Origin of the sequence: uncultured Sphingomonas sp. (assembly GCF_964244265.1) — a bacterium.
Classification (GTDB): domain Bacteria; phylum Pseudomonadota; class Alphaproteobacteria; order Sphingomonadales; family Sphingomonadaceae; genus Sphingomonas.
On sequence record NZ_CAXTHV010000005.1, the window covers coordinates 1 to 111885 of the forward strand.

General features: G+C 66.8%; 114 protein-coding genes and 2 pseudogenes. 57 read left to right on the forward strand and 59 right to left on the reverse strand.

Features of this window, described 5'->3' with window-relative positions; genetic code table 11:
- Positions 1 to 319 precede the first annotated feature (319 nt).
- Entirely contained in the window at positions 320 to 565 is a 246-nt protein-coding gene (locus ACFE7K_RS02870) for a type II toxin-antitoxin system ParD family antitoxin (RefSeq protein ID WP_375396654.1), read from the forward strand.
- The gene (locus ACFE7K_RS02875) at positions 558 to 848 is read left to right on the forward strand and encodes a type II toxin-antitoxin system RelE/ParE family toxin (protein WP_375396655.1); all 291 of its coding nucleotides are present in this window, start codon (positions 558 to 560) and stop codon (positions 846 to 848) included. The genes ACFE7K_RS02870 and ACFE7K_RS02875 overlap by 8 nt, the downstream gene beginning before the upstream one ends.
- Before the next feature lie 12 nt (positions 849 to 860).
- Here the strand turns inward: ACFE7K_RS02875 and ACFE7K_RS02880 are convergent, their stop codons facing one another.
- The 7 genes and pseudogenes from ACFE7K_RS02880 to ACFE7K_RS02910 all read right to left on the reverse strand — a co-directional run bounded on the left by ACFE7K_RS02880 (position 861) and on the right by ACFE7K_RS02910 (position 5560).
- The gene (locus ACFE7K_RS02880) at positions 861 to 2324 is read right to left on the reverse strand and encodes an Nramp family divalent metal transporter (RefSeq protein ID WP_375396656.1); all 1464 of its coding nucleotides are present in this window, start codon (positions 2322 to 2324) and stop codon (positions 861 to 863) included.
- Positions 2325 to 2336: 12 nt separating this feature from the next.
- A complete protein-coding gene (locus ACFE7K_RS02885) occupies positions 2337 to 2912 on the reverse strand; it encodes a transporter (RefSeq protein ID WP_375396657.1) in 576 nt (191 codons plus the stop codon).
- A 65-nt stretch (positions 2913 to 2977) separates the two neighbouring features.
- Positions 2978 to 3214 carry a hypothetical protein gene (locus tag ACFE7K_RS02890; RefSeq protein ID WP_375396658.1) on the reverse strand — a complete coding sequence of 79 codons (237 nt, stop codon included), beginning with the start codon at positions 3212 to 3214 and terminating at the stop codon, positions 2978 to 2980.
- Positions 3215 to 3315: 101 nt separating this feature from the next.
- The gene (mntR, locus tag ACFE7K_RS02895) at positions 3316 to 3747 is read right to left on the reverse strand and encodes a manganese-binding transcriptional regulator MntR (RefSeq protein WP_375396659.1); all 432 of its coding nucleotides are present in this window, start codon (positions 3745 to 3747) and stop codon (positions 3316 to 3318) included.
- A 71-nt stretch (positions 3748 to 3818) separates the two neighbouring features.
- A pseudogene (locus tag ACFE7K_RS02900) lies at positions 3819 to 4361 on the reverse strand (integrase core domain-containing protein); the annotation flags it as partial.
- 72 nt (positions 4362 to 4433) lie between these two features.
- Positions 4434 to 4607 (reverse strand): annotated as a pseudogene (locus ACFE7K_RS02905) (IS701 family transposase); the annotation flags it as partial.
- The gene (locus tag ACFE7K_RS02910; protein WP_375396660.1) at positions 4604 to 5560 is read right to left on the reverse strand and encodes a LysR substrate-binding domain-containing protein; all 957 of its coding nucleotides are present in this window, start codon (positions 5558 to 5560) and stop codon (positions 4604 to 4606) included. The gene ACFE7K_RS02910 and the pseudogene ACFE7K_RS02905, both read right to left, overlap by 4 nt.
- An 88-nt stretch (positions 5561 to 5648) precedes the next feature.
- Here ACFE7K_RS02910 and ACFE7K_RS02915 point away from each other — a divergent pair, with 88 nt between their 5' ends.
- Both ACFE7K_RS02915 and astD read left to right on the forward strand, forming a co-directional pair.
- Positions 5649 to 6830 carry an aspartate aminotransferase family protein gene (locus ACFE7K_RS02915; protein ID WP_375396661.1) on the forward strand — a complete coding sequence of 394 codons (1182 nt, stop codon included), beginning with the start codon at positions 5649 to 5651 and terminating at the stop codon, positions 6828 to 6830.
- Positions 6827 to 8242, forward strand: a complete 1416-nt coding sequence (astD, locus tag ACFE7K_RS02920) for a succinylglutamate-semialdehyde dehydrogenase (RefSeq protein ID WP_375396662.1) — start codon at positions 6827 to 6829, stop codon at positions 8240 to 8242. Before ACFE7K_RS02915 ends, astD begins: the two co-directional genes overlap by 4 nt.
- On the opposite strand, the gene ACFE7K_RS02925 is transcribed toward astD, so the two are convergent.
- Positions 8239 to 9006 (reverse strand): SDR family NAD(P)-dependent oxidoreductase, encoded by a 768-nt coding sequence (locus ACFE7K_RS02925; RefSeq protein WP_375396663.1) that lies wholly within the window; start codon positions 9004 to 9006, stop codon positions 8239 to 8241. The genes astD and ACFE7K_RS02925 overlap by 4 nt on opposite strands.
- Positions 9007 to 9067: 61 nt before the next feature.
- Positions 9068 to 10393 carry a histidinol dehydrogenase gene (gene hisD, locus ACFE7K_RS02930; protein WP_375396664.1) on the reverse strand — a complete coding sequence of 442 codons (1326 nt, stop codon included), beginning with the start codon at positions 10391 to 10393 and terminating at the stop codon, positions 9068 to 9070.
- A gap of 90 nt (positions 10394 to 10483) precedes the next feature.
- Here hisD and ACFE7K_RS02935 point away from each other — a divergent pair, with 90 nt between their 5' ends.
- Positions 10484 to 11440, forward strand: coding sequence for a cupin domain-containing protein (locus ACFE7K_RS02935; RefSeq protein WP_375396665.1), 957 nt, complete (start codon positions 10484 to 10486; stop codon positions 11438 to 11440).
- A gap of 3 nt (positions 11441 to 11443) precedes the next feature.
- Here the strand turns inward: ACFE7K_RS02935 and ACFE7K_RS02940 are convergent, their stop codons facing one another.
- The 11 genes from ACFE7K_RS02940 to ACFE7K_RS02990 all read right to left on the reverse strand — a co-directional run bounded on the left by ACFE7K_RS02940 (position 11444) and on the right by ACFE7K_RS02990 (position 24739).
- The gene (locus tag ACFE7K_RS02940) at positions 11444 to 12193 is read right to left on the reverse strand and encodes an HpcH/HpaI aldolase/citrate lyase family protein (RefSeq protein ID WP_375396666.1); all 750 of its coding nucleotides are present in this window, start codon (positions 12191 to 12193) and stop codon (positions 11444 to 11446) included.
- The gene (locus tag ACFE7K_RS02945) at positions 12190 to 13311 is read right to left on the reverse strand and encodes a cobalamin-independent methionine synthase II family protein (RefSeq protein WP_375396667.1); all 1122 of its coding nucleotides are present in this window, start codon (positions 13309 to 13311) and stop codon (positions 12190 to 12192) included. Before ACFE7K_RS02945 ends, ACFE7K_RS02940 begins: the two co-directional genes overlap by 4 nt.
- Positions 13308 to 13967 carry an alpha/beta fold hydrolase gene (locus ACFE7K_RS02950; protein WP_375396668.1) on the reverse strand — a complete coding sequence of 220 codons (660 nt, stop codon included), beginning with the start codon at positions 13965 to 13967 and terminating at the stop codon, positions 13308 to 13310. Before ACFE7K_RS02950 ends, ACFE7K_RS02945 begins: the two co-directional genes overlap by 4 nt.
- 23 nt (positions 13968 to 13990) lie before the next feature.
- A complete protein-coding gene (locus ACFE7K_RS02955; protein ID WP_375396669.1) occupies positions 13991 to 14623 on the reverse strand; it encodes a hypothetical protein in 633 nt (210 codons plus the stop codon).
- Complete coding sequence (locus tag ACFE7K_RS02960) at positions 14620 to 15690, reverse strand: ester cyclase (protein ID WP_375396670.1); 1071 nt, start codon at positions 15688 to 15690, stop codon at positions 14620 to 14622. The genes ACFE7K_RS02955 and ACFE7K_RS02960 overlap by 4 nt, the downstream gene beginning before the upstream one ends.
- Positions 15687 to 16760, reverse strand: a complete 1074-nt coding sequence (locus tag ACFE7K_RS02965) for an ester cyclase (RefSeq protein ID WP_375396671.1) — start codon at positions 16758 to 16760, stop codon at positions 15687 to 15689. The genes ACFE7K_RS02960 and ACFE7K_RS02965 overlap by 4 nt, the downstream gene beginning before the upstream one ends.
- 9 nt (positions 16761 to 16769) lie before the next feature.
- On the reverse strand, positions 16770 to 17786 hold the full coding sequence (locus ACFE7K_RS02970; protein ID WP_375396672.1) for an arginine N-succinyltransferase: 1017 nt from the start codon (positions 17784 to 17786) through the stop codon (positions 16770 to 16772).
- A gap of 43 nt (positions 17787 to 17829) precedes the next feature.
- Positions 17830 to 18795, reverse strand: a complete 966-nt coding sequence (locus tag ACFE7K_RS02975; protein ID WP_375396673.1) for a LacI family DNA-binding transcriptional regulator — start codon at positions 18793 to 18795, stop codon at positions 17830 to 17832.
- Positions 18796 to 18932: 137 nt separating this feature from the next.
- The gene (locus tag ACFE7K_RS02980) at positions 18933 to 21698 is read right to left on the reverse strand and encodes a TonB-dependent receptor (RefSeq protein ID WP_375396674.1); all 2766 of its coding nucleotides are present in this window, start codon (positions 21696 to 21698) and stop codon (positions 18933 to 18935) included.
- Between the two features lie 333 nt (positions 21699 to 22031).
- Positions 22032 to 23660: a sulfotransferase gene (locus tag ACFE7K_RS02985; RefSeq protein WP_375396675.1), complete on the reverse strand. Its 1629-nt coding sequence runs from the start codon at positions 23658 to 23660 to the stop codon at positions 22032 to 22034.
- Positions 23660 to 24739, reverse strand: coding sequence for a LacI family DNA-binding transcriptional regulator (locus ACFE7K_RS02990; protein WP_375396676.1), 1080 nt, complete (start codon positions 24737 to 24739; stop codon positions 23660 to 23662). Before ACFE7K_RS02990 ends, ACFE7K_RS02985 begins: the two co-directional genes overlap by 1 nt.
- A gap of 53 nt (positions 24740 to 24792) precedes the next feature.
- On the opposite strand from ACFE7K_RS02990, the gene ACFE7K_RS02995 reads away from it, so the two are divergent.
- Together ACFE7K_RS02995 and ACFE7K_RS03000 are read left to right on the forward strand one after the other, a co-directional pair.
- On the forward strand, positions 24793 to 26253 hold the full coding sequence (locus tag ACFE7K_RS02995) for an MFS transporter (RefSeq protein WP_375396677.1): 1461 nt from the start codon (positions 24793 to 24795) through the stop codon (positions 26251 to 26253).
- Between the two features lie 127 nt (positions 26254 to 26380).
- On the forward strand, positions 26381 to 28810 hold the full coding sequence (locus tag ACFE7K_RS03000; protein ID WP_375396678.1) for a TonB-dependent receptor: 2430 nt from the start codon (positions 26381 to 26383) through the stop codon (positions 28808 to 28810).
- A gap of 143 nt (positions 28811 to 28953) precedes the next feature.
- Here the strand turns inward: ACFE7K_RS03000 and ACFE7K_RS03005 are convergent, their stop codons facing one another.
- Both ACFE7K_RS03005 and ACFE7K_RS03010 read right to left on the reverse strand, forming a co-directional pair.
- Positions 28954 to 30165 carry an MFS transporter gene (locus ACFE7K_RS03005; RefSeq protein ID WP_375396679.1) on the reverse strand — a complete coding sequence of 404 codons (1212 nt, stop codon included), beginning with the start codon at positions 30163 to 30165 and terminating at the stop codon, positions 28954 to 28956.
- On the reverse strand, positions 30158 to 31261 hold the full coding sequence (locus ACFE7K_RS03010) for an ester cyclase (RefSeq protein ID WP_375396680.1): 1104 nt from the start codon (positions 31259 to 31261) through the stop codon (positions 30158 to 30160). The genes ACFE7K_RS03005 and ACFE7K_RS03010 overlap by 8 nt, the downstream gene beginning before the upstream one ends.
- Before the next feature lie 88 nt (positions 31262 to 31349).
- On the opposite strand from ACFE7K_RS03010, the gene ACFE7K_RS03015 reads away from it, so the two are divergent.
- Positions 31350 to 32360, forward strand: a complete 1011-nt coding sequence (locus tag ACFE7K_RS03015; RefSeq protein ID WP_375396681.1) for an ester cyclase — start codon at positions 31350 to 31352, stop codon at positions 32358 to 32360.
- Between the two features lie 123 nt (positions 32361 to 32483).
- Here ACFE7K_RS03015 and ACFE7K_RS03020 read toward each other — a convergent pair whose 3' ends face one another.
- Complete coding sequence (locus tag ACFE7K_RS03020; RefSeq protein WP_375396682.1) at positions 32484 to 33956, reverse strand: MFS transporter; 1473 nt, start codon at positions 33954 to 33956, stop codon at positions 32484 to 32486.
- 618 nt (positions 33957 to 34574) lie between these two features.
- Between ACFE7K_RS03020 and ACFE7K_RS03025 the strand changes: the two genes are divergently transcribed.
- Positions 34575 to 35771 (forward strand): hydrolase, encoded by a 1197-nt coding sequence (locus ACFE7K_RS03025; RefSeq protein ID WP_375396683.1) that lies wholly within the window; start codon positions 34575 to 34577, stop codon positions 35769 to 35771.
- 208 nt (positions 35772 to 35979) lie between these two features.
- On the opposite strand, the gene ACFE7K_RS03030 is transcribed toward ACFE7K_RS03025, so the two are convergent.
- The 7 genes from ACFE7K_RS03030 to ACFE7K_RS03060 are packed head-to-tail and all read right to left on the reverse strand — an operon-like array spanning position 35980 to position 44620.
- Positions 35980 to 37563, reverse strand: coding sequence for a carboxylesterase/lipase family protein (locus ACFE7K_RS03030; protein ID WP_375396684.1), 1584 nt, complete (start codon positions 37561 to 37563; stop codon positions 35980 to 35982).
- Positions 37564 to 37613: 50 nt separating this feature from the next.
- Positions 37614 to 38075, reverse strand: coding sequence for a hypothetical protein (locus ACFE7K_RS03035; RefSeq protein WP_375396685.1), 462 nt, complete (start codon positions 38073 to 38075; stop codon positions 37614 to 37616).
- Entirely contained in the window at positions 38068 to 38865 is a 798-nt protein-coding gene (locus ACFE7K_RS03040) for an alpha/beta fold hydrolase (protein WP_375396686.1), read from the reverse strand. The genes ACFE7K_RS03035 and ACFE7K_RS03040 overlap by 8 nt, the downstream gene beginning before the upstream one ends.
- Positions 38866 to 38872: 7 nt before the next feature.
- A complete protein-coding gene (locus ACFE7K_RS03045) occupies positions 38873 to 40216 on the reverse strand; it encodes an MFS transporter (protein WP_375396687.1) in 1344 nt (447 codons plus the stop codon).
- Positions 40217 to 40262: 46 nt separating this feature from the next.
- The gene (locus ACFE7K_RS03050) at positions 40263 to 41237 is read right to left on the reverse strand and encodes a VOC family protein (RefSeq protein ID WP_375396688.1); all 975 of its coding nucleotides are present in this window, start codon (positions 41235 to 41237) and stop codon (positions 40263 to 40265) included.
- A gap of 25 nt (positions 41238 to 41262) precedes the next feature.
- A complete protein-coding gene (locus tag ACFE7K_RS03055; RefSeq protein WP_375396689.1) occupies positions 41263 to 42117 on the reverse strand; it encodes a fumarylacetoacetate hydrolase family protein in 855 nt (284 codons plus the stop codon).
- A gap of 28 nt (positions 42118 to 42145) precedes the next feature.
- Positions 42146 to 44620: a TonB-dependent receptor gene (locus ACFE7K_RS03060; protein WP_375396690.1), complete on the reverse strand. Its 2475-nt coding sequence runs from the start codon at positions 44618 to 44620 to the stop codon at positions 42146 to 42148.
- A 122-nt stretch (positions 44621 to 44742) separates the two neighbouring features.
- Between ACFE7K_RS03060 and ACFE7K_RS03065 the strand changes: the two genes are divergently transcribed.
- The 3 genes from ACFE7K_RS03065 (at position 44743) to ACFE7K_RS03075 (ending at position 48351) form a co-directional block, all read left to right on the forward strand.
- On the forward strand, positions 44743 to 45654 hold the full coding sequence (locus ACFE7K_RS03065; RefSeq protein WP_375396691.1) for a LysR substrate-binding domain-containing protein: 912 nt from the start codon (positions 44743 to 44745) through the stop codon (positions 45652 to 45654).
- A gap of 133 nt (positions 45655 to 45787) precedes the next feature.
- The gene (locus tag ACFE7K_RS03070; protein ID WP_375396692.1) at positions 45788 to 47443 is read left to right on the forward strand and encodes an FAD-dependent monooxygenase; all 1656 of its coding nucleotides are present in this window, start codon (positions 45788 to 45790) and stop codon (positions 47441 to 47443) included.
- Entirely contained in the window at positions 47443 to 48351 is a 909-nt protein-coding gene (locus ACFE7K_RS03075; protein ID WP_375396693.1) for an alpha/beta hydrolase, read from the forward strand. The genes ACFE7K_RS03070 and ACFE7K_RS03075 overlap by 1 nt, the downstream gene beginning before the upstream one ends.
- Positions 48352 to 48437: 86 nt before the next feature.
- Here the strand turns inward: ACFE7K_RS03075 and ACFE7K_RS03080 are convergent, their stop codons facing one another.
- A complete protein-coding gene (locus tag ACFE7K_RS03080) occupies positions 48438 to 48734 on the reverse strand; it encodes a hypothetical protein (RefSeq protein WP_375396694.1) in 297 nt (98 codons plus the stop codon).
- A gap of 85 nt (positions 48735 to 48819) precedes the next feature.
- Positions 48820 to 49650 (reverse strand): pantoate--beta-alanine ligase, encoded by an 831-nt coding sequence (gene panC / locus ACFE7K_RS03085; RefSeq protein ID WP_375396695.1) that lies wholly within the window; start codon positions 49648 to 49650, stop codon positions 48820 to 48822.
- A gap of 81 nt (positions 49651 to 49731) precedes the next feature.
- Here panC and ACFE7K_RS03090 point away from each other — a divergent pair, with 81 nt between their 5' ends.
- The 7 genes from ACFE7K_RS03090 (at position 49732) to ACFE7K_RS03120 (ending at position 56129) form a co-directional block, all read left to right on the forward strand.
- Positions 49732 to 50526, forward strand: a complete 795-nt coding sequence (locus ACFE7K_RS03090) for a division plane positioning ATPase MipZ (protein WP_375396696.1) — start codon at positions 49732 to 49734, stop codon at positions 50524 to 50526.
- A 4-nt stretch (positions 50527 to 50530) separates the two neighbouring features.
- Entirely contained in the window at positions 50531 to 50818 is a 288-nt protein-coding gene (locus ACFE7K_RS03095) for a J domain-containing protein (RefSeq protein ID WP_375396697.1), read from the forward strand.
- 26 nt (positions 50819 to 50844) lie between these two features.
- A complete protein-coding gene (gene pgmG, locus ACFE7K_RS03100) occupies positions 50845 to 52233 on the forward strand; it encodes a phosphoglucomutase/phosphomannomutase PgmG (protein ID WP_375396698.1) in 1389 nt (462 codons plus the stop codon).
- 64 nt (positions 52234 to 52297) lie between these two features.
- Positions 52298 to 53053 (forward strand): 3'-5' exonuclease, encoded by a 756-nt coding sequence (locus tag ACFE7K_RS03105; RefSeq protein ID WP_375396699.1) that lies wholly within the window; start codon positions 52298 to 52300, stop codon positions 53051 to 53053.
- A gap of 78 nt (positions 53054 to 53131) precedes the next feature.
- Complete coding sequence (locus ACFE7K_RS03110; RefSeq protein WP_375396700.1) at positions 53132 to 54646, forward strand: ATP-binding protein; 1515 nt, start codon at positions 53132 to 53134, stop codon at positions 54644 to 54646.
- Complete coding sequence (locus ACFE7K_RS03115) at positions 54643 to 55089, forward strand: response regulator (protein ID WP_375396701.1); 447 nt, start codon at positions 54643 to 54645, stop codon at positions 55087 to 55089. The genes ACFE7K_RS03110 and ACFE7K_RS03115 overlap by 4 nt, the downstream gene beginning before the upstream one ends.
- Positions 55089 to 56129, forward strand: coding sequence for a sensor histidine kinase (locus ACFE7K_RS03120; protein WP_375396702.1), 1041 nt, complete (start codon positions 55089 to 55091; stop codon positions 56127 to 56129). The genes ACFE7K_RS03115 and ACFE7K_RS03120 overlap by 1 nt, the downstream gene beginning before the upstream one ends.
- Positions 56130 to 56379: 250 nt before the next feature.
- Here the strand turns inward: ACFE7K_RS03120 and ACFE7K_RS03125 are convergent, their stop codons facing one another.
- Positions 56380 to 56538, reverse strand: coding sequence for a DUF1674 domain-containing protein (locus ACFE7K_RS03125; protein WP_375396703.1), 159 nt, complete (start codon positions 56536 to 56538; stop codon positions 56380 to 56382).
- Positions 56539 to 56601: 63 nt separating this feature from the next.
- Here ACFE7K_RS03125 and ACFE7K_RS03130 point away from each other — a divergent pair, with 63 nt between their 5' ends.
- The 4 genes from ACFE7K_RS03130 to purH all read left to right on the forward strand — a co-directional run bounded on the left by ACFE7K_RS03130 (position 56602) and on the right by purH (position 61934).
- Positions 56602 to 57870 carry an RsmB/NOP family class I SAM-dependent RNA methyltransferase gene (locus ACFE7K_RS03130; RefSeq protein WP_375396704.1) on the forward strand — a complete coding sequence of 423 codons (1269 nt, stop codon included), beginning with the start codon at positions 56602 to 56604 and terminating at the stop codon, positions 57868 to 57870.
- 11 nt (positions 57871 to 57881) lie between these two features.
- Entirely contained in the window at positions 57882 to 58544 is a 663-nt protein-coding gene (rpe, locus tag ACFE7K_RS03135; RefSeq protein WP_375396705.1) for a ribulose-phosphate 3-epimerase, read from the forward strand.
- The gene (locus ACFE7K_RS03140; protein WP_375396706.1) at positions 58541 to 60265 is read left to right on the forward strand and encodes a heparinase II/III family protein; all 1725 of its coding nucleotides are present in this window, start codon (positions 58541 to 58543) and stop codon (positions 60263 to 60265) included. Before rpe ends, ACFE7K_RS03140 begins: the two co-directional genes overlap by 4 nt.
- Positions 60266 to 60341: 76 nt before the next feature.
- Positions 60342 to 61934 (forward strand): bifunctional phosphoribosylaminoimidazolecarboxamide formyltransferase/IMP cyclohydrolase, encoded by a 1593-nt coding sequence (gene purH, locus ACFE7K_RS03145; RefSeq protein ID WP_375396707.1) that lies wholly within the window; start codon positions 60342 to 60344, stop codon positions 61932 to 61934.
- Positions 61935 to 61975: 41 nt separating this feature from the next.
- Here purH and ACFE7K_RS03150 read toward each other — a convergent pair whose 3' ends face one another.
- From ACFE7K_RS03150 to ACFE7K_RS03200, 11 genes are all read right to left on the reverse strand, one after another.
- Positions 61976 to 62479 (reverse strand): MmcB family DNA repair protein, encoded by a 504-nt coding sequence (locus ACFE7K_RS03150; protein ID WP_375396708.1) that lies wholly within the window; start codon positions 62477 to 62479, stop codon positions 61976 to 61978.
- Positions 62480 to 62527: 48 nt separating this feature from the next.
- Positions 62528 to 62995, reverse strand: a complete 468-nt coding sequence (locus ACFE7K_RS03155; RefSeq protein WP_375396709.1) for a cell wall hydrolase — start codon at positions 62993 to 62995, stop codon at positions 62528 to 62530.
- A gap of 336 nt (positions 62996 to 63331) precedes the next feature.
- Entirely contained in the window at positions 63332 to 63670 is a 339-nt protein-coding gene (locus tag ACFE7K_RS03160; protein ID WP_375396710.1) for a DUF1491 family protein, read from the reverse strand.
- On the reverse strand, positions 63667 to 64128 hold the full coding sequence (locus tag ACFE7K_RS03165) for a PaaI family thioesterase (RefSeq protein ID WP_375396711.1): 462 nt from the start codon (positions 64126 to 64128) through the stop codon (positions 63667 to 63669). The genes ACFE7K_RS03160 and ACFE7K_RS03165 overlap by 4 nt, the downstream gene beginning before the upstream one ends.
- Positions 64118 to 64585: a PTS sugar transporter subunit IIA gene (locus ACFE7K_RS03170; RefSeq protein ID WP_375396712.1), complete on the reverse strand. Its 468-nt coding sequence runs from the start codon at positions 64583 to 64585 to the stop codon at positions 64118 to 64120. The genes ACFE7K_RS03165 and ACFE7K_RS03170 overlap by 11 nt, the downstream gene beginning before the upstream one ends.
- The gene (gene hpf, locus ACFE7K_RS03175; protein ID WP_375396713.1) at positions 64582 to 65178 is read right to left on the reverse strand and encodes a ribosome hibernation-promoting factor, HPF/YfiA family; all 597 of its coding nucleotides are present in this window, start codon (positions 65176 to 65178) and stop codon (positions 64582 to 64584) included. The genes ACFE7K_RS03170 and hpf overlap by 4 nt, the downstream gene beginning before the upstream one ends.
- 56 nt (positions 65179 to 65234) lie before the next feature.
- On the reverse strand, positions 65235 to 65927 hold the full coding sequence (gene dnaQ, locus ACFE7K_RS03180; RefSeq protein WP_375396714.1) for a DNA polymerase III subunit epsilon: 693 nt from the start codon (positions 65925 to 65927) through the stop codon (positions 65235 to 65237).
- An 8-nt stretch (positions 65928 to 65935) separates the two neighbouring features.
- Positions 65936 to 66529: a dephospho-CoA kinase gene (coaE, locus tag ACFE7K_RS03185; RefSeq protein ID WP_375396715.1), complete on the reverse strand. Its 594-nt coding sequence runs from the start codon at positions 66527 to 66529 to the stop codon at positions 65936 to 65938.
- Positions 66526 to 67332: a shikimate dehydrogenase family protein gene (locus tag ACFE7K_RS03190; RefSeq protein WP_375396716.1), complete on the reverse strand. Its 807-nt coding sequence runs from the start codon at positions 67330 to 67332 to the stop codon at positions 66526 to 66528. The genes coaE and ACFE7K_RS03190 overlap by 4 nt, the downstream gene beginning before the upstream one ends.
- The gene (locus ACFE7K_RS03195) at positions 67329 to 67919 is read right to left on the reverse strand and encodes a Maf family protein (protein WP_375396717.1); all 591 of its coding nucleotides are present in this window, start codon (positions 67917 to 67919) and stop codon (positions 67329 to 67331) included. Before ACFE7K_RS03195 ends, ACFE7K_RS03190 begins: the two co-directional genes overlap by 4 nt.
- Before the next feature lie 3 nt (positions 67920 to 67922).
- Positions 67923 to 68735, reverse strand: a complete 813-nt coding sequence (locus tag ACFE7K_RS03200) for a pyruvate, water dikinase regulatory protein (protein WP_375396718.1) — start codon at positions 68733 to 68735, stop codon at positions 67923 to 67925.
- A 284-nt stretch (positions 68736 to 69019) separates the two neighbouring features.
- On the opposite strand from ACFE7K_RS03200, the gene hemE reads away from it, so the two are divergent.
- The 10 genes from hemE (at position 69020) to ACFE7K_RS03250 (ending at position 78352) form a co-directional block, all read left to right on the forward strand.
- Complete coding sequence (gene hemE / locus ACFE7K_RS03205; protein ID WP_375396719.1) at positions 69020 to 70066, forward strand: uroporphyrinogen decarboxylase; 1047 nt, start codon at positions 69020 to 69022, stop codon at positions 70064 to 70066.
- On the forward strand, positions 70063 to 70515 hold the full coding sequence (locus tag ACFE7K_RS03210; protein ID WP_375396720.1) for a CopD family protein: 453 nt from the start codon (positions 70063 to 70065) through the stop codon (positions 70513 to 70515). The genes hemE and ACFE7K_RS03210 overlap by 4 nt, the downstream gene beginning before the upstream one ends.
- Positions 70516 to 70669: 154 nt before the next feature.
- Complete coding sequence (rho, locus tag ACFE7K_RS03215; RefSeq protein ID WP_375396721.1) at positions 70670 to 71926, forward strand: transcription termination factor Rho; 1257 nt, start codon at positions 70670 to 70672, stop codon at positions 71924 to 71926.
- A gap of 21 nt (positions 71927 to 71947) precedes the next feature.
- A complete protein-coding gene (locus ACFE7K_RS03220) occupies positions 71948 to 72583 on the forward strand; it encodes a YjbE family putative metal transport protein (protein WP_375396722.1) in 636 nt (211 codons plus the stop codon).
- 83 nt (positions 72584 to 72666) lie between these two features.
- Complete coding sequence (locus tag ACFE7K_RS03225) at positions 72667 to 72903, forward strand: DUF6489 family protein (RefSeq protein ID WP_375396723.1); 237 nt, start codon at positions 72667 to 72669, stop codon at positions 72901 to 72903.
- Between the two features lie 12 nt (positions 72904 to 72915).
- A complete protein-coding gene (gene mnmE / locus ACFE7K_RS03230; protein WP_375396724.1) occupies positions 72916 to 74202 on the forward strand; it encodes a tRNA uridine-5-carboxymethylaminomethyl(34) synthesis GTPase MnmE in 1287 nt (428 codons plus the stop codon).
- 32 nt (positions 74203 to 74234) lie between these two features.
- Complete coding sequence (mnmG, locus tag ACFE7K_RS03235) at positions 74235 to 76073, forward strand: tRNA uridine-5-carboxymethylaminomethyl(34) synthesis enzyme MnmG (protein WP_375396725.1); 1839 nt, start codon at positions 74235 to 74237, stop codon at positions 76071 to 76073.
- A complete protein-coding gene (gene rsmG, locus ACFE7K_RS03240; RefSeq protein ID WP_375396726.1) occupies positions 76070 to 76696 on the forward strand; it encodes a 16S rRNA (guanine(527)-N(7))-methyltransferase RsmG in 627 nt (208 codons plus the stop codon). Before mnmG ends, rsmG begins: the two co-directional genes overlap by 4 nt.
- On the forward strand, positions 76674 to 77453 hold the full coding sequence (locus ACFE7K_RS03245; protein ID WP_375396727.1) for a ParA family protein: 780 nt from the start codon (positions 76674 to 76676) through the stop codon (positions 77451 to 77453). The genes rsmG and ACFE7K_RS03245 overlap by 23 nt, the downstream gene beginning before the upstream one ends.
- On the forward strand, positions 77450 to 78352 hold the full coding sequence (locus ACFE7K_RS03250; protein ID WP_375396728.1) for a ParB/RepB/Spo0J family partition protein: 903 nt from the start codon (positions 77450 to 77452) through the stop codon (positions 78350 to 78352). Before ACFE7K_RS03245 ends, ACFE7K_RS03250 begins: the two co-directional genes overlap by 4 nt.
- Before the next feature lie 46 nt (positions 78353 to 78398).
- Here ACFE7K_RS03250 and ACFE7K_RS03255 read toward each other — a convergent pair whose 3' ends face one another.
- The 13 genes from ACFE7K_RS03255 to ACFE7K_RS03315 all read right to left on the reverse strand — a co-directional run bounded on the left by ACFE7K_RS03255 (position 78399) and on the right by ACFE7K_RS03315 (position 88994).
- Positions 78399 to 79301 carry a flagellar motor protein MotB gene (locus tag ACFE7K_RS03255; RefSeq protein WP_375396729.1) on the reverse strand — a complete coding sequence of 301 codons (903 nt, stop codon included), beginning with the start codon at positions 79299 to 79301 and terminating at the stop codon, positions 78399 to 78401.
- Between the two features lie 2 nt (positions 79302 to 79303).
- The gene (gene motA / locus ACFE7K_RS03260; RefSeq protein WP_375396768.1) at positions 79304 to 80167 is read right to left on the reverse strand and encodes a flagellar motor stator protein MotA; all 864 of its coding nucleotides are present in this window, start codon (positions 80165 to 80167) and stop codon (positions 79304 to 79306) included.
- A gap of 117 nt (positions 80168 to 80284) precedes the next feature.
- Positions 80285 to 81178 (reverse strand): flagellin, encoded by an 894-nt coding sequence (locus ACFE7K_RS03265; RefSeq protein WP_375396730.1) that lies wholly within the window; start codon positions 81176 to 81178, stop codon positions 80285 to 80287.
- Complete coding sequence (gene flgK / locus ACFE7K_RS03270) at positions 81178 to 82500, reverse strand: flagellar hook-associated protein FlgK (protein ID WP_375396769.1); 1323 nt, start codon at positions 82498 to 82500, stop codon at positions 81178 to 81180. The genes ACFE7K_RS03265 and flgK overlap by 1 nt, the downstream gene beginning before the upstream one ends.
- A gap of 5 nt (positions 82501 to 82505) precedes the next feature.
- A complete protein-coding gene (locus ACFE7K_RS03275) occupies positions 82506 to 82856 on the reverse strand; it encodes a rod-binding protein (protein ID WP_375396731.1) in 351 nt (116 codons plus the stop codon).
- Positions 82853 to 83962, reverse strand: a complete 1110-nt coding sequence (locus tag ACFE7K_RS03280; protein ID WP_375396732.1) for a flagellar basal body P-ring protein FlgI — start codon at positions 83960 to 83962, stop codon at positions 82853 to 82855. The genes ACFE7K_RS03275 and ACFE7K_RS03280 overlap by 4 nt, the downstream gene beginning before the upstream one ends.
- A 14-nt stretch (positions 83963 to 83976) precedes the next feature.
- The gene (locus ACFE7K_RS03285; RefSeq protein WP_375396733.1) at positions 83977 to 84666 is read right to left on the reverse strand and encodes a flagellar basal body L-ring protein FlgH; all 690 of its coding nucleotides are present in this window, start codon (positions 84664 to 84666) and stop codon (positions 83977 to 83979) included.
- On the reverse strand, positions 84666 to 85454 hold the full coding sequence (gene flgG, locus ACFE7K_RS03290) for a flagellar basal-body rod protein FlgG (protein ID WP_375396734.1): 789 nt from the start codon (positions 85452 to 85454) through the stop codon (positions 84666 to 84668). Before flgG ends, ACFE7K_RS03285 begins: the two co-directional genes overlap by 1 nt.
- 13 nt (positions 85455 to 85467) lie before the next feature.
- On the reverse strand, positions 85468 to 86220 hold the full coding sequence (locus ACFE7K_RS03295; RefSeq protein ID WP_375396735.1) for a flagellar basal body rod protein FlgF: 753 nt from the start codon (positions 86218 to 86220) through the stop codon (positions 85468 to 85470).
- Between the two features lie 34 nt (positions 86221 to 86254).
- A complete protein-coding gene (locus ACFE7K_RS03300; protein WP_375396736.1) occupies positions 86255 to 87520 on the reverse strand; it encodes a flagellar hook protein FlgE in 1266 nt (421 codons plus the stop codon).
- A gap of 23 nt (positions 87521 to 87543) precedes the next feature.
- On the reverse strand, positions 87544 to 88227 hold the full coding sequence (locus ACFE7K_RS03305; protein ID WP_375396737.1) for a flagellar hook assembly protein FlgD: 684 nt from the start codon (positions 88225 to 88227) through the stop codon (positions 87544 to 87546).
- Between the two features lie 3 nt (positions 88228 to 88230).
- The gene (flgC, locus tag ACFE7K_RS03310) at positions 88231 to 88638 is read right to left on the reverse strand and encodes a flagellar basal body rod protein FlgC (protein ID WP_375396738.1); all 408 of its coding nucleotides are present in this window, start codon (positions 88636 to 88638) and stop codon (positions 88231 to 88233) included.
- Between the two features lie 2 nt (positions 88639 to 88640).
- On the reverse strand, positions 88641 to 88994 hold the full coding sequence (locus tag ACFE7K_RS03315; protein WP_375396739.1) for a flagellar basal body rod protein FlgB: 354 nt from the start codon (positions 88992 to 88994) through the stop codon (positions 88641 to 88643).
- A 267-nt stretch (positions 88995 to 89261) separates the two neighbouring features.
- On the opposite strand from ACFE7K_RS03315, the gene ACFE7K_RS03320 reads away from it, so the two are divergent.
- The 8 genes from ACFE7K_RS03320 (at position 89262) to ACFE7K_RS03355 (ending at position 95532) form a co-directional block, all read left to right on the forward strand.
- Positions 89262 to 89936, forward strand: coding sequence for a MotA/TolQ/ExbB proton channel family protein (locus ACFE7K_RS03320; protein WP_375396740.1), 675 nt, complete (start codon positions 89262 to 89264; stop codon positions 89934 to 89936).
- On the forward strand, positions 89933 to 90457 hold the full coding sequence (locus ACFE7K_RS03325) for a flagellar motor protein MotB (RefSeq protein WP_375396741.1): 525 nt from the start codon (positions 89933 to 89935) through the stop codon (positions 90455 to 90457). Before ACFE7K_RS03320 ends, ACFE7K_RS03325 begins: the two co-directional genes overlap by 4 nt.
- Positions 90454 to 90990 (forward strand): flagella basal body P-ring formation protein FlgA, encoded by a 537-nt coding sequence (locus tag ACFE7K_RS03330; protein WP_375396742.1) that lies wholly within the window; start codon positions 90454 to 90456, stop codon positions 90988 to 90990. The genes ACFE7K_RS03325 and ACFE7K_RS03330 overlap by 4 nt, the downstream gene beginning before the upstream one ends.
- 85 nt (positions 90991 to 91075) lie before the next feature.
- Positions 91076 to 91372, forward strand: coding sequence for a flagellar biosynthesis anti-sigma factor FlgM (gene flgM, locus ACFE7K_RS03335; protein ID WP_375396743.1), 297 nt, complete (start codon positions 91076 to 91078; stop codon positions 91370 to 91372).
- Positions 91359 to 91673: a flagellar protein FlgN gene (locus ACFE7K_RS03340; protein ID WP_375396744.1), complete on the forward strand. Its 315-nt coding sequence runs from the start codon at positions 91359 to 91361 to the stop codon at positions 91671 to 91673. Before flgM ends, ACFE7K_RS03340 begins: the two co-directional genes overlap by 14 nt.
- Before the next feature lie 74 nt (positions 91674 to 91747).
- The gene (locus ACFE7K_RS03345) at positions 91748 to 92713 is read left to right on the forward strand and encodes a lytic transglycosylase domain-containing protein (RefSeq protein WP_375396745.1); all 966 of its coding nucleotides are present in this window, start codon (positions 91748 to 91750) and stop codon (positions 92711 to 92713) included.
- A 3-nt stretch (positions 92714 to 92716) separates the two neighbouring features.
- Positions 92717 to 94792, forward strand: coding sequence for a flagellar biosynthesis protein FlhA (flhA, locus tag ACFE7K_RS03350; RefSeq protein WP_375396746.1), 2076 nt, complete (start codon positions 92717 to 92719; stop codon positions 94790 to 94792).
- Positions 94789 to 95532 (forward strand): sigma-70 family RNA polymerase sigma factor, encoded by a 744-nt coding sequence (locus tag ACFE7K_RS03355; RefSeq protein WP_375396747.1) that lies wholly within the window; start codon positions 94789 to 94791, stop codon positions 95530 to 95532. The genes flhA and ACFE7K_RS03355 overlap by 4 nt, the downstream gene beginning before the upstream one ends.
- 242 nt (positions 95533 to 95774) lie before the next feature.
- Here the strand turns inward: ACFE7K_RS03355 and ACFE7K_RS03360 are convergent, their stop codons facing one another.
- Positions 95775 to 96596 (reverse strand): flagellin, encoded by an 822-nt coding sequence (locus ACFE7K_RS03360; RefSeq protein ID WP_375396748.1) that lies wholly within the window; start codon positions 96594 to 96596, stop codon positions 95775 to 95777.
- 219 nt (positions 96597 to 96815) lie between these two features.
- The gene (locus ACFE7K_RS03365; RefSeq protein WP_375396749.1) at positions 96816 to 97634 is read right to left on the reverse strand and encodes a flagellin; all 819 of its coding nucleotides are present in this window, start codon (positions 97632 to 97634) and stop codon (positions 96816 to 96818) included.
- Positions 97635 to 97852: 218 nt separating this feature from the next.
- On the opposite strand from ACFE7K_RS03365, the gene ACFE7K_RS03370 reads away from it, so the two are divergent.
- From ACFE7K_RS03370 to ACFE7K_RS03445, 16 genes are all read left to right on the forward strand, one after another.
- Positions 97853 to 99187 (forward strand): sigma-54 interaction domain-containing protein, encoded by a 1335-nt coding sequence (locus ACFE7K_RS03370; RefSeq protein WP_375396750.1) that lies wholly within the window; start codon positions 97853 to 97855, stop codon positions 99185 to 99187.
- The gene (gene fliE / locus ACFE7K_RS03375; protein ID WP_375396751.1) at positions 99184 to 99546 is read left to right on the forward strand and encodes a flagellar hook-basal body complex protein FliE; all 363 of its coding nucleotides are present in this window, start codon (positions 99184 to 99186) and stop codon (positions 99544 to 99546) included. The genes ACFE7K_RS03370 and fliE overlap by 4 nt, the downstream gene beginning before the upstream one ends.
- Positions 99547 to 99553: 7 nt before the next feature.
- On the forward strand, positions 99554 to 101290 hold the full coding sequence (gene fliF / locus ACFE7K_RS03380) for a flagellar basal-body MS-ring/collar protein FliF (protein WP_375396752.1): 1737 nt from the start codon (positions 99554 to 99556) through the stop codon (positions 101288 to 101290).
- A 1-nt stretch (position 101291) separates the two neighbouring features.
- Positions 101292 to 102296: a flagellar motor switch protein FliG gene (fliG, locus tag ACFE7K_RS03385; RefSeq protein WP_375396753.1), complete on the forward strand. Its 1005-nt coding sequence runs from the start codon at positions 101292 to 101294 to the stop codon at positions 102294 to 102296.
- The gene (locus ACFE7K_RS03390) at positions 102280 to 103074 is read left to right on the forward strand and encodes a FliH/SctL family protein (protein WP_375396754.1); all 795 of its coding nucleotides are present in this window, start codon (positions 102280 to 102282) and stop codon (positions 103072 to 103074) included. The genes fliG and ACFE7K_RS03390 overlap by 17 nt, the downstream gene beginning before the upstream one ends.
- Positions 103068 to 104405: a FliI/YscN family ATPase gene (locus tag ACFE7K_RS03395; RefSeq protein ID WP_375396755.1), complete on the forward strand. Its 1338-nt coding sequence runs from the start codon at positions 103068 to 103070 to the stop codon at positions 104403 to 104405. The genes ACFE7K_RS03390 and ACFE7K_RS03395 overlap by 7 nt, the downstream gene beginning before the upstream one ends.
- Positions 104395 to 104820: a hypothetical protein gene (locus ACFE7K_RS03400; protein WP_375396770.1), complete on the forward strand. Its 426-nt coding sequence runs from the start codon at positions 104395 to 104397 to the stop codon at positions 104818 to 104820. Before ACFE7K_RS03395 ends, ACFE7K_RS03400 begins: the two co-directional genes overlap by 11 nt.
- A 41-nt stretch (positions 104821 to 104861) precedes the next feature.
- Complete coding sequence (locus ACFE7K_RS03405) at positions 104862 to 106469, forward strand: flagellar hook-length control protein FliK (RefSeq protein ID WP_375396756.1); 1608 nt, start codon at positions 104862 to 104864, stop codon at positions 106467 to 106469.
- A gap of 16 nt (positions 106470 to 106485) precedes the next feature.
- Complete coding sequence (fliL, locus tag ACFE7K_RS03410) at positions 106486 to 107067, forward strand: flagellar basal body-associated protein FliL (RefSeq protein WP_375396757.1); 582 nt, start codon at positions 106486 to 106488, stop codon at positions 107065 to 107067.
- A 4-nt stretch (positions 107068 to 107071) separates the two neighbouring features.
- Positions 107072 to 108022, forward strand: a complete 951-nt coding sequence (locus tag ACFE7K_RS03415) for a flagellar motor switch protein FliM (protein WP_375396758.1) — start codon at positions 107072 to 107074, stop codon at positions 108020 to 108022.
- On the forward strand, positions 108019 to 108309 hold the full coding sequence (fliN, locus tag ACFE7K_RS03420; RefSeq protein ID WP_375396759.1) for a flagellar motor switch protein FliN: 291 nt from the start codon (positions 108019 to 108021) through the stop codon (positions 108307 to 108309). Before ACFE7K_RS03415 ends, fliN begins: the two co-directional genes overlap by 4 nt.
- Complete coding sequence (locus tag ACFE7K_RS03425) at positions 108309 to 108602, forward strand: flagellar biosynthetic protein FliO (protein WP_375396760.1); 294 nt, start codon at positions 108309 to 108311, stop codon at positions 108600 to 108602. The genes fliN and ACFE7K_RS03425 overlap by 1 nt, the downstream gene beginning before the upstream one ends.
- Positions 108599 to 109516: a flagellar type III secretion system pore protein FliP gene (gene fliP, locus ACFE7K_RS03430; RefSeq protein WP_375396761.1), complete on the forward strand. Its 918-nt coding sequence runs from the start codon at positions 108599 to 108601 to the stop codon at positions 109514 to 109516. The genes ACFE7K_RS03425 and fliP overlap by 4 nt, the downstream gene beginning before the upstream one ends.
- A gap of 127 nt (positions 109517 to 109643) precedes the next feature.
- A complete protein-coding gene (gene fliQ, locus ACFE7K_RS03435) occupies positions 109644 to 109913 on the forward strand; it encodes a flagellar biosynthesis protein FliQ (RefSeq protein WP_375396762.1) in 270 nt (89 codons plus the stop codon).
- Positions 109914 to 109919: 6 nt separating this feature from the next.
- Positions 109920 to 110693 (forward strand): flagellar biosynthetic protein FliR, encoded by a 774-nt coding sequence (fliR, locus tag ACFE7K_RS03440; protein WP_375396763.1) that lies wholly within the window; start codon positions 109920 to 109922, stop codon positions 110691 to 110693.
- Entirely contained in the window at positions 110693 to 111820 is a 1128-nt protein-coding gene (locus ACFE7K_RS03445; protein ID WP_375396764.1) for a flagellar biosynthesis protein FlhB, read from the forward strand. Before fliR ends, ACFE7K_RS03445 begins: the two co-directional genes overlap by 1 nt.
- Positions 111821 to 111885: the final 65 nt, after the last annotated feature.

Consider the following 111885-nt stretch of genomic DNA (forward strand, 5'->3'; position numbering starts at 1 on the left):
TCATAGCCCCTTCCTCTCAGGAGTTAGGGCCTCCGACAAACCCGGGGCGGTTCAAAGAGCACTTTAGCATTACTGTGTAATGCATGCGGCAGGGATACCTTGCAATGTCGCCGAGCGACAGCGGGGCCTTCGATGCACTGCCGGTGCTCGACCAGTCACCCCGGCAGCAGCAGGCGCCGGCCCTCGATCATGGTCAGGACGAGCGCGATCGGCAGCGACAACGCCAGCATGACCGCGACGGGCCGAATATTGGACAAGGACGATGACAGCAGTTAAGCAGTGCGCTAAAAAGCACCAATAGTATGATGTGGAGGCCGATATGGCAACCGTGCGCAAGACCATCACCCTCACCGAGCAGCAGAGTTCGTGGATTGCCGCGCAGATCGACGCCGGCAGCTACACCAACGACAGTGAAGCGATCCGCGATCTCATCCGACGCGAGCAGGAGCGCGGTCTTGAGATCGAAAGTATCCGCCAGGCGCTGATTGAGGGCGAACAGAGCGGCGAGCCGGAGCCGTTCGACTTCGGTGCGTTCAAGCAGCGCAAAGCCGCACAGCATGGCTGAATACCGGCTTAGCCCGAGGGCGCAGCGCGATCTTGATGGGGTGTTCGACTATACCGTGACGCACTGGGGCTTGCTCCAGGCGATGCGCTATACCGACCTCATTGAAACCGCCTGCGCCGATCTGGCCGAAGCCCCGCAGCAGGCGCAGGGCTGTGCCAACATCCGACCAGGATATCGACGGCGCGGGGTCGAGCAGCATGTCATCTATTTTCGGCCGACCAGTTACGGCATCGCCGTCGTCCGAATCCTGCATCAGCGCATGGATGCTGCCCGTCATTTGTAATGGCGCTGTATCTCACATGACGGACGGCTCCAAAGGGGGCGTCACCACTGAAGCCTTGTAGAAGAACTTCACATAAACCGTAAACGCCACCAGCACCGCGACCGCAACGCCAACCCAGATAGATCCGATTGTTTCCCAAAAAAGATAGACGTTGAGCGCCGCGATTACTGTACTGATGGTATAGCCAAGGATCGTGATAGGCAGAGGGTTGACGAATGCTCCCATCCTCTTCTTGCTGCTTGTAACCATCATCAACGGGTAGATCGCGAACGGAAGCTGCATTGACAGCACAACCTGTGAGACGACGAGCAGCTCGACCGTATTTTTCCCACCGTTTGCCGTGATGACCATGAGCGCCGGGATGATCGCAAGCAGCCGCGTAATCAGTCGACGCAACCAAGGCGCGATGCGGATTTTGAGGAATCCCTCCATCACGATCTGCCCGGCGAGCGTGCCGGTGATCGTGCTCGACTGTCCCGAACAGAGCAGCGCGACCGCGAATGCCGTCGCCGCCGCTCCGCCCAGCGCCGGCCGCAGCAACTCATGCGCTTGTTGCAGCTCGGTCACTTCGACGCCGTTGCGTAGAAATACGGCTGCCGCCAGCACCAGAATTGCCGCGTTGACGAAGAATGCCGCGCCGAGAGCCACGACCGTATCGATCGTATTGTAAAATATCGCTGCGTTCATATCCGTCGGGTTACGACCGAAAGCGCGGGTCTGGACGATCGAGTAGTGAAGATACAGATTATGCGGCATCACCGTTGCGCCGAGGATGCCCAGTGAGACCAGCAACGCCGCTGTATTCGGCATCGAGAGGATGATCGCCCCCAGCGCGACCGCCGTCCAATCCGGTTGGGCTAGGAAAATATTATAGGCAAAGCAGACCGCGATCGTGGTCACTAGCGTGATGACGACCGCTTCCAGCCTGCGAAAGCCGAAATTGATCAACATCAGCAATAACAGCACGTCTAGTCCGGTGATGACGACACCCCACACCAGCGGGATACCGAGCAGCAGATTAAGCGCGACCGCCGATCCGACAACTTCGGCCAGATCGCACGCAATGATCGCGACCTCACACAGCAGCCACAGCGCTATCGCAGTCGGCTTCGAGTAATAATCCCGACAGGATTGGGCCAGGTCGCGGCCGGTGACGATTCCCATCCGCGCGCACAGGATTTGCAGGAAGATCGCCATCAGGTTTGAGGCTAGGATTACCCACAACAGCGCGTAGCCGAACTGACTGCCACCAGCGAGATCGGTGCCCCAATTGCCGGGGTCCATATACCCCACCGAGACCATGAACCCAGGGCCGGCAAAGCCCAGCCACTTGCGCCAGGATGACCGTTTGTCGTCACCCGTTTGCCAGACTTTGAGCGTGCGGTGTGCCTCGGGCAGCGACCGGGTAAAATCGGCTTGATCGTCGCGTTTCAGGAGACATGCAAACGGCGAGGTTCGTTCGGGGCGTGAAGCCATAGAAAATCCTGACTAGAAACGGAGCGAGGTGCCGACAAACACGGTCATATCGTCGACGGCACCGGCCAAGCCGAGCGTTCCGCCGCTATCGACGACCCAGTTTTTGGCGAGCTGATACGAGAGACCGCCACTCGCGATGGCGCGGTAGCTGCCAATGCGCGGCACATTACCGACGTATTCGATGTAACCGGAGAGATGGCCGATGATCGGGTGGCCCAGGGTTGCGGTGTGCACTACATCGAAGCCGTAATTGCGACGATCGTCATCATAGACCAGATCGAACTCGACCATCGTACCAAGGGAGAAATCGCTCGGCAGGTCGAACGCGAGCGGCAGGATCAAACCGCCCTCGACATGATTGTTAGTCAGTCCGCGCGCTCCGGTCGGCACCTTGACGAAGGGCATGATCGCAAACGCGGTCGAGCCGCCATCATTGCCCCACAGATTGATTTTCAGCCGAACTTGCGTGTCGTCGCTAAACCCACTAGCGATGGTGCGGGTGCCGCTATCGCGCGTTTCGACATGCCCGTAGGGGGTAAAAACGAACTGGATATCGACGTTGTTGAGCAACCCGACCTTGAGGTTCACGGGCAGGACGCTCAGCGCTCGTGTTCGGGTGCCGGCATCGCGGTTGTAGGCATAATCCGCGAGGCTCAGTTCGACCTGAAAATGCCTGCATCGACAGTGTACGGACTCTCGGTCGTGTCGGGACGATCTGTGCTGAAAGGGCGCATCGCTGCACGAGGTGTAGGGTCGAACAGCGTGTATTGGCTCTTATCGATCGCGTCATTCTCAACGGAGATGGCAGGCGTTGCCCGGGTGGTGGAGGGGATATCGGACTGCGGCGGTGCTTGAGCTGCGGCCAAACCTGCCGTGGCGGCGAGAATCATCGCTCCTGTCATGACCATCATTCCACCCAAACCACTGCTACATGGATTAGCTATGGCTAAAACATTAGGCTGTGGCAAGTGCTTGCTATGACTTCAGTCAATCAGCCGGTCGCGAGCGTCTTGGTAAGTCTGGCGAAGACGTCCAGAGTTTCCTGGCTAACATGATGTTCCATGCCTTCGGCATCGGCATCTGCGTTAGTTTCGCTTACGCCGATTGCGCGCAGAAAATCGTGGACGATCCGATGGCGATCGCGCGAGGCGATCGCGACAGCCGTGCCGCTCTCAGTCAAAAATATCGAACGATAGGGCCGACTTTCAACTAGGCCTTCACGTTGTAGTCGTTGGATCACCTTTGAGGCCGTGGCCTGCGTCACCCCCAAGTGTTCGGCAAGTTCAGTCAGTCTGGCTTCACCCATATCTGCGATAAGATCGCCGATCAACTCGACGTAATCCTCTGCCATCTCTGTCCGTTGCGCATCACGCATCCTACGGAATGCCACTGCCCGGCGTTCGGCCTTGCTAAACTCGGTCAACGCTGACTTCCCTATTCGTTATTGCGATCATACATACATTATCGTTGAAGTGCTTTCCAAAGCTCCACCACTCATAAGTAGAGTCCGGGGTTGCCAGGATGCCCTGGCGGGCGGGTTTGCGCAACGCGCCTGGCAGCATCGGCGGGCGTCAGCCCGCCTATACCGCTATGCGGCCGCACGTTGTTGTAATCGTCGCGCCAAGCCCGCAGCACCGACCGCGCGTGGCTCAGGGACGCGAACAGCGTCTCGTTGAGGCATTCGTCGCGCAAGCGACCATTGAAGCTCTCGACGTAGCCGTTCTGCTGCGGCTTGCCCAGTGCGATGTAATGCCACTCGATCTGCCGGTCCTGCGCCCAGCGCAGGATCGCCAGGCTGGTCAGCTCGGTCCCGTTGTCGCTGACGATCATCAGCGGCCTGCCACGCACCGCGATGATCGCGTCCAGTTCGCGAGCAACACGCGCGCCCGACAGCGACGTGTCGACCACCAGCGCGAGGTTCTCGCGTGTAAAGTCGTCGACGACGGCGAGGATGCGGATCCGCCGGCTGCACACCAGCGTGTCGCTCACAAAGTCCAGGCTCCACCGCTGGTTCGGTCCTTGCGGTACCTGCAGTGGTCAGACTTCTGCCACTAACCACTTACGGCAACGGCGTGTTCCCTTCGCCCGCTCCACTTTATAGTAATGTTCGCTGGAAGTTCGCGTCCAGCCGGTCTTGCGCCGCTCGTCGCCCGGCAACCCGTCCAGGAACAGCCCTGCCGATGCCGCCACACGCTCTTGTATGAACCCGTGCATCCGCGCCTTCACCTCACGCAGCGACGATGCCCAAAAATCCAGTGTCTTCTTGATCAATGCACCCGTCATCCACGGCCTCTTGCCATGAAGACTCGTTGCTTCAGAGTTGGATCAGATCCGCAATTGTAATGCGGGGAACCACCGACCTCGGCAAGTAGCCATGACGCGAAGTCGTTAACGACGGGTAACGAGACGTGGACGGGTCTCGCGAGATAATAGGCGTCCTCCCGCACCAGCGGAATGTCGAAGGGCGCGACCAGTGCGCCCGTGGCAAGTTCGGGCTCGACGAGAAAGCGGGGCACGAGACCCACGCCGGCGCCCGCGCTGATGGCCTGCGCCATCATCAAGAACTGGCTGAACGAGCCCGCCGGCGCCAATGCGCCATGCTGGACATGCGCAAGCTCGAACCAGTCGGTCCATGCGTCGGGCCGGGCCTGCAGGACGAAGAGTGGCATTCGCAGCAAGTCTGCGGGCTCGCGCAGTGCGGCAGCGTGAACAGCACCGACGACGGGAACGGTGATCTCCCGGAAAAGCAGGTCGAGCGTCGCGCCCGGCCACTCGGCACGTCCGAAGTGTATCGCCGCGTCGAATGGCTCGTGCGCGAAGTCGAACTCATCAGACCGGGCGGTGAGGTTCACGACCAGGTCGGGATGAATCGCGCTTAGCGCCGGTAGCCTTGGTGCCAGCCAGCGCATACCGAAGCTCGGAAGCGTCGCGAGATCGATCGCGCGACGCGCGCCGCTGGCCTGCGCATCGCGGGTCGCGCGGCGTATGGACGACAGGGCTGGGCCGATCGCGGCCGCGTAGGACGCACCATCGGCGTTGAGCGTCACGCGGCGACCGCGTCGGTCGAAGAGCATGCGCCCCAGCCAGTCCTCGAGCAGCGCCACCTGCCGACTGACCGCTCCCTGCGTCAAGCCGATTTCGGCGGCCCCGCGCGAGAAGCTGCCGGTCCGCGCCGCCGCGGCGAAGGCATGGAGCGTCGCCATCGGGGGCAGCAGGCGACGATCCGTATCCTTCATCCGAATCACTCATATGCATGTCGGGATTTCTAGTTTGGCCAAAGCACCACTAGTGGTCAATGAGGGCATGTTCATGAGGAAGATGAACATGTCCAACGCGATCATGCCGATCTACGCGCCCGCCCCTGTCTCCCCCGTGCGGGGGGAAGGCGCCTGGCTGATCGAGTCAGACGGCACGCGGTGGCTCGACTGCATCGGCGGGGTCGCGACCACTGCCCTTGGGCACTGCCATCCCGCCCTGGTGGGCGCCCTGACCGATCAGGCGGCCCAGCTATGGCACGTCTCCAATGCCCTGCGGATACCTGGTCAGCAGGCCTTGGCGGCCAAGCTCACGGCGGCCTGCTTTGCCGACGTGGCGTTCTTCTGCAACAGCGGAACCGAGGCGGTGGAGGCAGCGATCAAGACCGCACGCCGATACCACTCAACGCGCGGTGCCCCGGAGCGTATCGACGTGATCGGCTTCCACGGATCCTTCCATGGCCGCACCTATGCGGCGATCAATGCGGCCGGGAACGCCGCCTATCTGGAGGGCTTGGGACCGGCGCTGCCTGGGTATTTGCATCTCGCGATCGACGACCATGACGGACTGGCCGCCGCCGCTGCCCGCGGGACGACCGCCGCCGTCATCGTCGAGCCGGTGCAGGGAGAGGGTGGTGCGCGGGCGCTCGTCGACGCCGACCTGGTGCGGATCAGGCGGGTATGCGACGCGAACGGCATCCTGCTGATCCACGACGAAGTCCAGTCCGGCATGGGCCGGACCGGCCGGCTGTTCGCGCACCAGTGGGTCGAGGGCGCCTCGCCCGACATCATGGCGATCGCGAAGGCGCTCGGTGGCGGCTTCCCCGTCGGCGCTTGCCTCGCCACCCACGCGGCCGCCTCTGGCATGACCGTCGCCGCCCACGGATCAACCTTCGGCGGAAACCCGCTGGCGATGGCCGTGGCCGGTGCGGCATTCGACGTGATCTCGGACCCCGAGACCCTTGCGCACGCCCGCGCGGTCGCCATCAGGCTGCGCGACGGGCTGGGCGACCTCGTCGGCGACGTCGTGACCGAAGTCCGCGGCAAGGGCCTCCTGATCGGCCTGAAGCTCGCACCCAACAACCGTGCGTTCATCGCGGCGGCACGCGACCACCATCTGCTGCTGTCCGGATGTGGTGACAATTGCGCGCGCATCCTGCCCCCGCTCACGCTCGGCTTTGACGAGGCGGATATCATCGTCGACCGCGTCGCCGCGACCATCGCCTGCCACGCATTCGCCGAGGCGGCGTGAGCGGTCGCCTCGTCTCGACCGACCCGGCCACCGGCGCCGTGGTCTGGGAAGGCGCCAAGTCGGACCCCGCCGCGATCGCCGACGCACTGTCCGCGGCACGCGGCGCCTCGATCGGTTGGGCCGACACGCCACTCGCCGCCCGCGTCGCCATCGTCCGCGCCTACGCCGAACGGCTTGCCACCGCGAGGCTCGCGCTGGCCGAGACGATCTCGCGCGAGACCGGCAAGCCCCGTTGGGAGGCGGACCAGGAAGTCGGATCGATGATCGGCAAGGTCGCCGCATCGGTGGCCGCGCAGACCGAGCGGGCTGGCAGTCGGGAGACCGTCTCTTCTTTCGGCCGTGCCGTTCTGCGTCACCGGCCGCACGGCGTGATGGCGGTGCTGGGACCATATAATTTTCCGGGCCACCTGCCGAACGGGCACATCGTTCCCGCCGTGCTGGCCGGCGACGTGGTCGTGTTCAAGCCTTCGGAGGAGACGCCGGCGACCGGTGACGCCATGGCGGCGCTATGGCGCCAAGCCGGACTCCCAGATGGGGTGCTGCAGATTGTACAGGGTGGGCGCGACGTCGGCGCGGCGCTGGTCGCAGGGGACATTGACGGGCTGCTCTTCACCGGGTCGGGCACGGCCGGCGCGCACCTGCGCCGCGCGCTGGTCGATCGCCCGCACGTCATCGTGGCGCTCGAACTCGGCGGCAACAATCCGATCATCGCGTGGGACGGCGATCCGCAGGCCGCCGCGTCGATCGTGGCCCAGTCGGCATTCGCGACGACCGGCCAGCGGTGCACCTGCGCGCGCCGCCTGATCGTGCCGGACGGAGCCGTGGGGGACGCCATCGTCGATGCGGTGGCCGCATACGGCGATCGCATCCGCATAGGGCGCTGGGACGAACTGCCGGAGCCAGCGATGGGCCCGCTGATCAGCGTCGCGGCGGCGGACCGCGCCCGTGAAGCCGTCGCGGGCCTGATCGCCGCGGGTGGCGGAGTGATCCGCGCCTTTGAATCGATACCCGACCGTAGCGGCGCCTTCGTGACACCCGCGATCCTGGACGTGACTGGCCTCAGGGTCCCCGACGAGGAGATCTTCGCGCCGGTCCTGCAGGTCACGCGCGTCGCCGACTTCGACGCGGCGGTCGCGGCTGCCAACGCGACGCGCTACGGTCTGGCCGGCGGACTGGTGAGCGATGATCGCGATCTGTGGGACCGCTATGCCAGGCGCGCCCGTGCCGGCGTGCTGAACTGGAACCGACCAACGACGGGGGCTGCGGGGACGATGCCGTTCGGGGGGGTGGGCGCATCGGGCAATCACCGGCCGAGCGCCTTCTACGCGGCGGACTATTGCGCCTATCCGGTGGCGAGCTTCGAGGCGGATCGGGTGGTCGACCAGTCGGCCGACTGGCGCGGGGTTGGCTAGTCCGCCGTCCAGCCGCCGTCGATGACGAGGCTGGTCCCCGTCATGAGGGCGGACGCGTCCGAGGCAAGGAAGACCACCGCCCCCATGAGGTCCTCGACGGTGCCGAGCCGTCCCAGCTTGATCCTGGCGAGCACCGATGACCTGAAATCCTCGTCGGCGAAGAACGGCTTCGTCATCGGTGTCTCGATGAAGGTCGGGGCAATCGTGTTCGATCGGATGCCGTGAGCGGCGAGGTCCAGCGCGAATGCCTTGCTCATACCCTCCAGCGCCCACTTCGACGCGCAATAGAGCGAGCGGTTCGGGCCGCCCACATGACCCATCTGCGAGCCGACGTGGATGAGGCTGCCCGTCGATCCATCGGCCAGCATCCGCCGCACGCACGCCTGCGCGACGAAGAAAGCGCTCTTTACGTTGAGGTCGAGGACCGAGTCGTAGTCGGCCTCGGTCACATCCTGCATCGGCTTGGGGCGGTTCGTCCCGGCGTTGTTGACGAGTATCTGGAAGGCCGGGCGGTCGGCGAAGAAGGAGGAAACCGCGCCGATGTCGGCCACGTCCAGCGACGTCGCCTCCGCCCTGCCGCCCGCCGCCAGGATCGCGTCGGCCGCCGCCGCAACCTCGTCGCCCGTGCGTGCGACCAGCGTCACCTCGGCGCCCGCCTCCGCCAGCGCCGCCGCGAGCGCGAGCCCGATGCCGCGGCCCGCGCCGGTCACCACCGCTCGGCGACCCTCGAGACGTAGGGACGGGGTGGTTGGCAGCGGGCTCATGACTGGCCAGGCATCGCGCCAGCGTCCGCCGGCCGGTCGAACCGCTGTCCCAGCAGAGCCGTCACGCCACGGTCTCCAGCGGTTCCGCCCTGCCGGCATATGGCACGTTGCGACCACCGTAGCGCCGCACGCGGATGTTGGCCTGCTCGCCGTGGCCCGCAAACCCCTCGAGCGCGCACAGCCGGCTGCAATATTCCCCGATCATCGTCGACGCCGCGTCGGTGGTTACGCGCTGGTAGGTGCAGGTCTTCAGGAACTTGCCGACCCAGAGACCACCAGTGTAGCGTGCCGCCTTGCGGGTCGGCAGCGTGTGGTTGGTGCCGATGACCTTGTCGCCGAAGGCGACGTTCGTCCGCGCCCCTAGGAACAGCGCGCCATAATTCCTCATGTTTTTGAGGAAATAGTCCGGATCGCGCGTCATTACCTGGACATGCTCGTTGGCATAGTCGTCGGCCACCGCCACCATCTCGTCGTAGCCGTCGCACAGGATGACCTCGCCATGGCTTTCCCATGCGCGGCGGGCGATCGCGGCGGTCGGAAGGATCTGCAGCAGCCGGTCGATCTCGCGCAGCGTGTCCTCCGCGAGCGCACGGGAGTTCGTGATCAGGATCGCCGGTGAATCCGGCCCATGCTCCGCCTGCCCGAGCAGGTCGGTCGCGCAGATCTCGCCATCCACGCTGTCGTCGGCGATCACCATTGTCTCGGTCGGTCCGGCGAACAGGTCGATGCCGACCTTGCCGAACAGCTGCCGCTTCGCCTCGGCGACGAAGGCGTTGCCCGGACCGACCAGCATGTCGACGCTCCCGATGCTCTCGGTTCCCAGCGCCATCGCGCCGATCGCCTGGATCCCTCCGAGCGCGTAGATCGCGTCGGCACCAGCCATGTGCTGCGCGGCGACGATTGCCGGGGCCGGCCGGCCCTCGAACGGCGGGGCGCAGGTGATCACGCGCGGGACGCCGGCCACCTTGGCGGTGATCACCGACATGTGGGCCGACGCTAGCAGCGGGTATTTCCCGCCGGGCACGTAGCAGCCGGCGGCACCCACCGGGATGTGCGTATGCCCAAGGACGACCCCCGGCAGGGTCTCGGCCTCTACGTCGGTCATCGAGTCGCGCTGGATCTGCGCGAAATTACGGACCTGGGTCTGGGCGAATTCTATGTCCTTCAGATCCTGGCCCGTGAGCTGGTCCATGCAGTCCTGGATCTCGCGGTCGCTCAGCCGGTAGTCTCCGCGATCCCAACCATCGAACCTGATCGACAGGTCGCGCACCGCCGCGTCACCGCGGTCCGCGATGTCAGCGAGCGTCGCCTCGACCACGTCGCGCACCTTGCGATCCGCTTCGGCGCGCACCTCGGCGCTCGTCCCCCGCTTGAGCCATTCGGCCACGTCCATCTCCTCTACAGCAATACCGGAGCCTGGTATTGACTGCGAATGCAAAAAAACACAAGCTGGAGGAACGCTCTTTGGGATTTAGGCATGGTGGCGACGATCTTGAACGAAGGCATTTCCGCGCGGTCTACCGCAGCTTCACTCGAGGCGCGCGTCGTCAGATACGCGGATCTCGTGCCATGTCTCAATGCCTTCGTGGACACGCGCACGCCAGGCTCCGACGCGAAGGAGAACTTCACGATCATCGGGCCGGGGGTGTCCGAGAACCCCGAGCAGCACATCCACATCGCGGAGCCGCACGGGTTCAACATCGGCGGGGCGCGCCAACCGCCGGGTTGCACCAACTCGCAGCATAGCCACGACACCGCTGAGGTATTCGTCGTCCACAGCGGAAAGTGGCGGTTCGACTTCGGGGAGAATGGCGACGACGCGCAGGTGGCAGCGGGACCGGGCGACGTGGTTTCGTTCCCAACGCACGCGTTCCGGGGGTTCCGCAATGTGGGTGACGGTCCAGGGTTTCTCTGGTCAGTGCTCGGCGGCGACGATCCGGGGCGCGTGACCTGGGCACCCGCGGTCTTCGAACTTGCGCGCGAGTACGGGCTCGTCCTCCTCGAAAACGGTTCGCTGGTCGACACGGCGAAAGGCCAGCGCCCACCCGAAGGGATTGCTCCGATGCCGGTCACGTCGCGCGACGCGATCGCGCGCCTGCGGGTGATGAAGGACGCCGACGTGGACGAGGTGCTCGCGAGAGCACCCGCCGATCCCATCCCCGGGGAGACACTCGTCATCGGACCGGGCGGCGTCCTCCCCGCGACCGAAGGGTTCACGCTCTCGCGAGTGGTGATGACCGCAGGCTTCGAGAGCGACACGACCAGCCCCTCGCTCCCCGAGGTGGCCTTCGCCCAGCACGGCGCAGTTGTCGTCCGGACGGACGATGGCGACGTCACGCTGAATTCCGGTGATACCATCACCGTGCCCCGGGGCCTGCCCCGCAGTTACGCCAGCGACGGGGACGCCACGCTCATCGTCGTACGCGGAACCTGAAGCTCACCCGCGACACGCGGCGAGCAGCGCCGCCGCGCCGCTGCGGAGGAAGGCATGGTCTGAGCCCTGGAGAAAAAGGCTCGCGCCCTTTGCGTGCCATCCGGCGACGTCGGCGTTGCGGGGCACGAACATGCCGACCGGGACCCCCGCCGCCGCCCCGGCCGCGATGATCCTATCGACGGCGGCGACAACCTCCGGCGCGTCCGGAGATGCAGCGTCGAGCGCGACCGTCAGGTCAATGCGACCGACGAACAGCGCGTCGAGTCCCGGGATCGCGGCGATCACCTCGACGGCCGCGACCGCGTCGACGTCCTCGATCTGCGCGATCACGACCGTGCGGGCCGCCGCATCGTCTCGATGTTCGGACATCGCCGCCAGGCCGTACCGTGCAGCCCGCGATGATCCCGCATAGCCGCGTCCGCCCGGTCTGTAGGTGGCTGCGGCCACCGCGGCCTCTGCCTCGGCGGCTGAGCGGATGTGAGGGAGCAGAACACCGTCGGCACCGCAGTCGAGCGCGTTCAGGATGTGCTCGGCCGCACTCGTCGGCGTCCTGACTATGACGGGAAGCCCGCAGGCGCGGGCGGCGAGGATGCAGGCGTCGATGGAACTGCGATCGAAAGGAGCATGTTCGGCGTCCAGGCAGAGCAGATCGAGGCCGCACGTGCCGAGCACCTCGACGAGGATCGGCGACGGCGTCTTCAGGAACGTACCGATCAGCTTCTCGCCGGCCGCAAGGCGCGCCTTGAGGGTCACGACCGCACCATCGCCGTACCCTCGGCCAGCGCCGCGAGCTTTGCCCAGACGATCGCCGGATCGATCGCCCCGAACCCCGCGAAGGTCGAGAAGCCGCAATCGGTCCCCGCGATCACCCGGTCCGCGCCCATCAGGTCGACGAACGCGGCCACGCGGTTACGCACGACCTTGGGGTGCTCGATGAAGTTGCTCGTGGTATCGATGACGCCTGGTATCAGCACCTTGTCCTCCGGCATCTCGGCGAGCGCGTTCGCGAACGCCTCCACGTCATGCTGATGACGGGGATTGGCGGTCTCGAACAGCAGACCCTGCGGCTTGGCGCGCATCAGCGTCGGGAGGATCGTCGCCATCTCCACGTCGCAATGGTGCGGCCCCTCGTAATTGCCCCAGCAGACGTGCATCCTCACCGCATCGGCCGGAACGTTCCGGAGCGCGTGGTTCAGCGCCTCGACGTGCCGTTCTATCCGGACGAGATAGTCCGCCTCGCTGCGGTCCTTGAACATCATGTGGCGGCCGAGTCCAAGATCCGGGCTGTCGAGCTGAAGCGTCAGGCCGGCGGCGACGATGGCCTCGTATTCCGGCCGCATCGCCTCGGCCAGCGCCTCGAGATAGGCATCGTCGTCCGCATAATGGTCGTTTGGCTGGAAGAGCGCGATGACGCCAGGCGACGCGGCGTTCATGAAGCCCGTCGGGTAACCATGCGCCGCTCGCGCGGCGGCGAAGCGCCGCAGGTCGTCTGCGAGCGGTTCCATCGTCTTCGTGCTTACGGGCCCGACGCAGCGCGGCCGGCGATAGGTGGGCGTGCCGCCTCCCTTGGCCTGGCGCTCGAGGAAGCTCGGGAAGGCTTCCAGATCGGCCGGCGGTGTCCGCGCGCTATCGCCATCGAAGCCGGTCACCCGGTCCTTGATGTAGGTCGCGTAGCTGATCTTCGACATCTCGCCATCCGACACGATGTCGATACCAGCGGCGATCTGCCGCACGACGGCATCCTCGACCCCCTCGGCGACGACACGGTCGAAGCGTACCGGATCGACCTCCTCACCGCGTTCGGCGGCAAAGATCAGCTCGGTCACCTCGGCCGATCGCGGCAGCGAGCCGACGTGAGTGGTACGGATCATTTCCCCTTCCAATCCGCGATCATCGCGGCAAGCCGCGCGGGTTGCTCCAGCGGCAGCATGTGTCCGGCACCCTCAACGACGTGAAGCGTCGGCTGTCGCGTGGCGGCGGCCATGTCGCGGTGCCATTGCGGAGGACAAAGGCGATCCTCCGCCCCGCAAGCCACTAGTACCGGTACATCGAGCGTCGGCAGCACGTCGCGCTGGTCGGCCCGCTTGCGAAGCGCCTCGCTCTGCGCGACGAACACGTCGTCGCCGAGCGACAACGCCATGTCGCGCAGCAGCGCAAGCAGCGCCGCGTTCCCGCGGTTTCGGGCGGCGAGATAATTCGGCTTCAGCTCCTCGACCACGATACGTTCGAGAGCACCCGCCCGAACGGCAGCTTGCTGCGCCGGGCGCGCGGCGGCGCGTATCGGCAGGTCGTCGGCAGGGTTGGTATCCAGCAGCACGAGTCCCGCGACCCGCTCGGGTGCCTGCCGCGCCATCGCCAGCGCGACGATACCCCCCATTGAGAAGCCGATAGGAAGCACGGGACCGTCGGCGATCGCGAGCGCTCGCGTCGCCATCCCGTCGATGGTGTCGTCACGCGCGGTCTCCGCATCGACCGCATCGGGAAGAGCTGCGCGCACCGCACCGGTCCACATCCGTTCATCGCACATGTTGCCCGCAATCAGTATGGGCGTCACAGTCGAGGCGCCCACGGTCCCTCCGGCGCCGGGTCGGCGACACTCGGCCCATCGATCACAATGGCGGCGTAGGCGAAGCCGCCGCCCCGCATAGGCCCGCCGGTCAGGCGGTGGACAGCGAGCAACGCCGCAGTGCCTGCCGTGCCTGTGAACGCCCTCATGGCAAAGGCCCGCGCGCGGTGGAGCGGTTGCGGCCCGCCGGCGGCGACCAGCGCCTCCGCCGCAGCAACGACGCCCGCGACCTTGCCGGCATCGAGTTCCGGATGATCTCCGGGCCCGATCAGCACTCCGCCGCGCACCTGCCGAAGGTCGGGATCGAATGCCACCGACACCGCAGGTTCTGTTTCGGGCGCGCCACCGGGCCCGATCCGCCACAAGCGCCCGATCCGGCCGTCGTACACGTCGGCGACCAGCGCACCGTCGGCGCCGACCAACGCAGCCGATGCCGCGGTCTCGACCAGCACGGCGTCCGGACCGGCATCGAACGGCGCCGAGCGGAACAGCTCGAGGATCGCCTCCTCCCCATACGCCTCGCCGCCGCGCCATTCGAGGCGGCAGTTACCGAGCAGCCCGTCATCGGCGGGGCGGCGCCCGGCTGTCAGTGCGGCGAGATGATCGGCGACGCTCATGCCCCAAGACCCCCGGCGATCTGACGCATCGCCGCGACCTCGTCGAACACCGTCGTGTCCTCGACGATCGACCCGGCCCGAAGCCGGTAGTGCGACACCGCCATGAGCAGCAGTTCCCGACCCGACGGCGGTCCCCAGGGCCCGGCGCCGCGATGCGTCCCGACTAAGGACCAGCGCAGAGCCACCGCGACGTCACCGTGCGGCAGCGGGCGGGCGGCGACATGCTCCAGCCTGAAGGTCCGTTCGTGGAGCATCGCCGTCAACTGCATGACGCAGCCGATCCAGTAGCCGCGTCCGAAGCCGCGACGGTTCGATGGCCACCTTATCTCGGCGGTCGGGGAGAGGGTCGCCGCCGCCTCGCCATACATATCCGCGGAGAAGGCTTGCCCCAGCATCGCGGCGGGCGCAGCCGCAGGGTGGTCCGCGGCGACGGAGATGCCCGGCACGTCCCGCACGACGGCGATGGCGGCGCTCCGCCAGGCATGCCTTTCCTGATCGCCCTCGCGGTCGGCACCCGCGGCGGCCTCGGCAAACGCTCGGGGGTCGGCGCCGACTTGCCACAGGGCGCGGCAATTGTCCCGGACCAGCCATTCCTCGACGATGCGGTTGGCGACCACCTTGCAGTCGGCAATCGTCGTCGTGCCCGACCCCCGCATCGACGCAGCGCCGATCAGCGGCTCGTCGCCGAAATGCGTCGATCGGCTCATGATGCGGTGCGAGCTGTAATATTCGCCGGGCGCATCCTCGCTCCAGATGACGTCCTCGGCCATGACGACGCGGTCGGCATAGGCGGCGAGCGCACCGATCGTGTTCTGCGTCACGACCTCCATGCCGACCGCCGGGCCCGCAAGGGTGTGCAACTCGCAATCGGCCCCATAGTGCGTGCGGCACAGTCCGACGTTCTTCTCCTCCCAGATGCGGTGGGTGCAGCGGACGATGTAGTCGACGATGTCGCGATATTCGGGATCGAACCCGTCGAGCAGCTGTCGGCGCGGACCCTCCCGCATCTGTTCGGACATCGGGCGGCCGACTGGCGAGAGTACCTGCGGATCCTGATCCCAGTTCATGCGCAATATGCCTGCGCGAGCACGCCGATCTCGTCGAACAGCATCCATTCCTCAACGATCCTGCCGCCCGCCAGCCGCATATGGCTCATCCCCATCATGAAGACCGGCCTGCCCGGCGGGCATTCGCCGAGCACACCGCCCGGCGCAGTTGTCCCCTCCAATACCCAGCGCACTGCGACGACGATTCCGTCGCTCTCGTCCGACCAGCACACGTGTTCGACGCGCATGACGCCATCGGGAATGGCCGCCAGCATGTGCAGGATCAGCGCCTGGTAGTTGCGCAGCCCCTGCGCGGTGCGGCCACCGCCGGCGTGCGCGACGATGCCGTCGGCATAGTGCTGTGCCAGCCAGTCGAGCCGGCGCAGGTTCCAGACGTCGTGAAACAGCGACCGGGCCCAGCCGTCGAGTGTCATGCGGTCGACGTCGAGCCGTTGGCGGGGCGCCTGCCCTTGGAGGCGCGTGTCCGGCGATACGACGAAATGCTCGAAGCTCGAGGTCTGCGCGGCCTTTCTGGCGACCTCTTGGGGATCGTAGCCAAGCTGGCGGACCGCGGCGCCGTTGTCCCGCACCAGCCACTCGGTGTGGATGCGATTGTCCTTGCTGATGCAGTCGGCGACGAATCGGATCGACGTACGCCTGCCGGTTGCCGGGCCCCAGGCCGTGCGACCGGCATTTGTCGAGCGGCTATGGCCAAGGTGCGAGGTGTAAAGGCCGGCGGCATCGTCACCGCTCCACGCGACGTTCAGATGATGGATCTCGCCGTCGGGGAAGGCGTTGAGCGTGGCGGTCGTCGAGGCGACGACCTCCTCTACCGAGCGCACGACGCCATAGGATGAGTAGATCGTGCAACTGGGATCGTAGGTGTCGTAGATATAGCCGACCGCCCGCTCCATCCAGATCTCGTCAGTGATGCGCACGATGTAGTCGACGATGTCGGTGAAGCGGTCCTCGAATCCAGCCAGCGGCTGGGTTCGCTCGCCGCGGATCGCCAGCAGATCGCGCGCGTCGCGTTGACGAACCCTGGTAACCGGGGGGCGTTCGGGAAGCTTGAAGGGTAGCTCGTCGGTCATCTCCGCTCCTCAAGCCGGCACGATGGTAATCTCGGCGCCGGCGGCGATGCCGAGCCGCCGCGCGAGCGGTGGGGTGATATCGACCGTGTCCTCGTCCACGCGCGTGACTCCACCGTTCGTGGCGCGAAACATAGCCCCCTCACCGCAGCCCGTAAGCAATTCGACCCCCGGCTCACGCTCGAAGCGTACCATCCGCCGCTCCGCCTCGCGCACCGCGCGCAGCGCGTCGATGTCCGCCACCAGCGTTGGCCCGCCATCGAAGATGTCGACATAGCCCTCATCGCGGAAGCCCTCGGCCAGGAGCATGTCGCGCGCCGGGCGGCCCTCGTCGTGCGGGCTGCCGCACGCGGCCTGCGCCTCGGTGGGCAGCATCGACAGGTAGATCGGGTATCGCGGGCCGAGGTCCGCGATGAACTGGTTGCCGTGGAGCGCACCGGTGCGGTCAGCCTCCTGAAAATCCATGTCGTAGAAGTTCCGCCCGATCGCCTCCCACACCGGCGCGCGACCATCCGCATCCTGATAGCCGCGCAGTTCGGCGATGATGCGATTAGCGAACCACGATCGGTGCATCGCGATGAAGAGATAGCGCGCCCGCGCCATCAGGCGACCGAGCGCCAGACCACGGCGCGACGGGTCGACGAACAGACCGCCGACCTCGGTCTCGCCATCGAAATCGTTGGTGAGATTGAGCAGCATCTGCGCCTTGGTCCGCCCGAGCGACCGTGACACCGAAGCCTGGCGCGTCAGCCGATAGCTGTAGAACGGCCACTCCGCGCCGACGCGCGCGAACACCATGCCGGTCGCCGCGATCTCCCCGGCAATGTCAGCCACCAGCATGATCGCAGCGCCTGCATCGCGGGCGGCCGCATCCTCCATGGCTCGCTCTGCGAAGCTGATCCGAGCGGCGAGCGCGTCGCGGTCCGGCGGCAGGTTGGTGAGTCCACTGCCGCCCGACTCGGCGAGGCGCAGCACTGCGTCGAGATCACTCATTCGAACCGGCCGGATCAAAGGACGCATTTCAGTCATCGACCACGAATGCCGACGCTTGCATCCGCAGTCAACTACGCTTTTAGATTCTCGCCGATGTGCCTTCGATCAGTGTGCCGGCAAACGATCGCACCTCGTGAGGCAGGGTTGGATCCTCCAGACGCTCCATCAGCATCGTCACTGCGGCCATCGTCATCCTTCGGACGGGCTGACGTATCGTCGTCAGCCTGTAGCTGGGCCAGGCCGCCGGATCGACCCCATCGAACCCGACCACTGAGATGTCGTCCGGGAGCGACAGGCCCAGTTCATGGCGCGCCGCGTCGATCGCGCCGATCGCCATCAGATCATTGGCGCAGATGATGGCGTCTGGCCGCTCGCCCGTGTCGACCAGCGCCCTGAGGCCCGCCGCCCCGCTATCGTGGTCGAAGGCGCCCTGGACGATACGGGCGTCGAGCCCATGCTCGCGCAGGCGCGTGACGGCGCCTTCCACCCGCTGATTGCCGACAAAGCTGTCATGCGGCCCGGCGATGATGCCGAACGAGAGATGACCCGCTGCAACGAGCCGATCGACGAGCAGCCGTTCGCCGCCGATGGAGTCACAGCAGACGCTGGGAACCGGCTCGCCCTCCGCGAAGCGGTTGTAAAGCACGACCGGGACCTTGTGCCGCTCGAATGCCCGCAGTTGCGCCGCCGACAGGCGCGCGGCCGATATCACGCCGTCGACGCGGTAGCGCCACACCTGGTCGAGCGCCGCATCCACGTCGCTCTCGCTCTGTAGCGCGAACAACAGCACGCGCACGCCGCGCTCGTCCAGCCGGTGCGTGAGCTCGGCGAGCACCTCGGGATAGTAGAGATTGGTCAGGTTGGAGATCAGCACGGCGACGAGATTCGAACGCTTGGTGATGAGCCCCGAGGCGATCGCGTTGGGCTGGTAGCCGAGTTGTGCGGCCGCCTTCTGAATTACCCTCCGCTTGTCCGCCGACAGGCTGCCGCCCGGCCGGAAGCAACGCGAAACGGCGGACTGCGACACGCCGGCGAGCTGGGCCACGTCATACGACGTGGCAGGGCGGTCGCCCCTCGTGTCAGATTGTGGCTTCATAGGCTTCATGCGCCACGCTTAGCGCGTCGTGGGTTCCGCCGAAATGGTTCGCGTGGCGGTCGCCGCGCGACCGCCACGCCCGTCCGTCAGAAGCGGACGCCTCCGCTGATGCCGTAGGTGCGCCCGATCGCGTAGTTCGCCTGCAGCGTCCGGTTGTTGGCGTAGACGGCGCGAGTGATGACCGCGCTGTCCTCCAGATTGTTCACGAACGCCTGCAACCGGAACCTCGCATCCGCGCTGCGCCAGCCGAGACGCAGATCGGTCCGCGTGAAGGCCTTCTGGTCGCCGAACCCGGGTGTGATGTCGGTGAGGATGTAGTCGCCGCTGAAATAGGTCTGGACCTCGGGCGTCAGTGTGCCCGCCGCGCCCAGCGGGATGTCGTACGACACGCCGGCCTGGATGGTGATGTCGGGGGAAAAGGCCTTGCGCGAAACGTACTTCGTGCCGTCCGCGCCGGTGCCGGCAATCACGTACAGGAACTGGGGAACGCCGCCGATGACGATCTGGTTACCGTCGGGACCCCGTAGCGGGACGAAGCGGTTGGGATCGGTCCGGGCATTGGGAAAGGGCGTGCCCTGCACGGTATTGATCTCGCCGGATGCCGCCGTACAGCTCGGCGTGACGTTGCAGAACGTCGCGGCGCCGCCGAAGTTGAACAGGTTGATGGCGTAGTCGCGCTCCCGCGCATGAAGGTAGTTGACCGCGATGTTCACCGACAGGCCGCGAACGGGTCGGATCACCGCCTCGGCGTCCACGCCGTACGCGTCGTCACGGCCGATATTCTGGACGAGCGCGATCACCGATTGCAGCGGATTGTTGGGATTGGGAATCGAAGTCTGGGCCTGCAGGTTGCTGTACCTGTTATAATAGGCCGCCAGATTGAAAGTGAATTGACCGTCGAGAAAGGTGTTCTTCGAGCCGACCTCGTAGGCGGTCACCTTCTCCGGATTGAAGGCCAGAAGGGTCGGCACGCCAGCGACGGTCACGGCGCCGGTGTTGAACCCACCGGAGTGGACGCCGGTCGAGTAGCTGGCGTAGATCATGTGGTCGCGGTCGAACTTATAGTCGATGGCGCCGCGATACGTCACGAAGTCCTGCGACAGCGAGTTGCAGACGAACCTGTAGGCCGTCGATATCGTCGCCGCGCTCGCGTTCGACGCGCCGTTCGCCGCGATGAAGCCGCCGCAGACGTAATTGATGGGATCGTTGATGCTGTGGGCGTAGTAGGATGACCCGGTGCCGCCGGCCGCCGTCGTGTTGAACACGCTGGCGAGCAGCGTCTTGTCGTCCCGGGTATAGCGCGCGCCCGCGGTCAGCGTGAGCTTGTCCGCGATGGTGTAGGATAGCTGGCCGTAGGCCGCATACGACTTGATCCGCTGCCGATAGGCGCTGAAGCTGTCATAGGCGGAGGTCTGGTTGAGGCCCTGGGCGGCGGTGGGCAGCGCGGTGAAGCCGAACGTGTAATATTGCTGCCCGGCCGGCGCGGTCGCCGTCACGTAGCTGCGATTGACGTTGGTGACGTTCCGCTCGGTGACGTCATCGTTGTAATAATACCCGCCTAAAATGTATTTGAACGGGCTCGCACTGTCGCTCGACAACACCTGCAGTTCCTGCGTGAACGTCTTGGCGCGGGTGGCGAGATAGGAATAGTTGAGCAGCACTGGAGTGAGGCTGTTGCCGGTGCGGACGTTCTCGAAGTCCGAATAGCTGGTGATCGACCGCAGCGTCACCGGGCCCAGATCGTAGGTGATGTGGCCCGAGCCGGCATATTGCCGGGCGTCCAGCAGCGTCGATCCGGCGAAGTTGATCCGGTAGGGATCCGCGTCCACGGGAATGCCCACGTCGACGCCGTTAACGTCGGGAATGCCGTCGCGGTAGCGCGAATCGACGAGGAGCGGGGTGCCGGTATAGCTCTGGCCGTTGAAGCCGTTCGGCAGCGCGTAGGTGACGCCGTTGCGCGTGAGCGACTGACCCGGCTGGCGGATCAGGTCGCGATCGACCAGCACACCGACCTCCTTGTAGCCGAAGCCGTACTGGCCGGCCCCGCCCTGGTCCAGATAGGATCCCCGCAGGACGATCTCGAGCCCCTCCACGGCGCGCGGTGCCACCCGGAGCGTGCCGCGGACGAACCACTGGTCGACGTCGCCCGCGTCGTTGCCCGCGGGGTTCGAGTTCTTGATGTAGCCGTCCTGCTTCTCGCGCATGCCGGCCACGCGCAACGCCACGCCGTCGGTCAAAGGCACGTTGACGAAGCCGTCGAGCCGATACCGGCCGTAATTGCCGTAGATGCCGTCGAGCCCGCCTTCGAAGCGGTCGGTGGGCAGCGCGGAGTTGAACGCGATGTTGCCGCCGAAGCTGTTGCGCCCGTATAGCGTCCCCTGCGGCCCCTTCTGGACCTCCACGCGCGCAAGGTCGACGATCGGCGGGATCTGGCTGGTGCGGGACTGATAGATGTCGTCGATGTAGATGCCGATGCGAGGATCGCCGTTCACCGCAACGTTCTCGGTATAGGTGCCGCGAATGGCGGGGCGCAGGTCGGACCCGGAACGGCCCATGCGCACGCCCGGAACCAGCTGCTCCAGCCGTTCGACGGTCGTCACCTGGGCGTTCAGCAGGGTCTTGCCTGATAGCGCAGTCACCGACAGCGGGATGTCCTGGACGCGCTCCTCACGGCGCTGCGCAGTGACGACGATGTCGGAATCGACGTCTGCCTGGGCATCGTCAGCGACCGGCACGGGAGGGACAGGCACCGTCTGCGCCGAGGCGATCCCGATCGAGAACGCGGCAAGCGCAGTACCACAGAGGAGGGAGCGCATCGCCGGCCTGGCCACGTCATGGATGGTTGCACGCATTGCCTGTCTCCCCCTGTCAAGACCTGTTCGGTCATGAATGCGTAACAGGATATGACTGCGGATGCAGAAAGAGTCAACGACAACAGATTTCACGCGAACGGTCGTGGAAACATTATGTCTTCAAGGCTGGCAATCCCGAAACAATTAAGCGGGGCGGCGCGTCCACGGCCGCCAACCAGACATGATCATGTTCCCGCACGATGCATTGCAGGCAGTGAATGCCCGAATAACGCTGTCCTCGAGATGCCGTCTCTTAATGGCGGAAATGAGTAATCCTTCGAGCGCAAGGGGCATCTCCGCCGCGTGTCGAAGCGTAAGGCGGCCGACGCTACCTCAAGGCCCGGCCTCGACGCACGCCACGGCATCTCCCAACGCCTCGCGCAACGGCCCGAGCCATGGCTCGAAGTTGCGCCACTGATCGATACCGTCGCTCGACAACGGGCGCCGCACCTGTTCGGAACTGGCGGTCCGCACGGCGCGCTCGGTCTTGTGGAAAGCCAGACACGCTGGTTCGAAGTCCAGCCGGCAATGGGCGAGCAGCTTGCGGATCTCGCCCGGGGCGTCGCCGACCAGCGCCTCGTGGTCGATGCGGTGCACGCGCCCGGGCAGTACGATGTCGTAATGCGCCATCATCTCCACATATTCGCGGTAATAGCGACCAAGTTCGCCGAGGTCGTAGGTGAAGCCCTGGCCACGCGAGAAGTGCTGCTTGAAGGCGGAAAAGCCCGTCGCCATCGGGTGACGCCGCGCGTCGATGATCGTCGCGTTCGGCAGGATCAGGTGGATCAGCCCGACATGCGCGAAATTGTTCGGCATCTTGTCGACGAACAGGGGCCGCGCGCTCTTGCGCTGGATGCGCGTGCCATCGAGGTAGCGCCGTCCCAGCGTCGCGAGTTCGTCACGCGACAGCGCGAGCAGCCCGTGCAGATAGCTGGCGTGCGCCGGGTCGCGGCCTGGGTCGTGACGCCCGGTCAGGTCGGCGGCGATGGAGCCGATGTCGGGCAGCTCCATTGTGCCTTCGACCTTGCTGTGGCTGGCGAGGATCTGTTCGATCAGCGTGGAGCCCGCCCTGGGCAGGCCCACGACAAAGATCGGGTCGGCCGCCGGATCGCCCGATCCGGCGCGGTCCTTGAACGCCTCGCTGGTCATCAGCATGCGCGTGGCCGCGAGATGGCCGGTCGCCTGCCCGGCATCGTAGCGCAGCTCGGCACGTCGCAAGGAGTTTCCGAGCGCATAATGCTCGAACGATGCGGCGTAGTCGCGCATGTCCTCGAGCGCCTTTCCCAGCGCGAAGTGCAGGTGGTAGCGGTCCTCGGGGCGGACGGCCTGCGGCAGCGCTTCCAGCATCGCGGCGATGTCCTCCCGACCGAGACCGACGATCTTGAGATTGGCGATACTCCACCACGCATCCCCGAGCGTGGGCGCGAGATCAATCGCGCGACGATAGGCGGCGATCGCGTCGTCCTGCCGGGCCACCGTCTTCAATACGTGGCCATAGCTCACCCATAGCCTCGGCTGGTCCGGATGACGCCCGAGAATCTCCTCGTAGATACCGATCGCCGCACGATAGCCGCCCGTGCGCACCAGCACCGCCGCCTTGACCGCGAGGTGGCCGACATGGGCAGGATCGTTCGCGATCAGCCGGTCTGCCTCGGCATGCGCCGCCGCGAACTTGCTCTGGCGGTGCAGCACTGTCACATAGTTGGCGCGTGCAGCATCAAAGTCGGGCGCAAGTTCCAGCGCTCTGGCAAGCAGCGTCTCGGCATCGCCATAGCGCCCGATGCGGCCCGCGACCTCGGCCAGCATGCGGATGGCGGCGATGTCGGTCGGAGCGGCGCGCAACCGCTCGCGCAAGGCCCGCTCCGCAACCGCGATCTCGCCTCGCTGCATCGCCGCCGCGGCTGCGACCAGCAGCGGCTGGCGCTGCGCGTCGTCAAGCGCCGCGGCAAGATCCAATCGCATCAGCCGGCCGTCGCCGCGCGCTGCAATCGACCCGGGAACAGCCGATATTCGACGACGGCACCCTTACCCTCGATCTGCCGAGCCATCATCTCCACAGCTGCTCGCGCCATATGCTCGATCGGCTGATCGACCGATGCGATCCCGTTGCTCAGCCAGCGCGATGCCTCGATCCCGTCGAAGCCGGCGACCATGACGTCGCCCGGCACGCTCCTGCCCAGCTTGTGGACCAGCGCGTCCTTCGCGCCGATCGCCATCATGTCGTTGGCGGCGATGACCGCGTCGTAATCGTCAATCCCCCGCGCCGCCCAGTCGGCGACCGCCGCGACGCCCCTTTCATAGTCGAAATCGCCACGAAAACTGGCGACCACGCCAGCGTCTTGCGTTGCAAGCTCCTCCTCGACGCCGCGCATCCGCTCGTTCCCGACAAACGAGTCGCGATACGACCGGATCAACGCGACGCGGCGCGCTCCGCCATCCAGAACATGCCGGGCGATCAGGACGCCCGACGCATGGTGGTCGCACCCGACCGCCGCGCAGCGATCGTCGCCCGGCCTGTTGTAGAACAGCAACGGCACCCGCGCGCGCTCCAGCTGGTCGATCAGCGGCGACGGGATCGGCGCCGCGGCGACGACGCCGTCGAGCTGGTATGACAGCACATGGTCGATCACGTCGCCGATCTCCTCGTCGTCCTCCAGCAGGAACAGCATCACGCGAACCCCGATCGTCGAGAATGCCTGGCTGAGCGCGAGCAGCACGCCCGGGTGATGCCGGTTGGTCTCGTTGAAGAGGATCAGTCCGACCACGTTCGAGCGGCGCGTTGCGACCGCGCGCGCCATCACGTTCGGGCGGTAGCCGAGCTCGGCGGCGGCGCGCAGGATGCGCGCGCGCTTCTCGGGCGCGACGCTCGCCCCAGGCGTGAAGGCGCGCGATACCGCCGATGCGGACACCCCCGCCGCGCGTGCCACATCCTCGGACGTCAGGCGACGGTGCGGTGACGCGGCGGATCCGTCGGCGGCCTTCCGGCCTGCTGAGCGCCGGCGCGCCTTCACCCCGGTATCCACCGCGTGGGGAGATTGCATGGGCTTGCAATGCCCGTTAGGTTCGACAGCTTCATGAGCTCCAGGTCTTATCCATGATCGGCCGGACGATCAACGATGGCGCCCTCGACTCGACGCAGGCACCGCCACTCACACGCCGCTTCAAGCTTGCCTACGGCATCGGCAGCATGGCGGAGGCCGTCGTGATCTCGTCGACGACACAGTTCCTCATGCTGTTCTACAACCAGGTGCAGGGCCTGCCGTCCGAACGTGTCGGCATGGCGATCGCCGCGGGACTCGCCGTCAACGCCATCGTCGATCCCCTGGTGGGGAGCTGGTCGGACCGGACGCGCTCGCGCTTCGGCCGGCGGCACCCGTTCATGGCGCTGGCGATCGTTCCGGTCGCCCTGACCTTCTTCGCGCTGTTCAATCCGCCCACGAATTCCGGTCAATTCGTGCAACTTGCCTGGCTGGCTGGGCTCAACATCCTGCTCCAACAGGCTCTGACCGCTTTCCACACACCCCATCTCGCGCTCGGCGGCGAGCTGACCACGGACTATATCGGGCGCACGCGCGTGATGAGCTACAACACCTTCTTCCTGTGGGCCGGCGATACCTTGTGCTGGGTCGCGACCTTCGGATTGTTCTTCGGGGCGACCACGGCTTTCCCGAACGGCGCGCTCGATCCGTCACGCTATCCCCTGTTCTCCGGAACGATCGCGGTGCTGGTCGCGGCAATCCTTTTCACATCGACCTTCTTCACGCGCAAGCGCATCCCCTGGCTGCCGAAGGCGCCGGTGGCGATGGGGCGCTTCTCGCCACGAGCGTTCATCAACGACGTCAAGCATGCGCTCTCGAACCGAAACTATGTGCTGCTGCTCGCCAGCCTGTTCTTCCTGTCACTGATGCAGGGCGTGCGCGGGGGATTGTGGATCTACACCGCGACCTTCTTCTGGCAACTGACCAACGCGCAGATAACGTGGTTCGCGCTCGGCAGCTTCGTGAGCTACTCGTGCGGTTCGCTGATCGTCGCCTGGACCCACCGGCGCTTCGACAAGCGCTACACCGGGGCGGTCGCCGTCGTCGTCTACTGCGTCGGGCCCGCGCTGCCGCTCGCCCTCGGCTGGGCCGGCGTGCTCAGCGCGCGGACGCCGGGCATCCTCGTGATCCTGATCGGCTTCTCGCTGCTGCAACACCTGCCGTTCAGCCTGATGACGACGACGATGTTCTCCGCCCTGGCCGACATCGCCGACGAGAACGAGTTGCGCTTCGGCGAACGCCAGGAAGGCGTCCTGTTCTCGACGCAGACCTTCTTCTCGCGGATCGACCAGGCGGTCGGAGCCGCCCTCGCGGGGTGGGTGCTCCATCTGATCGCATTCCCCGTTGCGGCGGTGCCGGGCCATGTCGCGGCATCGACGTTGCATGGGCTTGCGGCGGCGTTCGTGCTTTCTACCCTTCCCGGGATCGTCGCCGCCCTCTTCTACGCGAGGCTCGGCCTGACGCGTGCCAGCTATGACGCCACGCGGCTGGGGCTGGAAGGCATTACCGATCGATAAGGCTCGTTCAGCAGGCCTATTGCAAGGGCTTGCACTACATGCCATCCTAACGGCTGTCCGGAGGTGAATAGACCGCGACAGCGGCGTGACGCGTCTGGAACGATGGAGTCCGACAAGGGGAAGCATCATGCCGTCTCGTACCCGTCTGCTGATCGTCCTGGCCGGGAGCTCCGCACTCGTCCTACCCGCGATCGCGATCGCGCAGACCGCCGTCGTTCCGGCGCCAGCACCGGCGCCAGCACCGGCGGACGCGGGCGACACCACCGACATCGTCGTCACCGCGCAGAAGCGGGACGAGAGCATCCAGTCGGTGCCGATCAGCATCCAGGCGCTGGGCGAGCGGCGTCTAAGCGAATTGCAGGTCCGCAACCTTCAGGACTACGTCCAGTTCCTGCCGAGCGTCAGCTTCGCACGCGGATCGACCGGCGTCCCCGGAAATGTGTCGACGAGCTTCCGCGGCATTGCGACCGACGCTGGATTGGTCGCCAGCGCGACGCTGCCGACGGTGGGCATTTATCTGGACGAGCAACCAGTCACATCGATCGTCGGTTCGCTCGACATCCACGCCTACGATATCGCGCGCGTCGAGGCGCTCGCCGGGCCGCAGGGCACGCTCTACGGCGCGTCCGCGGAAGCCGGCGTCATCCGCATCATCACCAACAAGCCCGACCCGACCAGGTTCAGCGCCGGTGTCGATCTCGAGGCGAACCAGATCTTCCGCGGCGGCGCGGGCGGCATGGCCGAAGGCTTCTTCAACGTACCCATCGTGAAGGACCGCATCGCGTTGCGCGCGGTCGGCTGGTACAACCGCACCGGGGGCTACATCGACAGCATCCAGCGTTCACGCACGTTTCGCTCGTCCGGCATCACGCAGACCTCGCTGGTGGGCGACAACCTGAACTCCTCCGATGTCTACGGACTGCGCGCGCAGCTCGGGATCGAACTGGACGATAACTGGACGATCACGCCCTCGATCAACTACCAAAAATCGACATGGGATGGTCCCTATCGCTCTGACGACGACAAGGCTGGCGTGCTCAAGGTCGCGCACTTCTATCCCGAGTTCGGTCGCGACGAATTTTATCAGGCCGGAGCCACGATCACCGGCAAGGTCGCCGACTTCGACATCACCTACGCCGGCTATTACATGGATCGCCGCTTCGCGAGTCAGAACGACTATTCCGACTACGGCTTCTACTATGATGCGATCGCCGGATCCGGCGCAGGCGTGGTGGATGACGCCGGCAAGCTCATCAACCCGTCGCAGCTGTTCAACAACAAACGGCATTCGACAAAGCTGAGCCAGGAGTTCCGCGTCTCGTCGCCACGGGATGCCCGCTTCCGGATACTCGCGGGGCTTTTCTACCAGCGACAGACCGAGTTGGGTGAGGACGACTATTTGACACCCAACTTCGCCACACGCCTGTCGGTGCCCGGCCGGCCCGGTCAGGTCTGGCTCACACGGCAGAACCGCGTCGATCGCGACTATGCAGCCTTCGGCCAGTTCGACTTCGACCTGACTGACAAGCTGACGATCACCGGGGGCCTGCGCGGCTACAAGTTCAACAACGACCTGGTCGGCTTCTACGGCGTGAACACTACCTACTTCGGGACCGGCGTGCGTCAGTGCCTGGGGCCCAAGACGGGTCCGTTCGGCCTCGGCGTGGCGATCGTGCCGGGGACGCCGTGCACCAACCTCGGCGTCCTGAACGCCGACGGGACGATCTCGCCGAAGCGCTCGAAGGGGGACGGCTTCACCTACCGGGCCAATGCGACCTACAAGTTCGACGGCGACCATCTGGTCTATGGCACGGTGTCGAGCGGTTTCCGGCCCGGCGGCATAAACCGCGGCGGCGCGGCGGCGGCATTCGACGCCGACAAGCTGACCAACTACGAGATCGGCACGAAGAACAGCTTCCTCGACCGGCGCGTGACGCTAAACGTCACGGCGTTCTGGGAGGATTGGAAGAACGTGCAGGTCACGTATGCGCCGCCGGGCAGTTTCGGTGTCGCGGTCATCACCAATGCGGGCGGGGCGCGTTCGCGCGGGATCGAAGGCGACGTGTCGTGGCGCGACCCGAGCGGCTTCTCGCTCACCGCGAACGCCACCTACGTCGATGCCAAGCTGACCGCGCCGCTGTTCACCGGCGGCACGACGCCGACCGCGGCGGCGGGCACCAAGCTGCCGCTGACGGCCAAGTTCAAGGGTTCGGTGATCGGCCGCTACGAGTTTGATACGGGCGCCTGGCGCAGCCATGTCCAGGCATCGGCCGCGTATATCGGCGACCGGACCGCGACGCTGCCAACCGCCGATTCCGCCAAGCTCGGGATCAGTCCGGCCTACACCCAGATCGACGCCAGCATAGGCGCCAGTCGGAACGGCACGACGATCGAGATCTACATGCGCAACCTTAACGACGTGCGCGGCGAGCAGAGCCGTTCGGCGCAGTGCAACATCAACTATTGCGGGCCGTCGACCTTCGATCCGGTCGGCGAGATCTATCGCGTCTACAACCAGCCGCGCACGATCGGTCTTCGCTTCGGGCAGAAGTTCTGAGAATCCGTTTGGAATGCGCTGAAGGCCCGCTCCCCCACCCGACCACCCACACGGTATTCTGATGGGTGGCCGGGTGGGGGAGCGGGCTGGCACCGCATAAAACTCGCTCTTTCGCGAGTTTTCAAACAGTCTCTGAGGTGACCTCAGGCCGTGCTGTCTTCGGTTTCGGCCCTGCCCAGCGTCTCGGGCAGGGCCAGCCAGATCGCGACCCCGGCTAGATAGACGACCGCGCCGCAAGCCATCGTCCACTGCAATCCGATGCGGGGGCTGGCAAAGGCGAAGAATAGGGGCGCGCCGATCGCGACGATGTGGCCGGCGTGGAACAGCGCAGCGCCGTGTGGGCGCAAGCGTTCGGGAAACAGTTCGGCGAACCACACGCCCCAGGCGGATGTGCATGACAGCCCCAGGCCAAAGGCGAACGCGACAAGGTCAAGCACCCGCCCGGTGAACCCACCGAACAGGAAGGTAACGATCGCAATCGCGCAGAGGACATAGCCCGACGCGGCGCTCCGCCGTCCGAAGCGATCGGAAAGCCAGGCCCAGAAGAATCCACCGATCAGCGAGCCCGCCCCGAGTATCGCGACCACCGCGCCGATCCGTCCAGCGTCGAAGGCGAGCGCCTGCTTCATGTAGAGCGTCACGAAGGCGGCGAACAACTGATAGGCGTTGAAGTCGATGCCCGATAGCAGGACGCAACCGAGAGTCAGCCAGCGCCAACGTGGCGAGAGCATCGCGCGCCAGCCTCCAGGCAACCTGCCCACTTCATCCGGGACCGCCCGACCGGCACCATGATCGTCCGGCACGAGAATGAAGGCAAGCGGCGCCACGATCAGCGGCACCGCGCCGATCCACATCAGCAGATGCCAATACCCATCGCCCAAGGCTCCACCAAGCGCGCCAAGCAGGATGTTCGACAGCGGATACATCGCCGAATTGAGCGCGATCAGACGACCGCGCACCGATGCCGGAAACAGCGCGACGACGAGCCCGGTCGCCACGACGTAGTAGCCACCGAGCGCCGCCGACATCATCGCACGCACGCCGAACCATAGCGGAAATCCGGTCGCGAGGGCCTGCAGGATGGCGAACCCGCCGATCGCCGCCGCGATCGCCGTCACCGCCCGCCGTTTGCCCGCCCATGCGATGAACCCCGCCCAGCCGAACGCGCCAGCCGTGATACCGATATTCTGCGCGACCGAAAGGTTCGCGGTGTCCGTCAGCGTGAAACCATAGCCGCTGACCAGGTATGGCCGCACGTAGTCGACCACGTTGAAATTGTAGCAGTAGAACAGATACCCGATCAGGACGACGCCATAGGCAGCTACCCTCCTGCCTAATGTCGCATGTTCAGCCATTAGTCGATGCGCGATAGACCTGAGCAAGCACCCCGACCTCGTCGAATACCGTCCACTCCTCGACGATGCGACCGTGCGCCCCGAAGCGGCAATGCGTCATGCCGGGAATCGCAATCGGGAAACCCGAGGGCATGTCGCCGAACCACGCGCCGCCGCGACTGGTACCGGCAAGCTCCCAGCGCACCGCAGCTATGACGCCATCGGTTTCCTCCGACCAGCAGACATGGCCGATGGTCATGCGCGCATCGGGCATCGCGGCGAGCAGCGACAGATGCAGTGCGCGAATGCCGGCGCCGCCCTCGCCTACGCGTCCGCCCGCAGTGTGCAGGCGCGCCGCCGGATCGTAATGCACCACGATCTGGTCGAACATGCGGCGGTTCCAGACGTCGTGGAACAGGTGGCGCACGTGTTGTTCAAGCGTTTCGCGTGGCTCTTCGAGGGGCAGCGGCGGCGTCTGGCCGTCAAGCCGCATGGGCCAGCCGCGAACGTAGAGTTCGGCCGGCGCCACGTCCGCCACCCGGCGTGCGGCATCATGCAGGTCAATCCCGAGTTGCCGGACGAGCGCGCCGTTGTCGCGCGCGAGCCATTCGGTGTGGATGCGGCCGTTGAGCGAGATGCAGTCGGCGCAGAACCGGATCGTCGCGCTCCTGCCCGTCGCCGGCCCATAGCCGGTCGCACCGACGTTCAGCCCCGTGCCGAAGCCGAGATGGCTGGTGTAAAAGCCGTCGCGAGCGTTGCCGCTCCAGGCGACGTTCAGGAAATGGTTGTCGAGGTCCGGCGACGCCGCCATCGACACGGTCGTGCCCTCGACCACCCGGTCCACGCCGCGTCCGACATCGGTCGCGGTGTAGACGACGCAATTGGGATCGTAAGTCTCGTAGATCAGGCCGACCGCACCGTCGATCCAGATGCGCCGCGTGATCTTGACGATGTAGTCGACGATGTCGGCATATTCGTCGGGAAAGCCGGCGAGATCTCGATCGGGCCGGGCGACAACGGCGAGCATTGCGCTCTCGGTGACGTGGCGCACCTGCGTGACCGCTGCCCGCTGGTCGATACTAAATGGGAAATCATGCCCTGCCTGTTGCCCGTCCACCGGAATTTTTCCTTCGCTTCCCCCTTCAAATTCTTGCGAGCATGACGCACGGAATGCAAGCGCCTGCAACGACGAAAATGAGGTATCAATGACCAGCGACTTCCAACCCGAAAAGGCGATTGTCCGTGCGTTTCACGCTGAGCTCGCGACGGCGACGCCCGACACGGTCGGCGGCATTCTCGCTAGCCATGTCGCTTCGGACTGGCATTGGCGAGGCATGCACCCTTTTCATGAGCAGCATGGCGCCAGGGCGGTCGCCACGGCGTTCTGGGAACCGTTGCTGGGCGCAATGACACGGCTCCAGCGGCGGCCCGACATCTTCATGGCGGGGCTGAACGAGATCGACGGATTCAAGGGCAGCTGGGTCGTGCAGATGGGTCACCTGATGGGCCTCTTCGATCGCCCATTCCTGGGCATCCGGCCAACCGGGCGCATCGTCATGCTGCGGTTCGTCGAATTCAACCGGATCGAGGACGGTCGCATCGCCGAGACCGCCATGTTCGTGGATCTGCCACATCTGATGATCCAGGCTGGGCAGGACCCGTTCCCGCCACAGACCGGCGCACACCTCGTCCAGCCGGGGCCGATGACGCATGCCGGCCTGATGTACGACATGCAGGACCCGGCAGAGGGTCACGCGACGCTGGCCGCGATCAACGCGATGCTCAACAATCCGTTCAGTTCGGTCGATGGCGTGGACGAGGAGACGCGGCTGAAGCGGGTCTGGCACGACGACATGATCTGGTGGGGGCCCGCCGGGATAGGGGCGAGCTACACCATATCGCGCTACATCAAGCAGCACTGCGAACCGTTCGACGATGCGCTGCACGACGGCTATCGCTTCAACGGCCACCTGTGCCGTATGGCGGAGGGGCAATTCGGGGGCTTCTTCGGCTGGGCGAACCTGACGATCCAGAATGCGGGGGGCTATCTCGGCATGACTGCGGGTCCCGGTCCGAGCGAGATGCGCGTCGTCGATCTCTACCGCGCGCAGGACGGCAAGCTCGCGGAAAACTGGATTTTTATCGACATCCTCCACTACCTCGCGCTTCAGGGGCTCGACGTGTTGGGAAGAATGGCGTCGATCACCGAATACTGAGAGACTGTTTGAGGACTCGCGAAAGAGCGCGTTTTCAAACAGCCGCTTGGGTCGACAACCCGGCGTTAGAGCTCGCCGGTTAGACGAACGAGCGATCCACTTGGTGGTCGATCATTGAACCGGTCAGGCGGGCTGGCGAGGTGGCGCATCCGCGACAGGGGTCGCCACAAGCGCGGCCGCTCGCCGATCGGCGAGCGCGGCCTGAGTGGCACCATAGCTCTCGCGCGAGACGCGGAGCATGCCGTAGAAGACCACCGCGACCAACCCGGGCAGCGTCGACAGCACGAAAGCCGCGGCAAGACCGGACAACACCCCGGGTGCGATCTGTCCCGGCACGGCTTTTGCCGGGAAGGCGACCATCGTCAGCACCCAGCCGGCAAGTGCGGTGCCGATCGCCTGATCGACCTTGGCGAACAGCGTCCGTGTCGAGAACAGCACGCCCTCCTGGCGGATGCCGTACTTCAGCTCGTTCTCGTCGGCGATGTCCGTCAGCGCTGAGTAGATGGTCGTCGTCATGATGCTGTATGGCGCATGCTGTAACGTGGAGAACGCGATCAGGATGACCACGAGGCCGGGGGTGCCGGGGCCCATCACGCCCAGCCATCCCAGCGCCAGCGGAGTGGCAGGTCCTACGCAATAGACGAAGATCGCCGCCATGCCGGTCCAGCGCTTGTCGAACCTCGCGTGGAGCCTGGTCACGGCGAATGCGCCGAACACGTAGCCCGCGAAGCTTCCGATGACAAAGAAGCTGATCTGGTCGTTGGTCAGCAGCCAGAAGAAGGTGGCCGTGTAGATCCATAGACCGTTCCGGATGCCGCTCATGAGCGACGGGAAGAAGAAGCCGATCAGCAGCACGACGTAGCTACGGTTGGAGAGCGCACGGCCGAGATCGCGCAGGAACTCCCTTCCCCCGAATTTCGGCGTCTCGGGAGCCCGCACGGGAAGATAGGGTATGCACCGCCGCGTGAACCAGCTCGAGATGAAAAGGCAGCCGAGGATGATCGCCGCAACGGTGAGAGAGAACACCGGCCAGCGCGAGGGATCGAGTGCCCCGTTGGGGAATGCCGCGGTGGCGCGGAAGAAGACCGCGAACGAGAGCAGCCAGCCCGCGGTGTCACCCATCCACAGGAAGAACATGTTCCAGCTCATCACGTTCGTGCGCTCGAGATAGTCCCCGGACAGCTCCCCGCCGAACGCGAGGTGAGGGGTATGGAATATCGTCATGGCCTGGACGAGCAGGACGTTGACGACGCACAGCCACACGGCCTCCCCGAGATGATCGAGCGCGGCCGGCGGATTGAACACTGCCCAGAACAGCAGTGCTGCCGGGACCACGGATGCGAACATAAACGGGTGCCGGCGTCCCCATCGCGAGTTGGTGCGGTCGGACCAGGAGCCGACCATGGGGTCGAACAGCGCATTGACGACCAGGCCAGCGGCAAGGGCCATCCCGACCCAGTCGGCGGGCACACCGCGCACCTGGTTGTAGTATAGCAGCAGGAAGCCGTTGGTCACGGTGAGCACGATGGACTCGGCGGAGCTACCCAGCGCGAACGCCGCCTTCAGTCCGCGACGGAGCGGAGGCGCTTCCCTCATCGCGCAGAACCCGCTGTCGAGCGCGTCACGCCAAAAAGCCACCTATTACGGAGCATTGATCGACCAGATCGCTCTCGGTAGTCGCAAACCTCGGCTAATCCACATCTCGACGTGCGTGGCGCACTCACGACGGTCCACATGGAGGACGTGCGAAATGCAGGTCAGCTTCATGGAAATGCCGTTCTCGCCGTAGAGGAGCGAGATCCACACCGTAGTCGACCGTTTTTGAACCACCCTCGACCCTGACCGCATATGCGTAAAAGATTGCATTCGCAGTCAAGACTATTCGATCCTCTTTGGCAAGGGCGATGGAAGCTGCTTGACCGGGTTGTGCATGGGACCAACCCGATGTCGCGGGCGAAGGTGCGTGTTTCGCGGGCGATGTAGCAGCTGCCGTTGTCCGTCAGCCACTCGATCGGCTCGGGCACGCGGTTCACCCGTCGAACGTTCGGTCCGTCCGCTGGCGCTCACCCGCAAGAACGCGTTGTTGCCGGCTCCAACCAAGGTGACGAAACCCCTACGAACACATCTGCAATCTGGACAAGCGAGCCAGATCGCTTAACGTTTAACCCGAAATAGCAATAACCTGAATCAAACATCTAGAGTGACACAACTTCGATGCCGAGACTGACCAACGAGGAGGCGGCGGCGGTAGCGTTCGTCGCGACGCAGCCGATGCTGGCGCAGGTCGAACGGTGGTCGGCGGTCAATAGCGGAACCCGCAATCTCCGCGGACTGGCGCAGACCGCGGAGATGCTGCTGGCGGACTTCGGTACGCTGCCCGGCACCATCGCGCTGATCGATGGGGACAGCGCGGAACAGGTCGATGCGCAAGGGCGCGTCACCTTACTCGATCACGGCCGGCACCTGCATCTCCGCGTGCGGCAGGAGGCTCCGGTACAGCTATTGCTGACCGGACACATGGATACGGTATACCCGGCTGACCATTCCTTTCAGACGCTGACATGGCAGGACGACGGCACGCTGAACGGTCCCGGCGTCGCGGATATGAAGGGCGGGCTTGCCGTGATGTTGGCGGCGCTCAAGGCGGTGGAGGCCAGTCCGCGCGCATCGCGGATCGGCTATGAGGTCGTCATCAACTCGGATGAGGAGACCGGATCGTTCTCGTCCACCGCGCTCATCCGCCGCGCCGCCAGAGGCAAGATCGCCGCACTGACCTACGAACCCGCGTTACCCGACGGCACGCTGGCGGGCGCGCGTGGCGGCACCGGCAATTTCTCGATCGTCGTGACCGGGCGCAGCGCGCATGCCGGGCGCGATCCGGAAAACGGGCGCAACGCGATTGCCGCGGCGGCCGACTTGGCGGTGCGGCTGCACGCGATCCGGACAACCGGGCTCGCGGTCAATCCGGCGAGGATCGAGGGCGGCGGCCCGAACAATGTCGTGCCGAACAACGCCGTGCTGCGCATCAACTTCCGCCCCGCATCGCACGACGAGATCGTCCGCGCCCAAACGACGATCGATACCGAGGTCGCGGCGGTCGCCACAGCTCATGATGTGAAGATTGTCGTACACGGCAGCTTTAACCGCCCCCCTAAGCCGATCGACGAGGGCGCGGCGCGGCTGTTCGCGCTCGTCAAGGCATGCGGTGCGCAACTCGGGCTGTCGATCGGGTGGCGCGCGACGGGTGGCGTATGCGACGGAAACACCATCGCCGCCTGTGGCGTGCCCGTGGTCGATACGATGGGCGCGCGCGGCGGCGCAATCCACTCCGCGCAGGAGTTTCTGATCGTCGAGAGTCTTGCGGAGCGCGCCGCCTTGTCCGCGCTTACGATCCTGCAGATCGCGTCGTAGACGGGCGCGCTTCGAAACAGGATTTCCACAAAGATGCGGTCCTTCGTACGGCTACTCGAACATCCGCTGATGCCGTTGAGGACCAATGCTCTTTTCTCCGGGCCCAACCAGGGAAATCTCGTTCGCAAGACGAGCGTTTCCAGGCCTCGATCACAGAGATCGCACAGGATGTTTGGTTTCGTCATACCCATCGAGTCGGCAAACGGGCTCAGCGACTCGCGGCGCGCCAGCGTTGCGGCAGCCGGCCGCTCTTGCGGAACGACCGGATGAACTGAAACCGCGCGGTGCCCGTTTCGGCGGCGCCCGCCGTCGCGTCCGGCATGATGGCGAGCACCCGGGACCCCGGTCCACCATAGGACGGCCATAGCGGCAGGCCCGCACCGTTGGGGTCGCCGTTGGCCGCAAAGTTGGTCCAATACGTCATCATCATGTCCGCGGTCGCGCGATCGCGGTCGCCCGGCGCGCCGCCGCCGCGCCCCGGCATTGGCGGCGCGAGATTGCCGAACACGTACTTTACCTCGGCGGTATGGTTGGCGATCGGCGAATAAGGCGAGGTGAACGAGAATTGATAGGCGTAGACGCCCGTCCGCCGCATCTGCTGCTGGAGCACGAGCAGCTCCCAGGTCTGTTCGGAAATGACAAGGTCGCCGATCAGCGTCTCCGCCGACAAGGGATCGGCGGGCGGATAGACGAGGCCGAACGCCGCCATCCGATCGGTCCCGAACAGCGCGGTGGCGGCGGAGCGGAACGCCTCGGGCGTCGCATGGGGCAGCGCGCGCGGCAGGAACAGCGGCACTTCCTCCCGCGCATTCCACCCGGCCAGCAGCGGCACGTTTGCCGCGCCGCCGCGCGCGAATACGGCGGCGGGCGCCTCCCGCAGCACATAACCGTCGACGCTCGGCGAGAAGGCCGTCGTGATCGGATCGAGCCGGAAGTCCCATCGCCCCGCCGCGTTGAGCTGCTCTGCCGGCATCGCCCGGAGCGCGGTCAGGTCGGCGGCGCCGAGCCGCTGCTGGAATTTGGTGCCGCGGGCGAGCGCCTCGGCATGCGTCGCGAGCGAACCGTGCTCGCCGTCCCAGAAGGCACCGCTTTCGGCGATCGCCTTGGCGAACAGCCTCCTGGCCGGCGGCGAGGCCATTAGAATGCCGACCGCGTGCGCGCCGGCCGATTCGCCGAAGATCGTGACGTTCGCCGGGTCGCCGCCGAATGCCGCGATATTGGCGCGGACCCAGCGCAGTGCGGCAATCTGGTCCTGCAAGCCGTAATTGCCCGAGGCCGGCCCCTCGCGATCCAGCGCGGGATGGGCGAGGAAGCCGAACACGCCGAGCCGATAGTTGAGACTGACGACGACGACGTTGTGCTGGGCCAGTCTGGTGCCGTCATAGCCGGGCTGCGCGGACGACCCGAACTCGAAGCCGCCGCCATGGATCCACACCATGACCGGCCGCTTGGCCGTGGCCGTCGCCGCTGAAGTCCATATGTTGAGGGTGAGGCAGTCCTCGCTCTGCGGCACGACCAGCATCGGCCCGGGCAGCGGCGAGGCGAAGCAGGGCGTGCCGAAACGGGTTGCGTCGCGCGGCATGGCCCATTTTGCCGCCGGCTGCGGCGCGCGCCAGCGCAGCGGCCCGACCGGCGGCGCGGCATAGGGGATGCCCTTGAACGCGATGATGCCCGCGTCCGACGCCGAACCATGGACCGCCCCCGATCGCGTTACAACGTCGACCGCCGGGGCGGCCGCCGGCGCGGCCGTCGGCATCAGCATGGCGGCGATCGGCAGGAGGACGCGTTTCATGAATGACCTCTAACTTCGCAAAGGTTGCCCAAGCGGGATGCGGCGGCCGATCAGCGCGGCCGCTTGCCGGCGAGCAGCGGATGGATATCGCGTTTTTCGACCTCGGTCCGCTCGCGCAACCGGGCGAGCATGTCTGCCACCGACCGGCGATATCCGTCCCAGTCCGCCACCACGCTGGTCGATGGCCAGCGCGCCACATGGTGCGCTGCCGCTTCGTGATATTCATGCAGCAGCCGCCGGAAATCCTCGACCGCGGGCGTCGCCGTCACCGCGGTCGCGACGCGCAGATACGACAGGATCGCACCGTCGACATGCTGGAGGTGGCGGCGTAGCGCCCGCGAAAAGCGCAGCCGGGCGGTCGACAATGCCGCGCCGTCGGGCAGCGCCGTGAGCCGGGAAAGACGCTCCATCTCCCGCGCGCCGGCTTCGACCTCGTCGTTGATCGCGCGCAGTTCCGCCAGCAGAAGATCGCCCGCTGGCGAACCGTCCGTGGAGGGTTCGGCGTCAATCATCTCGCGCGCCCGCCTCCGCGTCGGCCCCGCGCATGAACGCGGTCAGCAGCGGATTGAACGCAGGCATCAGATTGGGGAAATGGTTCGACGACGCGACGATCTCGTGCCGCCCGCCGCCGACCAGGGCCACCCGCCTGCCGACCGCATCGAACGCCGGGCTCCAGCCGCCGGTCACCACCAGGAGCGGGATACCGGCCTGTTTGATCGTCTCCAGTTCGTTACGCAGCGTCTTGGCGGACGGCACCTTCAATCTGGCGATGCCGCGGCCCCTGGCCTTCAGTTCCTCGCGGCTTGTCCCACCCCGGATGCCGCCGGGGATGCCGACCAGTTTGGCGAAGCCCACCGCGCGGCGTTCCGGCGAGAAGCTGAAGACCAGCGTCGTCACCAGCTTCAGCACGAACCGGCGAACATGCGGATCGTCGATCGCGAGCTTCTGCATGCCCGGTTCGATCAGCGTCAGCGACCGCACCGCAGCCGGCCGGCGCGCCGCCGCCGCGAGCGCGACACACCCGCCGAACGAATGTCCGACCAGATGCGCGCCATCGCCGAGCAGGTCCGCGACCCATGCGCCATCAGCCTCGGCATCGTCGGGGCGGCCAGGCGCCGGGCTGCGGCCCTGACCGGGGCGGTCGGGAACGATCAGCTGCCAGCCTTGTTCGGCCAGCACCTGCTGGCCAGCGAAATGATGGTCGCCGCCGACCGTGCTGCCTTGCGCGCTGCCATGGACTAAGACGATTTTGGGTCCGGCATGGCCCCAGCGGGTGATATGGATATGATCCAGGCTCGACATGGCGTTCCTACGTTGCCGCGGGTTCGGCATTCGCGACATGCCCGTCCAGCGTCCACTCGTGAAGCAGCAATATCAGACCGGCGAACACGGCGCACGCACCGAACGCCGCCGAGACCGCGCCCTGGCCCAGCCCGGAGGCGAACAGCCACCCCGCAAGCAACGGCGCAGCAGCACTGCCGATCCGGCCGATACCGATGACGAAGCCGCTGCCCGAAGCGCGCGCCTCGGCGGCGAAGCTGACCGCGAACGTCGCATACAGCCCAGCAATGCCGCCGAACAGGAAGAAGCCGCATATCCCCGCCGCCAGCACCAGCAACGGCAGCGACGCCGGCGTCAGGCCGAACACCGTCGTCGCAAGGCCGAGCCCGATCATCGTCGCCACCGTCAGCCGGTTCAACCCGGCCCGCCGCGCGAGCCAGCCAAGCATCACGCCTCCGGCGATTCCGGCGAGGTTGGCGGCGGCGGCCACGAGGCTGGCGGTCGACGGTGGAAAACCGGCCTCGGCCACCATTTGCGGCAGCCAGCTCAGCACGTAATAGACCGCCATGACGAACAGGAAATTGGCCAGCGTGACCCGGATCGTCGTCCCGACCTGCCGCGGCGCGAACACCGCGGCATAGCCGGCATCGGCCTTGATCGTTTCGGGCGGGAGGATGGTCACGCGATCCCGACCGCAGCGGACGAGCAGCGCGTTGACGCGCGCCAGGCTGTCGCCGCGCCGCCGGGCGAGGAGGAAGGCGAGCGGCTCGGGCAGGAACAGGAGGACGACAGGGATGAGCAGGACCGCCGCGGCGACGCCGGCGAGGAACACCGCCGGCCAGCCATAGAACCTGAGCAGCAGCGCCGAGGCGAGCCCGCCGACCAGCCCGCCGAGCGGATAGCCCATCGCCATCAGCGCCAGCGCCAGCGCACGCCGCCGGGTGTTGGCGAACTCCGCAGCCAGCGGGTTGATCACGGCGACCATCGCGCCGATGCCGAGCCCGGTCAGCACCCGCCACGCAACGAGCTGCGACAGCGATACCGCGAAGGCCGACAGCAGCATGCCCGCCGCCATCAGCATCAGGCTGGCCAGGACCAGCGTGCGCCGGCCCACGATATCGGCGAACGGCGCGAGCACCAGCGAACCGAGCGCCATGCCCGCCAGCCCCGCCGACAGGAGCCCGCCGAGCGCCGCCTTGCCGACACCCCAATCCCGCGCGATTGCGGGGGCAGCGAAGGTGACCGACAGCACGTCATAGCCATCGAGCGCGGACAACGCGACCGTCACCGCCACCGCGGCGATCTGCGCGCGGCTCATCGGCGCCGCGCTGAAACCACGGCGAAGATCGCCGGGATCCACGGCGATCGTCATTGCGAGCATTCGGAAGGCAACGTGGCGTACGATCGGGGATCCGTCATCAGGCGGTTACCGGCTCCTTGCGGACGGCCTGAAAGGGCTCCGGGTCGGTCTCGTAATTGTGGACGAAATCGTGCGGCACCTCGGGTCCCCAGTTCGCCAGGCTGTCGCTCATCTCGTAATTGGTCGGGGTCCACAGCGCATAATCGTCGATATGATCCATGTCCGAATAATATTCGAACCAGCTGCCCCACGGATCCTGGATATAATGGAAGAAGTTCGAGCCGATCGTATGCCGCCCGAAGCCCCAGTCGCCGAGCTTCGCCTTGGCGAGCAGCGCGCGGCCGCCGCGGCCGACTTCGTCGGGATCGCTCACCATGAAGCTGCCGTGATGGAAGCCGACGCCCGGCGACTTGGCGAAAGCGACGACATGGTGGTCGCTGTCCCGCCGCGCGCAGCAGAAGGCGATGATGTCCTGCGCGCGGTCGGCCAGGCCCATGCCGAGCGCGTCGGTCATGAACGCGACGCTGGCCGGCACATCGGGGCTGAACACCAGGATATGGCCGAGCCGGAGCGGTTTCGCAGGCGCATAGGACGCGCCGGGCAGCATCGCCGAGCGGCGCTTGCGCACCGTCAGCCCGGGCGCGTTGACCTGGAACGGCGCGGCCGCTTCCAGTTCCGGATCGGCGGGGCGTTCGGACAGGTGGATCAGCATGCCGTGCGGATCCTCGACCCACAGGCCGTTATCCTCGAACCCGTCGGGCGCGGCGACCACCTCGCCGCCATGTTCGGCGGCAAGCGTCGCCATGTCGTCCAGCCCGTCCGCGCGCAGCGAGATGTGGTGCAGGCGCTTGCGGGGGAACCCGCCGAGCAGCACGATCGAATCGCGGTCCTGCCCCGGGCAGCGCAGCCGGGCGATATCGCCCCCCTCTCCTTTGGCAACATCGCCGACCAGCCCGGCATCGGTGTAGAACCGGACGCCCTCGTCGAGCGACGGCACTTCGAGCGTGAAGGAGAGTGGTCCCAGAACCGGCATGTCGGCGTCCCTTCCAGTGCCCGTCTTACGTCGCGGGCGCGATGACCCTGTTCTCGATTGCCCCGATGCCGTCGATCTCGCAGCGGACGACGTCGCCCGGCTGGAGGAAGCGCGGCGGCTCCATGCCCACGCCGACCCCCTCGGGCGTGCCCGTCGCGATCAGGTCGCCGGTCTCCAGCGTGAACGCGGTGGAGAGATAGGCGATCTGCGCCCACAGGTTGTTGATGAGCTGGCTGGTATTGCTTTCCTGCCGCTTTTCCCCGTTCACGAAACAGCGCAAGTCCAGCGCGTGCGGATCGGGCACTTCGTCGGCGGTGACGATCCACGGGCCGATCGGCCCGTGGGTGTCGAACGACTTGCCCATCGTGAAGGTCGGGGTGTGGAACTGCCAGTCGCGCGCCGACACGTCGTTGGCGACGAAATAGCCGAACACGTGGGCAGGGGCGTCGGCCTCGCTCACGCGCTTTGCGGCCAGCCCGATCACCGCGCCCAGCTCGACCTCGTAATCGAGCTTCCCGGTCACGCCGGGATCGATATCGTCATACGGGCCGGCGATGCAGCTGGTCTGCTTGTTGAACCACGTCTGGTGCTTGGCGCGCGCGACGCCGAGCTTGTCGGCTTCCTCCAGATGCCTGGCGTAATTCATGCCGATCGCCAGATACTTGCCCGGCCGCTCGATCGGGGCGAGCAGCTTGACGTCGTTCAGTGCCTTTGCGGGCTCGGTCCGTTCGACCAGCGCGCGCACCTCGTCGAGCGCCTCGGCCCCGCCCCCGGCGATCGACCGGATCGTCGTCCAGCGGCTGCCGGCGGCGACCAGGTCGATCACGCCATCCCCTTTTACTGCTCCGATCTTGGCATCATCGAACCGCACAAGTTTCATTCATATGCTCCGATTGTGCCTCGGCCGGTCAGAATTTGACCGAGGCTCTGGCGCCATAGGTCCGCGGCGCGGTCGAGCCGCCAACGAGCGCGTTGGCCAAAGGATGCGTCGTCGCGAAGTTCAGGATACGGTCATCCTCGATATTGCGGACGAAGCCGGCGATTGACCAGCGGTCGTTGGCGGGGCCGAACGACACCTGCGCATTGGTCGTCCAGGTAGATCCGACGCGCTGTTCGGGCAGGAACTCGAACCCGATTGTGCGACTGCTCTTATATTGCGTGTCGCCGCCGATAACGAGCTTGTAGTCGCCGACGTTGAACGTCTGCTGCGCCGCCAGGTTCACCGTCCATCGGGGCGAGTTGTACGATTGCTTGCCCGCGCAATTGACGTTGTAGAACGCCGGATTGGCCGACAGCGCAAAGGCGCAGCCGGTCAGCGGGGTGCCGGTCGCGGCGCCCTGCTGATAGGTGAACGACCGGTTCTTCGCGTCGAGATACTGGACGTCGGCGCTGACCAAAGTCGTCGGCGTCACGAGCACGCGGCCTTCAACCTCGACCCCCTTGATCCGCGAGGTGCCGATATTCTGGATGAACTGCGCGGTACGGCCGCTAAGATCGAGGCCGAGATGCGAGACCTGCTGGTTGGTATAGTCCCACAGGAACCCCTCGATGTTCAGCTGCACCCGATTGTCGAAGAAACGGTTCTTCAACCCAACGGTATAGGCGGTGATCAGCTCGGGCTGGTAGGTCTCGAACCCCTGCGCGGCGGAGAAGCCGCCCGAGCGATACCCCGATTCCACCGTCGCATAGAACAACGAACGCTCCGCCAGGTCGAACTCGATACCGCCATGATAGGTCACGCGGTCGTTGGTCAGGCGGTTGTTGTAGACGCTGTCGCTGCGCACGATGATCGCCCCCGACGCTCCTTGCGGGATCGGTGCGGGGCCGGCGGGGACCGGAAACGGCACCTGCGAGATATCGTCGACGGTGGTGAACAGCCGCGCGGTCGGGCAGGTCGGCACGCCGGCGACCCGCACCAGGCAGACCAGGTTGAGCGCGATCCCGGTACCGTTGAAGCGCTTGATATCCTTAGAATAGCGCACCCCGCCGACCACGCGCAGCCGGTCCGACAGATGCACGGTCAGCCGCCCGAACGGCGCGAATGACGTGGTCTTGTAGTTCTGGACAAGGAAATTCTGCGCCGCCGACAGGTTCAACGCCACCCGGGTGCGGATCGAATCGTCGTAATAATAGCCGCCGAGCGTATAGTCGAAGATGCCGACCCGGGTGCCGGTGAAGCGCGCCTCGACGCTGAACTGCTCATCCTTCTCCCGGTCGCGATAGGGGAATCCCCCCGCCTCGGCGAGATAGTTCAGCGAGGCGTAACGCCAGGCCGGAATGATGGTGAGCGTGCCCGCGCCGGTATCGTAATCGATTTGCGCGTTGGCACCGTAGAAATCGTTGCGCTGGAACGGATAGGGCGAGATCGCGTCAAGCGGGCGCCCGGCGGGTCCGGCGGGAATCGTGGTGCGATAGGCTTGCGCGGCCGGCGTATAAAGACCCTCGTCGAGCCCCAGCGCGGGCTTAACGGTGAAATAACTACCGTTGAACGGGAGATAGTTGCTGATGTAGGAAACACCGGCGCCGACGCCGCCGACATGGCTATAGTCCCCGGCGACCCGCACGGTCAGCGCCGGCGTGAGCGCCGCCTTCATCTGCACGCGCAGCGACGTCGTCTCGTCGTCCGAGGTGCCGCTCTTCAGATAGCCGTCATGCCGCGACGTGCTCGCCGAGACGCGCAGCGCGCCGTTCTCGCCCAGCGGCAGGTTGACCGCGCCTTCCGCCACCACGGCATTATAATTGCCATAACTCGCCGTCACATAGCCCGACAGCTCGCCGGGCTTGGGCTGGGTCGGGATCAGGTTGATCGCGCCGCCGGTCGCGTTGCGGCCGTACAGCGTGCCTTGTGGCCCTTTAAGTACTTCGATCCGGTCGAGATCGTAGAACAGGCCGCTGGTCGAGGTCGGACGCCCGATATAGACGCCGTCATAGTTGAACGCGATCGCCGGATCGCTGTTCGGAGTCAGCGTGAAATTGCCGACGCCGCGCAGGAAGATGAGGTTGCCGGTGCTCGACGGTTGCACCGTCAGCGCCGGCGCGAGTTCGCCGAGCCGGCCCGGCTGGGTGATGCCCGCCGCGACCAGGTCGGACCCTTGCACGACGCTGACCGCGACCGCCGCGCGCTGCAGGTTCTCGGACCGCCGCTGCGCCGTCACGATGATGTCGCCAAGGCCTTCCTGATCGGGCCCCGCATTGGCCGAGGCGGCATCGGAAGACGAGGCGGTGCCCTGCGTCAGCGGCGTCGCCTGAGCGGTGGGGTCGGTCGGTGCGGAAGGCTTGACCGGAGCCGGCGCATCCTGCGCGCATGCCGGGGCCGCAGCCACCACGAGCGAAGCGATTACCGACGTCGCCGCCAGCAGCCCGAACTTACCTGAGATTTTCACAGCCCCTCCTTCTCCATCACTGAATTGGGCGTCTGCGCGCCTTTGTTGAATAATCCGTAAACCAAGCATGGCGATAGGAAACGATGGCAAAACATCGAAGGTGTTTCTAAACCGGTATCACCATGAAGCTTGTTCAACTGAAGCACCTCGTCGCGGTCGCCGAACTGGGCGGATTGCGCCGCGCGGCGCGCCATCTCGGCATCGCCCAGCCCGCGATCACCCGAAGTATCCGGGATTTGGAGCACGAGTTGGGCGCGACATTGTTCGAGCGGAGCGCGGCGGGCATGACGCTGACGCCGGTCGGCGCGGCGTTCGTCCGGCGCAGCATGGCGGCGCAGCTGGAACTTGATCGCGCGCGCGACGAGGTGCAGCAGCTTAAGGGGATCAGCACGGGCACCGTTTCGATCGGTCTGTCGACCGCGCCGCACGTCTCGATGCTGCCGATGGTGCTCGAACCGTTCCGGCGGCGCTATCCGGACGTTCTGATTCGGATTACCGAGGGGCTGCTCCCCGCCATGGAAGCCGATATCCGAAGCGGCGCCATCGATTTCTATGTCGGGCCGCTGTCCGAAGACAGTTTGTCGGGCGAATATTCCAGCGAGAAACTGATCGAGAACCGGCGGGTCGTGCTGGGTCGTCGCGGTCATCCCCTCGCCGGCGCAACCTCGCTCGCCGAGTTGGTCGAGGCCCGGTGGGTCGGGACATCGGTGACCATGGACAGCGGGGCGGAACTGTCACCGCTGTTCCAGCGCTACGGCCTGCCAATGCCCGTCATCGCCGTGCAGGCGCAAAGCGCGCTGTCGATGATCACGGTCGCCGCGGCGTCGGACGTGCTTGCCATGCTGCCGCAACAATGGCTCGGCTTCGTACGGATCAGCAGGTTGATGACCCATATCAGGGTGCAGGAAGAGCTGATCGCGCCGGCGATCTGCGTGGTCAGCCGATCCCGGCTGCCGCTGACCCCTGTCGCACAGCATCTCTGCGACCTGTTCCGCCGCTCGGCGCTCAATCAGCGTGTGATAGATATTTGGTAACACCGGCGGCGAATTGCCATCATTTGCAATCGTGAATGCTTGCTTATCAGCGGATGTTGAGGGCGCGCGAGACGCCCGCGAGGAATGGGATGCTCCCACCTCGGTGGAGGAGCGCTTGTCGATGAGTATCGCCATGGACCATGGAATCGTCGTCATCGGCGCCGGTCCAAGCGGTTTGGCGATCGCGATCGAGCTCGGGTCGCGCGGCGTCGACTGTCTCCTGGTCGAACGCAATGACCGCGTGGGGTATGCGCCGCGCGCCAAGACCACCAATGTGCGGACCCGCACCCACCTTCGGCGCTGGGGCATCGCCGACAAGCTGGCCGCCGTATCGCCGTTCGGGGTGGACTATCCCTCCACCGTCACGTTCGTGACCCGGCTCGGCGGTTTCGAGCTGGCGCGGATCGAGAATGCGTCGAATTGCCATCCCGCCAGGAACGAGCTCTATCCCGAGCACGGGCAATGGGTGCCGCAATACAAGCTCGAGCAGGTCATGCGCGAACATGCCGATACGCTGCCGTCGGTCACGTTGCGCTTCAGCACCGAATTCATGTCGGCGACGCAGGGACCGGACGGTGTCGACCTGGTCCTGCGCGACCGCGACACGGGCGAGGAGCGGCCGATCCGGTGCGGCTATGTGGTCGGCGCCGACGGCGCGCGCAGCGTGCTGCGCGGCGTGGTCGGCGCGACGATGCACGGCACTTATGGCCTATCGCGCAACTATAACATCGTGTTCCGCGCGCCGGGCCTGGCCGAAGCGCACCCCCATGGCCCGGCGACGATGTACTGGCAGGTGAACCCGGCCGCGCCCAGCCTGATCGGGCCGATGGACCGCGACGATGTGTGGTTCTTCATGCCGACGCGGCTGCCCGACGGCTTCAAGATCACCCAGGACACCGCGGCGGCGCTGATCCGCGAGGCGACCGGGATCGACCTGCCCTATGAAATCCTGAGCAGCGACGAATGGGTCGCGAGCAGCCTGATCGCCGACCGCTATCGCCGTGACCGCGTCTTCCTGATCGGCGATGCCTGCCACCTCCACCCGCCGTTCGGCGGGTATGGCATGAACATGGGGGTAGCCGATGGCGTCGACCTCGGGTGGAAGCTCGCGGCGGCGGTGCAGGGCTGGGGCGGGCCGGCGCTGCTCGACAGCTATGAGATCGAACGCCGCGCGATCCACGAGGAAGTGATCGCCGAGGCGGCCGCCAACCACGCAATATTATCGAACGATTTCTGGGCGGAGGGGCTGGAGGAGCCTGGCGAGGCCGGCGACGCGATGCGTCACGCGGTCGGCGAGCGGATCGTGGCGGTCAAGCGGCGCGAGTTCCACACGCTGAGGACGGTGCTCGGCGGCTGCTACAAACAGTCGCCGGTGCTCGCGGCCGAGGATGGCGCCGACGACGCGACCGACGATCGCGGGTACGTCCCGTCGAGCCGTCCGGGCTGTCTTGCGCCGCATTTCTGGCGGGCCGACGGTCGATCGCTCTACGATCTGTTCGGGCCGGGCTTCGCGCTGATCGCACGGTTCGACGTCAATGGCGACCAGGTCGACAAGGCTCTCGCCGACGCGGCCCGGCGCGGCTTTCCGCTGGTCGCGATCTATATTACCGAGGACGAGGCGAACGGGCGTTATGACCTGCCGCTGACGCTCGTGCGGCCGGACCAATATGTCGCGTGGCGCGGCGCATATTGGTCCGGCGACGTGGTCGACCTGACCACCGGCTGGTCGCGGGACCGGGAGGACGGTGCCGCCGGGCGGTCCGATGCGATGCAGCCGGGAGCGGCGTGATGCCCGAAAGTGCGAGCAAACGATTCGTGGAACAGGTCGGCGCGTGGCGCGTCTCCGGACGCCGGCGCATCCCCGACCGGGCCGCCGCACCGGACGTGCCGCCGGCGGAGGCGCCGTTGGTCGTGGCGCTGCACGGCGGCACCTACACCTCGGCCTATTTCGACCTGCCCGGCTTCTCGCTGCTCGACCGCGCCGCCGCCGCGGGTATCCCGATCGTGGCGCTCGACCGCCCCTGCTACGGCGAGACGACGCCGCTGGATCCCGGTACGGAGACGATCCGCAACAGCGCCGAGCGGCTCGACGCGATCATAGCCGGGCTGGTCGCGCAATCGGCCGAGCCGGAGCGCAAGATCGTGCTGCTCGGTCATTCCATCGGGGCAGCAATCGCGCTGGCCATTGCCGCGCGGCAGCCGTCCTGGCGGCTGATCGGCGTCGCGGTGTCGGGAATGTGCCTGGAGAGCCCGCCCGAAGCCGGCGCGGCCTGGAGCGCGCTGCCCGAGACGACGATGGTCGAGTTGCCGCCGGCGTTGAAGGACGCGGTGATGTTCGGCCCCGATCATACGTTCGACCCGCCCATGCCCGGCCTGGGCCACCACGCCGACGCACCGGTGCCGCGCGCGGAACTGATCGACATCGTGATGGGCTGGCCGGACATCGCCGGCGACGTGCTCGGCGATGTCCGCGTGCCGGTATATTACCGGTTGGGCGAGTTTGACCGGTTGTGGGTGACGGATGCAGAGCAGGTCGCGCGGTTCGCCGCGGCGCTTTCCACCGCACCCCGGGTGGACGCCGCCCTGATGCGCGGCGTCGGCCATTGCATCGACTTCCACCGGCTCGGTGCCGAATTCCAGGCCGGACAGATTGACTTTGCCCTGGGATGCGGCGCGGCGACGTCGGATAGCGCCTGATCTCCGTCCCGCCGCCGTCTGCCCCGCCGCCCTCGCGGCCGCAGGAAGACGCCTTTGGCTACCCTTGGCCTACCTGCCATCGGCGTTCACGCCGCGCGGTGCATGCTCTGGTTCAGGAGCGCGCGTGCCTGGCGCTGCGCCTCGGCGATGTCGCGCGCGGTCATGTCGTCGGCGATTTCGGCGCGGCAATATTGCGCTTCGTGATGGCCGGCAACTGCCGCGAGATTGAACCATTTGTGCGCTTCGATCAGGTCGATGCCAACGCCGTTCGACCCGGTCGAAAAGACGATCCCCAAATCGTAGCAGGCGTCGCTGTTCCCGGTGGCGGCGTCGCGCAACCGGCTTTCGATCAGGAACTGCGCGCTTTTCAGGCTGCTGCCCATGTCCGGTCCCCCCTTTTGCCCCTTTGGCGGGATCACCCTGGCGGGGAGGCGTCAACAAAGGGTTAAGTGCGATTAACCGTGTCGCTCAATCCTCTATCGCGATGTTGTCGATCAGGCGGGTGGTCCCGATCCGCGCGGCGGCCAGCAGGCGCCGCGGCCGCCCGGGGATCGGCTCGGCCAGGCTCGCCGCATCGACGAGCGCGACATAGTCGGTCGCGAACCCCGCGGCGGCCAGCGTCGCCCGCGCCATGTCGAGCGCGTCTGCCCGGCCGGCCAGGATGGCGCGCCTGGCCGCCTCCAGCGCACGCGGCAGGGCGACGGCGCGTGCGCGCTCGTCCGTCGAGAGATAGGCGTTGCGCGACGACAGCGCGAGGCCGTCGGCATCCCGCCGAATGGCCACCCCGACGATCTCTACCGCCAGGTCAAGATCGGCTGCCATCCGCCGGATCACCGCCAGCTGCTGGAAATCCTTTTCGCCGAACATCGCCAGATCGGGCCGCACCTGGTTGAACAGCTTGGCGACGACGGTCGCGACGCCGTCGAAATGGCCGGGACGCGCGGCACCGTCCAGGCCTTCGCTGACGCCGTGCATCGAAATGCCGGTGGCGAAACCGGCGGGATACATCGTCTCGGCATCGGGCATCCACAGCAGGTCGCAGCCATGGTCGGCAAGCAGCGCGGCATCCTCCGCCGGGCGGCGCGGATAGCGCGCCAGGTCCTCGTCCGGGCCGAACTGGGCCGGATTGACGAAGATCGAGGCGACCACCCGCGCCCCCCGCTCCAGGGCGGCGGCGACCAGCGCCAGGTGCCCGGCATGGAGCGCGCCCATCGTCGGCACCAGGGCGACCGGCGCGCCGCCGTCCCTAAGCCCCGCCACGGCATTGCGCAGCGCCCCCATGACACGGACGGTTTGCACAGGATCGGACCCTCGGATAGAGACGGCCAAGCCTTTTATGGGCATGACTCCTCGCGGGCAACAGGAACACTCAGGCACATCATGGCGACCGGCCGCACCCTACCGCATGTCATCGTCTTCGCCAATGAAAAGGGCGGCACCGGCAAGTCGACCACCGCCGTCCACGTCGCCATCGCGTTGCAGGCGCGCGGCAGCCGGGTCGCCGCGTTCGATCTCGATCATCGCCAGCGCACGATGACCCGTTATTTCGAAAATCGTGTCGCGACCGAAAAACGCAGCGGCCGTGACCTGCCCACGCCGCGCTTCGCCGCGCATGACGGCGAGAGCCTGCCGCGCTTTTCCGAGGCGCTGGAACAGCTGAGCCGGGACATGGATTTCCTGGTGATCGACACGCCGGGGCGCGACGATCGGTTCGGCCGGATGGCCGCGACCCGCGCCGACACCCTGGTCACGCCGATGAACGACAGCTTCGTCGACTTCGACCTGATCGGCCAGGTCGATCCGGACACCTACAAGGTGACGCGGCCAAGCTTCTACGCCGAGCTGATCTGGGACGCGCGCAAAGCCAAGGCGAAGAGCGACGGAGTCGCGATGGACTGGGTCGTGCTGCGCAACCGGCTCCAGCATATCGAGGCGCGCAACATGCGGCGGGTGTCGGAAGCGCTCGGCCAACTAGCGAAGCGCGTCGGCTTCCGCATCATCCCGGGGCTGGGCGAACGGGTGATCTATCGCGAACTGTTCCCCAAGGGGCTGACGATGATCGATTCGCGCGATTTCGGCGACATGGGGCTGGCGCATGTCGCGGCGCGGCAGGAGCTGCGCGAGATGATGGCGGCGCTCGCCCTGCCCGAGCCTGCCTTGCCGCTGTTCGCCTGAGGCGATGCTGACCAAGCTGCTCCTTGCGGCGCTGATCGCCTATGCCGGCTGGTGGCTGTGGCAGGGTCCGCGGTCGGTGCACCGTTCGGGCCGCCGCCCCGGCCCGCCGCCGTCCGACGAATGCGACGCGGCGCTGGCGGTGCTTGGCCTCGATGCGGCGGCCGATGATGCCGCAATCCGTGCTGCGCACCGACGGCTGATCCAGGCGGTCCATCCCGATCGCGGCGGCTCGGCCGATCTCGCGCGGCGGATCAACGAGGCCCGCGATACGTTGCTCGCCCGCCGCCTCTGACCAATCTGATCCCGACAGGAACCAGCATGACCCATCGCATCGATCCCTCATGCCTGCGCGAGTATGACATTCGCGGGATCATCGGCCGCACGCTCGGCGCCGACGATGCCCGCGCGGTCGGGCGGTGCTTCGCCACCGTCATGCGCCGCGCCGGCGGCACGCGGGTGGTGGTGGGTCGCGATGGCCGCATCTCGTCGCCCGAGCTGGAGGCGGCGCTGATCGACGGGCTGACCGCTTCGGGGGTCGCCGTCGTGCGCATCGGCCTGGGCCCGACGCCGATGCTATATTATGCCGAGGCGGAGCTGGAGGTGGATGGCAGCATTCAGATAACCGGCAGCCATAATCCCGCCGAGTATAACGGCTTCAAGATGGTCCTGCAGCACCGTCCGTTCTTCGGCGAGGACATCCGCCAGCTGGGCGCGATGATGGCGGCCGGCGACTGGGAGGAAGCCGACCTCCCCGGCGACGTGACCGACGCCGACGTCGTCGACGATTATGTCGGACGGCTGATGGCGGGCTATGCCGGCGGCGCCTATCGCATCGGCTGGGACGCGGGCAATGGCGCGGCGGGCCCGGTGATCGAGAAGCTCACCAAGCTGCTCCCGGGTGAGCATCACCTGCTGTTCACCGATGTGGACGGTAATTTTCCCAACCATCATCCCGATCCGACCGAGGAAAAGAATCTGGCGCAGCTGAAGGCGCTGGTCGTCGAGAAAAAGCTCGATTTCGGACTGGCTTTCGACGGCGACGGCGATCGGATCGGGGCGATTGACGGCCACGGCCGTGTGGTCTGGGGCGATCAGCTTCTGTCCATTCTGGCAGAACCTGTTCTGCGCGAGCTGCCCGGCGCGACGATCATCGCCGACGTCAAGGCCAGCCAGGCGCTGTTCGACCGGATCGCCCAGCTCGGCGGCAAGCCGTTGATGTGGAAGACCGGGCATTCGCTGATCAAGACGAAGATGAAAGAGACCGGGTCGCCCTTGGCCGGCGAAATGTCCGGCCACATCTTCTTCGCGCAGGATTATTACGGCTTCGACGATGCGCACTATGCCGCGGTCCGGCTGATCCGCGCGATCCACCTCAGCGGCAAGTCGATGACCGAGATCAGGGGCGCGATGCCGGCGCTGGTCAACACGCCCGAAATGCGGTTTCAGGTCGATGAGAGCCGCAAGTTCGCGGTGGTCGACGAAATACTGGACCGGCTGGCGGCCGAGGGCGCGGAGGTCGACCGTACCGACGGCGCGCGGGTGACCACGCCCGACGGCTGGTGGCTGCTGCGCGCGTCGAACACGCAGGACGTGCTGGTCGCCCGCGCCGAGGCGAAGGACCAGCCCGCGCTGGACCGCCTGCTCGCCCGGATCGACGCACAACTGGCGGAAAGCGGGCTGGAGCGCGCGCCGCCGGCGGGACATTGATCGGGCTGCGGTACCGCGACGCGCAGGGGTCGCTTTTCACCACGAAAATGCCCATTTAGGACGGATGGCGACCCCGTCGATCATCCGCGTCATCGACCTCGAGACAACAGGCGAAACGCCATCGACACACGGTGTGTGCGAGGTCGGGTGGCAGGATGTCGCGCTGGGGCCCGACGGGCGCTGGGGCTTGCTGGGCGAGGGCGGGTCGCGGCTGATCAATCCCGGCCGGCCGATTCCCCCGGTCACCCAGGCGATCCATCATATCCTCGATGAACAGGTCGCCGACGCCCCTTCCTGGATCGATGCCGCGCGGCCGGTCCTCGATCCCTATCCGCGCCGCATCGCGCTCGCCGCGCACCGCGCCGATTTCGAGATGAAGTTCTGCACGCCCAACATGACCCACGGCGCCGATTGGATCTGCACCTGGAAGTGCGCGATGCGATTATGGCCGGACAGCCCGAGCTTCTCCAATCAGGTGCTGCGCTACTGGCGCAAACCCGAAGGCATCGATCACGAACGCGGGCTGCCCGCGCATCGGGCCTTTCCCGACGCCTATGTCACCGCCTTTCATCTTCGCGACATGCTCAACGCGGTAATTGTCGCGCAGCTGATCGAATGGTCGAACGTCCCGGGCCTGTTGCCGCGAGTCCGCGTCGGCCCGGATCGCGGCAAGGACTGGCGCGAGATTACCGAGGCAAGCGTCACCGGCTTTCTCGGTGATCGCGATCCCGACGTGCGGTTCACGGCGGAAACCGAACTCGCGCGGCGGCGCGGCGGCGGCGCGGTCGGGCGGCCGAACCTGCAAGGCATGCTGCTGTAACGATGCCGGACAACGGGCTGATCTCGATCAGGGCGGCTTTGCTGGCATTTGCCCCACGGCCGGCTTAAGGGTCAGGCAATGTCGGGGGCAATCGTTCGACGCCTGGGCGCGCCCGAGGCGCTGGCCAACCGTTTTCTCATCGCCTGTATGATCATCAGCTTTGCCGCGTTGCTGGCGGCGGGTGGGGCGGCAACCTGGGCGACGATGCGCAATGCCCAGCATACCCGCTGGGTCAATCACACCTATGACGTCGAAGTCGCGATCGGTCGCGCGGTGGCGCTGATCGAGCGGACCGAGGCGACGCGACGCGGCTATCTGTTGACCGCCCAGCCCGACTATCTCGTCGCGCACCGCGAAAGCCGCCGGCAAGCGGGCCTGGCGATCGACCGTGTCGCCATGCTGACCGCGGACAATGCGCGACAGGCCGAACGGCTCGTCCGGCTTCGGCGGCTGCTGGCGGGAGTGAATGCGGCACAGGACACCACCGTCGCTCTGGTCGAGCAAGGGCAGCGCATCACGGCGGCGGACGCGTTCGCGCGTGCTTCGGTGTCCCGACGGATGAGCTATGTTCGCGCGGTGCTGGATGAAATGACCGCCGACGAGCGCGGCCTGCTGGTTCAGCGCGACTCCGCTCAACGCCAGTCAGAACTGACCTTCTACACCGTGCTGGCCCTGGCCGCCTTGCTCATCCTGGTCGTTGCGATCGTGTCGCTGGCGACGGTGATGCGCTACATGCGCGACCTCGACGCCTCGCGTGGCGCGCTGCGCGTGCTGAACACCGATCTGGAAGGCGCGGTCGCGGTCCGCACCGCCGACCTGACCCGCGCCAATGAGGAAATCCAGCGCTTCGCCTATATCGTCAGCCATGACCTGCGATCGCCCCTGGTCAACGTGATGGGGTTCACCGCCGAGCTGGATGCCGCGACCCGGTCGCTCGGTGAGCTGATCGATCGTGCCGAGGCGGTCGATCCCGACATCGTCACCGCCGAAGCGCGGCTGGCGGCGCGCCAGGACCTGCCTGAGGCGATCGGGTTCATCCGCACCTCGACCCAGAAGATGGACCGGCTGATCAACGCGATCCTGCAACTGTCGCGCGAGGGCCGCCGCGTGCTGTTGCCCGAACGCCTCGTGCTGGCCGAAATCGCCGCCAACGTCCGCGATTCGCTGTTCCAGCTCGCCGCCGATCGCGGCGCCGAGATCGTCATCGCGCCATCGCTGCCGATCCTGGTCAGCGATCGGCTGGCGGTCGAGCAGATCCTGTCCAACCTGGTCGAAAACGCGATCAAATACCTGAAGCCGGGACGCCCCGGCCGCGTCGTCATCAGCGGCCGCAGCGAGGGCCAGCGCCACATCGTCGAGGTCGCGGACAACGGCCGCGGCATCGATCCGCGCGATCACGGGCGGATCTTCGACCTGTTCCGCCGCTCCGGCGCGCAGGATCAGGCCGGCGAAGGAATCGGCCTCGCGCATGTCCGCGCGCTGGCCTATCGCCTTGGCGGGTTCGTCGATGTAGCATCAACCCTCGGCGAAGGCGCGACTTTCCGGTTGTCGCTTCCGGCGGAACTCAATTTGGCGCAGGAACCAACCGCATGAACGACCATCGCAGCGTGTCGATCATCATGATCGAGGATGACGAGGGGCACGCCCGGCTGATCGAGAAGAACATCCGTCGCGCGGGCATCCTGAACGATATCCAGCATTTCACCGACGGCACCACGGCGATCGACTATCTGTTTACGCATGACAACGGCCCGGCGCTCAACGGCCCGGCGCTGGTGTTGCTCGACCTCAACTTGCCCGATATGTCGGGCATCGATATCCTGACCCGGATCAAGGCGGAGGACAGCCTGCTCAGGCGCACACCGGTGGTCGTGCTGACCACTACCGACGACAAGGTCGAGATCCAGCGCTGTTACGACCTGGGTTGCAACGTCTACATCACCAAGCCGGTCAATTACGAAAGCTTCGCCCAGGCGATCCGCCAGCTCGGGCTGTTCCTGTCGGTGATCCAGGTTCCCGACATCGAGACCGATTGATGTCCCGACCGTTGCGCCGCGTCCTGATCATCGATGACGACGCCGGCATCCGGCGGCTGGCGACGCGCGCGCTCGAACGCCACGGCTTCGATGTAGCAAGTGCCGCCGGTGGCGCGGAGGGCATCGCGATGGCCGCGGCCGGCGACTATGACCTGATCGCGGTCGATCACTACATGCCGGGGATGGACGGGCTGGAGACGCTGCACCAATTGCGCGCGCTGCCGTCGCCGCCGCCGGTGGTGTACGTGACGGGGTCCGAGGAAGGCCGCGTCGCGATCGCCGCGTTGAAGGCGGGGGCGGCCGACTATATCGTCAAGTCGGTCGGACAGGATTTTTTCGACCTGCTCGCCGCCACGCTCGACCAGGTCCACGAGCGCCATGCGCTGGAGCGCGACAAGGCCGCAGCCGAGGATCGGCTGCGCGCATCCAACGCACGGCTGGAGGCGCTGCTCCGCGAGGTCAACCACCGCGTCGCCAATTCCTTGCAGCTGGTGACGGCCATGGTCCGGCTGCAATCGTCGGCGCTGACCGACGATGCCGCCCGCCAGGCGCTGGCCGATACGGAGCGGCGGATCGGCGCGATCGCCCAGGTCCATCGCCGGCTTTATACCAGCGACGATGTCGAGGGGGTCGACATGAAGGATTACCTGGAGGCGCTGGTCACCGAACTGGGCGATACCTGGGAATCCGACGAGCCGCGGCGCGCATTGCATCTGACGGTCGATCCGATCCGCCTGCCCACCGATCGCGCGGTGTCGCTGGGGGTCATCGTCAACGAGCTTGTCTCCAACGCCTTCAAATACGCTTACCCGCCGGCCAGGGCAGGCGAGATCCGCGTGTCGCTGACTCGCGATGACGATACCGGCTATTTGCTGGCAGTGGAGGACGATGGCGTCGGCATGACGGTGCCCCCGCGCGTCCGCGGCACCGGCCTGGGCAGCCGGCTGATCCGGGCCATGGCGCAGAGCCTGCAAGCGGCGGTCGAATACGACCCGGAGCATGCCGGCGTCCGCGCGACGTTGCGCGGGGCGCTCGGCTGACGCTGGGCTTCGAGCCTGCTTGGAACGCACGGAAGGACGCGTTTAAAGTGGTGCCGGCCCAAAACGTGCTCTCGGCGGTTTTCGAAAAAGGTTCTCAGAGTTCGTTTGGAAATGCGCTGAAGGCGCATTTCGGCGGTGCCAGCCCGCTCCCCCACCCGGCCACCCACACGGTATTCTGATGGGTGGCCGGGTGGGGGAGCGGGCTGGCACCGCATAAAACTCGCTCTTTCGCGAGTTTTCAAACAGTCTCTCAGAAATCGACGGCGATCCCCCTCAGCGTCCAGTCGCCGAAGCGCGTCGGGTCCTCACCCAGCGGATCCTCGTCGCGCGCGACGGGCGGCCGGGGTTCGGGCACCGGCGGATTCTTGGAAAGATAAGCCGGCGGCTTGGCATCGGCGGGACGGGGCATTGGTCTTTCCTTGCCTATTGGGGCCGGTTCCTCCCATGAGCGCGCCATGACCAGCGTTCAAGCATGAACCAGCCGGATCGCGCGCCCGATGCGCCCGGCGTGCCCGCGCGCCGCGCGGCGCTGCGCCTGCTCGACGCGGTGCTGCGCCGGGGCGAGACGGTGGATCAGGCATCCGGCAGGGCGCTTGCCGCCGTGCGTGCAGATTCCGATCGTGCGCTGGCGCTGGCGATCGTCGGCGAAGCCTTGCGCCATCTGGTCGATATCGACGCGCTGATCGATACAGCGACGCAACGCCTATTGCCCCCCGATGCCAAGGCGCGTTTCGCGTTGCGCATCGCGCTTGTCCAGGCGCTGGTGCTCGGCACGCCCCCGCATGCCGCGATCGCCACCGTCCTGCCACTGGTCGACGGCGGCCCGCGCAAGCTGGTCCACGGGGTGTTCGGCACGCTGATGCGGCGCCGGGCCGGGTTGCCCGCGGCGGTCGCCCTGCCGCCGCCCGTCGCCGCGCGATGGCAAGCCGCCTGGGGCGAGGCGATGGCCGCCGCCGCCGCGCGCCTGCTCGCGACGCCGCCGCCGCTCGACCTGACGCTGAAGACCGATGCGGGGGACATGCCCGATGGCGTTGCGCTGATGCCGGGGCATTGCCGATTGCCCCGCGGCGCCGCAATACCGGCGCTGCCGGGGTTCGAGCAAGGCGATTGGTGGGTCCAGGATATAGCCGCGTCGCTACCCGCCCGCCTGCTGGGCCGGGGCCCGGGCCGGGCGATCGACGCCTGCGCCGCGCCGGGCGGCAAGACCATGCAGCTCGCCGCCGCCGGATGGCGCGTGATCGCGCTGGACGTGGCGGAAAGTCGTCTGGCACGACTTCGCGATAATCTGCGGCGCACGCACCTCTCGGCCGAGATCGTCACTGCCGATGCCACCAGATGGTCGCCGGACGAACCGGTCGATGCCGTGCTGGTCGATGCCCCGTGCAGCGCGACGGGCATCTACCGCCGCCATCCTGACGTGCTGCACCGCGTCCACCCGGCGATGATCGCCGAGTCGGCCGAGCTTCAGCGCCACTTGCTGGCCCATGCCGCCGGATGGGTACGGCGTGGCGGGCGGCTGGTATATGCCGCTTGCTCACTGGAGCGCGAGGAAGGAGAGGACCAGGTCACCGCGTTCCTGGCCGCCAATCGCGACTTTGCGATCGAGCCGGCGACCGCCGACGAGCTCCCCGCCGGCATCGCGCAGACCGACCGCGGCTGGCTAAGGCTGCTGCCCGGGATGCTGGAGGAGCAGGGCGGGTGCGACGGCTTCTTCATTGCCCGCTTGGCCCGCGCCGACTAGGGTTTCGCGCCATGAACTCACCGGTGCGTATCGCTCCCTCCATCCTCAGCGCGGATTTCGCGCGGCTGGGCGAGGAGGTGCGCGCGATCGATGCGGCGGGTGCCGACTGGATCCACGTCGACGTCATGGACGGCCATTTCGTGCCTAACATCACGATCGGCCCCGGCGTGGTGAAGGCGATCCGTCCGCACACCGCCAAGCCGCTCGACGTCCACCTGATGATCGCGCCCGCCGATCCCTATCTGGAGGCGTTCGCCGAGGCGGGCGCCGACACGATCAGCATCCATGTCGAAGCCGGGCCGCACACCCATCGCAGCCTCCAGCACATTCGCGCGCTGGGCAAACGCGCGGGCGTGGTACTGACCCCGCAAACCCCGGCCAAGGCGCTCGATTATCTGCTCGAGGAAGTCGACCTGGTGCTGGTGATGAGCGTCAATCCCGGGTTCGGCGGCCAGTCGTTCATCCCGGCGGCGTTGCGCAAGATCGCGGCGATCCGCAAGATGATCGACCAGCAAGGCCTTGATGTCGACCTGGAGGTCGATGGCGGTATCGACCACGCCACCGCCGCCGCCGCGATTGCCGCCGGCGCCGATGCGCTGGTCGCCGGGACGGCTACCTTTCGCGGCGGACCGGGTGCCTATGCCGACAACATCCGTGCGTTGAGGGGCGGGTGAACGAGGCGGACGAGACCGACACGATCGATGAGGGCAAGCGGCTGATCCGCCAGGGCGGCGACCGCGGGCTGTCCTTGTCCGACCGTGTCGCCGAACGCTTTCGCCGGCTGACCTGGCGCACGCCGATCCATGCGCTGCGGCTGCGCGGCCGGCACCCACTGAAGCTGATCGCGGTGCCCGATGATCCGGTGCCCGGCGACCGGCGGCGCGGGCAGGCCCTGCTCGAAGGCCGCGTGGACCTGCGCGGGGAGAGTGTCGACCTGGAGACGCTCGACTTCACGCGGCCGACCTGGTCGAGGCCGATGGGCGATCATCTGCAATCCTTCGCCTGGCTGCGCGATCTGGCGGCGGCCTGCAATCGCGCGCGGGGCGCGCCCGTCGCCGAATACATCATGCGCCACTGGCTGGCGGCACATGCCGAGACGATCAGCGAACCCGCGTGGCGCGCCGAATTGTGGGGGCGCCGCATCCTCCACTGGACCGCGCATGCCCCGCTGATCCTGTCATCGGCCGATCTGATCTATCGCTCCAGCGTGCTCAACGCCTTGGCCAGGGGCGCGCGACATGTCGAGCGGGGCGCGGAAAAGGCGCCGGCCGGGGTCGCCCGGATCGCCGCCTGGTGCGGCGTGATCGCCGCGGGGCTGCTGATCCCGGGCGGCGATTCCCGGCGGGCGGCGGGGGAAGCCGGGCTGGGCCGCGCCATCGACAGCGGCGTATATGAAGATGGCGGGGTGATCGCGCGCGCGCCGCTCGCGCAGGTCGAGGTCATCCAGCTGCTGACGATGCTGCGCGACGTCTACGCCGCTCGCCGGCTCGGGCCGCCGGCGGCGGCGGCGGCGGCGCTCGGCAGGATGGTGCCGGCGCTGCAGGGCATCTGCCACGGTGACCACGGCCTGTCGAGCTGGCAGGGTGGTGGACCGATCTCCGGCACGAAGATCGATGCAATCGTCGCCGCAACTGGCGTGCGCGCACGCCCGCTGCGCCAATCGCGCGACTGGGGGTATCAGCGGCTGTCGTTCGGCCAGGTGGTGGTCGTCGTCGACGCAGCGCCGCCGCCCATGTCGCGGCTGGCGGAGGGCGGCTGCGCCTCGACGCTGGCGTTCGAGATGTCGGACGGGGCGGAACGGCTGATCGTCAATTGCGGCGGCGCGCGCGCGTCGATCGTCCAGGTGCCGCCGGCGCTGGCCGACGGCTTGCGCACCACCGCGGCGCATTCGACGCTGATCGTCGGCGACAGCAACTCTACCGCGATCCACGCCGACGGCACGCTTGGCCGCGGCGTCGCCGAAGTCGAGCTGGCACGGCAGGAAAGCGCCGCGGCAGCGCGGATCGAGGCGAGCCATGACGGTTATGCCCGGCGCTTCGGCTTCCTCCATCGCCGCCAGCTGGTGCTGGCGGGCGACGGGCGCGAGCTGCGCGGCGACGACATGCTGCTGCCGGCGGGGCGGCGCCGGCGCGGCGGCCGGACACCTTTCGTCATCCGCTTTCATCTGGGCAGCGGCGTGGGGGCGGCGCCCACCGCCGACGGCATGGCGGCGTTGCTGCGGCTGGCGTCGGGCCGGCTGTGGCAGTTCCGCTGTCGCGGCGGCGCGCTCACGATCGAGGAGAGCCTGTGGGTCGATCTGGACGGCCGACCCGTGCCGACGCAGCAATTGGTGATCGCCGCCGAGGCGCCGGCCGGGGGAGAAAGCATCGGCTGGTCGCTGAAACGCATTGCCTGATGCCGCACGGACCGGTGCACATGGGCGGCGAATGCGCTAGGCGCCCGAGCAACCCCGCCGACCTTTAGGAAGTATCATGGCCACCGACCTCGTCCCGCTACGCCGCGCGCTGCTGTCGGTGTCCGACAAGACAGGGCTGGTCGCGCTCGCCACGATGCTCGCCGCGCGGGGTGTCGAGCTGGTATCGACAGGCGGGACCACCAAGGCGCTGCGCGACGCGAATCTGGTGGTGCGCGACGTCGCCGACCTGACCGGCTTTCCCGAAATGATGGACGGCCGGGTCAAGACGCTGCACCCGATGGTGCATGGCGGCCTGCTCGCGGTGCGCGATGACCCGGTGCACGCCGCTGCGATGCGCGACCATGCGATCGGCGCGATCGACCTGGTGGTGGTGAACCTCTATCCGTTCGAGGCGACCGTCGCCGGCGGTGCCGACCGAGACGAGGTGATCGAGCATATCGACATCGGCGGTCCCGCGATGGTCCGGTCGGCGGCCAAGAACCATGCGTTCGTCGCCGTCGTCACCAATCCTGCCGACTATCCGGCGCTGATCGATGCCCTGGCCGCCAATGACGGGGCGACGACGCTGTCGCTGCGGCGACGGCTGGCGGCGGATGCGTTCGCGGCCACGGCCGTTTATGATACAGCGATCGCCAGCTGGTTCGCCCGCGTCGACCAGGGCGAGCGCTTTCCGGCCACGCTGCCGCTGGTGCTGCGGCGTGGCACGCCGTTGCGCTATGGAGAGAATCCGCACCAGGCGGCGGCGTTCTACGCCGATGGCGGCACGGCCGCCGGCATCGGTCAGGCGCGTCAGGTGCAGGGCAAGGAACTGAGCTACAACAATCTAAACGACGCCGACGCCGCATTGCAGCTGATCGCCGAATTCCGTGATGCGGACCCGACCTGCGTCATCGTCAAGCACGCCAATCCGTGCGGCGTCGCCACCGCGAGCAGCCTGGCCGATGCCTATGCCCAGGCGCTGGCCGCCGACCCGGTATCGGCATTCGGCGGGATCATTGCGGTCAATCGCCCGCTCGACGCCGCCACCGCGCGCGCGATCACCGGCATCTTCACCGAAGTGGTGGCGGCGCCCGACGCCGACGAGGGGGCGCTGGCGCTGTTCGCGGGCAGGAAGAACCTGCGCCTGCTGCTGACCGGAGCACTGCCCGACCCGATGCGCCCGGGTATCGAGGCGAAGGCGATCACCGGCGGCTGGCTGGTGCAGGATCGCGATTCCCGCAACGTCACGGCCGCCGACCTGCGCCAGGTCAGTGCGCGCGCGCCGACGGAACGCGAACTGGCCGACTGCCTGTTCGCGTGGACCGTGGCCAAGCACGTCAAGTCGAACGCCATCGTCTATGTCCGCGACCGTATCACCGCGGGGATCGGCGCGGGTCAGATGAACCGCCTGGAATCGGCGCGGATCGCGGCGTGGAAGGCCAGGGACGCGGCCGACCGGGCTGGCTGGGACCAGCCGCGCACGATTGGCGCCTCGGTCGCCTCCGATGCGTTCTTTCCGTTCGCCGACGGCCTGATGGCGGCGGTCGAGGCGGGGGCGACCGCAATTATCCAGCCCGGCGGATCGATCCGCGACGACGAGGTGATCGCCGCCGCCGACGCGGCCGGGCTGGCGATGATGTTCACTGGCCAGCGCCATTTCCGGCACTGAAAGTTTCCTTATAAAGCGGCACGGCCGCTCCCAGCGAGGCCTCAGGGCAGTTGCAGCAGCGACGACAATTCTGGATCGGCCAGCGCACTTGCCCGTCGCGCCGCGCGGCGCGCGAATGCCAGGGTACAGCGCTTGCGGGCGGGCGCGGTCAGCGGGTGGCTCCTGGCCTCGCGCAGGATCGCCGCGTCGTAGCGGTCGGCGACGATCACCCCCGATCGTTCGGGCAGGAACGCCTCGCGGTCGAGCGGCGCAGGGTCGAAACCCGCCGGCACCGCCCAGAAGAAGCGGTCGCAATGGTCGAGATATTCGGGCCATTTGGCGTCGCCGAACAGGTCCGCGCGCGACACCTTTATCTCAACGATGACGATCCCCCCCCGCTGGTCGATCGCCATGATGTCGGCCCGGCGCCCGCCATCCAGCGGCACCTCGATCATCGCGGCGAGATCGTGCCGGGCAAGCATCCGCACCACGCCCCGCGCGACATCGGCCGCGCACAGCAACTCGTCGCCCAGTGGCGGGCAGCGCGGGAAGGATATGTCCGGCATCTACCCGTCATAGAACATTTCACGAACGTGGAAAAGGTGTACCGAGGATCAGCGATAGAAGATGTGGTTGCCGATCAAGGCGACGCGCGCACGCACCCAACCCGGCGACACGCGCTTGGCATGGAAGTACAATGCCTGGGGCGCCGGATTATCCCACGCATCCGCAATGGCAATCTTGGCGATCGCCATCGCGGTACGATATTGCGGACCCGGCGCCGGCGAGGGAACGCGTCCGCCCCGCACGAACGAGAATTGCCCGGGCTGCGTCACTACCTGGCAAAGGGACGTCGGAAATCGTCCCGAACGGGCTCGGCTCAGGATTACGTCGGCGACCGCGAGCTGGCCGGCAAGCGGTTCGCCCTTCGCCTCGTAATAGACCGCGACGGCGAGGCATTCGAGCTCGTCGTCATCCTCATCGGACACGACCTGCGCCGAGACCGCCGCCGCTAGGGTCAGATAGCTGGTGGCCAGTACCGCGTCCGCCGCCAAATCGGGAGCGGCAGGACCCTCTGGCATCGATGCGGAAAGGACCGGAACCATCGGCGGTGTTGGCCGGTTATTGACTGGAACGCCAGGCGGGTCACCAACGGGCGCGCGGGTCAGATCAAGCGCCAGGCCGGGGGTGCTGATCCCGAAAACCGCCGACACCACAAAAGACGTCGCCGCCACGGAGACGGAGCGATTGATAAACGGCATTCATCATTCTTGAAATGCGGTAGATGCGCGGACGGTCGCTGGAACAGCTGGACCGCCGGGCTGCCCCCCGACTGCGTCACCGTTCGGGATCGCACCCCGCTTTACGGCACAACGCGCTTGTTGGTACCGGCCCCCTTTACGGTGGCCCAAACGCTGTCAACCGAGATCCAGCGTTTCAGCGGCCAACCGTTCGGCGCCTGCGACGTCCAGTTCAACGACCCAGAGATCCGGATCATGGACCCGTCGCCGCGTCCAATAGGCCGTAACCTCACCGATATTTCCCGAATCGGGTCCGACGGGGATCAATATGCGATTGCCCACGACGTCGCGACCAGGCTCGAAGGCGCCCTGCCGTCCTCCCCGATACGTCGCGATCACCAGCAACGCACCGGCGGTCTCGTCGCCTTTGGCCAGCACCGTCGCAAAGCCTCCTTCGGCCTGAACGCGGCGGATCAGCGCGTTGACGAGCAGCCCGCTGGCCAGGCGATCGCTCACCCGCGATAACCGGGCAGGCCGGCCAGCGCGATGCGGGATCGCATGAAGGTGCCGGTGCCGCGCGCGGCTTCATTGCCGTCGGCATCGACCAGCCGGGCATCGGCAATGAACACCCGCCGGGCGCCGCTGATCCAGCGCCCCTCGGCCACCACCGGCCCGGAGGTAAGCGGCCGGGTGAAGATCAGGTTGAATTGCGTCGTCAGCAGGAAGCGGTCGGTGACCAGGCTGTTGGCGGCATAGAAAGCGGCATCATCGAGCATCTTGAAATAGCTCGTGCCATGCGCGGCGGCGGCGGCATGATAATGCCGCGTGTCGATCGTGAAGCTGATCCGGGCCACGCCGGCGGCAAGGATTTCCAGCCTGGAGTCGAAGAAGCGGTTGATAGGCGCGGCCGCATAGAGCGATTCCAGCGCTCGGAAATGCGCCTGCGCGCCGGCCGGGGGGTCGTCATGCGGCATCGCGCGCATCGTCCTGGACCAACAGCGCATAGAGAGCATCGCGCGATCCGGCGCCGCGCAGCTTGGCCACCAGCCCGGCATCGCGCAGGCATCGCGACACGCGGGCCAGCGCCTTCAGGTGATCGGTGCCGGCATCGACGGGGGAGATCAGCATGAAGACCAAATCGACCGGCAACCCGTCGATCGCACCGAAATCGATGGTCGCCGCCAGCCGCACGACCACGCCACGCACGGCATCCAGCCCCGGCAGCCTGGCGTGAGGAATAGCCGCCCCACCACCAAAGCCGGTCGATCCCAGCTTCTCACGCGCGGTCAGCCGCATCGTCACGTCGCGCCCGTCCAGGCCGTACATGTCCGCCGCCATAAGGCCGAGTTGCTGGAGCAGCGCCTTCTTGGTGGGCACGGCCACGCTTTCGAAGACGGCGTTGGCGGTAATCAGGTCGGCAAGGTTGCTCATCCCGCGCGATGCGGTTCGACCCACCCGATCGTTCCGTCACCCCGGCGATATACCATGTTATAGGCGCCGGTGCCCGAATTGCGGAACATCAGCGCCTGGGTGTTGCGCAGGTCGAGCATCATCACCGCGTCGGATACCGTTGCGTCCGGCACGTCGACCCGGGTTTCGGCGATCACCGCGGGAAAATCGTCAGCCTCTTCGGCATCGCCGGCATCGGCGAACAATGTATATCCGGCATTGTCCTGGGCGGCGGGGCCATTGTCCACGACGCCGTCGATCGCGTCGCCATTGGCCTTGTGATTCTTCAGCCGGCGCATGTAGCGACGCAGCTGCCTTTCGATCTTGTCGGCCGCGCCGACGAATGCCCCGGTCGCGTCATAGCCGTCATTGCGCGCCTTCAGCACCAGACCATGCATCACATGAGCCACGACATCGCAGGTGAAGCCGGCGTCGTGAGGACCCTTGCCGAACGTGACCTGGGCCGAGATGGCGCGCGAGAAATACTTGTCGGCAATCGCTTGCAGGCGGTCGCGGACCTGGCCCTGCAAGGCGTCGCCGGTATCTACCTGATGCCCGGAGACCCGAATATCCATGCTTGTTCTCCATGACCGGCAGCCGTGCGCTGGTTACGCATCGACAGCGACGAGCGTCAACCGGACGCTTTGGTCCCCCATAACGGACTGTTGAGCCGGGCAACGAAGGCGGCGTGCGCGGCAAGTTCGATCGCGGTAGCGGCGAAGTGCCGCATCGGACGCGGCGTCGCCGGCAGAGGATCGCCTCCGCCGATTTTACCCGTGGCCGCTTCCTCAGTGACCAGCCGCAACCCGATCTGGCGGCCCCCGGTCAGCTCGACATAGACCTGCGCCAGCAGCTGCGCGTCAAGCAGCGCGCCGTGGAGCACGCGCTGACTGCGATCGATGCCATAGCGGGAGCACAACGCATCGAGCGAATGCTTGGCACCGGGATGCCGCTGCCGCGCCATCGCCACGGTATCGACCATCCGGGTGGCGCAGATCGCCGGGCGGCCGAGGCGGCCGAGCTCGCCGTTGAGGAAACCGAAGTCGAATGCGGCATTGTGCGCGATCAGCATCGCGTCGCCCAGAAACTCGATCAGGGCGTCACAATGTTCGTGAAAGCGCGGCTTGTCGCCCAGAAAGGCGTCGGACAGGCCGTGGATCCGGAACGCCTCTGCCGGCATCGGCCGCTCGGGATGAAAATAAGCGTGGAAGGTGCGGCCGGTCTCGACCCGGTTGATCATCTCCAGGCACCCGATCTCGACCAGGCGGTCACCGCCGCTAAAGCTCAATCCGGTGGTTTCGGTATCGAAGACGATCTCGCGCATCACCGGCGTTATCGTGCCTGTCCGCCGCGGACGCAAGCGATCACCGCGTCCACCCGGTGCCGCGTTTCGGCCAGCGACGTGTCCGTCGCGATCAGGAAGTCCGCGCGCGCACGCTTGTCCGCGTCCGGCATCTGGCGTGCCAGGATGTCGGCAAACTTGGTCGGCGTCATGCCGGCGCGCGCCAGCACCCGCTCGGCCTGCATTGCGGCACGGGCGGAAACGACGATCGAGTAATCGATCGACCGGTCGCCCCCGGTCTCGAACAAAAGCGGGATGTCGAACAGGACAATGGGAGCATCGGCGTGGCGTGCCAGGAAAGCGGTCCGCTCCTGCGCGACCGCCGGATGGACGATCGCTTCCAGCCGACTGAGCGCCACGGGATCGCCGAACACATGCTCGCCCAGCCTCGCCCGATCCACGCCATCGGTGCCGGTGGAGCCGGGAAAGGCTGCCTCGATCGCCGGGACCAGCGCTCCGCCCGGGCGTTGCAGCGCGCGGACGGCAGCGTCGGCATCGAACACCGGCACGCCGGTATCGGCGAACATCGCCGCCACGGTCGACTTGCCCATGCCGATCGACCCGGTGAGACCCAGCTTGATCACGCGGCCAACACCGCGCGCAAGGCATCGTCGCGGTCCCTGGGCGGAGTGGCCCCGAAGAACAATTCGAATGCCAGCGCTGCCTGACCGATCAGCATCTCGAGCCCGTCGACCGTCGCCAGGCCCCGTGCGCGCGCTTGGGCGAGGAAGGGTGTTTCGAGCGGCGCGTAGACGATATCGTAGACGACCGCGTCATCGGGCTGGCCCGCTAGGTCGATGTCGAGCGGCGGCTGGCCGACCATGCCGAGCGGGCTCGCGTTGACGATCAGGGCGGCCGGCGGCAACACGCTTCCCAGCGCCATGACGTCGCCCGTCAATCCGAATGCCGCGAGCAGCGCCGCGCCGCGCAACGGATGACGATTGAGGATCGTCACTGGCCCTACCCGTCCGCGCGCCAGGGCGAACAGGATCGCGCGCGCCGCGCCCCCGGCGCCGATCACGACCACCGGCTTTCCGGCCAGATCGAGATCGACGATGGGCGCGACAAAACCCGCGGCATCGGTATTGGTCGCGATCAATGCGCCGTCCGCGCCGCGAAACACCGTATTTGCCGCGCCGATTGATCCCCGGACATCGCCCGGATCGGGGATCAGATCGAGTATGGCGACCTTGTGCGGGATGGTCACGTTGCAGCCGCGCCAGGCCGGATCGGCAATGCGATCGGTAATATAAGCGGAGAGTTGGTCGAGGCTGATTCGTTGCGCGTTATACTGGGCGTCGATCGCCAACGCCTCGAGCCAGAAGCGGTGGATAAGGGGCGATTTCGAATGAGCGATGGGATCGCCAATGACATCGGCATGGGTCATGACGTCGCCGATCCCCTCACCCGCAGATAGTCGATGACCGGCAATAGCGGCATGCCGAGAATGGTGAAGTGGCTGCCCTCGATCCCGGCGAACAGCTGGATGCCCGGGCCCTCGATCCGGTAGCAGCCGACGCACCCGGCGATCGCCGGCCATTCATGGTCAAGATAATCGTCGATGAACCTATCGGATAGCGGACGGACGGTCATGCGCGCTGATTCGACATGCCGCCAGACCGGCCGGCCCAATTCGGCGATCACCGCGGCGCTCCACAGGCGATGCACCGTGCCCGACATGCGGCGCAGGTGCTCGGCGGCCTGTTCTCGGCTGGTGGGCTTGTCCAGCAATGTCCCGTTGTCCAGCGCAACGATCGTGTCGCTGCCCAGCACCAGCGCAACGGGGTTCGCGGCCGAAACCTTAATGGCCTTCATCTCGGCGAGGATGTCGGCGATATCACGCGGCGGGCGGCCGGCCATCGCCGTCTTGATGCCGTCCTCGTCGATCCGCGCCGGCATCGTCTCGAAGGCGATGCCGGCCGCGTCGAGCATGGCGCGGCGCGATCCGCTCTCCGAGGCCAGGATCAGCCGCATCGTCTATTCGTCCGGCGGGATTTCGTCGACCAGAGCGATGATTGCCGCCGCGGTCTCCTCGATAGAGCGGCGGGTGACGTCGATCACCGGCCAGCCATTGTCGGCGAACATCCGCCGCGCATAGGCCACTTCCCGGACCACCGCCTCATGTTCGACATAGGACGTCTCGATCGCCTGGTTGAGCGACAGGAGCCGGTTGCGCCGTACCTGGATCAGCCGGTCGGCGCTGGTGGTCAGGCCGATCACCTTGGGATTGGACAGCGCGAATAGCGCGGCCGGCGGGGGGGATACTACCACGATGGGGATATTGGCGGTCTTGTACCCGCGATTGGCGAGATAGATCGAGGTAGGCGTCTTCGAGGTCCGCGAGACGCCCGCGAGGATGATGTCGGCCTCTTCCCATTCCTCAAAGCCCACGCCGTCGTCATGCGCGATCGTATATTGGATCGCCTCGACGCGCGCGAAATAGGCTGCATCCAGCACGTGCTGGCGTCCGGGGCGGGCCTTGGCCGCCTGTCCCAGCAAGGTGGACAGCGCATCGTTGACCGGGTCGAGCGGCGCGATGGCCGGCAGTCCCAGCGCGCCGCAACGATTTTCCAGCGACCGCCGCATCTCCCCCGAGACAAGGGTGAACAGCACCAGCCCGGGATTGTGCGCGATTTCCTGAAGGATCCGCTCCAGATGCGGTTCGCTCCGGACCATCGGCCAGAAGTGGCGGATCGTCTCGACCCCGTCATATTGGGCGAGCGCTGCCTTGGCGATGTTCTCCAGCGTCTCGCCCGTCGAATCCGACAACAGGTGAAGGTGCAACCGCATCTTGCTGGTCAAAAGCCTGTGGGAAACATGGGCGCAAGCGCTAGCGCAACCGGCCAGCGTCGCCAAGCGATGGACGAACGTGGACAATGCAGGCGGTCGTCCACAGCGCGATCCCGTCCTCGGGTTTCCATGTACAGGCTGTGGATTGCGTTAACCGCCAGCTGCGCGCCCTTGGCGCCGGGTGGCCCAGTCGTCCCGGTGGTGTTGGCATTTGCGGGGCAATTGCATAAGCCACGCTATGCACCGGCCAATCATCACAACAACCTTTCTAGATTCTTAATCATATGCCTATTGCGACGGGTATTACCGCGACCACCAAGCCGCTGCTCGCAACATTGAGTGGTCAGCGACAATCCGTGCCTCCGGTCTGGTTGATGCGCCAGGCGGGACGTTATCTTCCCGAATATCGTGCGTTGCGCGCGGACAAGGGCGGATTCCTGGCGCTGGCGACCGATCCCGAAGCGGCGGCTGAGGTGACGTTGCAGCCGGTCCGGCGGTTCGGGTTCGATGCCGCGATCCTTTTTTCCGACATCCTGATGGTGCCCTGGGCGATGGGCCAGACGCTGACCTTCGGGGCGGGCGAAGGGCCGCGGCTTAGCCCGGCACTCGCCGACCACGATCTGCGGTCGCTGACGCCGGTTCCCGAACGGCTTGACGCGGTTTATGAGACGGTCCGGCGGGCTGCCGCAATGCTGGACGGGGAGACCACTTTCCTGGGCTTTGCCGGCAGCCCGTGGACCGTCGCCACCTATATGGTCGCCGGCGAAGGCAGCAGGGACCAGGCGACCGCCCGCCGGCTGGCCTATCATGATCCGGCGGCGTTCGCCGACGTCCTGCAGGCGATCGCCGCGCAGACCGTGGAATATCTTGCCCGTCAGGTTGCGGCGGGGGTGGAGGCGGTGCAGTTGTTCGACAGCTGGGCGGGCAGCCTGTCACCCGAACAGTTCGAGACCTGTGTCGTCCAACCCAATGCATGGATCGTCGGCGAATTGCGTCGGCGCTGTCCCGGCGTGCCGATAATCGGTTTCCCCAAGGGGACCGGCGGCAAGCTGCTGCGGTATGTCGAGGGCACCGGGGTCGATGCGATCGGGCTGGACGAGACGGTCGATCCGGTGTGGGCGGCACGTGAACTGCCCGCCGGACTGCCGGTCCAGGGCAATGTCGATCCGTTGGCCCTGGTCACCGGCGGTGACGCGCTCGACCGGGCGGTAGACTGTGTGATCGCGGCCTTCGCCGATCGGCCGCATATCGTCAATCTCGGCCATGGCATCCTCCCGGACACGCCCATCGCCAATGTCGACCGCCTGCTGGCACGGGTTCGCGCCGCATGATCGGGTTTCTGGGCAGCGCCTATCTGTGGGTGAAGGCGGCGCACCTCATCTTCGTGATCTTCTGGATGGCGGGGCTCTTCATCCTGCCGCGTTATCTGGTGCATCACCAGGAAGCATTGGGGACGATCGAGGCGGCAAAGTGGACCGAACGCGAGAAGAAGCTGCGCCGCGTGATCCTGACGCCCTCGATGATCATCGTCTGGCTGCTCGGCGTGGCGCTGGCGATCCATCTCGGACTGCTCGATGGTCAACCCGGGCTGGGCTGGCTCCATGCCAAGATCGCGCTGGTGCTGCTCTTGACCGGATATCATGCCTGGATGCTGGCCTATGCGCGGCGATTGGAACTCGGGGACGCGTGGTTGAGCGATCGCCGTTTGCGGCTGCTCAACGAATTGCCGGCGTTGTTCGTGGCGCTGATCGTCATCCTGGTGATCGTCCGCCCGTTCTGACGCGTCTTGACTTGAACGAGCGGCATCCATAAGTCGTTGGCAGAGGCATGGCGTTCCGATCCTCGGCGGCGCTTCCTTCCCTCCCCTCCGGCATCGTCGCGATCATCCGCAGACCGACGCTCGAACATCCCCCCGATCTCTCCGGACGCCACAGATGCATCTCAAGGACTTGAAGAAGAAACCGCCTGCCGAACTGGTCGCGATGGCCGAGGAGCTGGGCGTTGAAGGCGCGTCGACGATGCGCAAGCAGGATCTGATGTTCGCCATCCTCAAGGAACAGGCGGAGGATGGCGAGCAGATCATGGGGCTCGGCACGATCGAGGTGCTGCCCGACGGCTTCGGTTTCCTGCGCAGTCCGGAGGCCAATTACCTCGCGGGCCCCGACGACATCTATATTTCCCCCAATCAGGTCCGCAAGTTCGGGCTGCGTACCGGTGACACCGTCGAGGGCGAGATACGCGGGCCGAAGGATGGCGAGCGCTATTTCGCGCTGGTCCGGCTGACCTCGGTCAATTTCGACGATCCCGATGTCGTCCGCCACCGCGTCAACTTCGACAATCTGACGCCGCTCTATCCCGAACAGAAGCTGACGCTCGATCCGGCGGATCCGACGATGAAGGACAAGTCGGCACGAATCATCGACATCATCTCGCCCCAGGGCAAGGGTCAGCGCACGCTGATCGTCGCTCCCCCGCGCGTCGGCAAGACGGTGATGCTCCAGAACATCGCCAAGGCGATCACCGACAACCATCCCGAAGTGTTCCTGATCGTGCTGCTGATCGACGAGCGGCCCGAGGAAGTCACCGACATGCAGCGCAGCGTGAAGGGCGAGGTGGTCAGCTCGACCTTCGACGAGCCGGCGCAGCGCCACGTTCAGGTCGCCGAGATGGTGATCGAGAAAGCCAAGCGGCTGGTCGAGCACAAGAAGGATGTCGTGATCCTGCTCGATTCGATCACGCGTCTGGGCCGTGCCTACAATACGGTCGTGCCGTCGTCGGGCAAGGTGCTGACCGGCGGTGTCGATGCCAATGCGCTCCAGCGGCCCAAACGCTTCTTCGGCGCTGCGCGCAATATCGAGGAGGGAGGCTCGCTTTCGATCATCGCCACCGCGCTGATCGATACCGGCAGCCGGATGGACGAAGTGATCTTCGAGGAGTTCAAGGGCACGGGCAATTCGGAGATCGTGCTGGATCGCAAGGTTGCCGACAAGCGCATCTTCCCGGCGCTCGATGTCGCGAAGTCCGGCACGCGCAAGGACGAGTTGCTCGTTGAAAAAGCGAAGCTCAGCAAGATGTGGGTGTTGCGGCGCATACTCATGCAAATGGGCACCACCGACGCGATGGAATTCCTGCTCGACAAGATGAAGGATTCCAAGACCAACGAGAATTTCTTCGACAGCATGAATCAATAGGCATCGGTGCGTGGCGGCGTAATGGACTTTTCCGACGTTTTCACCGCCGCAGGGCTCGCTGCGCTGGGCCAGGTCATCATGATCGACCTGATGCTGGCGGGCGACAATATCGTCGTGCTGGGCACGCTGGCCGCCGGATTGCCGGACAAGGACCGCAAGCGCGTGCTGACGATCGGCGTGGCGGTCGCATTGGTCTTCCTCGTCATCTTCGCCTGGTTCGCGACGATGCTGCTGCATGTCGTGGGCCTGCTGTTTGCCGGTGGCATCCTGTTGCTCTGGGTGGCGTGGAAATTATTCCGCGAACTCGGCCAGGCGCGGGCGCATCGTCGGTCGGGCGAATCGGCCGAGGCCCCGACCGCCAAGAAGACGAAGAGCTTTGCCAAGGCGGCGATACAGGTCGCGCTGGCGGATCTGTCCATGAGCCTCGACAACGTGCTTGCCGTGGCGGGCGCGGCGCGCGACCATCCGGTGGTTCTGCTGTTCGGCCTGGCGCTGTCGGTGACCCTGATGGCGGTCGCCGCCAATCTGATCGCGCGGCTGATCGAGCGTTACCATTGGATCGCCTATCTCGGCCTGGTGGTGATCCTGTACGTCGCGGGATCGATGATCCATCAAGGCATCGTAGATCCGAAGATCGGGCTGGGCCAATTGCTCTGAGGCATCGACCGACAGGCGTTGCGATCGGCTGGGGATCGGGCGCATACGGGCATCAGGGCGGCAGCGGCGAGCGGGAGTCTGGCATGAAGATAAACGTCGAGGTGGACTGCACGCCGGAAGAGGCGCGCCGCGCGATGGGACTGCCCGATTTCACCCCGGTGCATGAAAAATATGTCGCGATGCTGACCGACGCCTTCGACAAGGGAGGGGTCAAGCCCGAGGTGCTCGAGTCGATGATGAACAGCTGGTCCCCGATGGGCGAGGCTGGCATGACGTTCTGGCGGCGGATGTTCGAGAATGCCGGCCGCCCGGGCAGCTGATCTGCCGGTACGTTGACGAGCACCATCTTCGCCACCTCGACCGGGCTGCCCCCCGCGGCGATCGCCATCATTCGGGTCAGCGGCCCGGCGGCGTTCGCGGCGGCGCAACGGCTTGTACGGTCATTGCCCGAACCGCGGCGTGCGGCGGTCCGTACCGTGCGCGACGCCGATGGCGAAATGCTCGACCGTGCGATGCTGCTCGTGTTTCCCGCTCCGGTGACCGCGACGGGGGAGGATGTCGTCGAGTTTCACGTCCATGGCGGCCGCGCCGTCGTTTCTGCGATCGAAGCCGCCTTGGGATCGCTGCCGGGCCTGCGTCGCGCCGGGCCTGGCGAGTTCACGCGCCGCGCCCTGGAAAATGGCAGGATCGACCTGGCCGAGGCGGAGGGGCTGGCTGACCTGCTCGCAGCGGAGACCGACCTTCAACGCAGGGCGGCATTGGCGATGGTCGATGGCTCGCTGTCAGGCAGGGTGGATGGGTGGCGACGTGCCCTTCTATCGGCGGCGGCGACGCTGGAGGCGGCGTTCGACTTTGGCGATGAACTCGATGTCGCAGCGGGGCCCGAGACGATCGACCACGCTAGGATCGCTGCAGGCGATGTTCGCGTCGCGATGGAGCTTGCCCTGGCCGAGCCGCCTGTCGAACGGCTGCGTGACGGTATTCGCGTCGTGCTCGCTGGCCCGCCCAATAGCGGCAAATCGACCTTGTTCAACCGGCTCGCCGGACGCGATGCCGCGATAATATCGCCGATTCCGGGCACTACGCGCGACAGGATCGAAGCGCCTGTCGCGCGTGATGGCATCCCGTTCGTTCTGATCGATACCGCTGGCCTGCGCGATGCCACGGACGATATCATCGAACGGAGCGGGATCGAACGGACCGGCCGGGCGATGGACGATGCCGATATCGTTCTCTGGCTGGGAGACGATAGCCCGCCAGTCGACCGCGCCATCTGGATTCATGCGCGCGCGGACCTGGCCTGGCGCCAGGATGTTCCGGCAGGCCGGATGATTGCCGTGGCAGATACTGATCCTGCCTCTGCCGAAGGATTGTGGCAGGTGCTGGCGGCGCACGCTGCTTCCATTATCCCCCGTCCCGGCGACGCAATGCTCAACCGCCGTCAGCGCGAGCATGTCGGCTATGCCGTTGCGGCTTTGCACCGCGTCGATGACGCAGACGAGCTGATCGTCGCCGAAATGCTGCGTTCGGCGTATATGGCGCTTGGCCGCATCAACGGTAATCATGATGTTGAAGTAATGCTTGATGTGCTGTTCAGCCGGTTCTGCATAGGAAAATGATGTTTCACGTGAAACGTCGCGCTGGGTGTAATATGGTTGATATAGATGTCCTGGTGATTGGTGGCGGCCATGCGGGGGTCGAGGCCGCCGCAGCTGCCGCCCGCCGCGGAGCAACGGTTGCGCTCGTCACCTTTGCTCGTGGCAATATCGGGGCGATGTCGTGCAACCCCAGCATTGGCGGTCTGGGCAAGGGCCATCTGGTACGTGAGGTTGACGCCTGCGATGGTTTGATGGCGCGCGCGGCGGATGCGGCAGCTATCCATTATCGCATGCTCAACCGCAGCAAGGGTGCCGCCGTGCGCGGACCCCGTGTCCAGGCCGATCGCCGGCGCTTTAGTCGGGCGATCCAGCAGGAAGTTGACGCTTCGGGCATAAGGATCATCGAAGGCGAGGTAATCGAGCTGGTAGAACACTGCGGCGAAATCACCGGTGTCAGATTGGCGGCGAGGGACATCGTCGCGGCACGAGCAGTCGTTCTGGCCACCGGCACCTTCTTAGGCGCCCGGATGTTTCGCGGTGCCGAACGGATGGATGGCGGCAGGATCGGCGAACGCGCTGCTACCGAGCTCGCGCGTCAACTCGAATCCTGGGCGTTGCCAATGGCCAGGATGAAGACCGGCACCCCCCCGCGCCTTGACGGCCGATCAATCGATTGGGCGCGCATTACCCGCCAGCCTGGCGACGCCGAGCCATGGACCATGTCGCCGATGACGCGTGGCGGTCGCGTGCTGCCGCAATTATGGTGCGGTATCACCAGCACGACCAACGAGGGTCATGACGTCATTCGTCAGGCGCTCGATCGTTCTCCTATGTTCGACGGTGCGATCAGGGGTACGGGCCCACGCTATTGTCCGTCGATCGAGGACAAGGTGCACCGTTTCGGCGACCGCGACGGTCATCAGCTGTTCCTGGAACCCGAGGGGTTGGACGATTGGACGATCTACCCCAACGGCATCTCCACATCACTGCCGAGCGACATACAGGAGAGGCTGGTTCATTCGATACCGGGGCTAAGCGGGGCAAGGATCACCGCTCATGGTTATGCCGTGGAATATGACCATGTCGATCCCCGCGCTCTGGATCATGCCCTCGCAATGCGCTCTGTCCGTGGACTTTACTGCGCGGGTCAGATCAACGGCACCACCGGCTATGAAGAAGCCGCTGCGCAGGGTCTCGTCGCCGGTGCCAATGCGGCGGCTAGTGCGCTGAACTTGGCGGCATTCATTCCTGATCGGCAGTCGAGCTATATCGGCGTCCTGATCGACGATCTGGTGCTGCAAGGCGTCAGCGAGCCGTACCGCATGCTTACCGCGCGCGCCGAATATCGTTTGCGGCTGCGCTCCGACAATGCGGAGACGCGCCTGTGGGGGGTCGCCGAGGCGGCCGGCTTGCTCGGTCAGGAACGACGCGAGCACTTGCATCGGCGTGCGCAGCAGCGGGAGAGCGCCACGACGGTGCTTGACACCCCGATCAGTGCAAGCATGTTGCAGGAAAGGGGCGCGGCGATCGGCCATGACGGGGTAATACGCCGGGCGGTCGAGTGGCTGGGGTTCCCTGGAGTGGAAATGCGTCATGTCGTGCCGAAACTGGACGAGGCGATCGATGCCGGACTGATGGCCGAAATCGTCGAAGATGCCCGCTATGCTCCCTATGTCGAGCGCCAGCGCAGGGAAGTCGACGAATCGCGCAAGCAGGAGCAGATGGCCTTGCCCCCGCTCGATTTCGCTCGCATCCCCGGCCTGTCGGCCGAGATGGTCGAGCGACTGAATGCTGCCCGGCCCGAATCGCTGGGGGCTGCCGGCCGCATTCGCGGCATCACCCCGGCCGCGTTGACCGCGATCCTGCTCGCCGCGCGCCGGATCACGGCGTGACGGAACAGGAAGCGGTAAATTGGGTAGGAGCGCGATACGATGACGATGTCGTGAACCGATTACAGGGCTTTGTCAGCCTGGTAAGCGGAGAATCGGCGAGGCAGAACCTCGTTGCCCGATCGACGATCGACCGTATATGGCTGCGCCATATCGTAGATTCGCTTCAGCTTCATCCGCTGGGCACGGGCAACAAATGGCTCGATATAGGTTCGGGTGCGGGCTTTCCCGGCATGGCCCTGGCGATCGCGCATCCCGACATTACGTACCTGCTGATCGAACCAAGGCGAAAGCGGGCCGACTTCCTTATTATTGTCGCAACCTCCCTGGCCCTCAAAAACGTCAAGGTCATATGCGCGAGGATAGAGAAAATTGCCGAACCGATGACAACGATAACGGCGCGGGCCGTGGCGGCAATCGATCACGTCTTTCGGGACTCGATCAGATGCGCCGATAACCACACAATGTGGGTGCTGCCAAAAGGGCGCTCGGCTGAAGAGGAGGTGGCGCATGCCCGACAACGGTGGCATGGTGTGTTTCACGTGGAACAGAGCATCACCGACCCGACCTCGCAAATCGTGATCGCCAGCAAGGTAAGGCTTCATGAACGTCATCGCGATCGCTAATCAGAAAGGCGGCGTCGGTAAGACGACGACGGCGATCAACCTGGGGACGGCGCTAGCCGCGATCGGCAATCGCGTGTTGATCATCGATATAGATCCTCAGGGAAATGCCTCGACCGGCTTGGGTATCCGTCGCAGCGACAGGATCAGGACAAGCTACGACGTGTTGGTTGGCGATACTGCCATCGAGGAGGCGATCCTTCCGACGACCATACCCAGGCTGGATATCATGCCGGCAACCGTCGATCTGTCCGGAGCGGAGATCGAATTGGTCGATTACGACCAGCGCACCCATCGCCTGACACAGGCGCTGGCTGTGACGAAGGCCCGATGGGAGGTGATTCTGATAGATTGCCCACCGTCATTGGGCTTGCTGACCATCAATGCCATGGTTGCGGCTAATTCCCTCCTGGTTCCCTTGCAATGCGAGTTCTTTGCTCTGGAGGGACTGAGCCAGTTGCTCAGTACCGTCGAACGCATCCGGGCTCGATTCAACCCGGGTCTCGCCATTATCGGCGTCGCGTTGACGATGTACGATCGCCGTAATCGCCTGACCGATCAGGTGTCGGCCGATGTTCGAGCCGTATTGGGTAAGGTGGTGTTTGACACGGTCATACCGCGCAACGTTCGCTTGTCAGAAGCGCCCAGTCATGGGATTCCGGCGCTGATCTACGACCATCGCTGTTCCGGTTCCCAAGCCTATATGGCCTTGGCCAGCGAACTCATCCCCCGACTTTCGGAGCGTGCAGTCGCCGCATGAACGATCCCATCCTTCTCAAGCGCATCGCGCGGCCCGCCGGACTTGGTCGCGGGCTTAACGCCCTGCTAGGTGATATCGTCCGCGAGCCGGAAGGCCCCGACGGCGAAACTATGGAGGGCATCCGGATGATGGCCGTTGGGGCATTGACGCCGCAACCGGGCCAGCCCCGGCGGGCGTTCGACGATGCGGCGCTGGAGGAACTCGCGCGGTCGATTGCGGCGCGCGGCATGCTCCAGCCGATCGTGGTTCGTCCGATGGGCAAGACCTTTCAGATCGTCGCTGGCGAACGGCGATGGCGTGCGGCTCAAAAGGCGCATCTGCATGAGGTTCCCGTAATCGTCCACAATCTCGACGATGCCGAGACTTTCGAAATTGCGCTGCTCGAAAACATCCAGCGCCAGGATCTTACCGCGATCGAGGAAGCGGATGCCTATAAAAGGCTGATCGACGAGTTCGGCCATACCCAGGAAGCTTTGGCTAAGCTGGTCCACAAATCGCGCAGTCATATCGCTAATTTGTTGAGGTTATTGGAATTACCCCGGACAGTCCAAATGCTGCTGGCCGAGGGCAGGCTGGATATGGGTCATGCCCGCGCGCTGATCGGTGCCCCCGATGTCGAGCGGCTGGCCAATGACGTGGTCGCCCGCGGCCTCTCCGTACGAGAGACCGAGCGACTGGCGCGCCAAGCCAAGGCGCCGGCGGGCAACGAATCGGCCAGGAAGCGTGGGGGAAGCGCGGTCGACGCCGATATCGCCGCGCTTGAACGCCAGCTGGCCGATCTCATCGGGCTGTCCGTCAGGATCAGCCACGCCGACCAGGGCGGCAGCGTGTCGATCAGCTATTCGACGATCGACCAGCTCGACATGATCTGCCAGCGGTTGACCGGCGAGCCGATCTGACGTGCCATGGCATAAACGACTGGCTGCATCGCCCCACCGGTACCGGTCATTTTTCGCCGAACGAGCCGGTGCGCCAGAGCAAGGTGATCGATACGCGCCGGTTGCGCGGGTCGGCGGGGTTGGCCTCGATCATCGGCTCGCGGTCGGCGACGCCTTCGATGCGGTAGAAGCGCGCCTCGGGAATGCCGCCCGTCGCCAGCCGACGCCTGGTCGCTTCCGCCCGACCCGACGACAGCATCCAATTGTTCATGTCGAGCGGGTTGCCATAGCCCAGGCTGTCGGTATGCCCGCGGATCATGATCGGGTTCTGCATGCCCGCGATCGATGTCGCGATCATGCCGATCAGCGTGTCGGCCTCGACGACCAACTGGGTCGTGCCCAGCGCGAACATCGAATAATCGGCGTCGTCGACCAGATCGATGCGCATGCCGTCGCGGGTCTGGATGAAACGAACGTGGTTGGCCAGTTTGGCCATCTTTGACGATGCCATGGCCGCTTCGACCTGGCGTTTCATCGCGTCGAAGTTCTTGCGGTCTTCCTCGATCAGCGACTGGTTCTTGAGCGATCCCTTCTGCCCCGACCCGACCTGCGTGCCGCCGGTTGCGCCGATCGGAACGGTCATCGACCGCGTACCGGTCTGCGCCGCACGGTTGGGGTAATTGTCCTTGTCCGTGATCGATGACCCGCCGAAGATGCCATTCGACCCAGCACTGTTCTGCTTGAGTTCGACCAGGGTCGGCGCGAAATAATCGGCCAGCGCCTTGCGCTGCTTTTCGGTCGTGGCGCCCAGGATCCACAACAACAGGAAGAACGCCATCATTGCCGTCACGAAATCGGCATAGGCGACCTTCCACGCGCCGCCGTGATGGCCGCCGTGCCCTTTGACATAGACCTTCTTGTAGATGATCCGGGGCGGCTGGTTGGTGCCGTGCGGCGCGCGGGCGGCCATGCTTATTTACCCCGCAAGCCGTCGAACACCTCGGCAAAGCCCGGCTGGTTCGAATGCGCAATGCCCGACCTGGCCGCTTCGATCACCAGCGGCTGCGGATGACCGTGGAGCGAGGCGATGATGATCTGCTTGACCGTGTGATAGATCGCCCCGTCGGCGTCGATTACCTGCTGGAGGCGCCCGGCGAGCGGCGCGACTATGCCATAAGCGAGCAGCACGCCCATGAACGTGCCAACCAGCGCCGATCCGATCATTGCGCCGAGAATCGACGGTGGCTTGTCGATCGACCCCATCGTTTTGACGACGCCGAGCACCGCAGCGACAATGCCCAGCGCTGGCAAGGCATCGCCCAGCGACTGCAGCGTGGTCTGCGGTCCTTGCACCTCGTGATGATGCGTCTTGATCGCGTTATCCATGACCTCCTCGACGGCATGCACATCCAGCGTGCCCGACGAGATGACGACGAGGCGTAGGGTGTCGGCGATTAGATTTATCAAGGTGCGGTCGGCGAGCAAACGCGGGTATTCGGCGAATATCGCGGACGATTTCGGGTCTTCGACATGCGGTTCGAGCGCAATCGGCCCGTCCATGCGCAGCATCTTCATCAGCTTCGACACCAGGAAGATGACGTCGAGATAGTCCTGCTTCTTGTATCTCGGGCCCTTGAGCACCTTGGCCAGGCCGCCGCCCAGCGCCTTCAATTCCTTCATGGAATTGCCGATGATCAGCGCGCCCGCGGCGGCGCCGCCGATGATCAGCATCTCGTGCGGGATGGCCTCCAATACCGGGCCGAGCGCGCCGCCGGTGATGGCGAATCCGCCGAACACCATCGCGAGCAGGACGACAAGGCCGATCACCGGAAACATTGCGCGCATCACCCCCTGGCGGCCTCAACCGGATAACGACCGGTCGCACCGATGGTTAATCCGCTTTGGTGGCCAATCGGTTAAGCCGCGCCGCGCTTTCGTGCCGATCGCCGCGCGTCAGCGCAGATAGTTGAACAGCGACAGCCCGGTCAGCTTGGTGAAGCTCGCCTGGGTCGCCTGCAGGATGGTCATCGTCTTCTGCAATTCGGTGATCGCGGCGGTGACGTCGGTGTCCTCCAGCGACGATCGGCGGGCCTCGCGATCGGTGGCGACGTTCGCCGTCGTCGATTGCAGCAGATCGAGCCGCGCGCCGCGCGCGCCGACCGAGGCCTGGAGCGCGGTGACCTGTTCGTCGGCAATGCCGATCTTGTCGGCGGCGGCGCCGATCGCATCGCCGTCGGGATTGGCGGTGCGCAGCATGGCGGCAAGCGCCGTTATCGTGCTCAGGATGTCGCCGCCATCGGCGGTGAAGATCCGGGCCGCCGATTCGCCGGGCTGGACACTGCTGCCCGTGCCCACCGGGATCGTCGCCGGCGCGGTGGCGGCAAAGGCGAAGCTGCCGTCCGGATTGCGGGTCACGGCGTCGCCCTCGCCGCCGGTGAAGATCGCGGTGCCGCGCGCGTCCCTGGCGTTCGCCGCGCTGACCATGTCGGCCACGATCTCGTCGAGCTGACCGGCGATGACCTTCAGATTGTCGTTGCTCAGCGTCCCGCTGTTCGCCTGGATCGCCAGCTCGCGGGCGCGTTGCAGCTGGCTGCCGATCGACGCGAGCGACGAGCCCGCCTGGGACAGCGTCGCCTGCGCCAGCTTGGTGTTGGTCGCATAGGCCGCATCGTCGGCGGTATCGCGGGCGATCCCCTGCAACTCGCGCCAGGCGACGGGATCGTCGGCGGTAGCCGCCAGCCGCTTGCCGGTCGCGACCTGCGCCTGCAACGTATCGGCGCGCGTCGACAGCGCGTCCATCCGCGCCGCCGATCGATCGTAGAAGAGGTTGGTGCCGAGCGGGGTCATCAGCGGATATCCAGGATCGTCTGCAGCGTGTCGCGCGCGACCTGGATCACGCGGCTCGACGCCGAATAGGCCTGCTGGAAGCGGACAAGATCGACCGCCTCGTCGTCCAGATTGACCCCAGACACCTGGTCGCGCGCGGCGACGGCATTGTCGCGGATCGTCGTCTGCGCCTCGGCCACCGCCCTGCGCTGGGCGAGCGCGGCGCCGTTGGCCGCGGTCAGGTCGGCCGCCCTGGTCTCGAACCCGCCGGTGCGCAGCGTCGCCAGGTTCGCCAAATTGCCGTTGTCGCGATTGCCCCCGCCGACCTTGGCGGCGGCGATGCCGCGCGGATCCTCAAGCGCCAGCGATACCGCCGCGGTGCCTTGACCGCGCGCGAACAAGGCGGCGCCCGCCATATTGTCCAGGTCGCGGCCCTGCGCCTGCACGGCATTCACGCCATTGACGAAATTCTGCGCGAGCTGCTCGATCGCGCCCCGCGCATCGGCGACGCGCTGCACCCCGTCGGCGATCCCGGCAAGCGCGCCGCCGGTCGGCGACACCAGGCGCTGTTCGGCGCCGGTCGTCGCGACGAAGGCGGCGGAGCCGTCGACATTGCGGGCATAGCTGACGGTCGCGAAGGAACTGCCGTCGACCAGGGTGGCGCCCCCGCCGGTGACCGTCGCGCGGCCCTGGCTGTCGAGGGTCACGCCCATGTCGGTCAGCGCGCTCATCTGTTCGAGCAGCTGGTCGCGCTGGTCGGCCAGCGCCGCCGCGCCCGCCGTGTCGGGTACGGCGCGCGCGAGCTTGTCGTTCAGTTTGGCCAGCGCGGCGGTCAACCCGTTGAGCGTGGCAACCGCGTCGTTCGCGCCGGCGTCGGCATCGGCCGCGACGCGGTCGAGCGCCGCGCCGGTCGCGGTAAACGCAGTGGCGGTGCCCGACGCCGCCTCCAGCATCGCCGATCGCGGCGCCAGCGACGAGGGATCGGCCGACAGCGTGACGGCGGCGGTGAAAAATCCGGTGATCCGGCTGCCCAGCTGGCTGCCCGACAGCGCGCCGTCGATCCGGTCCAGCCAGGACAGGCTGGCCTGGGTCTTGGCCAGGTCCGCGCCGGTCGCGCGTACCTCGCCGGACAGATAGCGGTCGGCGGAGCGGCCGATGCCGCTGGCCAGGACGCCCATCCCCCCGGCGATCACGTTGCTGGTCAGCCCGCCGGTCGCAGTGACGTCGGTCAGCGTCGTGGTGCGCCTGGAATAGCCGGCATTGCCGACATTGGCGATGTTCTCCGACGTCGTGTTCAGCGCGTTCTGATACGCGCGCACGCCGCTCGCCCCGATCGCCAGCATGTCGCTCACGGCGTGGCGCTCTTACCGGGCGCGGTCGCCGCCGCCGTCGTGCCGGGCTGCAGATCGGGCTGCGCGCGGGACAGGAAGTCGATCATTGCCTTGCCGATCCCGATCGGCTGGTGCGCGGCCATGGTCTCGGCGACCTGCTTGTCCTGCATCTCGCGAAACGTGTCCTGTTCCTTCGAGTCGAACAGGGCGTCGCCCAGTTTTGCCTGGCGCATCGACTTGAGCATCATGCCGATGAACACGCTTTCGAATTGCTCGCCCGCCTTTTTCAGGTTGGCGCGCGACGCCAGCCTGCTCGTGTCGGTCGATATGCCGCTGGTCGGCTGTACCGGGGCGGGGATGTCGGTCACAGGATTATCAGGTCCGCCTTCAGCGCGCCGGCTTCCTTCAAGGCTTCCAGGATGGCGACCAGGTCGGCGGGCGACGCGCCGATCGCGTTGATCGCCTTGACCACGTCGGCCAGCTTGGGTCCGGGCGCGAACAGGAACATCGGTCGTTTTTCCTCATCGACGGTAACGCCGCTCTTCTGCTCGTTAGCCGTCTGACCGTTACTGAATGGTTGCGGCTGGACGACGCGTTGCTGTTCGTCGATCCTAACCGTCAGCTTGCCGTGGGTGATCGCCGCGGGCCCGACCCGTACCGAGGAATTGATTACCACGGTGCCGGTGCGGGCGTTGACGATGACGCGCGCGGGCGGCTCGGCCGAAATGACCGTCAGATTCTCTATCTCGCTCATCAGCGTGGCGCGAACGTCTGCGCCGGCGGGTGCTGCGACGCGGATCGACACGCCGTCGACCGCATCCGCGGTGCCGCCGCCGAAGCGCTGGTTGATCGCCACCGCGACATTCTGCGCGGTGGTGAAATCCGACCGCGCCAGGTTGAAGGTCAGCGACGGCGCGGTATCGAAGCCGGTGGCGACCGCGCGCTCGACCGTGGCGCCTTCCGGAATACGGCCCGACGACGGGACGTTGACGATCACCGACGATCCGTCCTTGCCCTCGACCCCCAGCCCGCCGACCGCCAGATTGCCCTGCGCCATCGCATAGATCTGGCCGTCGGCGCCGACCAGCGGGGTCAGGATCAGCGCCCCGCCGCGCAGGCTCTTGGCCTTGCCCATCGAGGCGACGGTGATGTCGATCTTCTGCCCCGGCTTGGCAAAGGGCGGCAGGTCGGCGGTGATGATCACCACTGCCGCATTCTTCAGCCCCGGGTTGATCCCGGCCGGCAGCTGCAGCCCGAACCGGCTGGTCACCGCCTTCATCGACTGGATGGTATATTCGAGGTTGTCGTCGCCGGTGCCGGCCAGGCCGACGACGATGCCATAACCGGTCAGCTGGTTCGACCGGATACCCTGGAACGTGCCCAGGTCCTTGATGCGGTCGGCCGAGGCCGGAGTCGCGGCCAGACAGGCGGCGAGGACGGCGAGCAGCAAGCGGATCATGGCGGCAATGCTCATCGGAACGGGCCTCATCAGAACGGGCTGATCACGGAGAAGAACCGGCCCAGCCACCCCTGGCGGCTGGCGCGGGCGACATCCCCCTTGCCGGTATAGGCGATGCGGGCGTCGGCGACGCGGGTCGACAGCACGCGGTTGTCGGCGCTGATGTCGGCGGTGCGGACGATGCCCTTGATCTGGACGAATTCGTCGCCGCGGTTCAGCGTCACCCGTTTCTGGCCCTGCACCAGCATGGTGCCGTTGGGGTACACTTCGGCGACCGTGACCGAGACCTCGCCCGACAGCGAATTGGCCTGGTCGGTGGCGCCCTGGCCGGAGAATCTGCGCGTGCCGCTGGCGCTCGCGTCGCTGCCCTTGAACAGCGACAGCGCGCCGGTGGCGGGCGGGGTAAGCGAAAGGTCGCCGCTCGAATCGAGCTTCGAGCCGGCCGATTTGGACGCCGCGGTGCGCTCGACCAGCACGATCGTCAGCGGATCGCCCACCCGGCGCGCGCGCTGGCCTTCATAGAGCGCGGCATAGCCGTCGCTGGCCTGGAAGATGCCGCCATTGGCGGGCGCCGGCGGCGCCGGTCGCGGCGGCGGCGCGGCGGAAAAGTCCTCGCGCAGCTTTTTCTTGCCGAACAGGCCGGCATGCGCGGGCGCGCCCGCCGCAACGACGAGCCCGGCCGCGACCAGGACGGACAGGAGCGGAGAAAGCGGACGCATCAGATGTTCTGGTTGACATATTTGAGCATGTCGTCGGTCGCCGAGATCATCTTGGAATTGACCTCATAGGCGCGCTGCGTCTCGATCATGTCGACCAGTTCCTCGACGACGTTGACGTTGGACGCCTCCAGCATGCCCTGGCGGATCGTGCCGCGGCCGTCCTGGCCCGGAATGCCCAGATTGGCGGCGCCCGACGCCGCGGTTTCGGCCAGGTAATTGTCGCCGGTCGACTGCAGTCCGGCGGCGTTGGCGAAGCTGGCGACCTGGATCTGGCCGAGTGCCGCGGGTTCGGTCTGCCCCGCGACCGTCGCCGATACGGTGCCGTCGCCGCCGACGGTGATCGCGGTGGTGCCCTGGGGCACGGTGATGCCGGGCATCACCTGATAGCCTTCGCTGGTGACCAGCAGGCCCTCCGGGCTGCGCGAGAAATTGCCGGCGCGGGTATAGCCCAGCTTGCCGCCGGGCAGCTGGACCTGGAAATAGCCGTCGCCGTCCAGCGCCATGTCGAGGCTGTTCCCGGTGGTCTGCATCGACCCCTGGGTATCGACCCGCGCCGTTCCCTGGATGCGGACGCCGGTGCCGAGATTCAACCCGGTGGCGTATTTGGACTCGCTGGACGATTGCGCGCCGGCGGCGGTGATCGTCTGGTACGACAGCGTCGCGAACGATGCGCGGTCGCGTTTGTAGCCGGTGGTGTTGACGTTCGCCAGGTTGTTCGAGATCACCCGCATCCGCATGTCCTGGGCATCCAGGCCGGTGCGGGCGATGTGCATCGCTGCGCTGCTCATTTCATTCTGCTCCTCAGCTCGGCATCCGCATCAACGATGCGGCGCTTTCGTCCATGTCCTTGGCCGACTTCATCAGATTGGCCTGCACTTCGTAGCTGCGCTGGTTCTCGATCATGTCGACCAGGGCCTGGGTCAGGTTGACGTTCGACTGTTCCAGCATGCCCGTCTCGCAGGTCGCGTCGAGATCCTGCGGCAACACGCCGCCGCCCTTCACGCGCACCAGATTGTCGAGGCCCTTGACCGTTTGCGACCCCTTGGCGTCGGCGAACTTGATGCGATCGACGACCTGCGGGCTCTGGGCGTCGCCGCCCGCCGCCACGATCGAGATCGTGCCGTCGCCGGCGACCGAGATCGACTGTGCGGGGGGCACGGTGATCGGTGCGCCGCCCGCCCCCATCACCGCGAAACCGTCGCCCGTCTCGAGCACGCCGGTGGCGGAGATGCGGAGGTCGCCGCGGCGCGTATAGGCCTCGGTGCCGTCGCTCGCCTGGACCGCCAGCCATTGCGTGCCGGGCAGCGCGATGTCGAGGGTGCGGCCGGTCGACACCAGCGCGCCGGCGGTGCGGTCGAAGTCGAGCACTTCCTCCGACGCCGGCTGGCGACTGTCGAGCGAGCCGCCGCCGCCGTCCACGACCAGGCTGTCGAAATTGACCCGTTCGGCGCGAAAGCCGATCGTCGATGCGTTGGCCATGTTGTTGGCGATGGCCGCCTGTGCCGCCATGTGACTCTTCAGCCCCGACGCCGCGGTGAAGATCAGCTTGTCCATCTAGTATCGCCCCCGCTTTGCCGTCCTGCCGCCGTCAGCCCTGGATCTGGAAGATCGTCTGCTGGATCTGGCTGGCGGTATCGAGCGCCTTGGCATTGGCTTGGAAATTGCGCTGGGCGGCGATCAGATTGACCAGTTCCTCGGTGATATCGACGTTCGACCGCTCGATGGTCGAGGACATCAAATTGCCGAAGCCGCCGACATTGGCGGTGCCCAGCACCGGCGCCCCCGACAGCCCGGTCGACGCCCAGGTCGAATTGCCCAGCTGGCGCAGGCCGGTGGGGTCGGTGAAGTTGGCGAGCACGACCTTGCCCAGCGACTGCGTGTCGCCGTTCGAGAAGCTGGCCTTGACCAGCCCGTTGGCATCGACCGTCACGCCCTGCAACTTGCCGACCGCGGTGCCGTCCTGCGATCGGCTGGCGACGTTGAACGGCGAGGCAAGCTGCGTGGTGGCGGTGCCGAAATCCAGCGCCACGGTCTGCGCCACGGCGCTGCCCGCCGGGGCGACCGGATCGAAGGTGGTCGCCGTGGTCGGCGCGGTGAGCTCGCCATTGCCGTCGAAGGTCATCGCAACCTTGTCGCTGCCGCCGGTCGTCAGCTTGAGGTCGCCGACGAAGCTATAGGCCGACCAGCTGCTGTTGCCGCTCGCGTCGGGCATCGTGTCGCGCTTGAAATAGGTGGTCATCGACTGCGCGTTGCCGTCGCCGTCATAGATCGTGGTGACGGTCGAATTGTTGTAGCTCGACGGGTCGAAGCGATCGAACGTCGCGGTGGCGGGGATCGCGGCGGACGACGGCAGGTTGACCGACAGCCCGACCTTGCCGGTCGGCTTGGCGATGCCGCTGCTTGCCGGCAGCCGCAGGTCCTTGGTCTGATCGATCCCGGTCGCGACGACCGCGCCCGATCCGTCGACCGGATAGACCTGCAGGTAATTGCCCTGCCCGTCGGTGACGTAGCGGTCGCTGTCGACCTTGAAGGCGCCGTTGCGGGTATAGTCGACCGTGGCGCCGCCGATCTGCGGCTTGATCAGGAAGAAGCCGTCGCCGGAGATCGCCAGGTCGAGGCTCGACGACGACTGGATCAGATTGCCCTGGGCGAATTGCTGCCGGTTGGCCTTCACCACCGCGCCCGACCCGACCATCTTCGTCGGCGACAGGCTGACGCTCGACGCAATGACGTCGGCAAAGTCGGTACGGCTCTTCTTGAACCCGTTGGTGCCGACATTGGCGAGGTTGTGCGAAATGGTCGACATTTCGGTCTGCGAGGCCTGAAGGCCCGAAAGCGAGGTATAGAAGGACATGAAAAGTCTCCTGGTCCGAAGGGTCAGCCGATCTGGCGAATGGTGGAAAGCGGGACGGCGCCGATCCCGGCGACGTTGAGTACCGGCGCGCCCGACGACGGCATCGACACCGACTGGACGGGGGCCCAGACGAGCGTGCGGTTACCGACGGACTTGCCCGCGGCGCTGGCCGAGGCGACGACCTTGAACGGCCCCGTGCCGGCGGCGTCGCCGCTGTCGGCGATGCCGTCCCAGTCGAACGTGGCGGTGCCCGCGGGATGCGCGCCGAGCTTCAGCGTCCTCAGCGTGGCGCCGCCGGCATCCTGGATGGTGACGGTGACGTCGGTCGCGTCGTCATCGAGCTCGATGGCGCCGGCAATGCCGCCGCTGGTCCGCGCATAGGCCGTATCGCCTGCGGTCAGCACGGTCTTGCCGACGAACGCCATGGCGTCGTTGGCCGAGGTGCCGGTGAGCTTGTCGGCGATGGTTTTCAGCGTGGTGTTCATCTCGCTGATGCCCGACAATGACGAGAATTGCGCCATCTGGGCAACCATCTGGGTGTTGTCGACGGGCGCGAACGGATCCTGGTTCTGCAGCTGTGCGGTCATCAGCTTAAGGAAGTCGGCCTGGCCGAGCGAGGTCGATGCCGCCGCCGACACGGTCGGCGTCGCCGCCGCGCCGCTGCGCGCGATCCCCAGGTTGCTGAGCGTGGTGTCGAAGCCGGTCATCGCTTACCTTCCGAGCTTGAGGGTATCGATGATCAGCGACTTGGCGGTCTGCATCACCTCGACATTGTTCTGGTAACTGCGCGCGGTCTCCATCATGTCGACCAGCTCGCGGGTCTCGTCGACCGCCGCTTCCCAGACGTTGCCATCCTTGTCGGCGAGCGGGTTGGCCGGGTCGTACCGGCTGGCCGGGGTGTCGCCGGCGGTGACGACGCTCTCGACGTCGACCGTCGCCATGCCGGACGCCTTGTCGAACTTGGTCCGGAACACCGGTTTCATCGTACGATAAGCGGCCTCGGGGCTGCTCGACACCGATCCGGCATTGGCCAGGTTGGAGGCGGTGGTATTCATCCGCACGAGCTGCGCCGACATCGCGCGCCCGGAAACCTGGAAAATGGTCAGCGGCTGGCCCATGGTCATTCTCCCCGCAGCGCGCGCGTGATCTGGCCGATGCGGCCGTTCAGGAAGCTGAGCGTCGTCTGATAGGCGACGGCGTTTTCAGCGAATGCGGTCTGTTCGGTCGACAGGTCGACGGTGTTGCCATCGATGCTCGGCTGGAGCGGTACGCGATAGCGCGTCGCCGCCGTCATGGCGTCGTCGCCCACACCGCCCGGGCCATCGGCCCCCGCCATCGCCGCGCGAAAGTCGATATCGCGCGCCTTGAACCCGGGGGTCGAGGCGTTGGCGATATTGGACGCGAGCACCCCCATGCGCTGGCCGCGCACTTCCAATGCCGCTCCATGTATCCCGAACAGGCTGTTGTCGGCCATTGCCGGCTCCTCGCGTCAATCTGCGGGATCGTCCAGCAAGCGCCGTGCCAATTGCCCGCCGATGCCGCGAAACAGCATTGAGCGCAGCCGGGCGGCAAATGCTTGCCGCCCGGCGGCAATCGTCTTGCCGGGCTGCCGCCAGAGCTGTTGCCTCCGGGCAATGGCAAGCCGCTCGATTGCCCGGCATTTCCTTCCGCGCCGCGGCCCCGGCCTGTGCCGGATGACGTGGTTACCGATTGGCCCGCGCCTTGCACAAGAGCAGGCGACATGACGCCCCCTGATCCGTTCAGCCTTGCACCCTATCTCGACCCGCTGGCGCTCTTGATCGTCGTCGGCGGCACCGTCCTCGCGACGATATTGCGCACCCCCGCCGGCGATGTCGTCCGCGGCATGGTGGCACTCGGCACGCTGGGCCGGCGCGCGTTCGACCCCGGGCCGCTGATCGACCAGGTCGCGGCGCTTGGCCGGATCGCGCGGCGGCATGGCATTCTGACGCTCGACCGGTCGGTGATCGCCGATCGCGACGTAGCGGCCGCGGTCGCGGCGGTGGTCGACGGCGCTACCGCCGAAGAAACGATGCGGCTGATCGACGAGGCTCGTCGCGCCCGCATCCTCCGCCATGCCGCCGCCGCCGACATGTGGGCGGGCGCGGCAGAGGCGGCGCCGGCCATGGGGATGGTCGGCACGCTGATCGGGCTGGTGCGGATGTTTCTGGCAATGACCGATCCGACGGCGATCGGTGCCGGCATGGCGATCGCGCTGCTGGCGACCTTGTACGGCGCGCTGATCGCCAACCTGATCGCGATGCCGATCGCCGCGCGATTGCGCCAGGCGGCACGGCGCGAGGCGGATGGGCGGCTGCGGCTGGCCGCCCCGCTCGCCGCTCTGGCCGCGCTTGCGGGGCGCGAGCGGCCGCGCGCGGCGGTGGCGAACGTCGCATGACGGAGGACCTGCTCGACCCGCCCGCCGTTCGGCCGCTATGGCTGTTTACGCTGGCCGATCTGGCGCTGCTGCTGATCGGCTTCTTCGTCCTGATCCAGGCGACCGACCGGCAGTCGCTGACGCGCGGCCTGCGTCAGGGCTTCGGCGCTCCCGAGGATTTCCCCGCGCCCACGCCGCCGCCGATCCCGCTCGCCGCGGCGGCGGTGGGGTTCGCGCCGGGGTCGGCGGTGCCCCAGGATAATGGCGCCCTGATTGCCTGGGCCCATGCCGCGACGCGCGACCCGCGCGTAACGCTGCGGGTGACCGGCGGCAGCGACGGCACCCCCGCCGATGTCGATCCGACGACCGGCAGCGGCCAGTTGCTCGCAATCGATCGCGCACGTGCCACGGCGGCGCTGTTGATCGTCCGCGGCGTTGCCCCCGGGCGCCTCGCCATCGCCGCTGCCGCGACCGGCCGGCGCGGCGCGCTGGTCACGATGAGCTTCACCGGTGCACCCTCTATCGCTAGGAAGACCCAGTGACCCAGTTCCTGCCGCGCCGTCGCGCCGCTTTCGGCATCGCCGCATTGATGGTGGCCATGCCGGTCGCCGCGCAGAATTTCCAGAACACCCTTTTGCTCGACAAAGCGGTTGCCGGCTTCACCGGCCATGCCGTCGGCGATGAGGGCGGTGCGCGAAGCGCGGTCGACGCGCGGCTGCGGCTCGCCGCTTGCCCGATGGTGTCGCTGTCCTGGTATACCGATCGCCATGATGCGGTGGTGGTCGCCTGTCCCGACCCCGTCTGGCGGATTTTCGTGGCAGTGCGCGTCACCGCGCCGGCGGCCAGTCCCCGCGCCATGGCGACGCCCGTGGCCAAGCCCGATATCGTCATCAGGCGGGGCGATCCGCTGACGATCGTCGCCGATGCCGACGGCTTTTCGGTGACGCGCGACGGCATCGCGCTGGGCGATGCGGCAATTGGCGGGCGGCTGCCGGTCGAGGTCGAGAAAGGCCGGCCACCCGTCCAGGCGATCGCCACGGGCCCGGGCCAGGCCAAATTACCGGGCGCGCCGTAACTTTTTTCCGAAGCCGATAATTTTTTCTAAAGATCATGCGCGGGCGGTCGTTCGATGTCTTGTCTAGGTAGCCAAGGCCCCTGTGATGGTAGAGTCGATCAATCCAAGCATCCCCCTGCGGGAGGTACGCAGTGCCGCGGTTTCGGCCGGCGCGCCCGCGCCCAAGGTCGCGGATGTGGCGGTCGATCGGGACCCTCAATCGGCGACCGCCGCCGCCGGCCAGCTCGCCCGCGATCTGGCCACGGCACCGCCGGTCGATGGCGAACGGGTCGCGCGGATCAGGAAGGCGATCGCCGACGGCACCTTCCCGATCCTGCCGGCGACCATCGCCGATCGGCTGCTGGCGCTCAGGATGGATTGGCTCAGCAATGACGCGGCGTGACGGGCTGATCCGGGTCATCGACTCGCTCCACGCCGAGATTGCGGCGCTCAAGAGCAACGATGTCGACGCGCTGGGCCGGGCAACCGCGGACAAGCTTGCGGCGATCGAGGCGGTCGCCGGCCTTGGGGATGCCGCGTTCGAACCCGGCGTTCGCGAATTGGCGGCCGAGGCGCAGCGGCTGAACGATACCGCGCGGATCTATGTCAACCTGATGGCGGCAAATGTTCGCCGCCGCCTGCAAATGCTGGCCGGCGGCGGCTCCGGCTATCGCCCCAACGGGCGCGTGGCGGCATACGCCTGAAATATAGCGTCACGCGGCCTCGGTCGGTAGGACCCTCCTGAACTGGCACGACCCTTGCAGTTCGACACCCGATCATGGGCAGTTCGACCAGGGGTATGATGGGCGTAGAGGCAGTTTCCGGTAATTCGGCAAGCGTCCGCTCGGCGATCGCCTCGGCTAGCCGGGCGACGGGGATCGACTTCGACTATCTGCTGGGCCAGGCGCAACTCGAAAGCGGGCTGAATCCGACCGCGCGCGCGGGCACGTCCTCGGCGACCGGGCTCTATCAGTTCATCGACCAGAGCTGGCTTGGCATCATCAAGCGGCATGGCGCCGAATATGGGGTGTCGTGGGCGGCCGACGCGATAACGCGCAGCGCCTCGGGCAAGCTCGGCGTCCCCGATCCGGCTATGCGGCGCGCTGTCCTGGCGCTGCGCGACAATCCGGCGATCGCGTCGGCGATGGCCGCCGAATCGGCTTCGGACAACAAGGCCGCGCTGGAAACGACGCTCGGGCGGGGCGCCACCGGCACCGACCTTTACATGGCGCATTTCCTGGGGCTGGGCGGCGCCACGTCGTTCCTGCGCGGGCTGCAGAGCAACCCCGGCCAGTCGGCCGCCGCCTTGTTCCCGGCCGCCGCGCGCGCCAACCGATCGATCTTCTTTGCGGCCGACGGCGCGCCGCGCAGCCTGGCCGATATCTACCGGCGCTTCGCCGCCAAGCTCGACAAGGGCGCGACCGCGGTCGGTGCCACCGGCCTGGCTTCCGACGCACTCGACGGCAGCGGGGCGCCGGTGCCGGCCTCTTCGACCAGCGACTTCGGCACCGCCAAGGCCAATTTCGAGCAGCTGGCGGCGTTGACCGGGCTGGGCGACGCGACCGTCATCGGCGGATCGGGCGAGACGCCGGGGTCGGCGGCGGCCTGGGCACGGGCCGCGCTGCAACGGGTGAACGGCACCGCGAGCGCCACGATGCCGGGCCGCGGCGCGGCCGACCTGTTGCGGCCGACGCCCGACAATGCGCGGCTGGCGTACATGATGCTGGCGAGCCTGGGGACCTAGGCGGTGCCGGCCTTCCTCAAGTCCGGCCTGTCCGGATCGGCGCGGCTCGTGGCGTTGCCGCTTGCGATCCTGCTGCTGGTCATGCTGATGGTGGTGCCGATTCCGGCGGCGCTGCTCGACATCTTCTTCGTCGCCAACATCGCCATCAGCCTGGCGGTGCTGATGGTCGCGCTCAACGCGCAGAAACCGCTCGATTTCTCCGCCTTTCCAACCGTCCTGCTGTTCGCCACGCTGTTCCGCCTCGGCCTCAACGTCGCCTCGACACGGGTCGTGCTGGTCCATGGCCATGAGGGCGAAAGCGCCGCGGGCCATGTCATCGAGGCGTTCGGGACGTTCCTGATCGGCGGCGACTATGTCGTCGGCATCTTCGTCTTTTCGATCCTGGTGATCATCAACCTGATCGTCGTGACCAAGGGTGCGGGCCGCGTGTCCGAAGTGTCGGCGCGCTTCACGCTCGACGCGCTGCCCGGCAAGCAGATGGCGATCGATGCCGATCTCAACGCCGGGCTGATCACCCCCGACGACGCCAAGGCGCGGCGCGTCGAGGTATCGACCGAGGCCGATTTCTACGGGTCGATGGACGGGTCGTCGAAGTTCGTGAAGGGCGACGCGGTCGCCGGCCTCCTGATCCTGGGCGCCAACATCATCGGCGGGCTGATCCTCGGGCCGGTCAGCCACGGCATGTCGCTGGGCGATGCCGCGCACACTTACGTCCTGCTGGCGATCGGCGATGCGCTGGTCGCGCAGCTGCCGTCGCTGATGCTGTCGATCGCCGCCGCGGCGATCGTCACCCGCGTCACCTCGTCGCAGGACCTGGCCGGCCAGATCGGCACCCAGTTCGGCTCGGCGCGTACCTGGACACCCGTCGCCGGCATCCTCGGGCTGCTCGGCGTGCTGCCGGGGATGCCGCACCTGGTGCTGCTCTCGGCCGCCGCGATCGCCGGCCTTGCCGCGTGGCGGCTGCGCCAGATCGCCAGGCGCCCGGCGCCGCCTGCCCCCGCCGCCGCCGCGCCCGATCCGTCGAAGATCGGCTGGGACGAGGTGTCCGACGGCATGCAGGTCAATCTCGACATCGGCTATGGCCTGGTGCCGCTGGTCGACGAGCGCCGCGGCGCGCCGCTGATGGGCCGCATCACCGGCGTCCGCCGCCAATTGTCGAAGGAGCTCGGCTTCGTCGTGCCGCAGGTCAAGGTGCGCGACGACATCAACCTGGCGCCCCATACCTATCGCATCGTCATCGGCGGCGTCGTCGTCGCCGAGGACCAGGCGTCGGCGGACGAGATGCTCGCGCTCGATACCGGGCAGGGGTTCGGCGCGCTGCAGGGCAAGGCCGCCAAGGATCCGACCTTCGGGCTGGACGCGACCTGGATCCAGCCGGGCGATGCCGATGCCGCCACCGGCCAGGGCTATCTGGTGGTCGATTCGGGTACGGTCGTCGCCACCCATCTCAACCACAAGCTGGGCCAGCATGCCGCCGAGCTGCTGGGCGCCGACGAGGTCCAGGCGCTGCTCGACGGGCTGAAGGATCGCCATCCGCAACTGGTCGCTGCACTGACCCCGGCGCCGCTGCCGCTGACCACCTTGACCCAGGTCCTCAAGGGCCTGCTCGCCGAAGGCCTGCCGCTCAAGGAATTCCGCCGCATCGTCGGATCGGTCGCGGTGGCGGCGCAACGCACGACCGACGCCGACGAGATCATCGAGGCGATCCGCCCCGAACTCGGCGGGCTGATCATCCAGAAGCTGTGCGGCGTCCATGAACCGCTCAGGGTGATGACGCTCGAAGGCCAGCTGGAGGGGCTGCTCGGCCAGGCGGTCCGTTCGGACCCGTCGCGCCGCCACACGATCGAGCCCGACCTTGGCCGCCGGATCGTCGACGCGCTGCAGCGCGCGGCGCAGCCGCTGGTCGCCGACGCCAAGCCGTTTGCGCTGGTCGTCCAGCCCGCGATCCGCGTCGCGATCCGCAAGCTGGTCAAGACCTGCCTGCCCGATACCCCGGTGATGAGCTTCTTCGAGGTTCCGGACGAAAAGGCGGTCGAGGTCGTCGCGGTGATCGGCGCTCCCCAGGCACTGCCGGCATGAGCGCCGAGCCCGACAGCGCCGCCTTCGCCCAAGGCACGCCGCTGACCTATGCTCGCCGGCGCGCGGTCGATGTCGAGGGGCTGGTGCGCAAGCATGCGCCGCTGGTCCGGCGCATCGCCTGGCACGTTCACGGCAGCATATCGGGCGTGTGCGAGGTCGAGGACCTGATCCAGCTCGGGCTGGTCGCCCTGGTCGAGGCGATCCACGGCTTCGAGGATCGCGGTCAGGTGACGTTCGAGCAATATCTGGCGACCCGGTTGCGCGGCGCGATGATCGACCAGCTGCGCCGCCAGGCGACGCTGACCCGCGGCGCGATGCGGCGGCGGCGCCAGTATCAGGGGGCGGTCGCGGCGCTGACCGTCGGGCGCCTGCCGCCAAAAGATGCTCAGGTCGCCGAGCGGCTGGGTGTGTCGGTCGAGCGGCTGCGCGCCGATTATGCCAGCGCCGAGGCGATCCGCTTCGACTCGCTCGACGAGGTCTATGCGGACGACGCGCCGTGGTTCGCGAGCACCGATGCCGACGCGTTCGAACAACTCGCCGAATCCGACCTGCGCGAAACGCTGGTCGCCGCGATCGCCGGCCTGCCCGAACGCGAGGCGAGGGTGGTCCAGCTTTATTACGTCGAGGAACTGAACCTCGAGGAGATCGGCCAGGTGCTCGGCGTCGGCGCCGCGCGCGTCTGCCAGATCAAGGCGGCCGCCCATGCCCGCCTCAAGCAGGCACTGGCCGGGGCGATCTGATACCTGTTTGAAAAAGCGGTGCGGGCGGTATTGCCGGAACCTAACCGACACTCGCCCTACCGCGAGTTTCCGACAAACTCTGACGCTTCCCGCATTCTCCACTTTAGCAAGTAACGCACGCGCCCGAGCGCGCGACCCCTGCCGGTCCAGCCAACGCTAAGAACCCCGGCGGCGATGGCCACCGGGGTTCCTGCTGGTCGTCCGCGGCCCCGCTGGGGGTCGGGCGCCGGGGCGTGGCTGTATTAGCCCAGCAGCTTGAGCACGCCCTGCTGCGACTGGTTGGCCTGGGCGAGCATCGCGGTCGACGCCTGGCTCAGGATCTGGGCCTTGGCGAGGTTGGTCGATTCGGCCGAGAAGTCGGCGTCCTCGATGCGGCTGCGCGCGTCGCTGAGGTTGGTCGAGTTGGAAGTCAGGTTGTTGACCGCCGAGGTCAGCCGGTTCTGCGCCGCGCCCAGGCTGGCACGCGTCGTCGCGATCTTGGCGATCGCCGTGTCATAGTCGGTCAGCGTGGCCGCGGCCACCGACGCACCGCCGGTCACCACCGCGGCCAGGCTGGCGTCGGTCGTCAGCTTGGTCAGCGTCAGCGTTACCGTGTCGGTGGCATTGGCACCGGCCTGGATCGTCACCACGCCGGCGGCCCCCGCCGTGCCGTCGAACAGGTTCTTGCCGTTGAACTGCGTATTGGTCACGACGCTGGTGATCTGCGCCGCCAGCGCGTCCTGCTCGGCCTTGATGTTGGCCACGTCGCTCGTCGAATAGGTGCCGTTCTTCGACTGCACCTGCAGCTCGCGCATGCGCTGGAGCATGTTGGTGACCTCGTCGAGCGCGCCCTCGGAGGTCTGCGCCATGCTGATGCCGTCATTGGCGTTGCGCACGCCCTGGTTCATGCCGCGGATCTGCGCGGTCATCGACGCGGCGATGGCGAGGCCCGCGGCATCGTCCTTGGCCGAATTGATGCGCTTGCCGGTCGACAGGCGCTCCATCGCCATCGACAGCGACTCATTGGCTTTGGTCGAGGCGTTCGACGCACGCAGCGACGAAATGTTGCTTCCGATAACAGTCATGTTTGTCTCCGTTGCAGACGCTCCCCGCCACCCCCAATGGCGGAGGGTCGAGCCGTCATTCTCTAGAACGGCCGGTTCCGGCCAAGTTTAAGGACAATCGACACGATCGCGGCCAGTAAAAATCCCGGCGGTGCAGGGCACCGCCGGGACCTTCTACGCCTGTACGCTACGCGGCGTTCAACCCGTCGCCCGCCGCGCAGAAGCGGCCGGCGGCCCGGATTACTGGAGCAGCTTGAGCACGCCCTGCTGCGACTGGTTGGCCTGGGCGAGCATCGCGGTCGACGCCTGGCTCAGGATCTGGGCCTTGGCGAGGTTGGTCGATTCGGCCGAGAAGTCGGCGTCCTCGATGCGGCTGCGCGCGTCGCTGAGGTTGGTCGAGTTGGAAGTCAGGTTGTTGACCGCCGAGGTCAGCCGGTTCTGCGCCGCGCCCAAGCCGGCGCGATAGGTCGCCACCTTGGCGATCGCCGTATCGAACTTGGCCAGCGTGGTGCCGGTCGCCAGCTTGGCGTTGGTGATGTCGACGACGCCGGTGATCGCCGCGTCGGCGGTCAGGTCGGCCAGCGCCAGCGTGACGGTGTCGCTGGCATTCGCGCCGGCCTGGATCGTCACGGTGGCCGACGTGCCGTCGAACAGCTTCTTGCCGTTGAACTGGGTGTTCTTCAGCACGCTGGTGATCTGCGCTGACAACGCATCCTGTTCGGCGGTGATGTTGGCGACGTCGCCCGTCGAATAGGTGCCGTTGGACGACTGCACCGACAATTCGCGCATGCGCTGGAGCATGTTGCTGACCTCGTCGAGCGCACCCTCGGCGGTCTGCGCCATGCTGATGCCGTCATTGGCGTTGCGCACGCCCTGGTTCATGCCGCGGATCTGCGCGGTCATCGACGCGGCGATGGCGAGGCCCGCGGCATCGTCCTTGGCCGAATTGATGCGCTTGCCGGTCGACAGGCGCTCCATTGCCATCGACAGCGAATCGTTGGCTTTGGTCGAGGCGTTCGCAGAACGCATGGCGCTGACGTTGCTTGCAATGACAGTCATGTTCATATCTCCATGGTACCGACGTCCCCCGCCACCCCCCGATGGATGCGAGCGCCGAGCCGTCGGAACAGGGAACGGCCAGTTCCTGCCAAGCTTTAGCGGGAACATGTGCGGGGAGCCCTCGTTCGCGCGCGCGTAAAATACTTGCCGGACGCGGGCGATCTTCACCACGTGTTTACTAGGGGAAGGGCATTGCCCCCAGGCGAAGGGGGGAATGAATGCGCTCGATCTATCCGTCAGCTGCAGTGCTCCGGCAGAAATATGCCCTGATTTCATCGCTCCGGGCCCAGGGCCTGGGTGTCGCCAGCGCCGACGAACGCCGGCCACAGGGCGACGACGTCTTCCTGGTGATGGACGGCGAGACGCCGCCGATCGCCGCGCGCACCCTGGTGCTCGGTACCGATGGCCGCAGCTTTCAGCCGGCGCGGGACGGGCGGCCGGCGCGCCTGTCCTACACGGCCGCCGATGCCGCGATCGGCGCCGCCTTCGCCCATGCCATTGCCGGCGGCGCGGAAGCGCCGACCGCCGCCGATCCGGAAAGCCTGGCGCTGTTCGCGCTGGCCGAACGGGTCGCGGCGTCCGACATCACCGTGCTGATCAACGGCCCTACGGGCACCGGCAAGGAAGTGCTGGCGCGCACCATCCATCGCTGTTCGGCGCGGGCCGACAAGCCGTTCGTCGCGATCAATTGCGCCGCGCTGCCCGAAACCATGCTCGAGGCGCTGCTGTTCGGCCACCAGAAGGGTGCCTTCACCGGCGCCTCAGCGGGTGGCGAGGGGTTCTTTCGCGCGGCCCACGGCGGTACGCTGCTGCTCGACGAAATCGCCGAAATGCCGCATAATCTCCAGGCCAAGCTGCTCCGCGCGCTGCAGGAGCGCGAGGTGGTCCCGATCGGCGCGTCGCAACCAGTGCCGATCGACGTCCGCGTCATCGCCTGCGCCAATCGCGATCTGCAGGACGAGGTGGCCGCCGGACGGTTTCGGGCCGACCTTTATTACCGCATCTGTGTTTTTCCCCTCGCGTCGCGTGCGCTGGTTGACCGGCCGCAGGACATTCCGGCGCTGGCCGCGGCGATGATCCTGCGCCACGCCGGATCGCGCCAGATCGTCCCGTGGCCCGACCATTCGGCGCTGGCGGTGCTTGCCGGGCACGACTGGCCGGGCAATGTCCGCGAACTGGAAAACGTGATTCAGCGCGCGCTGCTGTTCGCGGCCGGCGACGTCATCTCTGCCGAACATATCGTGTTCGACCGGCGCTCCACGCCTGCGGCCTCCGATCCGCGCGCGCCGGACACCCTGGCCCTGGATACTCTGGCCCCGGATACTCTGGCCCCGGATACTCTGGCCCCGGATACTCTGGCCAATGTCATCCAGATGAGCGAGTTCCAGGCGATCCGCGAGACGCTGGCGGCGTGCGGCGGCAGCCGGATCGAGACCGCGCGGCGGCTGGGCATCTCCGAACGCACGCTGCGCTATCGCCTGGCCAAGGCGCGCGAGCAGGGCGCGGACATCGTCCGCCCGCATAGCGGCGTCGCCCTGGCGGCATCGGCATGAGCGGGATCGACGGCGTCGGCGGCGCGATGGGGATCGACCGCGTCATGGCGCTGCGCTCGCAGATTCTCGAGCGCAACCAGGCGCTGGCGCGGGCCAATGCCTCGGCCGGTGCGGCGGCGCCTGTCGCCACTACCCAGCCGACCAGCTTTGCCGACACGCTTGGCGACGCGCTGAAGGGTGTCAACGACAGCCAGAACGCCGCCGCCCGGGTCAGCGAGGCGTATGAGCGCGGCGACACGATCGACATCGCCAAGGTTATGCTCGCGCGCCAGGAAGCCTCGGTCGGCTTCGAGGCGACGCTTCAGGTCAGAAACAAGCTCCTGTCCGCCTATAAGGACATCATGAGCATGCCGGTGTAACGACGCAATGAGCACAGCCCTTACCCCTGCGGTCAATGCCGCCCCCGATCGTTTCGCCAACCCGCTGCGCCAGGTGCGCGGGGTGCTGGCGCAGCCCGCCGTCCGCCGCAGCCTGCCGGCGATGTTCATGGTCGCCTTGGTCGCGGCGGCGGCGCTGGCCTGGTTCACGCTCGCGTCGGCGCCGCAAAAGACGCTGTTCACCGGGCTGCCCGACGCCGACAAGGCGGCGGTCACCGCTGCGCTCAAGACCGCCGGGATCAGCGCGCAAATCGACGAGGCGACCGATTCGCTCACCGTGGGCGAAGATGACTATGCCAAGGCGCGGATGCTGCTGGCGGGCCAGGGCCTGCCCAAGGCGACGCCCGGCGGCTATGCGATCCTCGACAACCTGCCGATGGGGGTCAGCCGCGCGGTCGAGGGCGAGCGGCTGCGCCAGGCGCGCGAAAGCGAGCTGGCCAAGTCGATCGAGGAAATCGACGCGGTCGCCGACGCGCGCGTCCATCTTGCGGTGCCGGAAAACACCGTGTTCGTCCGCGATAACGCATCGCCTTCGGCCAGCGTCATCGTCAAGCTTCAGGCCGGACGCGCGCTGTCCGACGCCCAGGTTTCCTCGATCGTCAACCTCGTCGCCTCCTCGGTCCCCGGAATGAAGCCCGGCGACGTCACCATCGTCGACCAGATGGGCGCCCTGCTGTCCAAGGCCGGCGGCGATCAGGGCGGCGCGGGCGGCGATGCCCGCATCCGGTTCCAGCGGACGGTCGAGGACAAATATCGCGAACAGCTCGGCCAGTTGCTGACCCCGCTGGTCGGCGCCGGCAATTTCACTGCCGAGGTCGCCGCCGACGTCGATCTCGACGAGACCCAGGCGACCCGCGAAAGCTATGACAAATCGGGCGCGCTGCGGGCCGAACAGGGTAATTGGACGGGCAAGGGCAGCGGCGATGCCGCGGCGCCCGGGGGCATTCCGGGCATGCTGTCGAACACGCCACCGCCGGCCTCGACGCTGACCGCGCCGAAGCCGCAGCCGACCCCTGCCGCCGTCCCCGCCCCCGGCGCGACGCCGGCCCCCGGGGCAACGCCGCCGACGGGCGTTCCGGTCGCCGCCCCCCCCGGCGCCACCGACCAGTTCAAGGCATCGGACAGCTTCGCCCGCGCCTATGATCTCGGCAAGGAGGTTTCGGTCACGCGCGCCACGCCAGGCGGGCTCAAGCGCCTGTCGGTCGCGGTCCTGTTGCGCGATGTCGAGGGCAGCAAGCCGCGCTCGCCGGTCGAGATCCAGCAGATTACCCAGCTGGTGCGTACCGCGGTCGGTGCCGACCCGGCGCGCAACGACCAGGTGACCGTGATCAGTCGCCGCTTCGCCGCCGGATCGCCGCTCGACAATGCCCGGCCCTGGTATGATGCGGGCTGGGTAGCGGTCGCGGCGCGCAACGTCACCGCGCTGGTGATCGCGCTGCTGGTGCTGTTCCTCGGCGTCCGGCCGCTCGCCAAGGGGTTGATGAAGAAGCGCGAGGATACCCCCGCCGCGCCGCGCGGTGCGCTGGGCCGGGACCTGGGTTCCGCCTTGGGTATCAGTCCCGCGCTCGGCGCCGCACCCGCTGTCGCGCCCGCAGCCGGCATCGGCCCGTTGGAGGCTGCCCCGGACTTTGACAGCCGGATCGGCGCGGTGCGCGGCTTCACGCGCGAGAACCCCACGCGCGCGGCACTGGCCATCCGCGACATGATCAAGTCGGACTCGCGGTGAGATGAACGCGCCGGTTCGCAGTTATTCGGGCGTGGAACGCGCCGCCGTGCTGATGATGCTGGTCGGCGAGGAAGAAGCCGCGGCGATCCTCCAGAAGCTGGACCCCGAAGAGGTCCGCCAATTGGGCAAGGCGATGTTCGCGGTCGCCGATGTCGGCGAGGGCGAGGTCGAGGCGGTGCTCGACGACTTCGTTGTCAAGGCGCGCGAGCGGACGTCGATCGGCTTCGATCCCAAGCCGGTCATCGAGACGATGATGACCCGCGCGCTGGGCGCCGAAAAGGCCGACAGCGTGCTGGCGCGCATCACGCCGGCCGAAGCGGCCTGCCAGCTCGACCTGCTCGACTGGATGGAAGCCGGCGAGATCGCGACGATGATCGAGAAGGAACATCCGCAGGTCGCCGCGGTCCTCGTCGCCAATCTCGATCCGGTCATCGCCACCCAGGTCCTCGAACTGCTGCCCGAGGCGGTCCAGCCGGATATCGTCCATCGCATCGCCCGGCTGGGCCCGGTCAGCCCCGAGGCGGTCGACACGCTCAGGATGATGCTCGCCAACCGCGTGGGCCATGCCGGCCAGCCCGCCGGCGTGTCGCTGGGCGGGACCAAGGAAGCGGCGCGGATCCTCTCCGGCGCCCGCAAGACCACCGAGCAGCGCGTGATGCCCCGGCTGTTCAAGATGGATCGCGAGGTCGCCAAGGCGATCGAGGAAGCCCTGTTCATGTTCGAGAACCTGCTCGGTCTCGACGACAAGAACCTCGGCACGCTGATCCGCAACATCGACACGGACATTCTGACCCGCGCGCTGAAGGGCGTCGACGAGACGGTCCGCGCGCGCTTCCTCGGGTGCATGTCCGCGCGCGCCGCCGATGGCGTCCGCGACGAGATGGAGGCGCGGGGTCCGATGAAGCTCAGCGAGGTGCTCGACGCCCAGAAGGCGATGATCCAGATCGCGCGCGCGCTGGCCAAGGACGGCACGATCATGATGGGCGGCGATGACGATTATGTCTGAGGCCACCGCGCTCGATCGTCCCGATTTCGGTCAGGCCGGGCCCGGTCGGGCGCCGGTGGCCGATGACGGCTTCATCGCCGGCTTCGCCAGCCGCCACGACGCCGCCGGCGCCGCGTTGCGCCAGGCATTCTCCACCACCAATACGGTCTTCGCGCCGCGCGACCTGAAGGGGGTGGCGCCCCCGTCACCCGGCGACGATGCGGTCCGCCCGCGTCACTTCGCGCCGGCCGATCGCGCCGCCGACCCGACCGAGGGATGGGATCCGTTCAATGCCGACCAGCCCGCAACCAGCTTTGTCGATCCGGTCGCGACCGCGCATGCGGCCGGCTATCAGGAGGGCGTCGCCGCCGCGCTGGCGGAAATCGCCGCCAGTACCGATCGCGACAATTTGCTGGTCGCCCGCGTGGCCGCCGCGATCGGCGATGGCGGGCGGCTGGATCGCGAGCGGCTCGCCGACCATCTGCGCCAGGCCGTTCTCCATCTTGTCCGCCGCGTCGTGGGCGAAAGCGAAATTTCCGCCGACCTGATGGCGCGACGCGTCGCGGTGGCGGTCGACATGCTTGCCGACGATGCCGAATCGGCATTGTTGCGCGTCCACCCGGAGGATCTTGCCCTGGTCGACGGACGCCTGCCGGCGACCGTGTTCGCCGTTGGCGACGCCGCCATAGAGCGTGGCGGATTCATCCTGGAAACCGCGTCGACCATCGTTGAGGACGGCCCGGACCTGTGGCTCGGCCGGCTTGGCAAGGCACTTGAGGACGCCGTCTTGCCGTGCTGAACGGTTTCGCCCGGGATTATCTGGAGACATTGGGAAACCAGGATTTCTCCCCCCGGCCGCGCGTGTCGGGCCGGCTGGCATCTTTCGACGGGGTGCTGATGGAGGCGATCGGCCTGCAATTGCCGGTCGGAACCCTGTGCCAGGTAGGCACCGCCAATGGTGCCCGCGTCGATGCCGAAGTGATCGGGTTCCGCAACGGCCGTACCTTGCTGATGAACCTGGAGGGGCCGGCGCCGCTCCTGCCCAGCACGCCGGTGCGCCCGATCGGTCCGCCGGGAGAGGTTGAGGTCGGCACTGCCCTGCTCGGCCGCGTGGTCGACGGCGCGGGCCGGCCGATCGACGGTCGCGGCCCGATCCGCGGCGCCGACCGCTGGCCGCTGGCGGGCAAGCTCCAGGGACCGCTCGACCGGGGCCGGGTACGCCGGCCGCTCGACGTCGGCGTGCGCGCGATCAACGGCCTGCTGACGATCGGCCAGGGCCAGCGTATCGGCATCGTGGCGGGATCGGGGGTCGGCAAGTCGGTGCTGCTGGGCATGATCGTTCGTGCCGCGCAGGCCGACGTGATCGTCATCGGCCTGATCGGCGAACGCAGCCGCGAAGTCGCCGACTTCCTGGAAACCAAGCTGGCCGGTGCCGCGCGCGAGCGGTCGGTGGTGGTGGCGGTTCCAGCAAATCATTCGCCGGTGCTGCGGATCCGGGGGGCGTTGCGCGCGACCGCCATTGCCGAGGGCTTCCGGGCCGAGGGCAAGAACGTTCTTCTCATCATGGACTCGCTGACCCGCGTCGCCCATGCCGGGCGCGAGATCGGGCTTGCGCTTGGCGAACCGGCTTCGGCGCGCGGCTATCCCCCATCGGCGATCGCGATGTTGCCCAATCTGATCGAACGTGCCGGTGCCGACGTTACCAGCGGCGGGTCGATCACCGCCATCTATACCGTCCTGGCCGACGGCGACGACGGCAACGATCCGGTGGTCGATGCCGCGCGGTCGATCCTGGACGGTCACATCGTGTTGAGCCGCCAGCTGGCCGAACGCGGGATCTATCCGGCGATCGACCTGGGGCCCTCGGTCAGCCGGGTGATGACCGATATCGTCGCGCCCGCGCACGCCGCTGCGGCGCGGGTGCTGCGCCGACATCTCGCGACATATGAGGAAAATCGCGATCTCGTGCTGATGGGCGCCTATCGCGGCGGCGCCGATCCGGAGATCGATGCGGCGCTCGCCTGTCATCCGGCGGTGATGGAATTCATCCGCCAGGATGCCGACCAGATCGTGTCGATGACCGACGCAGTCACCGAACTGACCGGCGTGTTCGGTGGCGATGATGCGTGAACGCGCCAAATCGGTCGATCGCCTGCTGCGCGTTCGCACGCTGCAACTGGGGATGCATCGCGCCGAGGAAGCCCGCGCGCACGACCGCCGGGCGAGCGAAGCCGAACTCGCCGGCCGCATTGCCCGGCTCGCCGATGGCGTTGCGCCGACCGCCATTGCCAGCGACGGCTTCGCCTTGGTCGCCGCCGCTCATTTCCGGCAGCGCCTCCATCAATCGGCGGAAGCGGCCGAAGCGCGGCTGCGGATCGCCGAACTCGGCGTCGAGCGCGCGGTCGTCGCGACACGGGAGGCGCGCCGCGACCACAGCGCGGTGGAAAAGCTGCGCGCCCGGGCCGAAGCGGATGCGGCGCTGAAGGCGGTACGCGCGCTCGAGGCGACGCCGTCCGTCAGGAAGATTCGGCACGATCCTTGCTAAAAATTCCCTCGGGTGATCGCGCCGGTCGCCGGGGGAAGTCGATGAGCTACGTGTCCTTGCCGTCCAGCAGCAATGTCGCGCCCGTGACGGGCGTGGTGATGCCGGGCGCGCTACCGGTAACGGGCGCCTGCGCCACGCCGTCGACGCCGGCGACGTTCCTCGACATGCTGATCGCCAGCAATCCCGCCGCGGTCCTCGCGGAACCCGCCCTTTTGCGACGGCAGGATGATGCCGGTGCCGGCAACGTCCTGCCGGTCGCGGCGTCCGACACGGATGATGCCGAACGCGATGGGACCGCGCTCGACGCTCGGCTGACCTGGCTGAGCCCGCCCGCGCCGATCGACCTGGCGACCGGCAGCGACCGACCGATGGCGGTCGACCCCGCCGGCGCGGTGCGGGGCGCATCGGCGACCATGGCGATCCTGCCGGCGGCCAGTAACCGTCCAGTCGTCGACCCGCCGATGGTGCGCGCGGCCCCGCCGACGGTGCGCGCCATCGGCCCACGCTTCGGCGCCGCGCCCGCGCAGTCACTCGAATACCTCGTCGCCAACAATTCGGCCGGCCCCTTGAGCGCCGCGCCCGCGCCTGCTTCCGCGTCGCCGCCCGCGGTCCACGTTGATCACCCGGAGCGCCCGCGCTTCGGCGCCGCGCCCGCACCGTCCGTGGCGCGGACTGTCGCCAACTTGGCCGATCCCGTCGTCTCCGCGCCCGCGCCGGCGGCGGCGGCGGACCGATACCTCTCGGACGCATCCCTGCGTGACGCTGCGGTCACGACCGATCCGGTCCCACCGTCGGCCAGCGCATCGAAAAGGGTCGTGGCAATCGTCGCCGACGCGGTCGTGCCGCCGTCGATGAGCATGCCCGTGGCGGTCGTCACGACGGCGAGTGACCCGGTCGATCCATGGTTTGCCGGCGCGCCTGTGCCGATTACCGCAACCACAACCACAACCACAACCGCTGCCGTCCTGCCATTGTCCCGTCCCATGGCGATGCGCGCCGCGGCAGCCACGATCGCCCCGGCCGTACCGCTGCCACCGCTGCCGCCCGCCCTGGCCAAGCCGATCGCGGCCACGCCGTCCGCCACGGCGACGGTGTCGGTCGCGCGTGTGCTGCTCGATCGCCCGGTCAATGGCGATCGGGGCGATCGGGAGGCCGACCCGGCATCCATTCTCGTCCCGCTGGCGCCGGCGGATGCGGTGCGGGCGCCGATCGCCATCGCCGATCTTGCCCAGAAGTCGCTGGACATGGCGCACCACGACTGGCCGCAACGGATGATCGACCGGATCGAGGTGCTGCGCGACCAGGCCGACGTAAACGATGCGTCGATCCGGCTGAAGCCCGCCGCACTGGGCAGCATCGACGTCGCGATCCATCGCCATGCCGACGGGGTCAGCGTCCAGTTCACCGCCGAGCGCGCGGCGACCCGCATGTTGCTGGCCGATGCCCGGCCGGAATTGGCCGCCGCCGCCGAGGCGCGCGGGATCAGGCTGAGCCAGGCCGGCGTCGATCCCGGCAACATGGGCGCGGGCGGCGATCGCCACCCGGCCCCTCCCGTCCCTGCCCCCGCGCCTGCCGGCCGGCCGATCCCGGCCGTCGGCACGGACGAAGAGGCACAATCGCCGGCCATGACCGACGGCCGCATCGCCTGAAGAAGGAAGCGCAACGATGAGCGACAAGGAAGACGCCGCGCCGAAGAAGAAGGGCGGCATGATGAAGATGGCGATCATCGGGGTCGGTGCCCTGGTGCTGGGCGGCGGCGGCGTCGTCGGCGGCCTGTGGGCGACGGGGATGTTCGGCGGCGCGCATGCGGCGGAGGCGGCCGGGCCCAAGCTGGTGCCCAAGAGCCAGCAGAAGCGTTCCGGCGCGGGCGAGGGGGAAGGCGGCGGCAGCGGCGGCAAGGCGCCGCCGTCGGGCGCCGGCGGCGACCAATATGCGTCCAATTATTACGCCATGGACAAGGACTTCACCGCCAACCTTCAGAACAGCGTCCATTATGTCCAGATCGGCGTCGCGCTGTCGACGCCCTATGACGATACCGTCATCGAGAATGTGAAGACCAACGAGATTGCGGTGCGGTCGGCGGTGCTGATGGCGCTGGGCGACACCACCGAGGACGAGGTGTTCACCAGCGACGGCAAGAAGCGGCTGCAGGCGCGGCTAGCCCGGGCGATCAACGACGTCCTCAAGCAAAAGGAAGGTTTTGGCGGGATCAGTAACGTCTACTTTACCAATTTCGTTGTTCAGTGACGGCATGGTTAATGGGGGGTCATCGCAAGGGGAGCAGGATCGCCGCGACCGGCCGCGCGACCGCGCGACGCATGCGCCGGCGCTCGGCGTCGCGAACCTCAATCCGTTCGGCGATCTCAACACGCTCCAGCATCTGTCGGCGCGGCTCGCGCGCAGCCTGCGCTCGGTGTTCGAGCCGGTGCTGCGCCGCGAGGTCCGGGCGTGGGCCGAACCGCTCCGCGTCCAGCGCTTCACCGATTACCGCGCGGAGCGCACCGATGCGCTGACGGCATGGATCCCGATGACGATGACCATGGGCGGCGCCCCCGTGCTGCTGGTGATCGACGGGCGGTTCGCGATCGAGCTGCTCGACCTGTTCTTCGGTGGTCCGGGGGGAGTGCCCCATGACACGCCGTCGGAATTTTCGCCGGCGGCGGAAGCGATGCTGATGCGGCTGGGCGCGATGATCGCCGATCCGATGACCGCCGCGTGGGAGCCGCTGGCCAGCGTCAGTTTCCAGCCGGGACGGATCGAATCCAACCCCTCGATGATCTCGGGCGTCGATACCGAGGATCCCGTCGTGATCACCCGCTTCGGCCTGGGCCATGGTCCCGGCGCCCCGGTAACGGTCGATATCGTCTACCCCGTCGCCGCGCTCAAGCCGCATACGCCGAGCCTCACCGGCAAGGTGCTCGGCAAGGGCGCGGCGCTCGATCCGGCGTGGCAGAACGGCCTGGCGCGCGCGGTGATGCAGGTGACCTTTCCGGTGCGCTCGGTACTCGCCGAGCCGACCATGCCGCTCGCCCGGCTGATGGACCTGAAGCAGGGCGACGTGATCCCGATCAGCTTTACCTCCGATGTGCCGGTGATGGTCGGCGGCGACCGCCTGGGCACCGGCACGGTCGGCACGTCCAACGGGCGCGCCGCCATCCGGCTCAACACGATCAACCGACTTCATGAAGAGGAAAGCGCATGACCGACCTGTCCGGGACCTTCCCGGTCGACGCCACGATGGCGGCCAATTACCGGCTGCTGCAGGATGTCGACGTCAAGCTGACGGTCGAGATCGGTTCGACGCGGCTGACGCTGCGCGAGTTGCTGGCGCTCGGCGAATCGTCGGTGATCGAGCTCGATCGCCAGGCCAACGAGCTGCTCGACGTGTTCGTCAACGGCACGCTGATCGGGCGCGGCGAGGTGGTGACCGTGGGCGATCGCTTCGGCGTGCGGCTGACCGAGCTGGTCAGCCCGGAAAAGCGCGGCTGATGCTGTGGAGCTACATCCTGAAGCTGGTCGTCCTGCTGCCGCTGGTCTGCGGGCTGATGATCGGCTGCCTGTGGGCGTGGCGGCGGCTGGAAAGCCGGATGCCGGGCCAGCCGGCCAACCGCATGATCAAGGTCCAGGAAACGATGATGCTCTCGCCGGGGCTCAGGCTGGCGGTGCTGGAGTTCGACGGGCGCAAGCTGCTGGTATCTGTCGGGCGCGGCGGGGTCACGCTGGTCGACAAGAGCGCGGGGTCGGGCGCAGGGTCCGGTGCGGGCGCGGATCTGCCGAGATGACCGTCCGTCGCCTGCGTGATGCGGGGATCGCCCTGTTCAAGGAAACCACGCCGACCGGAACGCCGCCTTCTCGCCCGGGCGCGCCGGCCTATGCGACGTGGGTGCTGATCGCGCTGGCGCTGATCGCGATGCTGACGATCGCCGGGCCGGCCTTTGCACAGGCGGCGCCGGCCGCTGCCCCGGTAGCGGCACCCCCCGCCCCCGGTGTCGGCGACGCGGTCGATCGCGCGCTGGGCCAGCTTGGTGGGGGGACGGGCGCCGCCCCCGGAACGCCTGGCCAGGCGCCGCTCGCGCTGTCGCTTCAGGTCCTCATCATCATGGGCCTGCTCACGGTATTGCCGGGCATCCTGCTGATGATGACCAGCTTCACGCGGATCATCATCGTGCTGTCGATCCTGCGCCAGGCGCTGGGCCTGCAACAGACGCCGCCCAACCAGGTGTTGGTCGGGCTGTCGCTGTTCCTGTCGCTATTCGTGATGGCGCCGACGATCAACCAGATGAACGTCCAGGCGATCCAGCCCTATGCCGCCGGGCAGATCCAGGGCACCGAGATGATCAGTCGCGCCGGCGCGCCGCTCCACGCCTTCATGATCAGGCAGACCCGGATGAAGGACCTCAAGATGTTCGCCGACATGGCAAGGTCGGGACCCTATCGTACGTCGGTCGATGTGCCCTATTCGGTGCTGCTGCCCGCCTTCGTCACCAGTGAGCTGAAGACCGCGTTCCAGATCGGGTTCCTGATCTTCCTGCCGTTCATCGTCATCGACCTGGTCGTCGCCACCGTGCTGATGAGCCTGGGCATGATGATGATGTCGCCGACGATCATCTCGATGCCGTTCAAGCTGCTGTTGTTCGTGCTGGTCGATGGCTGGTCGATGATGATGGGCAGCCTGGCCGGCAGCTTCGCGACGTGACCCTTGATCGCGGCACCGGCCCGCTCCCCCGCCCGGCCGCCCATCGAGGATATGCTGCATGGGCGGCCGCGCGGAGGAGCGAGCCGGTGCCGTTCGGCGGCGCTGTTCGCCGCACAAGGAGGCAATGATGGACTCCGACTATTTCCTGGGTGTCGCCGACCAGACGATGTGGGTGCTGGCGCTGGCCGCCGCCCCCATCCTGATCCCGGCGTTGCTCGCCGGCCTGATCCTCGGCATGGTCCAGGCGGCTACGTCGATCAACGAGCAGACGCTGACCTTCGTCCCCAAGCTGGTCGTGGTCGGCGTGTCGCTGGTGATCTTCGGCAGCCTGATCGTCGGGCTCCTGACCGACTTCATGATCGACATCTTTCAGCGTATTCCCGACCTGGTCCGCTAGCCAGCTATGCCGGGCTTTGGCCTCTCGATCGAACCGCAGATATGGGCGCTGTTCTTCGTCATGGTGCGGATTGGCGCGGCGTTCGTCGCCGCGCCGGTGTTCGGCGCGATCAACGTGCCGGTGACGGTGCGCGTGACGCTGTCGGCGGCGATCGCCTTCCTGGTGCTGGCGGTGCATCCGGTAACGCCGCCGGCGCAGTTTTTCGCCATGGCGACGTTCCTGGCGGTTGCGGCGGAGGCGCTGGTCGGCCTGGCGATCGGTTTCGTCCTCCAGATCGCCTTTGCCGCGCCGATGATCGCGAGCGAGGTGATCGGCACGTCGATGGGGATCGGCTTTGCCAGCGCGATCGATCCGCAGAACGGTCGTTCCACCCCCGCTCTCGGCCAGTTCCTGGCGATCCTGATGACGCTGTTATTCCTGTCGGTGAACGGCCATCTGGTGCTCGTCGACATGATCGTGCGCAGCTATGCGGTACTGCCGCCGGGCGGCGCCTGGCTGGCGCCCGACCGGCTGCGGGACATTGCCCTGTTCGGCGGTTATATTTTCGCCGCCGGGCTGTTGCTGGCATTGCCGGTCGGCTTCCTGCTGCTTTGCCTCAACCTGATCGTCGGCATGATCAGCCGCGCCGCGCCCAGCCTCAACCTGTTCGCGATCGGCCTGCCCGCCAGCCTGGCGGTCGGCATCGTCGCGCTTGCCCTCGCGCTGCCTGCGATGGGCGACTACATGCTGGTCATCGTCCATGAGGGGCTGGAAGCCGCGCAGCGCCTGGTGTTCGGCTGATGGCGGAGCAGGAAGGCGACAAGACCGAGGCGCCGACGACCAAGCGTCGCAAGGACGCTGTCGACCAGGGCGACATCCTCAAGTCTCGCGAGTTCGCGACCGCCTTGGTCGTGCTTGCCGGCTGCGGCTGGCTGGCGCTGCTCGGGCCGTCGCTGCTGGCGGCGTGCGAGCGGCTGATGACCGCCAGCTTCCGCTTCGATCGTGGCGACCTGGAGAATTTTTCGCCGCTGCGCGCGCTGGCCCAGGCGGGGCTTGGGCTGGTGCCGGCGATCGGCGGGCTGTTCCTCGTCGCGCTGGCCGCTTCGGTGTTCGGCCAGGCGGGACTGGGAACGTTCACCTTCAACGGCAAGCTGCTCCGACCCAAGGCGTCGCGGATCAACCCCGCATCGGGTCTCAAGCGGATTCTGGGCCCGTCCGGCTGGATCGAGCTCGGCAAGTCGCTGCTCAAGGTGGTCCTGCTCGGCGGGATCGGCGCGTGGCTGCTGTGGAAGGCGGCGCGCCCGACGATGGGGTTGTCATCCTCGGCCGATGTCGCCGGCGCGGTCGGCGCGCTGGGCGGCACCTTTATCAACATCCTGTTTGTGATGGCCGGCGGCCTGTTGCTGATCGCCGGCCTCGACGTGCCGATCCAGCTCGTCCGCCTGCTCGCCAAGCTGCGCATGAGCAGGCAGGATGTCAGGGACGAGAACAAGGAGAGCGAGGGGTCGCCCGAAGCCAAGCAGCATCTGCGGCAACGCCAGCGCGAAATAATGCGGCGCAGCGTCCGTCAGGCGGTCGCCTCGGCGCATGTCGTGCTGACCAACCCGACGCATTTCGCGGTCGCCTTGCGCTATGATCGTGCCGGCGACCAGGCGCCGGTGGTCGTCGCGCGCGGGCGTGGCGCCACCGCGCTGGCGATCCGCGACGTCGCCGCCGAGGAACAGGTGGCGGTGCTGGAATATCCGGCGCTGGCGCGGGCGGTCTATTATACCAGCCGGGAGGGGCAGGAGGTTCGCGACGATCTCTACGTCGCGATCGCCACGGTGCTGGCGTTCGTGTTCGGGCTCAACCAGCGCGCCGGGCTCGTCCCGCCGCCGATCGAGGTGCCGACTAGCGCCCGGTTCGACGAAAACGGCGTCCGGCAATGACGCGCAAGGGCCTTAAGAACGGCCGCCGCCGGTCGTTCCTGAAGGCGTCGTTCCTGAAGGCGGCG

Bases quoted from the DNA above. Each gene is read 5' to 3' on its own strand.
- ACFE7K_RS02870 (WP_375396654.1), top strand. From the start codon at position 320: ATGGCAACCGTGCGCAAGACCATCACCCTCACCGAGCAGCAGAGTTCG.
- ACFE7K_RS02875 (WP_375396655.1), top strand. From the start codon at position 558: ATGGCTGAATACCGGCTTAGCCCGAGGGCGCAGCGCGATCTTGATGGG.
- ACFE7K_RS02880 (WP_375396656.1), bottom strand. From the start codon at position 2,324: ATGGCTTCACGCCCCGAACGAACCTCGCCGTTTGCATGTCTCCTGAAA.
- ACFE7K_RS02890 (WP_375396658.1), bottom strand. From the start codon at position 3,214: ATGATTCTCGCCGCCACGGCAGGTTTGGCCGCAGCTCAAGCACCGCCG.
- ACFE7K_RS02910 (WP_375396660.1), bottom strand. From the start codon at position 5,560: ATGAAGGATACGGATCGTCGCCTGCTGCCCCCGATGGCGACGCTCCAT.
- ACFE7K_RS02915 (WP_375396661.1), top strand. From the start codon at position 5,649: ATGTCCAACGCGATCATGCCGATCTACGCGCCCGCCCCTGTCTCCCCC.
- ACFE7K_RS02925 (WP_375396663.1), bottom strand. From the start codon at position 9,006: ATGAGCCCGCTGCCAACCACCCCGTCCCTACGTCTCGAGGGTCGCCGA.
- ACFE7K_RS02935 (WP_375396665.1), top strand. From the start codon at position 10,484: ATGGTGGCGACGATCTTGAACGAAGGCATTTCCGCGCGGTCTACCGCA.
- ACFE7K_RS02945 (WP_375396667.1), bottom strand. From the start codon at position 13,311: ATGATCCGTACCACTCACGTCGGCTCGCTGCCGCGATCGGCCGAGGTG.
- ACFE7K_RS02950 (WP_375396668.1), bottom strand. From the start codon at position 13,967: ATGTGCGATGAACGGATGTGGACCGGTGCGGTGCGCGCAGCTCTTCCC.
- ACFE7K_RS02955 (WP_375396669.1), bottom strand. From the start codon at position 14,623: ATGAGCGTCGCCGATCATCTCGCCGCACTGACAGCCGGGCGCCGCCCC.
- ACFE7K_RS02960 (WP_375396670.1), bottom strand. From the start codon at position 15,690: ATGAACTGGGATCAGGATCCGCAGGTACTCTCGCCAGTCGGCCGCCCG.
- ACFE7K_RS02965 (WP_375396671.1), bottom strand. From the start codon at position 16,760: ATGACCGACGAGCTACCCTTCAAGCTTCCCGAACGCCCCCCGGTTACC.
- ACFE7K_RS02970 (WP_375396672.1), bottom strand. From the start codon at position 17,786: ATGACTGAAATGCGTCCTTTGATCCGGCCGGTTCGAATGAGTGATCTC.
- ACFE7K_RS02980 (WP_375396674.1), bottom strand. From the start codon at position 21,698: ATGCGTGCAACCATCCATGACGTGGCCAGGCCGGCGATGCGCTCCCTC.
- ACFE7K_RS02985 (WP_375396675.1), bottom strand. From the start codon at position 23,660: ATGCGATTGGATCTTGCCGCGGCGCTTGACGACGCGCAGCGCCAGCCG.
- ACFE7K_RS02990 (WP_375396676.1), bottom strand. From the start codon at position 24,739: ATGCAATCTCCCCACGCGGTGGATACCGGGGTGAAGGCGCGCCGGCGC.
- ACFE7K_RS02995 (WP_375396677.1), top strand. From the start codon at position 24,793: ATGATCGGCCGGACGATCAACGATGGCGCCCTCGACTCGACGCAGGCA.
- ACFE7K_RS03000 (WP_375396678.1), top strand. From the start codon at position 26,381: ATGCCGTCTCGTACCCGTCTGCTGATCGTCCTGGCCGGGAGCTCCGCA.
- ACFE7K_RS03005 (WP_375396679.1), bottom strand. From the start codon at position 30,165: ATGGCTGAACATGCGACATTAGGCAGGAGGGTAGCTGCCTATGGCGTC.
- ACFE7K_RS03015 (WP_375396681.1), top strand. From the start codon at position 31,350: ATGACCAGCGACTTCCAACCCGAAAAGGCGATTGTCCGTGCGTTTCAC.
- ACFE7K_RS03020 (WP_375396682.1), bottom strand. From the start codon at position 33,956: ATGAGGGAAGCGCCTCCGCTCCGTCGCGGACTGAAGGCGGCGTTCGCG.
- ACFE7K_RS03025 (WP_375396683.1), top strand. From the start codon at position 34,575: ATGCCGAGACTGACCAACGAGGAGGCGGCGGCGGTAGCGTTCGTCGCG.
- ACFE7K_RS03030 (WP_375396684.1), bottom strand. From the start codon at position 37,563: ATGAAACGCGTCCTCCTGCCGATCGCCGCCATGCTGATGCCGACGGCC.
- ACFE7K_RS03035 (WP_375396685.1), bottom strand. From the start codon at position 38,075: ATGATTGACGCCGAACCCTCCACGGACGGTTCGCCAGCGGGCGATCTT.
- ACFE7K_RS03040 (WP_375396686.1), bottom strand. From the start codon at position 38,865: ATGTCGAGCCTGGATCATATCCATATCACCCGCTGGGGCCATGCCGGA.
- ACFE7K_RS03045 (WP_375396687.1), bottom strand. From the start codon at position 40,216: ATGACGATCGCCGTGGATCCCGGCGATCTTCGCCGTGGTTTCAGCGCG.
- ACFE7K_RS03050 (WP_375396688.1), bottom strand. From the start codon at position 41,237: ATGCCGGTTCTGGGACCACTCTCCTTCACGCTCGAAGTGCCGTCGCTC.
- ACFE7K_RS03055 (WP_375396689.1), bottom strand. From the start codon at position 42,117: ATGAAACTTGTGCGGTTCGATGATGCCAAGATCGGAGCAGTAAAAGGG.
- ACFE7K_RS03065 (WP_375396691.1), top strand. From the start codon at position 44,743: ATGAAGCTTGTTCAACTGAAGCACCTCGTCGCGGTCGCCGAACTGGGC.
- ACFE7K_RS03070 (WP_375396692.1), top strand. From the start codon at position 45,788: ATGGACCATGGAATCGTCGTCATCGGCGCCGGTCCAAGCGGTTTGGCG.
- ACFE7K_RS03075 (WP_375396693.1), top strand. From the start codon at position 47,443: ATGCCCGAAAGTGCGAGCAAACGATTCGTGGAACAGGTCGGCGCGTGG.
- ACFE7K_RS03080 (WP_375396694.1), bottom strand. From the start codon at position 48,734: ATGGGCAGCAGCCTGAAAAGCGCGCAGTTCCTGATCGAAAGCCGGTTG.
- ACFE7K_RS03090 (WP_375396696.1), top strand. From the start codon at position 49,732: ATGGCGACCGGCCGCACCCTACCGCATGTCATCGTCTTCGCCAATGAA.
- ACFE7K_RS03095 (WP_375396697.1), top strand. From the start codon at position 50,531: ATGCTGACCAAGCTGCTCCTTGCGGCGCTGATCGCCTATGCCGGCTGG.
- pgmG (WP_375396698.1), top strand. From the start codon at position 50,845: ATGACCCATCGCATCGATCCCTCATGCCTGCGCGAGTATGACATTCGC.
- ACFE7K_RS03105 (WP_375396699.1), top strand. From the start codon at position 52,298: ATGGCGACCCCGTCGATCATCCGCGTCATCGACCTCGAGACAACAGGC.
- ACFE7K_RS03110 (WP_375396700.1), top strand. From the start codon at position 53,132: ATGTCGGGGGCAATCGTTCGACGCCTGGGCGCGCCCGAGGCGCTGGCC.
- ACFE7K_RS03115 (WP_375396701.1), top strand. From the start codon at position 54,643: ATGAACGACCATCGCAGCGTGTCGATCATCATGATCGAGGATGACGAG.
- ACFE7K_RS03120 (WP_375396702.1), top strand. From the start codon at position 55,089: ATGTCCCGACCGTTGCGCCGCGTCCTGATCATCGATGACGACGCCGGC.
- ACFE7K_RS03125 (WP_375396703.1), bottom strand. From the start codon at position 56,538: ATGCCCCGTCCCGCCGATGCCAAGCCGCCGGCTTATCTTTCCAAGAAT.
- ACFE7K_RS03130 (WP_375396704.1), top strand. From the start codon at position 56,602: ATGAACCAGCCGGATCGCGCGCCCGATGCGCCCGGCGTGCCCGCGCGC.
- rpe (WP_375396705.1), top strand. From the start codon at position 57,882: ATGAACTCACCGGTGCGTATCGCTCCCTCCATCCTCAGCGCGGATTTC.
- purH (WP_375396707.1), top strand. From the start codon at position 60,342: ATGGCCACCGACCTCGTCCCGCTACGCCGCGCGCTGCTGTCGGTGTCC.
- ACFE7K_RS03150 (WP_375396708.1), bottom strand. From the start codon at position 62,479: ATGCCGGACATATCCTTCCCGCGCTGCCCGCCACTGGGCGACGAGTTG.
- ACFE7K_RS03155 (WP_375396709.1), bottom strand. From the start codon at position 62,995: ATGCCAGAGGGTCCTGCCGCTCCCGATTTGGCGGCGGACGCGGTACTG.
- ACFE7K_RS03165 (WP_375396711.1), bottom strand. From the start codon at position 64,128: ATGCCGCATGACGACCCCCCGGCCGGCGCGCAGGCGCATTTCCGAGCG.
- ACFE7K_RS03170 (WP_375396712.1), bottom strand. From the start codon at position 64,585: ATGAGCAACCTTGCCGACCTGATTACCGCCAACGCCGTCTTCGAAAGC.
- hpf (WP_375396713.1), bottom strand. From the start codon at position 65,178: ATGGATATTCGGGTCTCCGGGCATCAGGTAGATACCGGCGACGCCTTG.
- dnaQ (WP_375396714.1), bottom strand. From the start codon at position 65,927: ATGCGCGAGATCGTCTTCGATACCGAAACCACCGGATTGAGCTTTAGC.
- ACFE7K_RS03190 (WP_375396716.1), bottom strand. From the start codon at position 67,332: ATGACCCATGCCGATGTCATTGGCGATCCCATCGCTCATTCGAAATCG.
- ACFE7K_RS03195 (WP_375396717.1), bottom strand. From the start codon at position 67,919: ATGCGGCTGATCCTGGCCTCGGAGAGCGGATCGCGCCGCGCCATGCTC.
- ACFE7K_RS03200 (WP_375396718.1), bottom strand. From the start codon at position 68,735: ATGCGGTTGCACCTTCACCTGTTGTCGGATTCGACGGGCGAGACGCTG.
- hemE (WP_375396719.1), top strand. From the start codon at position 69,020: ATGCCTATTGCGACGGGTATTACCGCGACCACCAAGCCGCTGCTCGCA.
- ACFE7K_RS03210 (WP_375396720.1), top strand. From the start codon at position 70,063: ATGATCGGGTTTCTGGGCAGCGCCTATCTGTGGGTGAAGGCGGCGCAC.
- rho (WP_375396721.1), top strand. From the start codon at position 70,670: ATGCATCTCAAGGACTTGAAGAAGAAACCGCCTGCCGAACTGGTCGCG.
- ACFE7K_RS03220 (WP_375396722.1), top strand. From the start codon at position 71,948: ATGGACTTTTCCGACGTTTTCACCGCCGCAGGGCTCGCTGCGCTGGGC.
- ACFE7K_RS03225 (WP_375396723.1), top strand. From the start codon at position 72,667: ATGAAGATAAACGTCGAGGTGGACTGCACGCCGGAAGAGGCGCGCCGC.
- mnmG (WP_375396725.1), top strand. From the start codon at position 74,235: ATGGTTGATATAGATGTCCTGGTGATTGGTGGCGGCCATGCGGGGGTC.
- ACFE7K_RS03245 (WP_375396727.1), top strand. From the start codon at position 76,674: ATGAACGTCATCGCGATCGCTAATCAGAAAGGCGGCGTCGGTAAGACG.
- ACFE7K_RS03250 (WP_375396728.1), top strand. From the start codon at position 77,450: ATGAACGATCCCATCCTTCTCAAGCGCATCGCGCGGCCCGCCGGACTT.
- ACFE7K_RS03255 (WP_375396729.1), bottom strand. From the start codon at position 79,301: ATGGCCGCCCGCGCGCCGCACGGCACCAACCAGCCGCCCCGGATCATC.
- motA (WP_375396768.1), bottom strand. From the start codon at position 80,167: ATGTTTCCGGTGATCGGCCTTGTCGTCCTGCTCGCGATGGTGTTCGGC.
- ACFE7K_RS03265 (WP_375396730.1), bottom strand. From the start codon at position 81,178: ATGACCCCGCTCGGCACCAACCTCTTCTACGATCGATCGGCGGCGCGG.
- flgK (WP_375396769.1), bottom strand. From the start codon at position 82,500: ATGCTGGCGATCGGGGCGAGCGGCGTGCGCGCGTATCAGAACGCGCTG.
- ACFE7K_RS03280 (WP_375396732.1), bottom strand. From the start codon at position 83,962: ATGAGCATTGCCGCCATGATCCGCTTGCTGCTCGCCGTCCTCGCCGCC.
- ACFE7K_RS03285 (WP_375396733.1), bottom strand. From the start codon at position 84,666: ATGCGTCCGCTTTCTCCGCTCCTGTCCGTCCTGGTCGCGGCCGGGCTC.
- flgG (WP_375396734.1), bottom strand. From the start codon at position 85,454: ATGAGCAGCGCAGCGATGCACATCGCCCGCACCGGCCTGGATGCCCAG.
- ACFE7K_RS03295 (WP_375396735.1), bottom strand. From the start codon at position 86,220: ATGGACAAGCTGATCTTCACCGCGGCGTCGGGGCTGAAGAGTCACATG.
- ACFE7K_RS03300 (WP_375396736.1), bottom strand. From the start codon at position 87,520: ATGTCCTTCTATACCTCGCTTTCGGGCCTTCAGGCCTCGCAGACCGAA.
- ACFE7K_RS03305 (WP_375396737.1), bottom strand. From the start codon at position 88,227: ATGACCGGCTTCGACACCACGCTCAGCAACCTGGGGATCGCGCGCAGC.
- flgC (WP_375396738.1), bottom strand. From the start codon at position 88,638: ATGGGCCAGCCGCTGACCATTTTCCAGGTTTCCGGGCGCGCGATGTCG.
- ACFE7K_RS03315 (WP_375396739.1), bottom strand. From the start codon at position 88,994: ATGGCCGACAACAGCCTGTTCGGGATACATGGAGCGGCATTGGAAGTG.
- ACFE7K_RS03320 (WP_375396740.1), top strand. From the start codon at position 89,262: ATGACGCCCCCTGATCCGTTCAGCCTTGCACCCTATCTCGACCCGCTG.
- ACFE7K_RS03325 (WP_375396741.1), top strand. From the start codon at position 89,933: ATGACGGAGGACCTGCTCGACCCGCCCGCCGTTCGGCCGCTATGGCTG.
- flgM (WP_375396743.1), top strand. From the start codon at position 91,076: ATGGTAGAGTCGATCAATCCAAGCATCCCCCTGCGGGAGGTACGCAGT.
- ACFE7K_RS03340 (WP_375396744.1), top strand. From the start codon at position 91,359: ATGACGCGGCGTGACGGGCTGATCCGGGTCATCGACTCGCTCCACGCC.
- ACFE7K_RS03345 (WP_375396745.1), top strand. From the start codon at position 91,748: ATGGGCAGTTCGACCAGGGGTATGATGGGCGTAGAGGCAGTTTCCGGT.
- ACFE7K_RS03355 (WP_375396747.1), top strand. From the start codon at position 94,789: ATGAGCGCCGAGCCCGACAGCGCCGCCTTCGCCCAAGGCACGCCGCTG.
- ACFE7K_RS03360 (WP_375396748.1), bottom strand. From the start codon at position 96,596: ATGACTGTTATCGGAAGCAACATTTCGTCGCTGCGTGCGTCGAACGCC.
- ACFE7K_RS03365 (WP_375396749.1), bottom strand. From the start codon at position 97,634: ATGACTGTCATTGCAAGCAACGTCAGCGCCATGCGTTCTGCGAACGCC.
- ACFE7K_RS03370 (WP_375396750.1), top strand. From the start codon at position 97,853: ATGCGCTCGATCTATCCGTCAGCTGCAGTGCTCCGGCAGAAATATGCC.
- fliE (WP_375396751.1), top strand. From the start codon at position 99,184: ATGAGCGGGATCGACGGCGTCGGCGGCGCGATGGGGATCGACCGCGTC.
- fliF (WP_375396752.1), top strand. From the start codon at position 99,554: ATGAGCACAGCCCTTACCCCTGCGGTCAATGCCGCCCCCGATCGTTTC.
- fliG (WP_375396753.1), top strand. From the start codon at position 101,292: ATGAACGCGCCGGTTCGCAGTTATTCGGGCGTGGAACGCGCCGCCGTG.
- ACFE7K_RS03390 (WP_375396754.1), top strand. From the start codon at position 102,280: ATGACGATTATGTCTGAGGCCACCGCGCTCGATCGTCCCGATTTCGGT.
- ACFE7K_RS03400 (WP_375396770.1), top strand. From the start codon at position 104,395: ATGATGCGTGAACGCGCCAAATCGGTCGATCGCCTGCTGCGCGTTCGC.
- ACFE7K_RS03405 (WP_375396756.1), top strand. From the start codon at position 104,862: ATGAGCTACGTGTCCTTGCCGTCCAGCAGCAATGTCGCGCCCGTGACG.
- fliL (WP_375396757.1), top strand. From the start codon at position 106,486: ATGAGCGACAAGGAAGACGCCGCGCCGAAGAAGAAGGGCGGCATGATG.
- ACFE7K_RS03415 (WP_375396758.1), top strand. From the start codon at position 107,072: ATGGTTAATGGGGGGTCATCGCAAGGGGAGCAGGATCGCCGCGACCGG.
- fliN (WP_375396759.1), top strand. From the start codon at position 108,019: ATGACCGACCTGTCCGGGACCTTCCCGGTCGACGCCACGATGGCGGCC.
- ACFE7K_RS03425 (WP_375396760.1), top strand. From the start codon at position 108,309: ATGCTGTGGAGCTACATCCTGAAGCTGGTCGTCCTGCTGCCGCTGGTC.
- fliP (WP_375396761.1), top strand. From the start codon at position 108,599: ATGACCGTCCGTCGCCTGCGTGATGCGGGGATCGCCCTGTTCAAGGAA.
- fliQ (WP_375396762.1), top strand. From the start codon at position 109,644: ATGGACTCCGACTATTTCCTGGGTGTCGCCGACCAGACGATGTGGGTG.
- fliR (WP_375396763.1), top strand. From the start codon at position 109,920: ATGCCGGGCTTTGGCCTCTCGATCGAACCGCAGATATGGGCGCTGTTC.
- ACFE7K_RS03445 (WP_375396764.1), top strand. From the start codon at position 110,693: ATGGCGGAGCAGGAAGGCGACAAGACCGAGGCGCCGACGACCAAGCGT.